Source organism: Mesorhizobium sp. GW821-FHT07A06 (assembly GCF_059419085.1).
On the sequence record NZ_JBWKRC010000015.1, the window covers coordinates 57340 to 172682 of the forward strand.

The 115343-nt window shown below is 63.9% G+C and carries 102 protein-coding genes (1 of these 102 running past the window's edge); 50 read left to right on the forward strand and 52 right to left on the reverse strand.

The features are described 5' to 3' along the window. Positions 1-411, reverse strand: the 5' end (the start) of a protein-coding gene (locus AC07SZ_RS31335; RefSeq protein WP_494917372.1) for a DUF6538 domain-containing protein. The gene continues 987 nt to the left of window position 1, outside the view; only the first 411 of its 1398 coding nucleotides appear in the window; it begins with the start codon at positions 409-411; the stop codon falls past the left edge of the window. Between the two features lie 182 nt (positions 412-593). Between AC07SZ_RS31335 and AC07SZ_RS31340 the strand changes: the two genes are divergently transcribed. Continuing rightward, positions 594-893: a hypothetical protein gene (locus AC07SZ_RS31340; protein ID WP_494917374.1), complete on the forward strand. Its 300-nt coding sequence runs from the start codon at positions 594-596 to the stop codon at positions 891-893. Between the two features lie 34 nt (positions 894-927). Here the strand turns inward: AC07SZ_RS31340 and AC07SZ_RS31345 are convergent, their stop codons facing one another. From AC07SZ_RS31345 to AC07SZ_RS31360, 4 genes are all read right to left on the reverse strand, one after another. Further along, a complete protein-coding gene (locus tag AC07SZ_RS31345) occupies positions 928-1674 on the reverse strand; it encodes an SDR family NAD(P)-dependent oxidoreductase (RefSeq protein WP_494917375.1) in 747 nt (248 codons plus the stop codon). Positions 1675-1734: 60 nt separating this feature from the next. Next, complete coding sequence (locus AC07SZ_RS31350) at positions 1735-3246, reverse strand: UxaA family hydrolase (protein ID WP_494917377.1); 1512 nt, start codon at positions 3244-3246, stop codon at positions 1735-1737. A gap of 232 nt (positions 3247-3478) precedes the next feature. Then, positions 3479-3808: an L-rhamnose mutarotase gene (locus AC07SZ_RS31355; protein ID WP_494917379.1), complete on the reverse strand. Its 330-nt coding sequence runs from the start codon at positions 3806-3808 to the stop codon at positions 3479-3481. A gap of 24 nt (positions 3809-3832) precedes the next feature. Beyond that, the gene (locus AC07SZ_RS31360) at positions 3833-4507 is read right to left on the reverse strand and encodes a GntR family transcriptional regulator (protein ID WP_056569295.1); all 675 of its coding nucleotides are present in this window, start codon (positions 4505-4507) and stop codon (positions 3833-3835) included. 334 nt (positions 4508-4841) lie between these two features. On the opposite strand from AC07SZ_RS31360, the gene AC07SZ_RS31365 reads away from it, so the two are divergent. From AC07SZ_RS31365 to AC07SZ_RS31435, 15 genes are all read left to right on the forward strand, one after another. Continuing rightward, positions 4842-6347 (forward strand): sugar ABC transporter ATP-binding protein, encoded by a 1506-nt coding sequence (locus tag AC07SZ_RS31365; protein WP_494917381.1) that lies wholly within the window; start codon positions 4842-4844, stop codon positions 6345-6347. Beyond that, the gene (locus AC07SZ_RS31370; RefSeq protein ID WP_244494017.1) at positions 6344-7342 is read left to right on the forward strand and encodes an ABC transporter permease; all 999 of its coding nucleotides are present in this window, start codon (positions 6344-6346) and stop codon (positions 7340-7342) included. The genes AC07SZ_RS31365 and AC07SZ_RS31370 overlap by 4 nt, the downstream gene beginning before the upstream one ends. Then, complete coding sequence (locus AC07SZ_RS31375; RefSeq protein ID WP_494917383.1) at positions 7339-8340, forward strand: ABC transporter permease; 1002 nt, start codon at positions 7339-7341, stop codon at positions 8338-8340. Before AC07SZ_RS31370 ends, AC07SZ_RS31375 begins: the two co-directional genes overlap by 4 nt. Beyond that, positions 8337-9272 (forward strand): sugar ABC transporter substrate-binding protein, encoded by a 936-nt coding sequence (locus tag AC07SZ_RS31380; RefSeq protein WP_056569302.1) that lies wholly within the window; start codon positions 8337-8339, stop codon positions 9270-9272. Before AC07SZ_RS31375 ends, AC07SZ_RS31380 begins: the two co-directional genes overlap by 4 nt. A 277-nt stretch (positions 9273-9549) precedes the next feature. Beyond that, positions 9550-10722 carry an FMNH2-dependent alkanesulfonate monooxygenase gene (gene ssuD / locus AC07SZ_RS31385; RefSeq protein WP_494917386.1) on the forward strand — a complete coding sequence of 391 codons (1173 nt, stop codon included), beginning with the start codon at positions 9550-9552 and terminating at the stop codon, positions 10720-10722. Beyond that, positions 10719-12179, forward strand: coding sequence for an FAD/NAD(P)-binding protein (locus AC07SZ_RS31390; protein ID WP_494917388.1), 1461 nt, complete (start codon positions 10719-10721; stop codon positions 12177-12179). The genes ssuD and AC07SZ_RS31390 overlap by 4 nt, the downstream gene beginning before the upstream one ends. Positions 12180-12345: 166 nt before the next feature. After that, complete coding sequence (gene sfnG / locus AC07SZ_RS31395) at positions 12346-13446, forward strand: dimethylsulfone monooxygenase SfnG (protein ID WP_494917390.1); 1101 nt, start codon at positions 12346-12348, stop codon at positions 13444-13446. Between the two features lie 122 nt (positions 13447-13568). After that, on the forward strand, positions 13569-14504 hold the full coding sequence (locus AC07SZ_RS31400) for an ABC transporter ATP-binding protein (protein WP_056569310.1): 936 nt from the start codon (positions 13569-13571) through the stop codon (positions 14502-14504). Then, positions 14501-15400, forward strand: a complete 900-nt coding sequence (locus AC07SZ_RS31405) for a branched-chain amino acid ABC transporter permease (protein WP_172371114.1) — start codon at positions 14501-14503, stop codon at positions 15398-15400. The genes AC07SZ_RS31400 and AC07SZ_RS31405 overlap by 4 nt, the downstream gene beginning before the upstream one ends. Before the next feature lie 3 nt (positions 15401-15403). Further along, positions 15404-16444 (forward strand): branched-chain amino acid ABC transporter permease, encoded by a 1041-nt coding sequence (locus AC07SZ_RS31410; protein WP_494917393.1) that lies wholly within the window; start codon positions 15404-15406, stop codon positions 16442-16444. An 81-nt stretch (positions 16445-16525) separates the two neighbouring features. Further along, positions 16526-17863 (forward strand): ABC transporter substrate-binding protein, encoded by a 1338-nt coding sequence (locus AC07SZ_RS31415; RefSeq protein WP_056569319.1) that lies wholly within the window; start codon positions 16526-16528, stop codon positions 17861-17863. A gap of 72 nt (positions 17864-17935) precedes the next feature. Further along, positions 17936-18742: an ABC transporter ATP-binding protein gene (locus tag AC07SZ_RS31420; RefSeq protein WP_065005416.1), complete on the forward strand. Its 807-nt coding sequence runs from the start codon at positions 17936-17938 to the stop codon at positions 18740-18742. Between the two features lie 24 nt (positions 18743-18766). Then, positions 18767-20014, forward strand: a complete 1248-nt coding sequence (locus tag AC07SZ_RS31425) for an SfnB family sulfur acquisition oxidoreductase (RefSeq protein ID WP_494917395.1) — start codon at positions 18767-18769, stop codon at positions 20012-20014. A 69-nt stretch (positions 20015-20083) separates the two neighbouring features. Next, positions 20084-20644 (forward strand): FMN reductase, encoded by a 561-nt coding sequence (gene msuE, locus AC07SZ_RS31430; protein ID WP_056569329.1) that lies wholly within the window; start codon positions 20084-20086, stop codon positions 20642-20644. Between the two features lie 118 nt (positions 20645-20762). Beyond that, positions 20763-21248 (forward strand): hypothetical protein, encoded by a 486-nt coding sequence (locus AC07SZ_RS31435; protein ID WP_056569331.1) that lies wholly within the window; start codon positions 20763-20765, stop codon positions 21246-21248. Positions 21249-21254: 6 nt separating this feature from the next. Here AC07SZ_RS31435 and AC07SZ_RS31440 read toward each other — a convergent pair whose 3' ends face one another. From AC07SZ_RS31440 to AC07SZ_RS31465, 6 genes are all read right to left on the reverse strand, one after another. Further along, positions 21255-21797 carry a hypothetical protein gene (locus tag AC07SZ_RS31440; RefSeq protein ID WP_056569336.1) on the reverse strand — a complete coding sequence of 181 codons (543 nt, stop codon included), beginning with the start codon at positions 21795-21797 and terminating at the stop codon, positions 21255-21257. After that, the gene (locus AC07SZ_RS31445; RefSeq protein WP_494917396.1) at positions 21790-24675 is read right to left on the reverse strand and encodes a sarcosine oxidase subunit alpha family protein; all 2886 of its coding nucleotides are present in this window, start codon (positions 24673-24675) and stop codon (positions 21790-21792) included. The genes AC07SZ_RS31440 and AC07SZ_RS31445 overlap by 8 nt, the downstream gene beginning before the upstream one ends. Next, positions 24672-24938 (reverse strand): sarcosine oxidase subunit delta, encoded by a 267-nt coding sequence (locus AC07SZ_RS31450; protein ID WP_494917397.1) that lies wholly within the window; start codon positions 24936-24938, stop codon positions 24672-24674. The genes AC07SZ_RS31445 and AC07SZ_RS31450 overlap by 4 nt, the downstream gene beginning before the upstream one ends. A gap of 77 nt (positions 24939-25015) precedes the next feature. Next, the gene (locus tag AC07SZ_RS31455; RefSeq protein ID WP_494917398.1) at positions 25016-26269 is read right to left on the reverse strand and encodes a sarcosine oxidase subunit beta; all 1254 of its coding nucleotides are present in this window, start codon (positions 26267-26269) and stop codon (positions 25016-25018) included. Positions 26270-26351: 82 nt separating this feature from the next. Next, positions 26352-28763: a GcvT family protein gene (locus AC07SZ_RS31460; RefSeq protein WP_494917399.1), complete on the reverse strand. Its 2412-nt coding sequence runs from the start codon at positions 28761-28763 to the stop codon at positions 26352-26354. Positions 28764-28908: 145 nt separating this feature from the next. Then, positions 28909-29568: a TetR/AcrR family transcriptional regulator gene (locus AC07SZ_RS31465; protein ID WP_494917400.1), complete on the reverse strand. Its 660-nt coding sequence runs from the start codon at positions 29566-29568 to the stop codon at positions 28909-28911. A 278-nt stretch (positions 29569-29846) separates the two neighbouring features. Here AC07SZ_RS31465 and AC07SZ_RS31470 point away from each other — a divergent pair, with 278 nt between their 5' ends. The 3 genes from AC07SZ_RS31470 to AC07SZ_RS31480 all read left to right on the forward strand — a co-directional run bounded on the left by AC07SZ_RS31470 (position 29847) and on the right by AC07SZ_RS31480 (position 33019). Beyond that, on the forward strand, positions 29847-31286 hold the full coding sequence (locus AC07SZ_RS31470; RefSeq protein WP_494917401.1) for an aldehyde dehydrogenase family protein: 1440 nt from the start codon (positions 29847-29849) through the stop codon (positions 31284-31286). 55 nt (positions 31287-31341) lie between these two features. After that, positions 31342-31917: a DUF1349 domain-containing protein gene (locus AC07SZ_RS31475; RefSeq protein WP_056569347.1), complete on the forward strand. Its 576-nt coding sequence runs from the start codon at positions 31342-31344 to the stop codon at positions 31915-31917. A gap of 103 nt (positions 31918-32020) precedes the next feature. Continuing rightward, complete coding sequence (locus AC07SZ_RS31480) at positions 32021-33019, forward strand: hypothetical protein (protein WP_494917403.1); 999 nt, start codon at positions 32021-32023, stop codon at positions 33017-33019. On the opposite strand, the gene AC07SZ_RS31485 is transcribed toward AC07SZ_RS31480, so the two are convergent. The 6 genes from AC07SZ_RS31485 to AC07SZ_RS31510 all read right to left on the reverse strand — a co-directional run bounded on the left by AC07SZ_RS31485 (position 33002) and on the right by AC07SZ_RS31510 (position 40736). Next, the gene (locus AC07SZ_RS31485; protein WP_494917405.1) at positions 33002-34576 is read right to left on the reverse strand and encodes a glycosyltransferase; all 1575 of its coding nucleotides are present in this window, start codon (positions 34574-34576) and stop codon (positions 33002-33004) included. The two genes, AC07SZ_RS31480 and AC07SZ_RS31485, sit on opposite strands and share 18 nt — an antisense overlap. Then, on the reverse strand, positions 34573-35796 hold the full coding sequence (locus tag AC07SZ_RS31490) for a glycosyltransferase family 4 protein (protein WP_494917406.1): 1224 nt from the start codon (positions 35794-35796) through the stop codon (positions 34573-34575). Before AC07SZ_RS31490 ends, AC07SZ_RS31485 begins: the two co-directional genes overlap by 4 nt. Positions 35797-35964: 168 nt before the next feature. Next, positions 35965-37494: a mercuric reductase gene (locus AC07SZ_RS31495; protein ID WP_494917407.1), complete on the reverse strand. Its 1530-nt coding sequence runs from the start codon at positions 37492-37494 to the stop codon at positions 35965-35967. Next, positions 37484-38833: a glucoamylase family protein gene (locus tag AC07SZ_RS31500; protein WP_494917408.1), complete on the reverse strand. Its 1350-nt coding sequence runs from the start codon at positions 38831-38833 to the stop codon at positions 37484-37486. The genes AC07SZ_RS31495 and AC07SZ_RS31500 overlap by 11 nt, the downstream gene beginning before the upstream one ends. Positions 38834-39071: 238 nt before the next feature. Then, entirely contained in the window at positions 39072-39818 is a 747-nt protein-coding gene (locus AC07SZ_RS31505; RefSeq protein ID WP_494917409.1) for an SDR family NAD(P)-dependent oxidoreductase, read from the reverse strand. A 108-nt stretch (positions 39819-39926) separates the two neighbouring features. Beyond that, positions 39927-40736 (reverse strand): IclR family transcriptional regulator, encoded by an 810-nt coding sequence (locus tag AC07SZ_RS31510; RefSeq protein ID WP_494917410.1) that lies wholly within the window; start codon positions 40734-40736, stop codon positions 39927-39929. Positions 40737-40922: 186 nt separating this feature from the next. Here AC07SZ_RS31510 and AC07SZ_RS31515 point away from each other — a divergent pair, with 186 nt between their 5' ends. From AC07SZ_RS31515 to AC07SZ_RS31540, 6 genes are read left to right on the forward strand one after another with little or no spacing between them, the layout of a single operon-like run. Beyond that, positions 40923-41936 carry an ABC transporter permease gene (locus AC07SZ_RS31515; RefSeq protein WP_056569370.1) on the forward strand — a complete coding sequence of 338 codons (1014 nt, stop codon included), beginning with the start codon at positions 40923-40925 and terminating at the stop codon, positions 41934-41936. Next, positions 41936-42778: an ABC transporter permease gene (locus tag AC07SZ_RS31520; protein ID WP_494917411.1), complete on the forward strand. Its 843-nt coding sequence runs from the start codon at positions 41936-41938 to the stop codon at positions 42776-42778. The genes AC07SZ_RS31515 and AC07SZ_RS31520 overlap by 1 nt, the downstream gene beginning before the upstream one ends. Before the next feature lie 3 nt (positions 42779-42781). Beyond that, on the forward strand, positions 42782-43858 hold the full coding sequence (locus AC07SZ_RS31525) for an ABC transporter ATP-binding protein (RefSeq protein WP_494917412.1): 1077 nt from the start codon (positions 42782-42784) through the stop codon (positions 43856-43858). Next, entirely contained in the window at positions 43855-44895 is a 1041-nt protein-coding gene (locus tag AC07SZ_RS31530) for an ABC transporter ATP-binding protein (RefSeq protein WP_494917413.1), read from the forward strand. The genes AC07SZ_RS31525 and AC07SZ_RS31530 overlap by 4 nt, the downstream gene beginning before the upstream one ends. 40 nt (positions 44896-44935) lie before the next feature. Next, on the forward strand, positions 44936-46207 hold the full coding sequence (locus AC07SZ_RS31535) for a CaiB/BaiF CoA transferase family protein (RefSeq protein ID WP_494917414.1): 1272 nt from the start codon (positions 44936-44938) through the stop codon (positions 46205-46207). An 18-nt stretch (positions 46208-46225) separates the two neighbouring features. Continuing rightward, positions 46226-47662 (forward strand): NAD-dependent succinate-semialdehyde dehydrogenase, encoded by a 1437-nt coding sequence (locus AC07SZ_RS31540; protein ID WP_494917415.1) that lies wholly within the window; start codon positions 46226-46228, stop codon positions 47660-47662. Between the two features lie 25 nt (positions 47663-47687). On the opposite strand, the gene AC07SZ_RS31545 is transcribed toward AC07SZ_RS31540, so the two are convergent. Both AC07SZ_RS31545 and otnK read right to left on the reverse strand, forming a co-directional pair. Next, entirely contained in the window at positions 47688-48326 is a 639-nt protein-coding gene (locus tag AC07SZ_RS31545; protein WP_494917416.1) for a class II aldolase/adducin family protein, read from the reverse strand. After that, positions 48326-49702 (reverse strand): 3-oxo-tetronate kinase, encoded by a 1377-nt coding sequence (gene otnK, locus AC07SZ_RS31550; protein WP_494917418.1) that lies wholly within the window; start codon positions 49700-49702, stop codon positions 48326-48328. Before otnK ends, AC07SZ_RS31545 begins: the two co-directional genes overlap by 1 nt. A 116-nt stretch (positions 49703-49818) precedes the next feature. Between otnK and AC07SZ_RS31555 the strand changes: the two genes are divergently transcribed. After that, on the forward strand, positions 49819-50556 hold the full coding sequence (locus AC07SZ_RS31555) for a GntR family transcriptional regulator (protein WP_065005413.1): 738 nt from the start codon (positions 49819-49821) through the stop codon (positions 50554-50556). A 34-nt stretch (positions 50557-50590) separates the two neighbouring features. On the opposite strand, the gene AC07SZ_RS31560 is transcribed toward AC07SZ_RS31555, so the two are convergent. The 4 genes from AC07SZ_RS31560 to AC07SZ_RS31575 form a co-directional block, all read right to left on the reverse strand. Continuing rightward, a complete protein-coding gene (locus AC07SZ_RS31560) occupies positions 50591-51820 on the reverse strand; it encodes an aminotransferase class III-fold pyridoxal phosphate-dependent enzyme (protein WP_494917420.1) in 1230 nt (409 codons plus the stop codon). Positions 51821-51943: 123 nt separating this feature from the next. Further along, on the reverse strand, positions 51944-53506 hold the full coding sequence (locus tag AC07SZ_RS31565; protein ID WP_162258914.1) for an ABC transporter substrate-binding protein: 1563 nt from the start codon (positions 53504-53506) through the stop codon (positions 51944-51946). A gap of 84 nt (positions 53507-53590) precedes the next feature. Next, positions 53591-55765, reverse strand: coding sequence for an alpha-ketoacid dehydrogenase subunit alpha/beta (locus AC07SZ_RS31570; protein WP_494917422.1), 2175 nt, complete (start codon positions 55763-55765; stop codon positions 53591-53593). 242 nt (positions 55766-56007) lie between these two features. Next, positions 56008-56787, reverse strand: coding sequence for a helix-turn-helix transcriptional regulator (locus tag AC07SZ_RS31575; protein ID WP_056569390.1), 780 nt, complete (start codon positions 56785-56787; stop codon positions 56008-56010). A gap of 110 nt (positions 56788-56897) precedes the next feature. Here AC07SZ_RS31575 and AC07SZ_RS31580 point away from each other — a divergent pair, with 110 nt between their 5' ends. From AC07SZ_RS31580 to AC07SZ_RS31600, 5 genes are all read left to right on the forward strand, one after another. Continuing rightward, entirely contained in the window at positions 56898-59039 is a 2142-nt protein-coding gene (locus AC07SZ_RS31580; protein ID WP_056569391.1) for a hydantoinase/oxoprolinase family protein, read from the forward strand. Positions 59040-59053: 14 nt separating this feature from the next. Further along, the gene (locus tag AC07SZ_RS31585) at positions 59054-61258 is read left to right on the forward strand and encodes a hydantoinase B/oxoprolinase family protein (protein WP_494917423.1); all 2205 of its coding nucleotides are present in this window, start codon (positions 59054-59056) and stop codon (positions 61256-61258) included. Continuing rightward, complete coding sequence (locus AC07SZ_RS31590; protein WP_056569396.1) at positions 61255-61740, forward strand: acetone carboxylase subunit gamma; 486 nt, start codon at positions 61255-61257, stop codon at positions 61738-61740. The genes AC07SZ_RS31585 and AC07SZ_RS31590 overlap by 4 nt, the downstream gene beginning before the upstream one ends. A 78-nt stretch (positions 61741-61818) precedes the next feature. Beyond that, positions 61819-62646 (forward strand): SDR family NAD(P)-dependent oxidoreductase, encoded by an 828-nt coding sequence (locus AC07SZ_RS31595; RefSeq protein ID WP_494917424.1) that lies wholly within the window; start codon positions 61819-61821, stop codon positions 62644-62646. 222 nt (positions 62647-62868) lie between these two features. Beyond that, the gene (locus tag AC07SZ_RS31600) at positions 62869-64149 is read left to right on the forward strand and encodes an O-antigen ligase family protein (protein ID WP_056569402.1); all 1281 of its coding nucleotides are present in this window, start codon (positions 62869-62871) and stop codon (positions 64147-64149) included. Positions 64150-64290: 141 nt separating this feature from the next. On the opposite strand, the gene AC07SZ_RS31605 is transcribed toward AC07SZ_RS31600, so the two are convergent. The 3 genes from AC07SZ_RS31605 to AC07SZ_RS31615 form a co-directional block, all read right to left on the reverse strand. Then, a complete protein-coding gene (locus AC07SZ_RS31605; protein ID WP_155772464.1) occupies positions 64291-64848 on the reverse strand; it encodes an acyltransferase in 558 nt (185 codons plus the stop codon). Between the two features lie 157 nt (positions 64849-65005). Beyond that, on the reverse strand, positions 65006-66265 hold the full coding sequence (locus AC07SZ_RS31610) for a polysaccharide biosynthesis/export family protein (protein ID WP_494917425.1): 1260 nt from the start codon (positions 66263-66265) through the stop codon (positions 65006-65008). Between the two features lie 84 nt (positions 66266-66349). Then, positions 66350-67027, reverse strand: coding sequence for a sugar transferase (locus tag AC07SZ_RS31615; protein WP_056570375.1), 678 nt, complete (start codon positions 67025-67027; stop codon positions 66350-66352). 602 nt (positions 67028-67629) lie between these two features. On the opposite strand from AC07SZ_RS31615, the gene AC07SZ_RS31620 reads away from it, so the two are divergent. Continuing rightward, positions 67630-67905, forward strand: coding sequence for an exopolysaccharide production repressor protein (locus AC07SZ_RS31620; RefSeq protein WP_056569413.1), 276 nt, complete (start codon positions 67630-67632; stop codon positions 67903-67905). Positions 67906-67953: 48 nt separating this feature from the next. Here the strand turns inward: AC07SZ_RS31620 and AC07SZ_RS31625 are convergent, their stop codons facing one another. The 6 genes from AC07SZ_RS31625 to AC07SZ_RS31650 form a co-directional block, all read right to left on the reverse strand. Then, on the reverse strand, positions 67954-69798 hold the full coding sequence (locus tag AC07SZ_RS31625) for an ABC transporter ATP-binding protein (RefSeq protein ID WP_494917426.1): 1845 nt from the start codon (positions 69796-69798) through the stop codon (positions 67954-67956). A gap of 8 nt (positions 69799-69806) precedes the next feature. Then, on the reverse strand, positions 69807-70823 hold the full coding sequence (locus AC07SZ_RS31630) for a phosphoenolpyruvate carboxykinase (ATP) (RefSeq protein ID WP_056569420.1): 1017 nt from the start codon (positions 70821-70823) through the stop codon (positions 69807-69809). Continuing rightward, positions 70820-72784, reverse strand: coding sequence for a lasso peptide isopeptide bond-forming cyclase (locus AC07SZ_RS31635; protein WP_494917427.1), 1965 nt, complete (start codon positions 72782-72784; stop codon positions 70820-70822). Before AC07SZ_RS31635 ends, AC07SZ_RS31630 begins: the two co-directional genes overlap by 4 nt. Continuing rightward, a complete protein-coding gene (locus AC07SZ_RS31640) occupies positions 72781-73191 on the reverse strand; it encodes a lasso peptide biosynthesis B2 protein (RefSeq protein WP_494917428.1) in 411 nt (136 codons plus the stop codon). The genes AC07SZ_RS31635 and AC07SZ_RS31640 overlap by 4 nt, the downstream gene beginning before the upstream one ends. Before the next feature lie 82 nt (positions 73192-73273). Then, positions 73274-73522 (reverse strand): PqqD family protein, encoded by a 249-nt coding sequence (locus AC07SZ_RS31645; protein ID WP_244494021.1) that lies wholly within the window; start codon positions 73520-73522, stop codon positions 73274-73276. A gap of 186 nt (positions 73523-73708) precedes the next feature. Further along, positions 73709-73861 carry a lasso peptide gene (locus AC07SZ_RS31650; RefSeq protein WP_081295043.1) on the reverse strand — a complete coding sequence of 51 codons (153 nt, stop codon included), beginning with the start codon at positions 73859-73861 and terminating at the stop codon, positions 73709-73711. Positions 73862-74382: 521 nt separating this feature from the next. On the opposite strand from AC07SZ_RS31650, the gene AC07SZ_RS31655 reads away from it, so the two are divergent. The 8 genes from AC07SZ_RS31655 to AC07SZ_RS31690 all read left to right on the forward strand — a co-directional run bounded on the left by AC07SZ_RS31655 (position 74383) and on the right by AC07SZ_RS31690 (position 82835). Beyond that, positions 74383-75513: a nucleotidyltransferase family protein gene (locus AC07SZ_RS31655; RefSeq protein WP_056569436.1), complete on the forward strand. Its 1131-nt coding sequence runs from the start codon at positions 74383-74385 to the stop codon at positions 75511-75513. 65 nt (positions 75514-75578) lie between these two features. Next, a complete protein-coding gene (locus AC07SZ_RS31660) occupies positions 75579-76601 on the forward strand; it encodes a glycosyltransferase family 2 protein (protein ID WP_081295042.1) in 1023 nt (340 codons plus the stop codon). 282 nt (positions 76602-76883) lie between these two features. Further along, positions 76884-77282, forward strand: coding sequence for a hypothetical protein (locus tag AC07SZ_RS31665; RefSeq protein ID WP_494917429.1), 399 nt, complete (start codon positions 76884-76886; stop codon positions 77280-77282). Between the two features lie 148 nt (positions 77283-77430). Continuing rightward, positions 77431-78312 carry an endo-1,3-1,4-beta-glycanase ExoK gene (gene exoK, locus AC07SZ_RS31670; RefSeq protein WP_172371097.1) on the forward strand — a complete coding sequence of 294 codons (882 nt, stop codon included), beginning with the start codon at positions 77431-77433 and terminating at the stop codon, positions 78310-78312. Between the two features lie 49 nt (positions 78313-78361). Then, entirely contained in the window at positions 78362-79693 is a 1332-nt protein-coding gene (locus AC07SZ_RS31675) for a UDP-glucose dehydrogenase family protein (protein ID WP_494917430.1), read from the forward strand. 85 nt (positions 79694-79778) lie between these two features. Further along, positions 79779-81224 carry a GMC oxidoreductase gene (locus AC07SZ_RS31680; RefSeq protein WP_494917431.1) on the forward strand — a complete coding sequence of 482 codons (1446 nt, stop codon included), beginning with the start codon at positions 79779-79781 and terminating at the stop codon, positions 81222-81224. A gap of 13 nt (positions 81225-81237) precedes the next feature. Beyond that, a complete protein-coding gene (locus AC07SZ_RS31685) occupies positions 81238-81687 on the forward strand; it encodes a hypothetical protein (protein ID WP_056569447.1) in 450 nt (149 codons plus the stop codon). Between the two features lie 68 nt (positions 81688-81755). Beyond that, on the forward strand, positions 81756-82835 hold the full coding sequence (locus tag AC07SZ_RS31690) for a glycosyltransferase (RefSeq protein WP_056569450.1): 1080 nt from the start codon (positions 81756-81758) through the stop codon (positions 82833-82835). A 46-nt stretch (positions 82836-82881) separates the two neighbouring features. On the opposite strand, the gene AC07SZ_RS31695 is transcribed toward AC07SZ_RS31690, so the two are convergent. The 4 genes from AC07SZ_RS31695 to AC07SZ_RS31710 form a co-directional block, all read right to left on the reverse strand. Then, complete coding sequence (locus AC07SZ_RS31695; protein WP_056569453.1) at positions 82882-83904, reverse strand: phosphoribosyltransferase family protein; 1023 nt, start codon at positions 83902-83904, stop codon at positions 82882-82884. Between the two features lie 53 nt (positions 83905-83957). Beyond that, complete coding sequence (locus AC07SZ_RS31700; RefSeq protein WP_056569456.1) at positions 83958-85454, reverse strand: lipopolysaccharide biosynthesis protein; 1497 nt, start codon at positions 85452-85454, stop codon at positions 83958-83960. Between the two features lie 216 nt (positions 85455-85670). Beyond that, positions 85671-86726, reverse strand: a complete 1056-nt coding sequence (locus tag AC07SZ_RS31705) for a family 16 glycosylhydrolase (protein ID WP_494917432.1) — start codon at positions 86724-86726, stop codon at positions 85671-85673. A gap of 15 nt (positions 86727-86741) precedes the next feature. Beyond that, positions 86742-87896 (reverse strand): glycosyltransferase family 4 protein, encoded by a 1155-nt coding sequence (locus AC07SZ_RS31710; RefSeq protein ID WP_210173840.1) that lies wholly within the window; start codon positions 87894-87896, stop codon positions 86742-86744. 616 nt (positions 87897-88512) lie between these two features. On the opposite strand from AC07SZ_RS31710, the gene AC07SZ_RS31715 reads away from it, so the two are divergent. The 6 genes from AC07SZ_RS31715 to AC07SZ_RS31740 all read left to right on the forward strand — a co-directional run bounded on the left by AC07SZ_RS31715 (position 88513) and on the right by AC07SZ_RS31740 (position 96209). Further along, on the forward strand, positions 88513-89685 hold the full coding sequence (locus tag AC07SZ_RS31715) for a glycosyl transferase family 1 (RefSeq protein ID WP_494917433.1): 1173 nt from the start codon (positions 88513-88515) through the stop codon (positions 89683-89685). 15 nt (positions 89686-89700) lie between these two features. Further along, positions 89701-90690 (forward strand): glycosyltransferase family 2 protein, encoded by a 990-nt coding sequence (locus AC07SZ_RS31720; protein WP_056569468.1) that lies wholly within the window; start codon positions 89701-89703, stop codon positions 90688-90690. Next, positions 90690-91640, forward strand: a complete 951-nt coding sequence (locus AC07SZ_RS31725) for a glycosyltransferase family 2 protein (RefSeq protein ID WP_494917434.1) — start codon at positions 90690-90692, stop codon at positions 91638-91640. The genes AC07SZ_RS31720 and AC07SZ_RS31725 overlap by 1 nt, the downstream gene beginning before the upstream one ends. Continuing rightward, on the forward strand, positions 91630-92613 hold the full coding sequence (locus AC07SZ_RS31730) for a glycosyltransferase family 2 protein (RefSeq protein ID WP_494917435.1): 984 nt from the start codon (positions 91630-91632) through the stop codon (positions 92611-92613). Before AC07SZ_RS31725 ends, AC07SZ_RS31730 begins: the two co-directional genes overlap by 11 nt. A 74-nt stretch (positions 92614-92687) precedes the next feature. Continuing rightward, a complete protein-coding gene (locus tag AC07SZ_RS31735) occupies positions 92688-93584 on the forward strand; it encodes a UTP--glucose-1-phosphate uridylyltransferase (RefSeq protein WP_056569474.1) in 897 nt (298 codons plus the stop codon). 237 nt (positions 93585-93821) lie between these two features. Beyond that, positions 93822-96209: a polysaccharide biosynthesis tyrosine autokinase gene (locus AC07SZ_RS31740; protein ID WP_056569477.1), complete on the forward strand. Its 2388-nt coding sequence runs from the start codon at positions 93822-93824 to the stop codon at positions 96207-96209. 125 nt (positions 96210-96334) lie between these two features. On the opposite strand, the gene AC07SZ_RS31745 is transcribed toward AC07SZ_RS31740, so the two are convergent. From AC07SZ_RS31745 to AC07SZ_RS31755, 3 genes are all read right to left on the reverse strand, one after another. Next, positions 96335-97066 (reverse strand): metallophosphoesterase family protein, encoded by a 732-nt coding sequence (locus AC07SZ_RS31745; protein ID WP_056569480.1) that lies wholly within the window; start codon positions 97064-97066, stop codon positions 96335-96337. A 318-nt stretch (positions 97067-97384) separates the two neighbouring features. Next, positions 97385-98467, reverse strand: coding sequence for an acyltransferase family protein (locus AC07SZ_RS31750; protein ID WP_056569483.1), 1083 nt, complete (start codon positions 98465-98467; stop codon positions 97385-97387). Positions 98468-98601: 134 nt separating this feature from the next. After that, the gene (locus AC07SZ_RS31755; protein WP_494917436.1) at positions 98602-100509 is read right to left on the reverse strand and encodes a propionyl-CoA synthetase; all 1908 of its coding nucleotides are present in this window, start codon (positions 100507-100509) and stop codon (positions 98602-98604) included. A gap of 154 nt (positions 100510-100663) precedes the next feature. Between AC07SZ_RS31755 and AC07SZ_RS31760 the strand changes: the two genes are divergently transcribed. The 4 genes from AC07SZ_RS31760 to AC07SZ_RS31775 all read left to right on the forward strand — a co-directional run bounded on the left by AC07SZ_RS31760 (position 100664) and on the right by AC07SZ_RS31775 (position 103703). Continuing rightward, positions 100664-101530, forward strand: a complete 867-nt coding sequence (locus AC07SZ_RS31760; RefSeq protein WP_494917437.1) for a DUF2259 domain-containing protein — start codon at positions 100664-100666, stop codon at positions 101528-101530. 298 nt (positions 101531-101828) lie between these two features. Then, positions 101829-102263, forward strand: coding sequence for a PqqD family protein (locus tag AC07SZ_RS31765; protein ID WP_244494022.1), 435 nt, complete (start codon positions 101829-101831; stop codon positions 102261-102263). Positions 102264-102282: 19 nt separating this feature from the next. Then, positions 102283-102717 (forward strand): lasso peptide biosynthesis B2 protein, encoded by a 435-nt coding sequence (locus AC07SZ_RS31770; RefSeq protein WP_056569493.1) that lies wholly within the window; start codon positions 102283-102285, stop codon positions 102715-102717. Next, positions 102714-103703 carry a serine kinase gene (locus AC07SZ_RS31775; protein ID WP_494917438.1) on the forward strand — a complete coding sequence of 330 codons (990 nt, stop codon included), beginning with the start codon at positions 102714-102716 and terminating at the stop codon, positions 103701-103703. The genes AC07SZ_RS31770 and AC07SZ_RS31775 overlap by 4 nt, the downstream gene beginning before the upstream one ends. A gap of 17 nt (positions 103704-103720) precedes the next feature. On the opposite strand, the gene AC07SZ_RS31780 is transcribed toward AC07SZ_RS31775, so the two are convergent. The 13 genes from AC07SZ_RS31780 to AC07SZ_RS31840 all read right to left on the reverse strand — a co-directional run bounded on the left by AC07SZ_RS31780 (position 103721) and on the right by AC07SZ_RS31840 (position 115318). After that, on the reverse strand, positions 103721-104734 hold the full coding sequence (locus tag AC07SZ_RS31780; protein ID WP_494917439.1) for a nucleotidyltransferase family protein: 1014 nt from the start codon (positions 104732-104734) through the stop codon (positions 103721-103723). Between the two features lie 70 nt (positions 104735-104804). Next, positions 104805-105791, reverse strand: coding sequence for a dihydroxyacetone kinase subunit DhaK (gene dhaK / locus AC07SZ_RS31785; protein WP_494917440.1), 987 nt, complete (start codon positions 105789-105791; stop codon positions 104805-104807). 32 nt (positions 105792-105823) lie between these two features. Continuing rightward, positions 105824-106249: a hypothetical protein gene (locus AC07SZ_RS31790; RefSeq protein WP_056569505.1), complete on the reverse strand. Its 426-nt coding sequence runs from the start codon at positions 106247-106249 to the stop codon at positions 105824-105826. Between the two features lie 11 nt (positions 106250-106260). Beyond that, entirely contained in the window at positions 106261-107835 is a 1575-nt protein-coding gene (gene ptsP / locus AC07SZ_RS31795; protein ID WP_494917441.1) for a phosphoenolpyruvate--protein phosphotransferase, read from the reverse strand. 167 nt (positions 107836-108002) lie between these two features. Further along, complete coding sequence (locus tag AC07SZ_RS31800; RefSeq protein WP_494917442.1) at positions 108003-108305, reverse strand: HPr family phosphocarrier protein; 303 nt, start codon at positions 108303-108305, stop codon at positions 108003-108005. A 19-nt stretch (positions 108306-108324) separates the two neighbouring features. Next, a complete protein-coding gene (gene dhaM / locus AC07SZ_RS31805) occupies positions 108325-108714 on the reverse strand; it encodes a dihydroxyacetone kinase phosphoryl donor subunit DhaM (protein WP_056569510.1) in 390 nt (129 codons plus the stop codon). Beyond that, a complete protein-coding gene (gene dhaL / locus AC07SZ_RS31810) occupies positions 108711-109313 on the reverse strand; it encodes a dihydroxyacetone kinase subunit DhaL (protein ID WP_494917443.1) in 603 nt (200 codons plus the stop codon). Before dhaL ends, dhaM begins: the two co-directional genes overlap by 4 nt. Positions 109314-109385: 72 nt before the next feature. Next, complete coding sequence (locus tag AC07SZ_RS31815) at positions 109386-111029, reverse strand: dihydroxyacetone kinase subunit DhaK (RefSeq protein ID WP_494917444.1); 1644 nt, start codon at positions 111027-111029, stop codon at positions 109386-109388. 70 nt (positions 111030-111099) lie between these two features. Further along, positions 111100-112113, reverse strand: a complete 1014-nt coding sequence (locus tag AC07SZ_RS31820; RefSeq protein WP_494917445.1) for an ABC transporter ATP-binding protein — start codon at positions 112111-112113, stop codon at positions 111100-111102. Continuing rightward, positions 112106-113218 carry an ABC transporter ATP-binding protein gene (locus tag AC07SZ_RS31825; protein WP_056569519.1) on the reverse strand — a complete coding sequence of 371 codons (1113 nt, stop codon included), beginning with the start codon at positions 113216-113218 and terminating at the stop codon, positions 112106-112108. Before AC07SZ_RS31825 ends, AC07SZ_RS31820 begins: the two co-directional genes overlap by 8 nt. Before the next feature lie 2 nt (positions 113219-113220). Beyond that, positions 113221-113427: a hypothetical protein gene (locus AC07SZ_RS31830; RefSeq protein WP_081294931.1), complete on the reverse strand. Its 207-nt coding sequence runs from the start codon at positions 113425-113427 to the stop codon at positions 113221-113223. Then, positions 113424-114374: a carbohydrate ABC transporter permease gene (locus AC07SZ_RS31835; RefSeq protein ID WP_056569523.1), complete on the reverse strand. Its 951-nt coding sequence runs from the start codon at positions 114372-114374 to the stop codon at positions 113424-113426. Before AC07SZ_RS31835 ends, AC07SZ_RS31830 begins: the two co-directional genes overlap by 4 nt. Then, entirely contained in the window at positions 114371-115318 is a 948-nt protein-coding gene (locus tag AC07SZ_RS31840; RefSeq protein ID WP_056570391.1) for a carbohydrate ABC transporter permease, read from the reverse strand. The genes AC07SZ_RS31835 and AC07SZ_RS31840 overlap by 4 nt, the downstream gene beginning before the upstream one ends. Positions 115319-115343 lie beyond the last annotated feature (25 nt).

Sequence of the window (115343 nt, forward strand, 5' to 3'; positions counted from 1 at the left end):
TAGGAACCTGGCCTTGGCGTCCTCCCCATGCTCCCGTTCGACCTTCTCGGCCTGTTCCATCACATGGCCGTATGCGTCGTGTACGTCCTCGTCGGTGGCGGGGGTCCTACCGGTCAGCTTCTCGGTCCACCTCACCGGGTCCGCTCGGCTCAACGCAAGCTCCCTTGCCCATACCTCACCAAGCTCTCGAATGGTGTCACGGACCGGAGCGGTCATCCCGCCGCGCCGAAGCTCGACAAAGAGCTTGTCCATCTCTCGTTCCGCTTCGTCCCGACGCAGCTTGGCCTCCGGAACGTCACCCGTTTTGAGGGACCTGACATAGAACTTGTTGTCCCCGAAGTGCCGTTGAAGCTCGGCCGGAATGGCCCTCCGGTAACGATAGGTGTTGCCCTTCAACTGAAGGTGCCGCATCGGTCCGTTGTTCCTTCGTCCCTCTGTCCGCTTCCGCCTGCTCGTCACTTCTGACCCCATATTCTGACCCCTTTGAAAGGCCGATTATCATGGGATATCAAGGTTTGCAACGGGTGCAGGAGACGTGGTGTCTAGTCCGATTGGCTCCACCAAACAGTCTCTCAGCCAACCATAAACGATGAATGGGCGCCACGGCCCTGTTCACGCTCGCCCCGGGCAGTCCGGAACAAGCTCGCTCGCCAGAGGGGCGCGCCGACAATCCAGGGCGGCACCGCCTAACTGTCGCGCCGACTCCCAAACAGGGCTCGCCGTCTGTTGCCCATTTCGGCGACAAGATCGATGACCACGCCTCGCTCCGGGCTCTCCTCGGCCTGCTTCTCGGCTCCGGTCAGATTCTCGGCATCGCGGCCGCCGTGCCCGACGGCGCGCTCGAAATCGTGTCGAGGCAGGCACCGGCCATCAACCTGCCGGCCGGCGGCTGACGCCGCCAGGTGCCGCGCGGAAGTTCTATCTCGATCAGTAGGTCGTGCGTCCACCCGACAGATCGAAGGTCGAGGCCGTGGTGAAGCTGTTTTCCTTCGAGACGAGCCAGGCGACCATGGCGGCGGCCTCGTCGACCTCCAGCAGGCGGCCGCGCGGAATGCGCGAACGCATATATTCGATGTGCTCGGCCGTCAGTTGCTCGAGGATGCGCGTCTGCGCCGTCGCCGGCGAGATGCAGTTGACCGCGATGTCGTACTGCGCCAGCTCCTTGCCAAGCGACTTGGTCATGCCGATGACCGCGGCTTTCGAGGCCGAATAGGCGGCGGCATTGGGATTGCCTTCCTTGCCGGCGACCGAGGCGATGTTGACGATACGCCCGTAATTGCGCTCCTTCATCCCGGGAACCACGGCGCGGTTGACGTAGAAGGTGCCGTTGACGTTGATGTCGATGACCTTCTTCCAGACATCTATGTCGTAGCTGTCGAGCGGCGCGGCCGGGCCGGCAATGCCCGCCGAGTTGACCAGGATGGAGACCTTGTTGGCGATCTCCTCCGTTCGGGCGCGGGCGGCGTCCACCGCTTCCCAACTGGCTATGTCGACGGCCAGCGTCGTGGCGGCCTTGCCGAGCTCCCGCTTGGCCGCATCGAGACGTGCTTCGTCGATGTCCCACAAGGTGACCGTCGCGCCGGAGGCGACAAAACGCTTGGCCATCGCGAAGCCGAGGCCTTGCGCACCGCCGGTGACGACGGCGTGCTGGCCGTCAAGATCGATCCTGTTCATGTCGAGCGGTTCTTTCCGTTTGAGATGCTGGAGGGCTGCCCGGGGAAGCGGGCGGTATTGCTACATCGTCGCGCCGAGACTCCAGGGCACGAACTCGTTGTCGCCATAGCCGAGCGATTCCGACTTGGTGCGCCCGCCCGATGCCACGCGCAGGATCTCGGTGAAGATCTCCTCGCCCTTCTCGGCCAGCGTCACGCCGTCCAGTATGTCGCCGCAGTTTATGTCCATGTCCTCGCGCATCTGCTCGAAGATGAAGGAGTTGGAGGCGAGCTTGATCGAGGGCGTCGGCTTGCAGCCGAAGGCCGAGCCGCGTCCGGTGGTGAAGCACAATATGTTGGCGCCGCCGGCAACCTGTCCGGTGGCCGAGACCGGGTCGTAGCCCGGCGTGTCCATGAAGACGAGGCCGCGCTCGTTGATCGGCTCGGCATACTCGAGCACGGCGCGCAGATTGGTCGTACCGCCCTTGGCGGAGGCGCCGAGCGATTTCTCCAGTATGGTCGTAAGCCCGCCCAGCTTGTTGCCGGGAGACGGGTTGTTGTTCATTTCCATATCGTGCCTGGTGGTATAGGCCTCCCACCAGCGGATGCGCTCGATCAGCTTCTCGCCCACTTCGCGGGTCTCGGCGCGCAAGGTGAGAAGATGCTCCGCGCCATAGATCTCGGGCGTCTCCGAGAGAACGGCCGTCCCGCCTTGCGCGACCAGCAGGTCCACCGCCGCACCGAGCGCCGGGTTGGCGCTGATGCCGGAGTAACCGTCCGACCCGCCGCATTGCAGCGCCAGCACCAGTTCGGAAGCCGGCTGCAGCGTTCTTTCCGCGGCATTCACGGTCGGCAACATGTCGAGGATCGCCTTGACGCCGGCCTCGACGGTCTTGCGGGTACCGCCGGTCTCCTGGATCGTCATCGTGCGGAAGGTGGTGCTCTCCTCGATGTCGTAGGACTGCATCCAGCGCGGGATCTGGAACGCTTCGCAGCCGAGCCCGACCATCAGCACGCCGCCGACATTGGGGTTGGTGGCATACCCCCATTGCGTGCGTTTCAGGAGATCGTAGGCGGGGCCTTGGGTGTCGATGCCGCAGCCTGTGCCGTGGACTAGCGAAATGACCCCGTCGACATTGGGATAGTCGCGCAGGATGCCCGACCGGTTGACCTCTTCCACGATGAAGCGGGCGACGCTGGCCGAACAATTCACCGAAGTCAGGACGGCGATGAAGTTGCGCGTGCCGACCTTGCCGCTCGGCCTGCGGTAACCCAGGAAGGTGGCGCGCTCGGCCTCTGGAAGAACAGGCGAGTGCCTGGCATTTGTGCCGAACAGGTAGTCGCGCTCGAAATTGCGCAGATACACATTGTGCTCGTGCACCCAGTCGCCGGCGACGATTGGTTCGCGTGCGAAGCCGATGGTCTGGCCGTATTTCACGATCGGTTCGTCCGACGCGATGTCGCGCACGGCCATCTTGTGGCCGCGCGGTATCCGTGCCCTGGCCGCGACGTCACCGGCCTTGTCGCCGACCTTTAGCGGGTCGACCGCCAGAAGAATGTTGTCGGCGTGCGAAAGCTGGATGAACCGCGTCATTACACAAACTCTGAAAGGAGCTCTCCCCGACGAAGCCAGGGATGGATGATGAAAAATACTAATATAATAGAATGTCAATGGTCAAGCAGCGACGGTGACAGCCGCGTGGTCAGGACTGGGCACGTCTTGGCGTGGAGGGAGTGAATTCGATCCCTGTCCGCCGCGCCCGGATCAAGCCTGACCGAAACCGGGCATCTGGCCGGGCAAGTGACCTGGCATGATCGGCCCGCGGTCAGTCCAGATGGAAGACGTCTTCCATGGCTGCCCACCATTCCCCGTCGGCGCGGGTCGGCAATGGCTTCTGCATGGGATCGCAAAGCTCCCACCATTTGCGCATGGCGGAGGATTCGCCCATTCGCGCGGCATCTTGGGCGAAATCGCTGCCGTGATACTCCCAATAAGCGAAAAGCAGGTTCTCGGGCTCACGCAGGAAGATGGAGTAGTTGCGGATGTTGGCGTGGCTGATGACTTCGAGCACGTCAGGCCAGACGGCGGCGTGGACGCGCTTGTACTCGGCGATCGCCTCGGCCTTCAGGCCGATGCAAAGTCCCATTCTCCGCATGTGCGGGTCGTCTCCGGTGCGGGTTCAGCCGAGAAGATCGGCGGCGACTTCGAGCGTGTTGCGGAACGACGTCTCGAGATGGTGCTCCATTGCCTTCGCGGCGCCTTCGGCATCGTGTCGCTTCAGCGCGTCAAGGATGGCCTCGTGCTGCTCGATCGTCTGTTCGCCGTAGCCGGGCTTGGGAATGGCCAGATAACGGCCACGATCCATCTGCGCCTTGGAAATGTCGACGGCCCGCCAGATCATTGGCAGGCCACAGATCTCGGCAATGGTACGATGGAAGACGTCGTCGAGCTGGATCGCGGTGGCGTACCGGCCGCGCGATATGGCAAGCCGGTGCGCCGCCATGTTGTCCTCAAGCAGCTCGGCGGCTGCCGGCGTCAGCTTCACGGCCGCACGCCTGGCGCTCTCCATCTCGAGTGCCCGGCGGATCACATAGGCCTCTTCCAGGTCGGCGCGGCTGATCGGCGCGACATAGGTGCCGGTCTGCGCCAGGATCTTGACCAGGCCCTCGTCGCTGATGCGCTTGACAGCTTCCCGAACCGGCGTGCGTGAAACACCGAGTGCCTCCGCGATGGCAACCTCGTTGATCACTTCCCCCGGCTTCATCTGTCCGACGACAATCAGATTACGGATCTTCTGATAGATCTGATCGCGGAGCGGCAGAGCCCGATTGAGGGTCGTAGGGTCCAGGTCCATGGCAAATCCGTAGCTTCGTTCACCAGAAATGATCAGATTATATTAGAATGTAAATTGGAATGCACCCAATGCGCGTGGCGATCCCCCGCCGGCAACGGAGCGGTTCCAGGCAGATCGGAATCCAGCTTGTCAGAACTGTTATATTAGTGCAATAGTCCGGCATCCGCACTGAGGAATTCGATCCGCAGACGAAGGCCTGAACCAATTCGCACACCCGGAGGTGAGCATTCAGGTCAGAGGTGGCTCGCGCTCCAATAGGGTATTATACTAAAATAATACACCATCCGGTGCCGAGGACAACGGGATAGGCCGCCAGGGAGGAACCTAGCCAGACATGAGTGCCGTCGCCGCCGATTTCGCCTTGGACATGAAAGGCATCAGCAAGACGTTTCCGGGCGTGAGGGCTCTGTCCAACGTCAATTTCGCTGTCAGGTTCGGCACCGTCCACGCTGTTGTGGGCGAAAACGGCGCTGGCAAATCGACGCTGATGAAGGTGCTCAACGGCTCCTACGCACCCACCAGCGGCACCATCGAGGTCGGCGGTGCCGAGGTTCGCATGCGCCGGCCGGCCGACGCCCAGGCGCTCGGCATCCGCATGGTGCATCAGGAGATCAATCTGGTGCCGGATCTGACGGTCGCGGAAAACGTCTATCTGGGCCGAATGCCCGGCAAATGGAGTTTTCTGCGCAAGGGCGAGATGGTCAGGAAGGCCGCCGCCGTCCTCGACGAGCTGGGAGCGGCCATCAACCCGCGCGAACGGCTCGGCAATTTGTCGATCAGCCAGCAGCAGCTCGTCGAGATCGCCAAGGCCTACGCGGCCCAGCCCCGCATCATCGTCCTGGACGAGCCGACATCGAGCCTCAGCGAGCATGAGACGGCGGCACTGTTCCGGATCCTGCGCAAGATGCGCGACGACGGCATCGCCATCATCTACATCAGCCACCGGCTGAAAGAGGTGCTCGAGATCGCCGATGAGGTGACCGTGCTGCGCGACGGCTCAATGATCGAGACCCGTCCGATCCAAGGCATAAATGCCGCCCAGATGATCCGGCTGATGGTCGGCCGCGAGGTCAGCAACGTCTTCCCCAAAAGCCAGGCCGAGATCGGCAGGTCCGTGCTGCGCGTCGAGCGCATCAGCGACGGCAAGCACTTCCGCGATATCAGCTTCGATGTGCGGGCCGGCGAGATACTGGGCCTGACCGGTCTGGTCGGCGCCGGCCGCACCGAGGTGGCGCGCGCCATTTTCGGCCTGTCGCGGCTGGTCGAAGGCACGGTCAGCGTCAACGGCCGCAAGGTCTCGATCAATTCCCCGTCCCAGGCGGTCAAGGCGGGAATTGCCTATGTTCCGGAAGACCGCAAGGGCGACGGCATCGTGCCGGGCATGTCGATCCGGGAAAATATCAGCCTGCCCATACTGCGCCGCCTCAGCCGTTTCGGGCGTATCAGCCGCGGTGCCGATCGCGCGCTGGCGGCGGACTATGTGAAGCAGTTTTCCATTTCGCCGCCCGACGGCGAACGCCGCATCAATCTCCTTTCAGGCGGCAACCAGCAGAAGGCGGTGATCGCCAAATGGCTTGCCGCCAAGCCGTCGGCGCTGATCCTCGACGAGCCGACGCGCGGCGTCGATGTCGGCGCCAAGGCCGAGATCCATCACATTATCGGCCAGCTCGTCGCGGGCGGCATGGCGGTGGTCATGATCTCCTCGGAACTGCCCGAAATCCTCGGCGTCTGCGACCGCGTCGTGGTGATGCGCGACGGGCACGCTTGCGAACCGCTGATGCGTGCCGACCTCAGCGAGGAACGCATCATGGCGCTGGCGACGGGGGAGGAAATGGCGTGACCGACGTGGCCATGGAGATCACCGGCGTGAACCGCAACGACCGTTTTACGCGCGGCGGCAGGCTTGTCGGCGCTCTGTCGAAAGCGGGGCTCGCCTTCGCCATTTTGGCCGTCCTGCTCTACGGCTCCTTTGTCAGCCCTGCCTTTTTCACCACAGGCAATCTGCTCAATGTCCTGACCTCGATGTCCATCGTCGGCATCGTCGTCGTCGGCATGACCTTCGTGCTGGTGGTCGGCGGCCTTGCCGATCTGTCGGTGCCTGCGACGATCGCCTGCGGCGCCATCCTGTCGCTCGGGCTGCAGCCGCTGATCGGGCCGCTGCCCGCCTTCGTTTTGGCCGTCGGCCTCGCCGGCCTGATCGGCCTGCTCAACGGCGTGCTGGTCGGCTATGTCGGCATCAATCCCATCATCGCCACGCTCGGCATCGGCACCATCGGCCTGGGCATCGTCCAGGCGGCGGTCGGCGGGGTCATCGTCTATGGCAGCAACCCGGCCTCGGCCGAATTCGCCAAGGGCCGCCTGTTCGGCATTCCGGTCGTGGTGCTGATCTTCCTGGCCATCGCCCTCATCGGCCATTTCGTGCTGTCGCGTTCCTTCTGGGGCCGGTGGACGCTCGCCACCGGCGGCAATTACAAAGCCGCCGAGGCAAGCGCCGTTCCCGTGCAGGCAGTGAAGGCCGGCGCCTTCGTGATCACGGCGCTCGCCTCCGGCATCAGCGGTGGCCTGCTCGGGCTGACATTGCAAAGCGCGCGGCCGCTCATCGGGGCCGGTTACGAATTCAGCGCCATCACCGCGGTGGTGGTCGGCGGTGTGTCGATCATCGGCGGTTTCGGCTCGGTGCCGCGGGCGATCGCCGGCCTCATCTTCGTGCAGCTTCTGACCAATGTCATGGTTCTCGATGGCGTGCGCACGCCGATCCAGGGCTTTGTGCTCGGCATCCTGATCGTCGGCGCAGTCGGCATGGATGCGGCGTTGCGCAAGCGGGGGGTGGCATGATGATTCGGTTCCTGTCGCTTGCCTCGCGGCACCGGGTCGTGATCATCCTCGGCCTGACGCTCCTCATTTCCGCTCTGGTGGTTCCGGGCTACTTCTCCGCCTCGACCCTCGGCCTAGGCCTCGACCGCGCGGCGACGATCGGCCTGATCGCCATCGGCCTGACGGTGCTGTTGATATCGGGCCAGATCGATCTCTCCGGCGGCGCGGTGTTCGCGCTGGCCGGCATCGTGTCGGTCATCCTCCAGCGCGAGATCGGCATCCTCCCAGCCGCGATCGCCGGCATCCTGGTCGGCACGCTGGCCGGCGCCATCAACGGCGCGCTGGTCGTCGGCCTGAAGGTGAATTCGCTCGTCCTGACGCTGGCGACGATGCTGATCTTCCGTTCGCTGGCGCACTGGATCACCAACAGCCAGCCGGTGACAGGCACCGACATCATGCTCTCGCTGGCGCTGGCCAAGATCTATCTCGAAGTCTTCACCATTCGCAGCGCGCTGTTCATCATCCTGATCGTGCTGCTGCATTTATGGCTGACGCGCACCATTCCGGGCCGCAATGTCTTTGCCGTCGGCTCCAACCCGGCGGCCGCCAAGGAAAGCGGCATTGCTTCGGACCGCATCGTCTGTCTCGGCTTTGTCTTCGCCGGCACGCTTGCCGGCCTGGCGGGGGTTCTGCAGAGCCTCGTCACCAACACCGGTTCGCCCGTCTTCGGCTCGGAACTGACGGTTGCCGTCATCGCCGCCGTCGTCGTCGGCGGAACCCGTCTCGAAGGCGGCAGGGGATCCGCGCTCGGCACGCTCGGCGGCGTGCTGACCATCGGCTCGCTGACCATCGCCATGGAGTTCCAGTCCGTTCCCGCATACGTCCAGCAGGTCGTATCGGGGCTCATCCTGATCCTGCTCGTCGTGCTTGATCGGGCCATTACCACCAAGGGGAGGGCTACGGGCACGCGCCCCGCGCTCATTCGCGACAATCCAATCACTCAAGGAGGAAAAACATGATCGGCAAGACAAGCATGCTCCAGATCGCCGCCATTGCGGTGCTGGCATCGACAGGCTGGGCCAGCGCCAAGACGGTTTGCTATGTGACGGCGGCGGATTCGCATGCCTATGCCACGCCGGCCAACAAGGCGCTTGAAGCCCGTGCCAAGGAACTCGACATCGAGATCCTCAGCCTCAGCCAGGATTTCGACGTCCAGAAGGGCACCGAGCAGCTCAACACCTGCGTGGCGCGCAAGGTCGACGGCATCATCCTGTGGCCGCTCGATCCGCAGGCCTACATACCGGGCCTCGCCCGCGCGCAGCAGGCCAACATCCCGGCGATCCTTATCAATTCACCGATGAGCGACGATGCCAAGCCGTTCATCAAGTCCTTCACCGGGCCCGACGTCTACGAGGAAGGCAAGCTCGCCGCCGATTCGCTCAGCAAGGCGCTCGGTGGCAAGGGCTCGGTCGTCATCATCGCCGGCCAGGCCGGCAACGGCACCACGATCGGCCGCGTGACCGGCTTCACGGATCGCCTCAAGGAAACCAATGCCGACATCAAGGTGCTCGACACCGTCAATGCCGACTTCGACCAGCAGAAGGCGCTGGTGGTAAGCCGCGACCTGATCACCCGCTTCGGCGACCAGATCAGCGGCGTCTACGCCAATGACGACACCATGGCGCGCGGCTTCATCGACGCCTGGAAGGAGGCCAACCCGTCCAAGGCGGCACCGCCGATCGTCGGCATCAACGGCCAGAAGGACGCGTTCGAATCGATCCGTACCAACGAGATGTATTCGACCATCGTGCAGTCCCCGGTCGAGGACGGCCGCCTGGCCATCAACACGATGGCTGAGATCATCGACGGCAAGGAGGTCAAGGACCGGCTGCCGATCCCGCTGACCGTCGTTACCAAGGACAACGTCAACTCGGTCGAGCCGGCGTTCTGATCGGTCAAGGCCGGCTCGGCACGGCGCCGGGCCGGCCTTCGCTTGATTTTGATGGACTTGCATCTCGCTCGCGTCGGGAAAACGCTGTTGGCCTGAAGGAGAGAATTTCCAGTTTTGGCGGCGGATTTGGAATAAACTAACTCTACAGAATTTATATAATAAGCAAAGTGCGCGGGCGATCTGGTTTTCCAGGACAGGACTCCGCCATGCCCGCCCTTCCGCGCCCGCTTTCAACCTCGTCAGGCACAGGCCGCCGCCGCATTGCCGGAGGCCAGCCATGACCAAGGACATTCCTGATCGCATCAAGGTTCTCTGGTTCCTGCCGACGCATGGCGACAGCCGCTATCTCGGCACGACGGAAGGCGGCAGGGCCGTCGACCTACCCTATCTGACGCAGGTGGCGAAGGCGGCCGACACGTTGGGCTATTACGGCGTGCTGCTGCCGACCGGCCGTGCTTGCGAGGATTCCTGGGTGATCGCCTCGGCGCTGGCGCCGTTGACCGAGCGGCTGCGTTTCCTCGTCGCCGTCCGGCCCGGCCTGCAATCGCCGACACTCGCCGCGCGCATGACCGCCACGCTCGACCGCATCTCCAATGGCCGGCTGCTGATCAATGTCGTCACCGGCGGTGATCCGCTGGAAAACAAGGGCGACGGCATCTTCCTCTCGCATGCCGAGCGCTATGAAGTGACGCAGGAATTCCTCCAGATCTACAAGCGCGTGCTGAGCGGCGAGACGGTCGAGCATCAGGGCAAGCATTTCCGCATCGAGGACGGCAGGCTGCTGTTCCCGCCGGTGCAGACGCCCTATCCGCCGCTCTACTTCGGCGGCTCGTCGGATGTCGGATCGGCGGTGGCGGCGCAGGAGATCGACAAGTACCTGACCTGGGGCGAACCGCCTGCCGATGTCGAGCGCAAGCTGGACGCCGTGCGCGAACTGGCCGAGAAGGCCGGTCGCAAACTCTCCTTCGGCATTCGCCTGCATGTCATCGCGCGTGAAACCACCGAACAGGCCTGGGCCGCGGCGGAGAGCCTGATCAGCCGGCTCGACGATGCGACGATAGCCTCGGCTCAGAAAGTCTTTGCCCGCATGGACTCCGTCGGCCAGGCGCGCATGAGCGCGCTGCATGGCGGCAGCCGCGACAAGCTCGAAATCGCGCCCAACCTGTGGGCCGGCGTCGGCCTGGTGCGCGGCGGCGCAGGCACCGCCCTTGTCGGCGATCCCGACACGGTCGCGGAGCGGATCGACGAATACCGACGCCTCGGCATCGATACCTTCATCCTGTCCGGCTACCCGCATCTGGAGGAAGCCTATCGTTTCGGCGAACTGGTGCTGCCGAAACTGCCGACCGATCATCCCATCAAAGCTGCCGGCACCTCGGTCAACACCGGACCGTTTGGCGAAACCATCGCCGGCGACCATCGGCCGAAGTCGCTCGCCAGCGCCTCGTGAACGCGCTGCCTCCGGCCCGCCGATCGCGCGTCGCCATCATCGGCGGCGGCTTTTCCGGTGCTGCCGTAGCCTGGCATCTGGCGCGGGCGCATCGGCCGGAGCGCCTGTCGATTTCGGTGATCGAGCCTCGGCCGGCGATCGGCGGCGGCCTTGCCTATTCCAGCGAGGAGCCGTCGCACCGGGTCAATGTCCCGGCTGTCAGAATGAGCATGGCGCCCGACGACCCGCATCACTTTGCGCACTGGTTGGCCGGCAGTGGGGAAATTGAGAGCGACACGGACGCCGTCTGGCAAAACGGCGACATCTATCCGCGCCGGCGGGTCTTCGGCCGCTATGTCGCCGAGCAACTGGCCCCTTATCTTGCTTCAGGTGCGGTTCGGCACGTGGAAGGAAACGCCACCGGCGTGATCCGCGACGGTGATGGCCCGGGTTGGAACGTGCAGACTTCCGCCGGGCCTGTCTCAGCCGACATCATGATCCTGGCGGCGACGCATCCTCAACCTGGGGTTCCCAATGCGCTGGAGTCCTTGACGGAAGCGCCGGGTTTTATCGCCAACCCTTATGCCGCGTCAGCTCTTGCCGCGATCGGACCACAAGCCTCGGTGCTGATCGTCGGCTCCGGGCTAACGTCGGCCGACATGGTGGCCGAGCTTGATCGCCGTGGCCATCGCGGCCGCATCCTGGCGCTGTCGCGCCGCGGGCTGCGCTCGCGTGGCCATCCCGATGTCAGGGGGGAGCCCTTTGGTGACTTTGCGTCGGCGCCGGCCACATCGGCGCTTGGCCTGCTGAGGAACATTCGCGCGACGCTGGCAGTGGCGCGCGAGGCCAACGTCAACTGGCAATCTGTCTTCGACCAGTTGCGCCTGCAGGGGCCGGTGCTGTGGGCGGCCCTTGCTCCGCCGGAGCGGGCAAGGCTGGTGCGTCAGCTGCGCGTGTTCTGGGACGTGCATCGCTTCAGGATCGCGCCACAAGTCGCTTCCGTGCTCGACCGCCGCCAGAGCGCCGGCACGTTCGACACCATCGCCGCCAGACTTGTCGCGTCGAACGATGAGGGCGACAGCCTCGCGGTCAGCTTTCAACGGCGCGGGCAGACACGGATCGAGACTGCCCGCTTCGATGCCGTCATCAACACGACAGGACCGGCTCATGGACAGTCGCTGCAGCTCAATCCGGCACTGCGCTCCCTGGCCGGGGCCGGGCTGGTCAGGACCGACCGATACGGACTGGGCATCGAGACGAATCTCGACAGTCGTGCCGTCGGCCGGGATGGCAAGGCGGCCGCCAGTCTCTTCGTCGCCGGCCCATTGGCGCGAGGGACCTTTGGCGAACTCATGGGCCTCCCCGAGGTCGCCCGCCATGCCCAGGCAGTCGCCGGCGAAATCGCAAAATTGCTCGAAGCATCCCTGCCAGCCGAGGCAGTCGGTGCCAATACCGCGCACAGTCCGGTCGGGCGCTGACAGGCACAAGCCGGCTTGGCCGGGCAAAATTGGTATTTCCGACCCTAGAGGGCGCCAAAAACGGAAAATACTACTTTGTATATATAATCAGTAGACATAATAAATGTTGGCGAAATCCGGCATCGACCGGACCGATCAACGACACGGCCTGAATGGGAGACAGTTCATGGCACAGACAGGAAATGACGCGGTCAAGTTCGCCTACTGGGTGCCGAATGTTTCGGGCGGCCTGGTGATTTCCAACATCGAGCAGCGCACCAACCATTCGGCCGAGTACAACCGCAAGCTGGCACAGATCGCCGAAAAAGCCGGCTTCGACTATGCGCTCAGCCAGATCCGTTTCACCGCCGGCTACGGCGCTGACGAACAGCATGAATCCGTGGCGTTCAGCCATGATCTGCTGGCCGCCACGACGACGCTCAAGGTCATCGCGGCGATCCTGCCTGGCCCCTGGAATCCGGCACTGGCGGCAAAGCAACTCGCCACCATCAGCTACCTGACCAATGGCCGTGTCGCCATCAACCTCGTCTCCGGCTGGTTCCGTGGCGAATTCCACGCCATCGGCGAGCATTGGCTCGACCACGACGAGCGCTACCGCCGTTCGGAGGAATTCATTCGTGCGCTGCGTGGAATATGGACCGAAGACAGCTTCACCTTCCGTGGCGATTTCTATCGCTTCAACGAATATTCGCTGAAGCCGAAACCGCCGCAGGTGCCCGAAATCTTCCAGGGCGGCTCATCGCGTGCAGCGCGCGACATGGCCGCGCGCGTTTCGGACTGGTACTTCACCAACGGCAACACGCCGGCCGAGATCGCCAAGCAGGTCGACGACCTCAAGTCGAAGGCCAAGGCCAACAATCATTCCGTCAAGGTCGGCGTCAACGCCTTTGCCATCGTCCGCGAGACCGAGGATGAAGCCAAGGCGGTGCTCGCCGAGATCATCGGCAAGGCCAACCCGGAAGCGGTCAACGCTTTTGGCCACGAGGTCAAGAATGCCGGCAAGGCATCGCCGGAAGGCGAGGGCAATTGGGCAAAGTCCTCCTTCGAGGATCTGGTGCAGTACAATGACGGGTTCCGCTCGAACCTGATCGGCACGCCAAGGCAGGTCGCCGAGCGCATTGTCGATCTCAAGCGTGCCGGCGCCGATCTCATCCTGCTCGGCTTCCTGCACTTCCAGGAAGAGGTCGAGTATTTCGGCAAGCACGTCATCCCGCTCGTTCGCGAGCTGGAGGATGCTGAACAGGCAGCGTCGCTGGCAGCGGAATAGCCCTTTTCAAAAAAGGCAGGCCGGGCGGTCCGACCTGCACATCGATCAAGGTTTCCAGGCACGCTCGATCCATCGAGCGTCAACGAGGCTTTGCGCCTGCTGAGCAATCGAGGACGATTGGAATGCTGTTGGCTGGATATGCCCTTGGAATGATGGAGGCCTCGGTCTATGCGCCGGAGGTCTTTGCGCGCGGCTTGCCGGCGGCATTCAGCCCCGCGCAGCAATCTGAAGGCAACACCGAACCCAGAGGGGCTGCCACGGTCGCCGCCGCTCCGCTGCTCTCGCTTCACGGCATCAGCCTGTCCTTTGGCGGTGTCGTCGCGCTGGCCGATATCGACCTGTCGGTTCGCCCGGGCGAAATTCGCGCCATCATCGGCCCGAACGGCGCCGGCAAGAGCTCGCTGATCAACGTGATCAGCGGAGTCTATCGGTCCGACCGCGGCCACGTCCAGCTCGATGGCATCAGTTATGCCCAGGTGCCGACGCAGCGGCTGGCGCCTCTCGGCGTCGCCAGGACCTTTCAGAACCTTGCCCTGTTCAAGGGCCTCAGCGTTCTCGACAATGTGGCGTCCGGCCTTGCCTACAGGGTGCGCTCCAATTTTGCCGGCCAGGTGCTGGGCATTGGCCGCTCGCGCGGCGAGCAGCGCGACTCCTTGAGCCGCGCCGGCCAGATCCTCGAATTCCTCGATCTCACGGCTGTCCGCGATCGTCTTGCCGGCACGTTGCCCTACGGGCTGCAGAAGCGTGTCGAACTGGCCCGCGCATTGGTCGCGCAACCGCGCCTGCTTTTGCTGGACGAACCGATGGCCGGCATGACCGCCGGCGAGAAGAGCGAGATGGCAGGTTTCGTGCGTGCCGCGCGGGATCGCTTCGCAACGACGGTCATCCTGATCGAGCATGATGTCGGTGTCGTCATGGGTCTGTCCGATCGCATTGCCGTTCTCGACTACGGCCGCAAGATCGCCGACGCCACGCCCGATGAAGTCAGGAACGACCAGCGCGTCATCGACGCCTATCTCGGCGTCGCCTCCGACAACGAGGACGGGGCAGGCATATGATCGCCGACTTTGACTACCAGTTCTTCATCGAAGTGCTCGTCGGCGGCCTGCTCTCCGGCGTCATGTACTCGCTGGTCGCGATCGGCTTCGTGCTGATCTACAAGACATCGGGCGTGCTCAACTTCGCGCAAGGCGCGATGCTGCTGTTCGCCGCCCTCACCTTCGTCAGCCTCGTCGAGCGCGGCATTCCGTTCGCGCTGGCGCTGGTGGTCACCTTCGCCATCATGGTGGCGATGGGTGTCGTCATCGAGCGTACGGTGCTGCGGCCTCTGACCAACAAGCCGCCGATCACGCTGTTCATGGCGACGCTCGGCCTGTCCTACATCATCGAGGGCGCCGCCCAACTGATCTGGGGCACGCAGGTCCATGGTCTCGACCTCGGCATCGAGGACGTGCCGCTGGAAGTCGGCGGCGTGCTGATCAGCCAGTTCGACATTTTCGCGGCGGTGGTGGCTGCCGGCATGGTTCTGCTCTTGTCGCTGTTCTTCCGCTACACCCGCATCGGGCTCTCGTTCCGCGCCGTCGCCGACGATCAGTTCGCCGCGCTCGCCGTCGGTCTGCGGCTGCCGTTGATCTGGGGCACCGTCTGGGCCGCGGCCGGCCTTGTCGCCCTTGTCGCCGGACTGCTCTGGGGCGCCCGCCTAGGCGTGCAGTTCTCGCTGTCGCTGGTGGTGCTGAAGGCGCTGCCGGTGCTGGTGCTCGGCGGCTTCGATTCCATTCTCGGCGCCATTGTCGGCGGGCTGTTGATCGGCGCCAGCGAGAAGCTCGCCGAGGTCTATATCGGCGATTATTTCGGCGGCGGCATCGAGAGCTGGTTCGCCTATGTCGTGGCCCTCGTCTTCCTCCTGATCCGTCCCTCCGGCCTGTTCGGCCAGAAGCTCGTGGAAAGGGTCTGAGCCATGGCCGCGATCACAAGCGATTTCTCCGAGGCGCCGGTCCTGCCGAAATGGATCGTGCCCGTGCTGCTGCTCGCCTTCGCCTATGGCGTCGTGCCGCTGATCGGCTCGAGCTATCTTTTCGAGGCCATCCTGCTGCCGTTCCTGGCGCTCAGCCTCGCCGGCGTGGGCCTGAACATCCTTACCGGCTATGCCGGCCAGGTTTCGCTTGGAAGTGCTGCCTTCATGGCGGCCGGCGCCTTCGCCGCCTACAATTTCAACCTGCGTGTCGAGGGCCTGCCGCTGATCGGCAGCATCTTTCTGGCCGGCATTGTCGCCGCCGCGATCGGCATCGTCTTCGGCCTGCCCAGCCTGCGGCTGAAGGGTTTTTACCTCGCCGTCTCGACGCTCGCCGCGCAGTTCTTCGTGCAATGGGCGCTGACCAAGTTCAGTTGGTTCTCCAACGACTCGGCGTCCGGCGTCATCGACGCGCCGAAGCTGTCGATTTCAGGCTTCGCTTTCGACGGCGCCGTCGGCCGCTATCTCTTCGCGCTCACCATCGTCAGCGTTCTCACCTTCCTCGCCTATCGGCTGGTCTCGTCGCAGACCGGGCGCAACTTCATCGCCGTCCGCGACAATGAGACCGCCGCCCGCATCATCGGCATACCGGTGTTGAAGACCAAGCTTCTGGCCTTCGCCATCTCCTCCTTCATCATCGGCGTCGCCGGCGTCATCTGGGCCTTCGCCTATCTCAGGACCGTTGAGCCGGATGGCTTCGATCTCGACCGCTCGTTCCAGATCCTGTTCATCATCATCATCGGGGGCCTGGCTTCGATCCGTGGCGCTTTTTTCGGCGCCGCGCTCATCGTCGTCTTCCCGCTTGGCTTATCGCGCCTCGGCGGCTTCCTGCTTGGCGATGTCTTTGACTCGGGCGTGCTCGACATGAGCCAGCGCATCGTGCTTGGCGCGCTCATCATCCTGTTTCTGATCCTTGAACCCGATGGGCTGGTGGCCCTGTGGGACAGGGTCCGAAGACGGCTCCTGTTCGCCTGGCAGTCGACCTGAGCCGCGCGTCTGAAGTGAATTGCATTTGAAAATGAGCCAAAGGCCGAACCCGACACGGCCCACACCGGGAGTACCCTGACAATGACCTTTCTCAGCACAATCAAGGCGGCGGCGCTGTCCGCGGCGATGATCGTGTCGGTGGCCTTGCCCGCCGCCCACGCCGATGAACAATATTTCCCGTTGCAGAGCTACCGCGTCGGACCCTATGCGGCCGGCGGCACCGGCTTCTTCGGTGGCTTCATCGACTATCTCAACCTCATCAACATCCGCGATGGCGGCGTCAACGGCGTCAAGCTGACCTGGGATGAATGCGAGACGCAGTACGAGGTCGAGCGCGGCGTCGAATGCTACGAGCGGCAGAAGAGCCATGCCGGTGCCGCCGCCTGGAACCCGCTTTCGGTAGGCATCGCCTATGCGATGATCGACCGCATCACCGCAGACAAGGTGCCGCTGATCACGGTCAACCATGGCCGCACGGACTCCACCGATGGACGCGTCTTCCCTTATGTCTTCCCGCTGCTGCTCAACCCCTACAGCGAGACTTCGGGAATCGTGAACTACATCGCCTCCAAGGAAGGCGGCATCGACAAGCTCAAGGGCAAGAAGATCGTCGTGCTCTATCACGGCTCGCCCTACGGCAAGGAAACCATCCCGATCTATGAATTGTTGGCGCAGAAATACGGCTTCACCGTGCAGCAGATCGAGGTGCCGCATCCCGGCAACGAGCAGCAGTCGCAGTGGCTGACCATCCGCCGCGCCAAGCCGGACTTCGTCGTCCTGCGCGGCTGGGGCGTGATGAACCCGGTGGCGCTGAAGACGGCGGTCAAGGTCGGCTATCCCGTCGACCACATCGTCGGCAATGTCTGGTCGAATTCGGAAGAGGATGTCATCCCCGCCGGTGACGCCGCCAAGGGCTACACCGCCATCACCACCCAGGCTTCCGGCAACACCTATCCGGTGGTGCAGGAGATCGTGAAGACCGTCTACGGCGCCGGCAAGGGCAATCTGGAAGACAAGTCGCGCATCGGCTCGGTCTACCACAATCTCGGCATCGTCAACGGCATCCTCAATGTCGAGGCGATCCGCGTCGCGCAGGAGAAGTTTGGTCATCGCACGCTGACCGGAGACGAAGTCCGTTGGGGCTTTGAACACCTCAAGCTCGATCCGGCCAAGGTCGAGGCGCTCGGCGCGAAGGACCTGTTCCACTCGATCAACGTCAGCTGGGACAATCACGAAGGCGAGGGCTACGTGACCTTCCAGCAGTGGGACGGCAAGAAGTGGAACGTCGTCTCCGACTGGATCGCTCCGGACTGGGCGCTGCTGCGGCCGATCATCGAAAAGTCCGCCGAGGCCTATGCCAAGGAGAAGGGCATCAAGCTGCGCACCGCCGATGATGCCAACGCCGTGACCACCAACTGATCAGCCAATGCCGGGCCCCACGGACAGGGCGCCCGGCCCTTTACGGTTCCTCGAACCGCGAAAGAAGAGCTCATGCCGGACAATGACGTCATCCTTGCGGTGGACACGATCCATGCCACCTACAACCACGCCATCACGGCGCTGCACGGTGTCAGTTTTGAGATCCGGCGCGGTGAGATCCTGGCGCTGCTCGGTGCCAATGGTGCCGGCAAGACCACGACGCTGAAGGCTGTCTCCAACCTGCTGCCCGCCGAGCGCGGCCAGGTCAATGCCGGCACCATCCGCTATGAAGGCTCGGATGTCTCGCGCCGCAAGCCGGGCGAGCTCGTGCGCGCCGGCCTGGTCCCGGTGCTCGAGGGCCGCCACTGCTTCAAGAGCCTCACCGTCGAGGAAAACCTGGTCGCCGGCGGCATCGGCCGCAGCGGCCGCCGGGCCGAGATCAACGCGGACCTCGAACGCATCTATGGCTGTTTTCCCCGTCTCCGGGAAAAGCGCCGGACTTTGTCCGGCCTGACCTCCGGCGGCGAGCAGCAGATGACGGCCATCGGCCGGGCGCTGATGTCGCGGCCGCGTCTGCTGGTTCTCGATGAGCCGTCAATGGGGCTCGCGCCGCTCATCGTCCAGGACATCTTTCAGACGCTGAGAAAACTCAACCGCGAGACCGGTCTGTCGATCCTGGTCGCCGAGCAGAACTCGGCGGTGGCTCTCAAATACGCCGACCACGCCACGGTGCTCGAGAACGGCGTCTCCGTTCTTTCCGGCGCTGCTGCCGATCTTCGCCAGCGCGAGGATGTGCGCGCCTTCTATCTCGGTCAATCGACCACCGGCCAACCGCCGTCGCCGGCTGCCAAACCAGCCCATCTCCATGCCGTTGCCTGAAACGAAATTCGAAGGAGCAGTGAAATGACCGTCTCGACCGTCAAGACAGACCACGCCTCCGCCGCCGTGCCGCCGGTCGCAAGGCCGTCGGAGCCGGCACACATCATAAGGGATGACGCCGAGGCGGTCGCGGTCGCCCATGCGCTCGCCGCCGAATTCCTCAAGGAGTCCTCCAAGCGCGACCGTGAGCGCATCTGGCCGGTCGCCGAACTCGACGCCTTTTCGCAAAGCGGCCTGTGGTCGATCAATGTGCCCAAGGCATTCGGCGGGCCGGAAGTGTCCTACGTCACGCTGGCCAAGGTGATCGAGATCATCTCGGCGGCCGATTCCTCGATCGGCCAGATCGCGCAGAACCATCTCGGCGTCGTTGCGGCTATCCGCACCGTGTCGGATGCGGAACAGCAGAAACTGCTGTTTGCCGAAGCGCTGAAGGGCACGCGGTTCGGCAACGCCTTTTCCGAATTCGGCTCCAAGCGCGCCGCCGATTTCGAGACCCGCTTCACCGATGCCGGCGACCATGTCGTCGTCAATGGCCGTAAATTCTATTCCTCGGGCGCGCTGCTCGCCCATCTGGTGCCGATCGTGGCGCTCGATGACGAGGGCCGCGCCTGGTACGCGATAGCCGATCGTGGCACGCCTGGCCTGACGGTCATCGACGACTGGTCGAGCTTCGGCCAGCGCACGACGTTGTCGGGCACGGTGATCATCGACAACGTCAAGGTGCCGAAGACGCATCTCGTGCCCGGCTACAAGGGCTATGACAGACCGACGGCTGACGGCGCCATCTTCCAGATCATTCAGGTGGCGGTCGACACGGGCATCGCGCAAGCCGCGATCGACGAGACCGTTCACTTCGTCAGGACCAGAAGCCGCGCCTGGATCGACAGCGGCGTCGACAATGCCTGGGACGATCCCTACACCATCCAGGCGGTCGGCGACCTGACGCTGCGCCTGCACGCCGCGCAGGCGCTGCTCGAAAAAGCCGGCCTGGCAATCGACCGCGCGGTGGCCGAGCCGACCGCCGAGACGGTGGCGCATGCGCAGATCGTCACCGCCGAGGCGAAAATCCTGTCGACCGAGATCGCCATCGCCGCGACGAACAAGCTGTTCGAACTGGCCGGCACGCGTTCGACGCTGGCCGAGCACAATCTCGACCGGCACTGGCGCAATGCCCGCACCCACACGCTGCACGATCCGGTACGCTGGAAGTACTCGATCCTCGGCAAATACTTCCTCAACGGCGAAAACCCGCCGCTGCATGCCTGGAGCTGATTCCCACCGGGGGGCAGGCCGCTGCCCTCCAAGATTTCGACCATCAAGACCAAAGAGAGCCCAGTCACCATGTCAAACCGAACAGTCGTCGGCTTCTCCGGCAACATCACCCGGCCGTCAAAGACGCGCGCCTTCGTCGATTTCGTGGCCAAGGACATCGCCGCGCGCCATGGCTTGTCGGCCAGCACCTACGACATCGAGGATGTCGGCCCATCGCTGGGCACGGCAAGATGGGCACGCGACCTCGACGGCCAGGCGCAACCGATCCTGGCCCAGATCCTCGCCGCCGACGTGCTGGTGGTTGGCTCGCCGACCTACAAGGGCAGCTACACCGGCCTGTTCAAGCACTTCTTCGACCTGATCGATCCGGCGGCGCTGCGGGGCAAACCCATCCTGCTGACCGCGACCGGCGGCGGCGAGCGCCATGCCTTGATCGTCGAGCATCAGTTGCGGCCGCTGTTCGGCTTCTTCGAGGCCTTCACGCTGCCGACCGCAGTCTACGCCACCGACAAGGATTTCACCGACGGCGTGCTGCGCTCCGATGCCATCCTGAAGCGCGCGGCGCAGGCGGTGGACGAGGTCGGCTTTGTGCTTGCCAACCGCTCGGCAGGCAGGATCGCTGCTGAGTAGCAGCCGCGAAGAGGGTTGCGCGAAGGTCGAAATCCGCATGGGCGACACCGCCGCTTACGTGCAATTTACGACCGCCCGCTACAAGGTTCCTGTCTGATTCGTCCGGGACAGGAACACCATGAGCAAAGCCCTCACGACCTTCGCACTCGTCGCGGTGCTGACCGCCTTGCTGATGGCGTTGAGCCTGGCGGTGGCGCGGCATGGCTATCCCTATGGTGCGATCGGCGTCAGGCGCCTCGACGGCATCGCCGATGCCGGGACGTTCATTCCGCTCGCGGCCGTCTATTTCTTCAGCGCGCTGTTGATGATGATCCTGCCGATCCGCGCGGCCAGCATCGTTCTCACCCATGCCGCCGACGCGATCTTCTGGACGGTGATCGTGCTGTTCGCCACCATCGTAGGCGGCCTTCTCGCCCGATGGGCTTTCGGTCAGGGCAGCGCCTTGTGGGCACTGCTGAACTGGCGGTTCCTGTTTGCCGTGGCGGTCGTCGGCTGCCACTTCGTCATGAACGAACTGCGCCGCAACGTGCTGTTGCGCAGCCTGTTCTTCGTGGTCTTCGCCGCCGCGACGCTGGCCTGCCTGTTCTGGTCGTTCACGCTCTGAGCGTGATCATGGCTGGCTGGTTTCCGCCGCGATGTGGCCGGCAGCCTGCTCCGTCCACGTCCAGAGATAGGCCGCGAGACCGCGGTCGACATGGATGCGCAGCTTGCTTTCATGGCGATAGACGATGGCGTTGATGCCGGCGAAGGACAGTGCCGCACTGGCGCTCGGTTGTCCGGGATCGAGCGTCGTTCCACGCGCGATGAAAGCGTCAAGCGCCGCGCCTTCTGCCTCGAACACCTGTAGCCCGGCGCTGATTTCTGTCACTCCGAACCCTTGGCTGAACCACCCCGTGGCCATGCCGATAGGGGTGGCCGACACGGCAAGCAATCGGTCGCGTGCCAGACGAACCGAATAGCGTGCGCCCTCGGCCAGGCCGAACGCACCGGCGGCCGCTCCATCGAAGCCGGATGCCTCGGCCCACGCCGCGAGGTCGCCGCTGACCAGACGTTGGTGCAATCCGGCAATCGCGCCTATCTTGAGCCCCGGCACCTCGATCGTGGCGCTCTGCCAGTCCGGCGCGACAGACCATTTTTCCGCGAGATCACGCATGGAGCCGCTCTCCTGCCGGGTCGAAGGCGCAAGGCGCGGCAATCGTTGCCGACCGAACCTTGCCGAGATGCTGGATTTCGATCGTCTCGCCGTGGCGGGCCGCGCCGCGCTCGATCAGGCCGAGCGCGATGGGCCGGCCAAGCGTCGGGCTCTGGTAGCTCGAGGTGACGAAGCCCTGGCTGTGCAGTCTGCCGTCGCTCCGCTTGATGCCGTGGGCGCCGGTCGGTAGCGGCGCTTCGCCAGACGGCACTGTCAGTCCGACAAGCTGCAGGCGGTCGCCGCGCGAGGCCTCCTCGGTGAACAGCGAGCGACGGCCGACATATTCGGTCCGGCGTTTGGTGCGGGGCGCTTCGCTGCCGAGATCGTGCGGCAGCGTGGTGCCGTCGGTATCCTTGCCGATGACGATGAAACCTTTTTCGGCACGCAGGATCATCAGCGCTTCGAGGCCGATGGTGACGGCGTCGAACGCCTGGCCGGCCTGGCGCAGATGTGCCCACAAGGGCTCGGCGCGGTCAGCCCGGATCGAAATCTCGTAGCTCCTGTCGCCGGTGAAGCTGACGCGGGCGACGCGGACCTCGTCACCGCCATAGCTGCCATGGCCGATCGCCATGTGGGGCAGGTCGGCCTCGTCGAGCGAGAGGCCGAGGTTGAGTGCTTGGAGCAGCTTGCGGGCGTTCGGCCCCGAAACGGTCAGCGTCGCCATGTCCGATGTGGCGTTGTGGATATAGACCGCGTCGCGGCCAAATCGGTCCTGGCGCCATTCCTCCAGCCGCGCGTGCACGGCAGCGACATGCGAGGATGAACACGACACGACGAAGCGATGCTCGTCCAGCCGAACCAGCACGCCGTCATCGAAGACTACGCCGTTCTCCGACAGCATGAACCCGTAGCGGCAGCGGCCCGGCTTCAGCGTCGACATGGTGTTGTAGTAGAGGAAATCGACGAATTCGGCCGCCTTGGGGCCGATCACCTCGATCTTGCCCAGCGTCGAACCGTCGAACAGCGCGACCGACTGGCGCGCGCGCCACGCCTCGTCCTGGATGGCGCGATCCGCGTCGGCGCCGCGGCCGCCATAATGGGCCGGCCGCAGCCAGCCGCCATATTCCTGGAAGACGGCGCCGCCGGCGCGGTGCATGGCCTCCAGCGGCAGCCTGCGCACGGGTGCCATCAGCTCGCCGACGCGCGCGCCGGCAAAGCTTGCCAGCGGCACCGGCGTGAAGGGCGGACGGTAGGTGGTGGTGCCGACTTCCGGCACCGTGCGGCCGGTGATGCCGGCCATCAAGGCCAGGCCGGGCAGGTTGGAGGTCTTGCCCTGGTCGGTTGCCATGCCGAGCGTGGTGTAGCGTTTCAGGTGCTCGACCGAGACGAAGTTTTCGCGCGCCGCCAGTTCAACGTCCTTTACCGTCACGTCGTTCTGGTAGTCGATCCAGATGCGCCCTTTCGAACCGGGCACCGGCCAGGCGGCGGCAACGCCGCCCGTTGCTTCCGGTCCCGTGCTGCGCGGCACGGCTGCTTTCGCCTGGCCCGGCAAGCCAACGGCTTTCTCCAAGCCGGCGAACACTTCCGACAAGGAGATCGCGCCAGCCGCGGCGCCGACCACCGAAATGCCGTCGACCGGATCGCCTGGCAGGAAGGCGGCGCGTGCGTCGCTCCAGGCCAGCTTGCCCTTGGCCTGGCCGAAGAGATGAATGGTCGGCGTCCAGCCGCCCGAGACCAGCACGCAATCGGCATCGAGCCTGGTGCCGTCATCCAGTGTCACGCCCTCGACCCGCAGTCTGCCCCTGGCGGAAGCAAGCGCCCTCCCTTTGACCAGCCGTACCTTGGCCGGGGCGTCGGGCATGCCGTCACGCCTGATGTCGACGAGCGTTACCTCTGCGCCGGCGTCGGCCAGCGCGCCAGCGACCTCGTAAGCGCTGTCATTGTTGGTGGCGGTGACGATGCGCCGTCCAACCAGCACCGCATGGCGCCTGAGATAGGCAAGTGCCGCGTCCGCCGACAGGATGCCCGGAAGGTCATTGTTGGCAAAGGGCAGCGGTCGTTCGATGGCGCCGGTCGCCAGCACGATCTGGCGCGGCCGGACCCGCCACAGCGTGTCGCGCCGGCCATCGAAATGCCGCTGGTTCAGCCCGACCAGATTGTGGTCGTAAATGCCGAAGGCGGTGGTCGCTGCCAGGATCAGGTGACCGCCCGTGCCAAGCTGCGCAACCGTCTCCTCGACCCAGACGGAGGCCGGCTTGCCGTCGATCTCGCCGGCGCGGTGGCCAAGGGATCCTCCCGGCGTCTGCTGGTCGTCGACCAGCGTGACGGAGAGGCCAGCGCCTGCCGCCAGCCTGGCCGCCGCCAACCCGGCCGGTCCCGCGCCGACAACCAGCACGTCGCAATGATGGTTGATCTGGTCAGCCGTGCCCGGCGATGTCCAGTCGGTGTCGGCCTTGCCCAGTCCGGCCATGGCGCGGATGCGCGGCTCGAACATGTGCCAGTCCGGCCACATGAAGGTCTTGTAGTAAAACGCCGCCGGAATGAAACGGGAGAAGCGGTCGAGGAAGGCGTTACGGTCGGCCAGCGCATTGGGCGTCGCGTTGACGCTTTTCGCCACCAGCCCGTTGCGTGCCGGCTCGGTCGTGGCGCGCGTGTTCGGTTTCGCCTGGGGGCCGCCGATGTCGACCAGCGCGTTCGGCTCCTCGACGCCGGCGCCCCAGATGCCGCGCGGCCGGTGATATTTGAAGCTGCGGCCGACGACCGCGACATCGCCGGCCAGCAGCGCCGAGGCGATGGTGTCGCCGGCAAAGCTGTCCACGGTTGCGCCGTCGAAGCTGAATCGGATCGGGCGCGACCGGTCGATGGCGCTGCCGCCGGTGGGAAGACGCGAGGCGGTCACGCGGCGTGCTCCCCGCCAAGGGCGGTCGAGGACAGCACCTTGTGCGTGACCGTGTCACGTTCCATGACGAAGAACTCGCCGCAATTCATGTGCACCCAGATTTCGCGTGCCGCGCCCTTCGGGTTGCCGCGCAGATAGAGGTAATTTGCCCAGCGATCGATCGGCACGTCGGCGCCATCGGGCCTGGCATTGCCGGCATCGCCGCCATAGTGGAATTCGGTCTCGTCGCGCGGGCCGCAGAACGGACATGGGAAAAGCTGCATGATTGCCTCTAGTCTTTGTCTTTATGCGTGATGCATGTCGTTGCCCAAAACCGCTGCACACTTTTGGGCGACATGCATTAGTGCGCGATGCCGGAGCCGGCCGCTTCGTCGATCAGCCGCCCGCTGGCGAAACGGTCGAGGTCGAAGGGGCGGCTGACGTCGTTGTGCTTGCCTGTGGCCAGCAGGTTTGCCAGCAGCGTGCCGCCGGCGGGGATGGCTTTGAATCCGCCCGTGCCCCAGCCGCAATTGAGGAACAAATTGGGTAGTGGCGAAGGACCGATGATCGGCGAGGAATCCGGCACGACGTCGACAATGCCGGCCCATTGCCGCATCAGCTTCAACTGGCCGAAGATCGGGAACATCTCCAGCAGTCCGGCAATGACGGCTTCCAGCGTCGGCAAATTGCCGCGCTGCGCGTAGGAGGGGATGCGGTCGAGCCCGCCGCCAATGACGATCTCGCCCTTGTCCGATTGGCTGACATAGACGCCGCAGCCGGGCGACAGCACCACCGTGTCGAGGATCGGCTTCACAGGTTCGGAAACGCAGGCCTGCAGGGCGTAGGAATTGATCGGCAGCCGGAAACCGGCCTTGGCCGCCAGCACCGAGGAATGGCCGGCCACGGCCATGCCGATGCGCTCGGAACGGATCGCGCCGCGTGTCGTCTGGACGCCGCGGCAGCGGCCGCCCTCGACGATGAAATCGGTTATCTCGCAATTCTGGATGATATCGACGCCGAGCCGGTTCGCCGCCCGGGCATAGCCCCAAGCGACGGCGTCATGGCGGGCCGTGCCGGCGCGGCCCTGCCAGATGCCGCCGAACACGGGAAAGCGCGCATCCGGGGAAAAATTGTAGATCGGCGCTACGCGACGCACATCCTCCGGTGAAAACAGCTCCGCATCGATGCCGTTGATCTGCATGGCGTTGACGGTGCGGGCGCCGATCTCCATTTCGGCGGTCGAATGGCAGAGATTGACCATGCCGCGCTGCGACAGCATGACGTTGTAGTTCAGGTCCTTCGACAGGCCTTCATAGAGCCGGTGCGCCAGCCCGTAGAGCTCGACGCTTTCCGGATAGTAGTAGTTGGAGCGTACCACCGTGGTGTTGCGGCCGGTGTTGCCGCCGCCGATCCAGCCTTTTTCCAACACGGCCACCCGGGCGATGCCGTGATTCTTGGCCAGGTAATAGGCCGTAGCCAACCCATGGCCGCCGCCGCCGATGACGATCGCATCGTAGGACGGCTTCGGCTCGGGTGAGCGCCAGGCCTGCTTCCAGCCGGTCTGGCCGGCCAGGCCTTCCTTGAACAGCGAGAGAGCGGAATAGCGTCTGGTCATGGCGTGCCGGACAGGCCTGATTTCGGGGAGCGAGCGTGGTTCATGGCATGGTCTTCCGCATGGACGGCACCGGTTCGATCGGTCATGCCCGCATCGCCTTGCCCAGTGGATCGTAAGGCGACGAAGCGATGACGCGCGCACCTCTTTCGACGCCGACGATATGGGTTGTCAACTCAGTATCGACATCGGTGACATCGCCATCGACAAGCGCCATGGCGAGGCTCTTGCCGACCGTATGGCCATGGCCGCCGGACGTGACGAAGCCGGCAAGCTTGCCTCCGCCCCAGACCGGTTCGTAGCCGCTGGCGTCCGCATCCGCGGCGTCGATCTCGAGCGTCACCAGCGTGCGCCTGGCGCCGGCCTGCTGCTCTTTCAGCGCCGCTTCGCGGCCGATGAAGTCGCCCTTGTCGAAAGCGATCCAGCGGTCCATGCCGGTCTCGGCCGGTGTGTAATCCTGCGTGAACTCACGCGACCAGATGCCGAAACTCTTTTCGAGCCGCAGCGAATTGACCGCGCCGAAGCCGTATTCGGTGACGCCGAGGTCGCTGCCTGCCGCAAGCAGCGCCCGGCGTAGCCCCGCATGCTCATTGGCCTGGCAATGGATTTCGTAGCCGAGCTCGCCGATGACCGAGAGCCGCCCGACCTTGGCTCGAACCAGGCCGACATCCAGCGCCTTGCAGGTGAGGAAACCGAAGCCCTGGTGCGAGACATCCTGGTGCGTCAGCCGTTCGAGCAGACGGCGCGCATTGGGGCCGGCGAGCGAAAAGCCGACGACCGCGTCCGAAATGTCGCGTACGGCGACGCCCTCGCCGAGATGCTGTTCGAACCAGCGCATGTGCCATTGCCGCAGATAGTAGGACCCCATGATCCACCAGCTGCCGTCACCCCAGTTGAAAACTGTGAGGTCGCCCTTGAGCTTGCCGTTTTCGCCCAGCATAGGCGCGAGTTTCGCGCGGCCCGGCTTGGGAAGGGCGCAGGCAAGCAACCGGTCGAGCCAGGCTTGCGCTTGCGGTCCGGTGACTTCGTAGCGCGAGAAGGCGGTGATATCGAGCAGGCCGACGCCTTCGCGTACCTTGCGGCATTCCCGGGCGACGATGTCGAAGGCATTCGAGCGCTTCAGCGTCGGTGTTTCGACGAAACCTTGCGGCGCGAAATAGAGCGGCGCTTCCATGCCCCAGGAATTGCCCCAGCGCGCGCCGGCGGCATCCATGGCGTCATGCGCGCCTGCTGTCTTCAACGGCCGCCCCACGGGCAGTTGCTCGTTGGGATAACTCATGACGAAGCGGCGCGAATAGAATTGCCCGGTCGTCTGCTTGATGTATTCGCGATTGGAGGCGAAATCACCGTAGCGGGCGATGTCCATGCCGAAGACGTCGGCCTCCGGCTCGCCATGGATCATCCATTCGGCCAGCGACTTGCCGACGCCGCCGCCTTGCAGGAAGCCGGCCATGACACCGCAGGCCACCCAGTAGTTGGGGACCCCTCGCACCGGGCCGACCAGCGGATTGCCGTCCGGCGAGAAGGTGAAGGCGCCGTTCACCCAGCGCTTGATGCCTGCCGTCTCCAGGCAGGGATAGCGGCTGAAGCCGAGCGCCAGCTCGTTGGCGATGCGGTCGGTGTCCTCCTGGATCAGCTCGATGCCGTAGTCCCAGGGTGCGCCGTCCATGTTCCAGTGCTTGTGGTTGATCTCGTAGATGCCGAGCAGCAGCCCCTTCTGCTCCTGGCGCATATAGGTGAAGCCCTCGAGGTCGACGATCAGCGGCAATTCCCGGTCGAGCGCCTGGATCTCCGGCAGCGCTTCGGTGACGAGATAGTGATGCTCCATTGGCGAAACTGGCAGATCGATGCCGGCCATCCGGCCGACCTGTTTGGCCCACAGGCCGCCGGCGTTGACGACGTGCTCGGCAATGAGAGTGCCTTTCTCCGTGACCACGTCCCAGCTGCCGTCGGCGCGACGATTGAGCTCCAGAACGCGGTTGTGCTCGATGATGTCGGCGCCGCGCTTCCTCGCCGCCTTGGCATAGGCGTGGACGACGCCCGAGGGGTCGATATGGCCTTCGCGTGCCGCATAAAGGCCGCCCAGCATGCCGTCGGTGTTGAGGATCGGGCAGCGTTGCTTGATCTCGTCGACGCCGACCAGATGGACATCGTCTATGCCCATGGTCTGGAAGATGCGGTAGGAGGCTTTCAGCCATTCCCAGCGCTCCGGCGCCGAGGCAACCGAGATGCCGCCGGTCATGTGCATGCCGATGTTCTGGCCCGATTCCTTTTCGACCTCCGACAGAAGGTCGATCGTATAGGCCTGCAGCGCGGCGATGTTGGGGTCGGCGTTCAGCGCGTGGAAGCCGCCGGCCGCGTGCCAGCTCGACCCGGCTGTCAGCACCTCGCGTTCGATCAGCGCGACATCACTCCAGCCGAACTTCGCCAGGTGATAGAGCACCGAGGCTCCAACCACGCCACCGCCGATAACGATCGCCCTGTACTGGGATTTCATCCTGCTGCACTCCACCTGGTATGGCGGCGCACCCTACTGGCATTGTACATATGTGTCTAGTACATTGTAGCGCATAATCCAGGGGGCTGCGCATGGGGCATGGCGTCATGAAGGCTAAAGGGCCGCTCGGCCGATGGTTGCGCGCCTACCGTTTGCCGGAAAGCGTTTTCTCGACATAGAGCGCGAACTCCTCGACGTCTTCCGCCGGAGGCTCCTGGCCCGTGAAGCTGCGCAGATAGGAGGCGACGTGGGTAAGGCGGGTGCTCATCGGTTCGTTGAGCTCGAGCGAGTAATAGCCGATCTGCATGAAATAGAGGACGCGGGCCCGCACGAATGCGTCTTCTTCCTCGTAGCCATGGCGCTTGAACATGTCGCGTATGGCATTGACGCGCTCTTCGTCGGCCTCGTCGAGCGCGCGCCGGATTGCGGGCGAGCGGCGGGCCCAGGCCCTGATCGCGAAGTCCAGCCGGGGGTCGAACAGCTTTTCATCCACCCAGCATTCGAAAATGCTCATCACCCCGCGAATGACGGTCGCCGACGGCCGCGAGGCGCGTTCGACGATGAACCTCGTGTTGGTCTGCCGCCAGTAGCCCAGCAATTGATCGAGCAGATCCTGCCGGCTCTTGAAATACCAGTAGAAACTGGAGCGTGAGACGTCGAGCTGCTGGCCAAGCGTCAGCACGCGGACGCGTTCGACACCGTCGGATATCAGTGTTTCAAGCGCCAGCTTCAGCCAGTCTTCACGAGTGGCCTTGATGTTGCCGGTGGCGCCGGCGCGCTGGATCGTCGTTTCGATTGCTGCCATCACCACGACGCATGACATGCCGGATCAGGCAAATCAAGGTCGTGGACACTTGTGTGCAGGGCAATTCGTTTGAGCCGTGATGACATCCGGCCGATGTTAGCCGGATTGCGGGTTCACGGGTGCTGGCCGCTGCCGTCCCATCAAAGCCGGGATGATAAGCTCGGGGATTTTTGTCGCGGCGGCTCGGCCAGTGCGTGCTTTCCCGCAACGCAATTGTCTGGCAAATACCAGTCTGGACAGATGCCGCCGTGCGGCCAACCAGCAGGAAAGACCAGGACATGGCTCAGTTTCGAAAAAACCTCATCGATGGCGAATGGGTCGGCGACGCCGGGTCGCGCAACATCAATCCCTCGAATACCGGCGACATTGTCGGCGAGTATGCCTCGGCGGGCGTCGAACAGGCTAGCCAAGCGATCGCCGCGGCCAAGGCGGCGTTCCCGGCATGGTCACGCTCCGGTCCGCTGGCGCGCCACGCGGTGCTGAAGAAGGCGTCCGACGAGATCATGGCGCGCAAGGACGAGATCGGCCGCAACCTGGCGCGCGAGGAAGGCAAGACGCTGGCCGAAGGCATTGGCGAGACCATCCGCGCCGCCCAGATCTTCGATTTCTTTGCTGGCGAAACATTGCGCCTGACCGGAGAGATGGTTCCGAGCGTGCGGCCGGGCGTCGGCGTCGAGATCACGCGCGAAGCGGTCGGTGTCGTCGGCATCATCACGCCATGGAATTTCCCCATCGCCATTCCGGCCTGGAAGATCGCGCCGGCGCTGGCTCATGGCAACACCATCGTCTTCAAGCCGGCCGAACTCGTTCCTGAAAGCGCCTGGTCGATCGTCGACATCCTGCATCGCGCCGGCCTGCCCAAGGGCGTGCTCAACCTCGTCATGGGCAAGGGCTCGGTGGTCGGCCAGGCCATGCTCGACAGCCCCGACGTCAATGCCATCACCTTCACCGGCTCGGTCGGCACGGGCAAGCGCGTCGCCACCGCAAGCGTGGAACACATGCGCAAGTTCCAGCTCGAGATGGGAGGCAAGAACCCGCTGGTCGTGCTTGACGATGCCGATCTTGCGGTCGCCGTCGATTGCGCGCTCAACGGCGCCTTCTTCTCGACCGGCCAGCGCTGCACGGCCTCGTCCAGGCTGATCGTGACCGAAGGTATCCACGACCGTTTCGTCGATGCGCTGAAGGAGCGGATGGGCAAGCTGGTGATCGGCGATGCGCTCGATGCGCAGACCCAGATCGGCCCGGTGGTCGACGCCACGCAGCTGAAGCAGGACGAGGATTATATCGCCATCGGCGTCAGGGAAGGCGCAACGCTCGCCTTCGGCGGCGACCGGCTCGACCGCAAGACGCCGGGCTTCTACCTCAGCCCCGCGCTGCTGACCGAGGCAACCAACGCCATGCGCAGTTCGCGCGAGGAGATTTTTGGCCCGGTCGCCAGCGTCATCCGCGTCAAGGACTACGACGAGGCGCTTGCCGTCGCCAACGACACGCCCTTCGGGCTGACGTCGGGCATCTGCACGTCGAGCCTCAAGCACGCGACCCACTTCAAGCGCAATTCGGAAGCGGGCATGGTCATGGTCAACTTGCCGACGGCGGGTGTCGATTTCCATGTTCCCTTCGGCGGCCGCAAGGGCTCGAGCTACGGCCCGCGCGAACAGGGCCGTTATGCCACGGAGTTCTACACCACGGTGAAGACCGCCTATACATTCGCGGGCTGATGATGCGCCGGCCTGTCGGGCCGGCGCACCTTCACCACGGAACCGGCACGAGGCAATGGCATTGCAGGACCTGACCTGGCTCAATCCCCCGCCGCATCACGCCATCGACGGCGATGCGGTGCGCGTGCGCACCGGCAAGGAGACCGATTTCTGGCGCGAGACCTTCTACGGTTTCTGGCGCGACAATGGCCACTTCCTGCATCGGCAAGTCGAGGGCGATTTCACCGCCGAAGTCACCGTCAAGGGCGACTACAAGGTGCTGTATGACCAGGCCGGCCTGATGGTCCGGCTGAGCGAGACGCACTGGATCAAGGCCGGCATCGAATACACCGACGGCCTCGCCTATTTCTCCGTCGTGGTCACCAACGACACATCGGACTGGTCGCTGGTGGCCATTCATGCCGGTTCCAATGGCGTCAGCATCCGCCTGACCCGCCATGGCGAGGCGATCCGCGTCCAGTATCTGGATGCTTCGGACGGTCGCTGGAAGCCGGTGCGGCTCGCCTATTTCCCGATCTCGAAGACGGTCGATGTCGGCATGATGTGCTGCTCGCCACAGCGCGAGGGTTTCGAAGTCACATTCTCCGGATTTTCGGTCGGCCCGCCGATTTCGCGGGAATTGCACGCCTGAGGACTGGTGTGTCCAAGGGGTGAAGCGCGGGCCCTCGCATGGCTTGTGGGTATGGAGCGGCAGGACATTGCAGCCGCCACCGCGTCTGAGCTAAGCGTTCCCGATGGGCATGAAGCGTTGGTGGGCAAAACGCAAAAAGGCTGTGTATTCCAAGGCGCTGAGATTCTTCAGCGTTCCTCCCGTGCTGTGGTCGCAAGGGATCGCGCATTTCTGTGACTTCGCCGGGCCCGACTGGTATCGCTGCGCATCGACCGAATCGACCCAGGGCGAGGCCTTTTTCCGCGACCACTATGGCGGCGCGTACGGCATCGTCTGGGTTCGGCTGAGCACCTTGGCCAGGGTTTCGCGAACCTGCGATCTCGACACGTTCACCCGGGTTGCCCTGCCGACCATCAAGGCGCCCTTCATCCTGCTGACCACCGACGGCGATGCCTCGGTGCCATCGGACCTGGCAAGAGATACCGTCGAGCGGCTTCTCGCCAGCCCCTATCTGGTGTCCTGGTACAGCCAGAATTGCGACAGCGACCATCCGAGGATCAAGCCGTTTCCGATCGGGCTGGACCTTCATACGCCACGTTCCCTTGCCACGCCCGCCGGCATGGTGCGGTATTTGCAGACCCTGCGCGGCCGGCAGGGGGATGCGGAGCGCCGTCCACCCAGGGTGTTCTGCGATTTCAGCATCAGCAGGGGCTCCAGCGAGCGTCGAGAGGTGCTTGATGCCCTGGATGGATGCCCACATGTCGATTTCCTCGGGAAACGCGTGTCGCAGCGCGCGATCTGGGAGCTGTATGCGCAATACCCGCTCGTGCTCTCGACCACGGGAAACGGCCTGGACTGCCACCGGACATGGGAACTGCTCTATCTCGGCTGCATCGTGGTAACCAAGACATCGCCGATGGACCCCCTCTACGAAGGCCTGCCTGTCATCATTGTCGAGGATTGGCACGAGGTCAGGGATCCAGAAGCGCCGCAACGCTGGATCGACAAGGTCGCTCATCTGACGGACCCGAACCATGTCTGGGAGCGCTTGCGCCCGCAAACCTGTCTGGAGCCGCTCAGGCAGGCGCTTCGGCAGGCCGCCGCTTCACCAGGGGACGTGTAGTATCTCCAGCTTCGGCAGGCCGACCGGCCTGATGCCGAGATCGTTGGCGAGCACGCCAAAAGCTTCGGTCTCGATCAGGTCGCGATAGGGAATTTCAGGGAAGCGAAGGCCGCCGCGATGCAAGGCGGCGTCGACCAGCAGCATCGTTCCGCCGACCGCGTCCAGGCCGATGATGTCGAGATGCCTGACATCACTGAGATGATATCGACTTGGTGTCTGCGCCGGAGGCTGGTGAAGGCCGCCGCGTATCTCGCGGTAGTAGCGATAATCCTTGATCTGCCGCCTGATGATGAAGCTGTTCAGGTCGAAGCTGCCGCCATTGGCGACCTTCACGCAGTTGGGCACCGCGATGCGATGCCGGGTGGCGATCAACTGGTTCAGCGCATCGCGGGGAAAACGCCAGACGTCGATATCGATCCACAACGCCCAGTCGTCGTCTTCCTTCAGCCCGTGATCGATCAGGTAGTTCCGCACCTTGGCGATCGCGCCGCGCCTGACGCGTTGCATGCGAGGCTTTGCCCGCTTTGCCCTGTCGAGCCTGGTGCCGACCTGTCGCTGCAGAAGCACGATGTCGCGATATTTGCCGGCCAGTCCCGCCGTCGCGGCCTGTAGCCGCTCCCAACTCCCGTCCAGGCTGTCGCCTTCGCAGAAGACCAGCTTGATCCTGTCCTTGGGATAGTCGAGCCCGTCCAGCGTATCGAGAAAAGGTTGGATAAGGTCGGCGGCATCGCGAAGCGGCACCAGAACGGCAATATTGCCGCCCGGGGGCGGCGGTGCCGAGAGGACAGCCTTGTCGACGCTGGCTTTTGCCGCGGCCTCATCCAGATACGCACCGCGCGTCAGGTGATATCGAAGCCGATAGGCCCGGTTGCGAAGCTTGGTTGTCCATCTCGGCGGCGGCTCCGGGGTCCACCATGTGCCGGCCCAATGATGGATCGAAAGCGGCGCCGTATCGTCGCCGGCCTCGCGCTCCGTGTTGCCAACAGACGTCACCGGCGCGAACAGTCCGGAAGGGTGGATGGCGAAGGCCGCCTGATCGCTGTAGCCGCGCTGGGCGGAGGTCAAAAGGCAAGGACCGGTCGCGTCGAGCACGTCCTTGGCGCCGGCGAGCCCGGGCATCATCGACAGGAGATGCATCCAGAACGGATGACGGGGCGGGCTCGCCATCGTCCCGTTGAACAGGAGATAGGGCAGGCCCCGGAAATCCGCCTGGACGGCCGCATGCGAGGCCGGCTCCTTGCACAGCACGACACGGCTCTCGTCCATGATCGGATCGAAGGCCGCGACGCATTCGCAGTCGATGTCGGCATAGACCCCGCCAAAATGATGCAGCAGCATGTAGCGGGCCGCATCCGAGCGCTGCACGCCGTTCGTGTAGCCGCAGAACATTGGCAGGAAATCAGGGTAGTTCCCGGCCACGAATTCGAGCAGCATCCGGTCGCTCCAGAACATCACCGTCCAGTGCGGATTGTACCGTTTCCAGCTCTCGGCATACGCCTGGAAGCGTGCGGGAACGCTGTCGGTCTTCCAAGTCTGGTGCAGGATCGGCGGGATCATATGGTCGCACCGTTTAGTCCAAGCCCGTCGCGAACGGCATCGGCTATCGCTTGCGGGCCGAACCTTGCCCATACGGCCTGATACGCGCGAAGGCGTTGCCGTGCTCTGCGTTCGGGGTCGAGACAGAGTTCGATGGCCGTCTCGGCAAGCGTTTCGTCGGAGTGAGACAGCAGCACCTCGTCATTTTCCACCAGGTCCAGACCTTCGGCCGCGATCGGCGTGGCGACCACCGGCACGCCCGCGGCCATTGCTTCCAGTATCTTGATGCGTGTGCCGCCGCCGGCCGTCAGCGGGACGATGGTGAGATGCGCGCTGGACAACAGTGGCGCGACATCCGCGGGATCCTCGATGAGCTCCACACCAGGCAATCCGGCCAGTGCCCGCACCTCCGGTCTTGGGGTGCGTCCAGCCAGGACGAGCCTGGCACCCGGCAGTGCGTTTCGGATGCGAGGCAATATGACATTGGCCAATCGCTGCGCGGCATCGACGTTTGGGGGATAGGCGAGATGGCCGATGAAAACGATCACCGGAAAGCCGTTGCCGGTTGACGGCTCGGCAGGCAGGTGCCCGGGACCATTGCCGGCTTGCGGAATTCCGTTCGGAACGACGTCGATCGGGATTTTGTGCCGGCAAAGCGCCATCAGCTTCCGGCGATCCAGGTTCGAGCAGACCCATACCCTGTCGACAAGGGATAGTGCCTTCCTCTCAAGGAGCCTGACGCCGAATGCAGCCGCGGTTCGCTTGGTGCTGAGATGCCTGATCTGCCCGGCCAGGTCGGATTCGACATTGTGCATGTCGAGAATGAGCTGCTCCGCCAGCGGTCTTAGAGGCCGCATCAGCTTGAACAGGCTGATGCTCTCGATGACGATAGTGTCCGGGCGGCATTCACCGATGAGCGTCTCAAGCCGCGTCAGGGCGGAACGCGGAATGCGATTCTCCGCCCTTGAGCGCCACCAACCGATCGAGGCCGTGCGGGGCTCTCCCTCTGCCGACAGGGCCTCTACGCGGATCAATGGATCTGGCACGTTCCCTTCTGTCTTCGGTCGTACCGAGACCAGGCAGACCGGGCCGAACCTGGCGGCCGCTTCAGCGTTGCGGTAGTTTCTCAGATCCGCACCCGAAGCCGGTGGAAAGGCCGGGTCATGCGACACGATCAGCGTACGCTTCGGGGCCGCCCGCTCGGGCGAGCCGACAGCCGGCCGCGCGCCTGAGCCGCTCAAAGCGGACGCCCGGGGCGTTGTTCCGGGCAGAGGCCCCAATTCAGACGGCATTCACAACGATTCCGTGACCACAAGCATCGGCGCCACCTTGTTTAGCTGAACAAGGCTTTCGTCAAGCACCGTATATTTCTGAATACTTCCGCCCCGAGCCCTCGGTGGCCGCGAGGTTCAACGCCTGGACCAAGCCAGCCAGCGCACCGCCAGGCGCCTGCGCAAGGAGGTGAACCGGGTCCGCCTGTAGGCATCGCCCGCCATCTTGATACCTTGCGCCTGCGTCGGGAAGGGATGAATGACATCGGCCAGGGCGTGCAATCCCATGCCCGACCTGATGGCGAGCGTCACTGCGTTGATCATCTCGCCGGCATGGCTGGCGACGACAGTCGCTCCCAGTATACGGTCGGATCCTTCCCTGACATGGATCTTGACGAACCCCTCTTCTTCCCCGTCCATAACGGCACGGGCGACGTCATGCATCAGCACCGTATAGGTCTTGACCGGAATGCCGTTGCGGCGCGCTTCGATCGGATAGAGACCGACATGGGCGATCTCCGGGTCGGTATAGGTGCACCAGGGAACGACGAGTTCGCTCAGCCTTTCGCGCCCGCGAAACAGCGCATTGCGCACGACAATGCGCGCCGTCGCTTCGGCGGTATGGGTGAACTTGTATTCGAGGCACACATCGCCCGCCGCGTAGATGTTCGGATTCGTGGTTCTCAGGTGATCGTCCACCTTGATGCCGTTGGCGTCATACGCCACCCCGGCGTGTGCCAGGCCGAGGCCTTCGACATTGGGCGAACGGCCGACGCCGGTGATGATCTCGTCGACGGAAATCGTCGTCGTGTCACCATCCCGCATCAGGTCGGCGAGCTTCTTGCCGCCCTCTGTCCGCACCGCCACCACTTCGGTGTTCAGGCGCACCTCGATCCCCTCGCGCGCCAGCGCGTCCGAAAGGATCTGCGCGGCGTCTCGTTCCTCGCCGGGCAGAAACATCGGATCGCTCTGCGCCAGGATAACGTTCGCGCCGAGCAGGCAAAAGGCCTGCGCCGTCTCGCAGCCAAGCGGCCCGCCGCCGATGACCAGCAGCCGCTCAGGACGTTGCGTGAGGTTGAACATGCTCTCATTGTCGAGGTAGCCGGCCTCGGCGAGTCCTGGAATCGCCGGCCCGCTCGGATGCGCGCCTGTCGCGACCAATGCCTTCTTGAAATGCAGCGTCCTGTCCGCGACCGCCACCGTATCCGGCCCTGCGAAGCGGGCCTCGCCGAAATAGAGGTCGATGCCTTCGGCCGCGATGGCCGCGGCCGAATCCGCGCCGCTTATCCGCTGCCGGATCTGCCGCATCCGCGTCATGGCCCGCTCGAAGTCGGCCTGAAGATGCTCGGGCGTGTCGCCGCCGAAATTCTCGGCATCGCGCATGTCGGCATAGAGCCTGGCCGTGCGGATGATCGACTTTGACGGAATGCCGCCGACATTGACGCACGCACCGCCGATCAGCCAGCGCTCGATCAGCGCGACTTTCGCGCCGAGGCTTGCCGCGTCACGCGCCGCGGTCAGCCCCGCCGGCCCGGCGCCGATGACGACGAGATTGTAGGGACCGTCGGGGGTAGGGTTCTTCCAATGCGGCGGATGCGCGCTCCGGATCAACTCGACGTCGTTGCGGTCGACCGGGAAGCTGGCGGCCTTTGTCCGTTCACGCGGCATCGTAGGCCCCTGAGGCGGAGCCTGCCGACCGCGCCAGCCAGCCGCCGGTGAAGCCTGCTTTTCCCAGGCCGCGGCGAATGTGCGGATTGGACCGCATCAGTTCCCAGATCAGGCGCGAGCGGTGGTTCTCGATCATCATCACCACGATGCCCTGGTCCAGCCCGTAATGGCCTTCCGATACCCAGCCGTTGCGGCCGAATTTTCGCCGGTTGGCCAAGGTCGGATTGAATCCGCTGGGCAGCCGGAAATTCTCGATCACCTCGGGATAGCGCTCACCGAGATGACGCATCGCTGCCAGGCAGATGTCCGGCGCGAAAGGCAGCGATGCCGGATAGGACCAGGGCGCGATCGTGCCATCATCCGGCCCGAAGGGAGCGCCGCGTGCGGCATAGCCGGAAAACCGATGCCTCCGTCGCTCGACACTGGCGCGAAAGCCCCCGGGCCCGTCTCCCGCCGAGAGGCCCCAAAGGTTCTCGCCGTAGCCGTCGAAACCATAGGGGTTGTGGCGGGCATAGTCCCGATGGAGGTATGTCGAGCGGCGGCTGTTTTCGAAATAGTCGGAATTCTTCTCGCGCATGAAGGCGTCGCGGATGCCGGCGAAATCGATCCAGGCGTGCGAGAACTGGTGCATGAACAACGGCCCGCCATAGAGCACGTCATGGCCGTAGATGTTCTCCCACTGGTAGGTCGCCGTCCAGGCCTCGTAGCTGTCGTCGGAGGTTGGGTTGTCCGGCGAGGCCATGGACAGCACGTAAAGGATGGTCGCCTCGTTGTAGCCCTCCCAGCCATAATGCAGAAAACCGCTCTTCGGCTTCCAGCCCTGCCGCAGGGTCGGACTGCTGCCTTGCGCCCACCGCCAATCGACGCGCCGGTAGAGCGCTTCGGCCAGGTGCCGGATTTCGGCTTCCTGTTCATTATCGCCGGAGAAATAGGCGCCGGCCACCAGGATACCGGCCATCAGCAGGGCGGTGTCCACCATCGACAGTTCGCAGCGCCAGACGCGCAGCCCGGTCCGCATGTCGAGAAAATGGTAGTAGAAACCCTTGTGGCCGGTGACGTCGTCGCCGCCGCCTTGCGGGCTGGCCGAGAAGAAACGCAGCGCCGCGAGCGTCAGCTCCGCTGCCGCCATGCGCGACATCCAGCCGCGCTCGACGCCGATCGGATAACAGGACAGGGCGAAACCAACGACGGCGATGCTGGCCGGCGAGTTCGGCCGCGACGTATCGGCGACCAAACCGTTGTCGGAGTTCACATGCTCCAGGAAATAGCCGAAGGCGGCGCGCTGGTAGCGGTCCAGAAGCTCGTCATCGGACAATGCGGCAGGATCTGCGTCAGGCAAACGATGCAAACTCCAGCCTGATGGTCAATGTTTCCGTCGATCGCACGGTGCCGGTATGGCGGCAATGGCTGATCGGCCTTGCCGGGCTGTCTCGTCGTGTCATGGCTTTCCCGCAAACCCTGTTGTGTCACCGCCCCGTTCAGTCGTCAGCTACTATACGCCTGTCCGGTTCCGATCGTTGCCTCGTCACGCGGAATTGTAGTCGCACCGGCCAGGGCCGGGATGTTTTCGATCAGGCTCAATAGGTGGCGCGGCCGCCGGAGACGTCGAACACGGCGGCCGTCGTGAACGAGCACTCCTCCGAGGCGATCCAGCAGATCAGTGCCGCCACCTCCTCGACCTCGCCGAAGCGCGCCATCGGTATCTTGGACAGCATGAAGTCGATGTGCTCCTGGCTCATCTGCTTGAAGATCGCGGTGCGCACGGCCGCCGGCGTCACGCAATTCACAGTCACCTTGGTCTTGGCCAGTTCCTTGCCGAGCGACTTGGTCAGGCCGATCACCGCCGCCTTTGAAGTGCTGTAGGCGGAGGCATTGGGATTGCCTTCCTTACCGGCGATCGAGGCGATGTTGACGATGCGGCCATAATTGCGCTCGAGCATGTGCGGCACCAGCGCCTTGTTGCAGTAGAAGACGCCATTGATGTTGATGTCGATGACCTTCTGCCAATCCTCGGCCGAATAGGCCCAGGTCGTCATGTTCGGCCCGGTGATGGCCGCGCTGGTGACCAGGATGTCGACGCCGCCAAGAGCCTCGATGGTCCGTGCGGCGGCGCCTTCGACGCCGGTGGCATCGGCGACGTCAATGGCAACGCCATGCAGGCCAGGGATGATGATCTTCGCCTGTTCGATCTGGGCCGGATCGCGGTCCCAGACGCTGGCGCGTCCGCCTTCCGCGACGATCCTTTGCGCGACCGCCAGGCCGATGCCCGAGGCACCGCCCGTGATGACAGCCGTCCGACCGTCGAAGCGCCCCGCGAAGTTCATTTGCTTCTCCCTTGTCCGCAACCGGCTTGATCGGCCGCGGCGACTGTGAGGTCACGGCCAGGCAAGTTCAAGCCGGCATGGAGGCCCCATTCTCTGGGCCAATGCGGATCAGGCCGGAGTTCCCTCAAGCTCTCGGCGCAGCGCTTCCACCATCGCCACCAGCGCCGGTCCTATTTCGGCATGTGCGCGTTGCTCGGTGATGATCTCGCCGATACCGCCGCAAGTGATGGCGACCAGCGGCGAGCCGTCTCGCGGGCGAAACGGCACGCCGACCGCGTGGATATAGCTGTGCCAGGCGCCGAACGAGGTCACGTAGCCAAGCCGGGCGTACTGGTCGATCGCCTCCTCGATCGCCGTGGCGATCATCGCTGCCTTGTCGGGCTCGGCCTCTTGCAGCGCCCGTACCAGGCTGGGCCGCTCCTCGGGCAGAAGTCCCGCCGCATAGGCCAGCCCCATCGAGGTCTTCCAGATCGGCAGATAGGAACCCGGATTGAGCCGCAGCGTGACCAGGCTCTCCGACCGGCAATTGGCGAGATAGACCATGTTGAGGCTGTCGCGCGTGCCGATCGCCACCGCCGCACCGGTCAGTTCGGCCAGCGGCTGCATCAGCGGCCTTGCTATGTGCACGACGGCGCTGGAGCTCAGTGCCGAATAGCCCAGCGCCACGGTCGCCGGACCCAGGCTGTAACGGCCGAGCTCCTTGTCATAGAGCAGGTAACCCAGTGCGCTGAGTGTGTAGGTGATGCGCGAGACCGTGGCCTTGGGCAGTCCGGTGCGCGCGATGATGTCCTGGTTGCCAAGCGAGGTGTCGCCTGGCCGGAAGGCGCGCAGGATGCCGAGCCCACGCACCAGCGACGTCGAAAGCTGCGCGCCTTCGCCGTCAACTTCCGTCTCGTCCCGGGTCGCTCGCTTGCGCACGCTGGCGGTCTTTCTGGCGGAGTGCCCACCTGTCGGGCCGGTTTCGCCGGCGCGGTGCAGTCAAAAATGAAATTAAATTCCATTTATATTGACAGCGGCTTTTGCAGCCTGTCAATATGCCCCCTCGATGGCATCTTCCAGCGCCTTGTGCCATCTTACGAAGCCCGTCCTTGTGAAGGTAGCCACGTGTCCCGCTATATTTTGCGCCGGCTTATCGCGATGCCGTTCCTGGTGCTTGGCATCGTCACCATCGCTTTTCTGATCACCACGGTGACCAAGGGCGATCCGCTGACGGCAATCGTCGCCGAACAGCAGATGAGCAATCCCGAAGTGGTCGCCGCCGCCAAGGCGCGCTGGGGTTTGGATCGTCCTCTGCCCGAGCGCTATATGATATATCTCGGCAATCTGATGAGCGGCGACCTCGGCACATCCTTCATCACCAAGCGCAATGTCGGCACTGATATTCTCTACCGCCTGCCGGCAACGCTGGAACTGGTCTTCGCCGCCATGATCTTCGGCACCACGCTCGGCATCGTGCTTGGCGTGCTGGCCGCCTATTTCCGCAACAGCCTGATCGACCATGGCGCGCGGCTGTTCGCCTTGTTCGGCTCTTCACTGCCGGTGTTCTGGTCCGGCCTTGGCCTGCTGTTCATCTTCTCGGTCATGCTCAACTGGCTGCCGGGGCCTGGCCGGCTCGACGCCCGGCTGCCGCTGCCGCCCGGCGTCACCGGATTCCTGACCATCGATTCGCTGCTGGCCGGCGACCTCGCCGTCTTCAAGGACGCGGTGTGGCACCTGCTGTTGCCGGCTTTCGTGCTCGGCTGGACGGTGTCTGGAACCATCTCCCGGCTGGTGCGCGCCAACATGCTCGATGTGATGAGCCGCGAATTCGTGCTCACCGCACGCGCCAAGGGCGCAAGCGAATTCCGCGTCGTCATCGTGCATGCGCTGCGCAACACCATGGTGCCGACCCTCACCGTCATCGGCTATTCCTTCGCCTATCTGATCACCGGCGCGGTGCTGACCGAGACCATCTTTTCCTGGCCCGGCATGGGCTCCTATGCCGTGGAGGCGGCCCGCGCGCTCGACTTCCCGGCGATCATCGGCGTCACCATCGTCGGCGGCCTCGCCTTCCTGGTCACCAACCTCGTCACCGACATCCTCTATGTCGTGGCCAATCCGCGGGTGAGGTTGAGCTGATGTCGGCCGTCGTCACCAAATCACGCTCCGCCGGCATTCCCGAATGGCTGACCGCGCCGCTGGTCATCGGCACGGTCGTCATCCTGTTCTGGCTGTTCATGACCGTGTTCGCCAATCTGGTGGTGCGGTTCGATCCACTCGAAATGGTCGCGCGCCGCCTGCAGCCGCCGAGCTGGGCGCACTGGCTGGGCACCGATGCGCTCGGCCGCGACGTGTTGGCCCGCACCTTGCACGGAGCGGCGCATTCGCTGCCGATCGCGTTTCTGGTCGTCGTCTCCGCCGTGGTCATAGGCTCGCTGCTCGGCGCCATTTCCGGCTTCGTCGGCGGCCTGACGGGCGCGGCGATTATGCGGCTTGTCGACATCACCTTGTCCTTCCCGCCAATGCTGCTCGCCATGGCCGTCGCGGCCTCGCTCGGGCCGGGCCTCGGCAATGCGGCCATCGCCATGGTGCTGGTCTGGTGGCCAGTCTATGCCCGGCTGATGCGGGCGCAGGTGCTGGAGGTTAAGGAGCGCGAGCATGTCGAAGCGGCGATCGCCGCCGGCGCCAGGCCAAGCCGCGTCCTGTTCACGCATATATTGCCGCTCTGCTGGACGCCGGTGCTGATCAGCGCGACCATGGATCTCGGCCAGGTCGTGCTGCTTGCCGCATCGCTCAGCTTCATCGGCCTCGGCGCCACGCCGCCGACGCCCGAATGGGGATCGATGATCTCCGACGGCGCCGTGCATTTCTATCAGTGGTGGATCGCCTTCGGCCCCGGCGTCGCCATCCTCACCATCGTGCTCGGCTTCAACTTCATCGGCGACGGCCTGCGCGACATTCTCGATCCAAGGTCGGACTAGGCGATGAGCGCACAGCTATCTTCAGCACGCTCCGGCGCGGTCGACAAGCCAGGCGAGCGCGAGCCGCTGCTCTCCATTCGCGGCCTGCGGGTCGGGTTCCGCAAGGCGGGCAGCCAGTTCGAGGCGGTGCGCGGCATCGACCTCGACGTCGCCAAGGGCGAGGTGGTCGGCATTGTCGGCGAGTCCGGTTCGGGAAAATCGGTCGGCATGCTTGCCGCTCTCGGCCTGACCTCGAAAAACGCGGTCGTCACCGGCTCCGTCCGGTTCAAGGGGGAAGAACTGGTCGGCAAGCCGGCTCGCGAAATGCGCAAGATCAGGGGCGCGCGCATCGCCATGATCTTCCAGGACCCGCTGTCCTCGCTCAATCCGGTCATGACGGTCGGCGCCCAGATCGCCGAGGCGGTCAGGCTGCATCAGCGCCTGACCCACAAGCAGGCCATGGCGCGCGCGGTCGAATTGCTCAATCTTGTGTCGATCCCGCAGCCGGAGCGCCGGGTCAACCAGTATCCGCATGAATTCTCCGGCGGCATGCGCCAGCGTGCCGTCATCGCCATGGCCGTGGCCAACGATCCTGATCTCTTGATCGCCGACGAGCCGACCACGGCGCTCGACGTGACCGTGCAGGCGCAGATCCTGGCGGTACTGCGTTCGCTGCAGGAGCGGCTCGGCCTCGGCCTGGTGCTGATCACCCATGATCTCGGCGTCGTCGCCGGCCATGCCGACCGGGTCGCGGTGGTCTATTCCGGCCGTGTCGTCGAGCAGGCTGATGTGTCGGATCTGTTCGCCGATCCGCGCCACCCCTACACGCGCGGCCTCATCGCCTCGATCCCCAATCTTGAGGAAAGCCGCGAGCGGCTGTTTTCGATCGACGGATCGCCGCCTGCACTCGGCCGTCTGCCCGGCGGCTGCGCCTTCCATCCGCGCTGCATCCATGCCGAGGCGCGCTGCCGGATCGAGGATCCGCCGCTGCACGATATTGGCGGCCGCTTCTCGGCCTGCCATTTCGCTACCACCTTGCCGCCCTTCCACAGCGCTGCGCTGGGGGCGGCAAGCCTGGAGACTGGAAGCGTGGCCCCATGAGCGCAGCAGCGGAACAAATTCAAACCGAAACCAAGCCAGCGCCTGAAGCTGCGCTGTCGGTTCGTCATCTGGTCAAGGATTTCCCGGTTCGCGGCGGCCTCGTCTTCGACCGTGCAATTGCCCATGTGCGGGCGGTTGCCGATGTCTCCTTCGACGTGGCCCCCGGCGAAACGCTGGGCCTAGTAGGCGAATCCGGTTGCGGCAAGTCGACGCTCGGGCGCTGCCTGATGCGGCTGATCGAGCCGACCAGCGGCGAAAGCTGGTTCCGCGGCCAGAACCTTCTGACGCTGAACCACGAGGACATGCGCCTGATGCGGCGCTACATCCAACTCGTCTTCCAGGATCCGTACGGTTCGCTGCATCCGCGCATGCGCATCGCCGACAACATCGCCGAGCCGCTGCGCATGAGCGACATGTCGAAGGCTGACCGTCGCGCGCGCGTCGCCGAACTGCTCGAACTGGTGCGGCTCAATCCCGAGCACGGCCGCCGCTATCCGCATGAGCTCTCCGGCGGCCAGCGCCAGCGTGTCGTCATCGCCCGCGCGCTCGCGCTCAACCCGCAGGTTGTGATCCTTGACGAGCCTGTCTCGGCGCTCGATGTTTCGGTGCAGGCCGGCGTGCTCAATTTGCTCAGGGATATCCAGCAATCCTTCGGCACGTCCTATTTGTTCATCGCCCACGATCTTTCGGTCGTGCGTCATATTTCGCATCATGTCGCCGTGATGTATCTCGGCAAGATCGTCGAGATCGCGCCGGCGGCCGAGCTCTACTCCCGGTCGCTGCATCCCTACACACAGGCGCTTCTGTCGGCGGTGCCGCTCGCCGACCCGCAGAAGGAGCGCAAGCGCGAGCGGATCGTGCTGTCGGGCGACGTCCCGAGCCCGCTCAATCCGCCATCGGGCTGCCGTTTCCGCACACGCTGCTTCAAGGCGCAGGCGATTTGCGCGTCCGTCGAACCGCCGCTCGGACCATCAGGCGAAAAGCACCGCGTCGCCTGCCATTTTCCGGAACCCGTCAACGCCTTCAAGGCTGTCTGACGGGTCGTAAGGCCAGCCGCCGCCGCAAAGGATTTTGATCGTGACTGAAGACCACTCCAGGGATGCCGGCCAGGCAAGCCGTCCGCGCCTGCCACTCGAAGGCATCAAGGTGCTCGACCTCTCGCGTGTGCTTGCCGGTCCGTGGGCAACGATGAGCCTTGCCGATCTCGGCGCCGAGGTCTGGAAGATCGAGAACATCGATGGCGGCGACGACACCAGGGCGTGGTCGGTGCCAAGCTACAAGGGCGTCTCGACCTATTATCTCTGCGCCAATCGCGGCAAGCAGAGCATCGCGCTCGACATGAAAAGCCCTGAAGGACTGGCGATCGTACGTGAACTGGCGGCCAAGGCCGACATCGTCGTCGAGAATTTCCGCTCCGGCACGGCGGACCGTCTTGGCGTCGGCTTCCAGGAGCTCAGCGCGTCCAATCCGCGCCTGATCTACTGCTCGATCTCCGGCTATGGCCAGACTGGGCCCGACGCCGGCCGGCCCGGCTATGACTTCGTCATGCAGGCCGAAAGCGGCCTGATGGCCATCACCGGCGAGAGCGACGGCGAGCCGATGCGCGTCGGCGTCGCCATCACCGACGTCGTCTGCGGCATGGTCGCGACGCAGTCGATCCTGGCTGCCCTTTATGAACGCACCACCACGGGCAAGGGCCAGTTCCTCGACCTGTCGCTGATCGACTGCGCGCTCAGCCTCTTGATCAATGTCGGCAGCGGCTACCTCAACACCGGCCGCGAGGTCGCCCGCTACGGCAACGCGCATCCGACTGTTGTGCCCTACCAGATATTCGAAGCCTCCGATGGCGGCTTTGCGTTGGCGGTCGGCAATGACAAGCAATTCACCGCGCTGTGCGAAAAGGTCGTCGGCTTGCCGCATCTGGCAAAGGACCCGCGCTTCATCAAGGCAGGAGCGCGGGCCACCAATCGCGAAGCGCTGATCCCCGAATTGGCGAAGGTCTTCAGAGCCAAACCGCGCGACCATTGGATGGCGGCCTGTGCCGCGGCCAGCGTGCCGGCCGGCACGGTGAAGTCGATACCGGAAGTTTTCGACAGCCCAAATGTCCGCGAGCGCGGCCTCGTCCAGACCTTGCCGCATCCGCATCTGGGTTCCGTCGCCATGGTGCGCCCGGCGCAAGGACTGGCGGCACAGCTGACGGCCGACTTCACGGCGCCGCCGATGCTCGGCCAGAACACAGCCTCTGTACTGGCCGACATCCTCGGCTACGGCCCCGAGGCCATCGACCAACTGGCCGGCTCCGGTGCCATAGGCATCTACACGCCCGCCGCCGAGCCTGTTCCCGCCTGACCTTTCACGGAGCCTGCCATGTATCCTGACGTCCATCTCCACATAGACGGCTCGTGGCGCCCGGCTCGCGGCGGCCGCACAATGCCCGTGATCAATCCGGCGACGGAGGCCGAGCTTGGTTCGCTCGCCCATGCAGGCATCGACGATCTCGACGAAGCGCTCGCCGCCGCCGCGAAGGGGTTCGACGCCTGGCGGCGTGTCTCGCCTTTCGACCGCTCCAGGCTGATGCGCAAGGCCGCGGACATCCTGCGCGAGCGCAACGAACATATCGCGACGCTGATGACCCTGGAGCAAGGCAAGCCGATTGCCGAATCGCGCATGGAAGCGTTCGCCGCCGCCGACATCATCGACTGGTTCGCCGAGGAAGCGCGCCGCGCCTATGGCCGCATCGTGCCGGCGCGCCTCGAGGGTGTCAGCCAGTCGGTGGTCAAGGAGCCTGTCGGCCCGGTCGCCGCCTTCACGCCGTGGAATTTCCCGCTCAACCAGGCGGTGCGCAAACTGTCCGCCGCTCTTGCCGCCGGTTGCTCGATCATCATCAAGGGACCGGAAGAAACGCCGGCTTCGCCCGCCGAACTGGTGCGCGCCTTTGTCGATGCCGGCCTGCCCGACGGGGTCTTGAACCTCGTCTACGGCACGCCGTCGGAAATCTCGGCCTATCTCATCCCGCATCCGGTGATCCGCAAGATCTCCTTCACCGGTTCGACGCCTGTCGGCAAGCAACTGGCGTCGCTCGCCGGCCTGCACATGAAACGCGCGACGATGGAATTGGGCGGTCACGCGCCGGTCATCGTCCTGCCCGACGCCGACCTCGACCGCGCCGCCCGCGTGATGGTGGCGTCGAAATTCCGCAATGCCGGCCAGATCTGCGTCGCGCCGACACGCTTCCTCGTCGATCGCGCCGTCTATGACGATTTCGTCGGCCGCTTCGCCGAGGCGACAAGCCGGATCAAGGTCGGCGATGGCTTCGCCGAAGGCACGACCATGGGGCCGCTCGCCAATCCTCGCCGTGTCCAGGCGATGGAAGAACTGGTCCACGACGCCGTGCAGAAAGGCGCCGAACTCGTCACCGGCGGCAAGCGCATCGGCAATTCAGGCTATTTCTTCGAGCCGACCATCCTGTCTGGCGTCGGCACCGACGCCCGAGCCATGAACGAGGAGCCGTTCGGCCCGCTGGCGCTGATGACGCCGGTGAGTGGACTGGACGAGGCTCTGGCCGAAGCCAACCGGCTGAATTATGGGCTCGCCGCCTATGGCTTCACCCGCTCGGCGGCAAGTGCCGCGAAGATGTCGTCGGGCATTGCCAGCGGCATGGTGTCGATCAACCATTATGGCCTGGCGCTGCCGGAGGTGCCGTTCGGCGGCATCAACGATTCCGGCAACGGCACCGAAGGCGGCGCCGATGCTGTGGAGAGCTATCTGAACTCGAAGTTCGTCTCGCATCTGCAGGTCGACTGAGCAATTACAGGAAAGACCGGACCGGTTACTTCTGCTGGCCGTACGTCTTGTAGCGCCCACGAATGGCGGCAAGCTCGCTGCCCTCGATCAGCACCGGCGTGCCGGCGCCGCGTGCGAGCAGATATTGCCGTGCCAGGGTTTCGAGCTTGATGGTGCGGATCAGCGCCGTGTCGAGATCGCCGGCGAAGGCGATCATGCCGTGATTGGCGAGCAGGCAGGCATTGCGGTCCTTGAGCGCCACAACAGCCACCTTGGCCAGTTCGCTTGACGCAAACAGCGCATAGTCCGAACAGCGCACATCGTCGCCGCCGAAACCCGCCACCATGTAGTGGAACAGCGGCAGTCCCTCGCGCAGGCAGGACAGCGCCACGCAATGGTCGGGATGGGCATGCACCACGGCGCCGGCCTCCGGGAAGGCCTTGTAGATCTCGGCATGCATCTCCCATTCGCTCGACGGCTTGAAGGCGCCGTCCCAGGATCCGTCGAGCCGCATCGCCACCATCTGTTCCGGCCGCAGCGCGCTCGTGGCAATTCCCGTCGGCGTGATCAGCATGCCGCCTGTCGTGCGCACGCTGATATTGCCCGTGGTGCCGACATTCATCCCGCTGGCGTCCAGCGTCTCGGTCGCGGCGATCAGTTTGGCGCGTGCGGTCTCGGTATCCATCACGAAGTCTTTCCAGTCCTTGGCTCGATGGTTGGCTTTGCCGGCGGCCATGTGTCGATCGCGGGCGCGATGGTGGTGGCTCGCGTCATGTCCCGCAACACGTCGGCGAAGATGTCGGTGCCGCCGAGCTTCCCGGATTTCAGCATCAGCGCCAGCGGATCGTCGGGCAGGCCGGGGATGTCGGCGATGGCGCGCGACAGGCCGGGGCCTTCATAGGCGCCCATGGCGATGCCGATGATGCCGAGCGCCTTGACCACCGAGCCGGCCGTCTCGCCGCCGGCAACGACCAGCCGTCGCACGCCGAGATCGCGCACCAGGATTTGCGCAATCCCGGCCAGTATCTCTTCCGCCCGCGCCGCCACCACGTCGCGGCCATGCGCCTGCTGCAGCGTCTCGACCGTCGCCTGCGGTGCGGTCGTGGCGATCGCGATCATCGCACCGGGCAGATGCCGTCCTGCAAAGGCGCGCGCTTGCGCGATGACATCCTTGCCGCGAAAAGCCTCGGCGAGATCGATCGTCAGCACCGGATTGTTTTGCGCGAAGCGTTCGAGCTGTTCGATGGTGCGATCGGCGACACTGCCGGCCAGCACCGCCGCCGGACCATTGACTGCCGGCAGGCTGGCCGCAACGAGATCGTCTCGGCTCAGCAGCCCGTGTGACATCCAGGCCGGTGGCAGATGCGCCACGACCGAGGAGTTGCCGGTCATCAGCGGCAAGTCGAAGGCGGCTTGCGCGATCGCCGCCAGGTCGCGCTCGCGGAGCGTGTCGGTGACCAGCAGCGTCTCGCCGCGCGCGCTTTTCTCCCGCACGGCGTCGCGGATGGCTTCCGGGCCGGCATCGACGGTGAGCCAGGGCACCAGTCCTGCCTTGCCCCTGCTTTGCGCCTGCAGCACGCGGACCAGGTTGGAATCCGTCATCGGTGTCAGCGGATCGAAGCGCTTGGGCGATTCGGCCAGCAATTGCGCACCGCCGAACATATTCCCCTGGTAGACCGTGCGGCCGGTCTCGCACAACGCCGGTGCAAACAACGTCACGCCGCCGCCCAGCCGTTCGAGCAGCGCTTCCGCGCAGGGGCCGATATTGCCGGCCGGCGTGGAATCGAAGGTGGCGCAATATTTGAAGAAGATCTGCCGCGCGCCCGCTTCGGCCAGTCGGTCGGCGGCCTCGAGCACCTGGCGCACCGCGTCGCCGGCCGCGATGACGCGGGTTTTCAGCAGGATCACATGGGCAAGATTGCCCGACGGGATCGCCGCTTCGAGCCCGACCGTGCAGCCGGTCGGAATGCCCCTGGCCACCAGCATCGACGCCAGTTCGGTGCCGCCGGTCAGATCGTCGGCAATGGCGCCGAACAACAGGGAAGGCGTCGAGGCGGTCATGCGCTTCGTCTCATTTTTGCGTGTCCGACGTCGATGGTCAGGCGGCTTGTGATATCATATACACAGCCCGCTCGACTCAGGCGACGCCTGCAGCCCTGCAAGGACGGAGACTGGATGTGACTGCTTCCATCGCGCCGATCGCGCGCGACAATCTGACGACACGCGTCTACGAAGAGCTGCGCCGCGCCATGATGGAGGGCCGTTTCTGGCCCGGCCATCGCTTCAAGATCCGCGACCTCGCCGCCAGTCTTCAGGTTTCCGAAACGCCGGTGCGCGAGGCGTTGATGCAACTGGTCCGTGAAAAGGGCCTGGAGATGGAGGCGGGCCGGTCGATCACCGTCGCCCAGCTGTCGCTCGCCCAATATCTGGAGCTGCGCAGCATCCGCCTGCATCTCGAAGGCATGGCCGGCGCCGCAGCGACAACGCGCATCGAGCCGCGCGAGATCGACCGTCTGACGGCGGTGCATGAGAGGCTGATCGACGACGAGGACAATGGCCGCTGGTTCGAGGCCGTCCGCGACAATTGGGAATTCCACCACTCGATCTACCAGGCGGCGGGCATGCCGGAACTGCTCGCCATCATCGAGGGCATCTGGCTGCGCAACGGCCCGCTGGTCAACTACCAGTACCCGAACGCCAGGCCGACCTATGACGGCCGGCACCGTCATCTCGACATACTCGACGCGCTGCGCGCACGCGACGAGAACGGTGTGCGCAAGGGCATCCAGCAGGACATGATCGAAGGCGGCCGGCTGCTGGTCAAGGTTCTGGAAAGGCTGAACGACGGTTCGGTCACGCCTGAGGAACTGCGTCGCGCCGCGCAGAACGGCCGCCTGGTCTCGGCGGCCGGCTGAGCGATCCTTTCTCCCCAAACGCATCGGCACCGGCTCATGCCACCTGCGCGGCCGCGGCCATGCCGGCATCGGCGGCGTGAAGCGCAAGGTCGACGTCCCCGGCGGTGTGCGCGGCGCTCAGGAACATATTGTGCCGGGGATGGAAATAGGCGCCTTCGCGCAAGGCCGCCGAGCAGAAGGCATCGGCCTTCCTGAATTCGGCATCGCCGTCGAACAGCACCATCGGCATCGACACTGGCCCGGTCTGCCGAAGCGCAAGGCCATGCTTCCTGGCGGCCGCGTCGAGGCCGGAGCGCAACCTCTCACCGGCGGCATTCATGCTGGCGATCGCATTGGTGTCGCGCAGCGTCTTGATGGTGGCGATCGCCGCGGCCATGGCGACGGCGCCATACCAGAACGAGCCCGTCACATAGACTTTTGTCGCGGCCTCGCGGAACCGGTCCGTGCCGGTGATGGCGGCCAGCGGATAGCCATTGGCGATAGCCTTCGAGAAGGCGGAAAGATCCGGCCGCACGCCGAGGGGCTCCCAGCTCCCGGCGAGATCGATGCGGAACCCGGCACGGACGTCGTCGACGATCAGTGCCGCGTCGGCGGCCGTGGTGAGTTCCCGCGCGCGCTTGGCGAAGGCGGCGGTCGGCAGTTCCTGGTCGCGGGCGATATCGTGCCGGAAGGCGGTGACGACAACGGCGGCAAGATCGTTGCCGGCCTGCTCGACGGCGGCTTCCAGGCCGGCAACGTCATTGTAGTCGAAATGGATCAGGTGGGCGCGATCCTCGGCGGTGACGCCGGCGAGCGACGGCGTGCACCACGGCACCGCGCCGTGATAGGAGCCGCGCGCCACCAGCACCTTGCGCCGGCCAGTGCCGGCGCGCGCGATGGTGACGCAGGCCGTGGTGGCGTCGGTGCCGTTCTTCTGCAGCATCGCCCAGTCGGCATGCGCCACGGTCTTGACCAGCAGTTCGGCGAGTTCGACCAGCACTTCGCCCGGGCCGTTCATGGCGTCGCCCAGGCTGCGTTGCCGCGCCGCCGCTTCCTCGACCACGCGATGGTGATGGCCGAGGATGTTGGGACCCCAACTGCACATCAGGTCGATGTATTCGCGCCCGTCGACATCCCAGACCCTGCAGCCGTCGGCGCGCTCGAAGAATTGCGGATAGGCGGAGCCGAGATAGCGCGTGGACATGTGCCCCCACATGCCGCCCGGAATGACCGAGGCCGCGCGCTCGCGCAGCAGCTGGTCCTTGGAGTTGATCAGGGAAGGCATGGCGAGGTCTCCGCTCATTGATATATCATATATTAATTCTGGATACTGGAAGCGCAGGATGTTCCGATCTTCCAGGGTGGAGAAACGGGGAGGCGACCATGCGCCTCCCCGTCATCTTTTCGCTCAGTGGCTGAGTTCGGCCAGCGGCAGGTTGCAGCAGGCGCTGTAGCGCACGCCCTTGACGTCGGACTTGTAGGCCAGGATCAGGTTCGGGCTGACCAGCGGCAGGATGACCCTGTCCTTGATCATCTCCTCGCCGGCTTGGTGCCAGAGCTTGGCGGCCTCGTCGCCGCTCGCGGCGAGCGCCGCCTTGTAGAGCTCGGACTCCTTCGGGTTGAGCACCGAAGGCTCGCGTTCCGCGCCGGCGCGCCGCGCCCACGGGCTGCCCTTGGTCATGGCGAAATACTCGATGTACTGCGAGGTGCCGTAATAGTCCGGCGCGTAGAACACCGCGGTCATCGGGATGCCGTCGCCGTTGATCCGCTCGCGCCAGTTGGCGAAGGGGATCGGCTGCAGATCGAGCTTGATGTTGACCTTGGCCAGGTCCTGCTGGACCTTCTGCATCAGGAGCGACAGGTCGACGCCATAGACGTTCATGCCCGGGAACGCCGCTTCCATCTCGAAGCCGTCGGCATGGCCGGCCTTGGCCAGCAGCTCCTTTGCCTTGGCAAGATCATAGGGCTGCGCCTCGAAGCCCGAGCCGCCGGGGAAGCCGAGCGGGATCGGTGCACTGATCAGCTGGCCCTCGGAGCCGATGGTGAAGTCGAGGATGCTCGGGCGGTCGAGCGCAAGCGAGATCGCCTCGCGCACCTCGGGCGTCAACGGCACCTTGTTGGCCTTGGCGCCAGGTGACAGCGCGACATAGATGAAGTTGTAGGACGGCACGGTCTCGATCTTGACGTCGCTGCCCGTCATCGTCTTGGCGGTATCCGGGTCGATCTGCATGGCGATGTCGGCGGTGCCGCTCTGCAGCATCTGCGCCTGCGCCACAGCGTCCTTGGTCTGGCGGATGACGACTTCGCTCAGTGCCGGCGCCTTGCGCCAGTACTTGTCGTTGCGCACCAGGCGCACTTCCGAGTTGGGCTCATAGGATTTCAGCACGAACGGCGCGCTGCCGGCCGAATGCGCCAGGAACCAGGCCTCGGCATTGTCCGTGGTCGAGGCGTCCGCGCCGGCCTTGGCACCGGCTTCTGAAGCGACCTTGCTGTTGACGACAGCCGTATAGGGCGCTGCCGCGATATTGAGGAATTCCGAGCTCGGCGCGACCATCTTGACGACGACCGTATGCGCGTCCGGCGTCTCGATCGAGGCGACATTGTCCATCAGGAACGAGGCGCTGCCCTTGAGGTTCTTCAGCCGCTCCCACGACCATTTCACGTCCTTGGCTTCGACCGGCGAACCGTCTGAGAACTTGGCGGCCGGGTCGAGCGTGAAGGTGAAGCTGGTCTGGTCGGCATTGCCTTCCCACTTGGAAGCCAAGAGCGGGACCAGCTTGTTGTCCTTGTCTAGGGTCAGCAGCGATTCATAGACGCTGGAATTGTAGATCTGGCAGGTATCGCAGAAGGCGCGGTGCGGATCGAGTGAGTTGAGGTCGATGTTGCGCGCTATGACCAGCGGCTTCTGGTCCTGAGCGAAGGTCGACGGCGCCCAGAAGGCGCTGGTGGCCATAAGCACGGCCGCCAGCATCGTCGCCCTGGTCTTGGTTCTCGGTAGGATGTTCATGTCAGTTCTCCCATTTTCTTGTCGGATCTTTGTGGCAATGCATCAGCTCTACCCGCTCACGCCAGTGAGGGATCGAAGAGCGGCCTTGAGCTTGTTGGCGCCGCCCAGTGCGGCCCTGTTGAGCGGGGCCGATACGACGGGAGCCGAAAGGCTGCCCGTCACATGCAGGACCTCGTGGTCGAGATAGTCGAACACGCGGTCCTGAATCTCCTGTGTCAGCCGTCCGCCGAGCGACAGCCCGCGCTGTACCTGCTCGACGACGGCGACGCGGTTGGTCTTGCGGATGGAGGCTTCCACCAGCTTCCAGTCGAGCCCGGTCGGGTCGAGGCTGCGCAGGTCGATGATCTCGGCATCGACGCCGGTCTCCTCGGCCACCTGCCTGGCAACGGACACCATGCTGGCCGAGGTGAGCAAAGTGCAGGCACTGCCTGGCCTGACGATCTTCGCCTTGCCGAGCCGAACGCAATAGTCTCGGTCATCGGTCGGAACGGGCCCCTCGCTCGGGAACAGTTCGACATGCTCGATGACGACGACCGGGTCATCGCATTTCAGCGCCGAATTCATCAGGCCGACATAGTCGAAGGGCGTCGTCGGCGCGACGATGCGCCAACCGGGATAGAGTGCGAACAGCCCGGACGGATCGCCCGAATGCTGCGAGCCGTAGCCGGTGTGCGGCGAGACGCGCACCCTGACCACGATCGGTACCGGGAAGCCGCCGCCGAACATGTGCCGCACCTTGCTGACCGCATTGAAAAGCTGGTCGGCGGCGACCAGGCAGAAGTCGCCGAACATGATCTCGACGATCGGCCGCAGGCCGCACAGGGCCGCGCCCAGCGCCACGCCGACGAAACCGTTCTCGGCGATCGGCATCGCCAGCACGCGCTCAGGCCACCGCTCCAGCGCGCCCTTGGTGGCGCCCGAGACGCCGCCGCGCAGCCGATGCACATCCTCGCCCATGATGATGATGCGCGGGTCCTGCTCCATGGCGCGCGCGATCACGTCCGATGCGGCAACCATGAACTTGACCGGCCTGGTCTCGGCCGGCGGCACATCCTCGATCTCCAGGAAGCGTTCGTCCCTGAGTTCCGAAAGGTCGCCGCGGATCTGGTCGTCGACTTCATCGGGGCTTGGCCACAGATGGTCGGGAATGCGCAGCGCGTTGCCGCTCATTTCGGTCAGCGAGTCGGCGGCGGTGTTGACCACCTCCATGACGCGCTGGTCGAGCGTGGCGAGGTCGGAGGCATCGAGGATGCCCATCGTCTTCAGCCGCGCGGCCATCGTCGCGAGCGGGTCGCGCGCTTTCCAGACGTCCTCCTCGGCGCGTGTGCGATAGCCGAACTCGCTGCCCGGCCGCGCGCCGCTCTGGTGCAGGAAACGGTAGCAAATCGCCTCGACCAGCACAGGCCCGCCGTCTTCCTCGATCACCCGGCGCGCCTCGCGCATGGCGTGATGGACCGCCACCACATCCATGCCGTCGCATTCGATGCCGCGAAAGCCCAGCATCGGGCCACGTGACGCCAGCCGCGTCTCGCGCGTCTGTTCGTTGACATGGGTGGAGACGGCATAAAAGTTGTTCTCGGCGAAGAAGATCACCGGCAGCCGGTAGAGCGCGGCGATGTTCATCGCCTCATAGGCCGGTCCGGCCATCATCGTTCCGTCGCCGAAGAAGGCGACCGAAATGTTGCCGGTGCCGAGCAGCTTGTCGGCCAGCGCATAGCCCGCCGCATGTGGCAGGTTGCCGCCGATGATGGCGCTGGTGCCGGGAATGCCGGAAGCATCGTCGCGCATATGCATCGAGCCGCCGCGGCCGCCGCAGTAACCCGCGTTGAGCCCCATGATCTCGGCCATCAGGCCCCGCACGGATCCCTGCATGTCCGCACTGAAAGCGTCGTGCAGCGGGTTGAACCCGGCCGGTGTCTGTGCGTTGACGAGCTTGGCCAGCACCTGATGATGGGCGCGATGCGTACCGTTGATGCGGTCGCCGGTGCCAAGCATCGACATGGCGCCGACCGCCGTCGCTTCCTGCCCGATGCTTGCGTGTGCGGGACCGTGCACCAGTCCGGCATTGGCGAGGTCGAGCACCTTTTCCTCGAAACGGCGGATGAGCAGCATCTGGTGATACCAGCGCACGAGGTTCGAGACCTCGGCGGCGTTCCAGTCGGACTCGTCGACGTCGAGCCGCAACCAGGGCGCTGATGGCTGGATCGCTGTCTGCTGAACCATGTATGCTAGTTCCGTTTCGGTAGATGATATATCAAATATTGTCTCAGTCGATCGTATCAGGCGATTTTCTCGGCACGACACTGGCCTTTGGGGTTCGACAGGTAAATGGAATTAAATTTCATTTTCTGCGCAACGCCGAGACTAAGCCGGGACGGCGCGGTTCCGCAAGTGGAATTTTGAGGCGCGTGCTCGGATCGTTTCGGCGGCACCGGAGGCCACTTGGCGCAGACATTGGAGGCTGGCTACCGGTCGGCCCGGTGCTGGAAAAACTGCAGGAACAATTCCCGCTCGGTGGTGATGTCGAGCTTCTCATAGATGCGCCGGCGGTGGTTCTTGACGGTGCCGACGGTGATGCCGAGGCGCTCGGCGATGTTGGCCGTCGGATGGCCGGCCAGGATCAGCTGCACCAGCTCGCGCTCGCGCAGCGACAGTTCCGGCCAAAGGCTCGTCGGGATGGTCGGCTCCTGCCTGGGTGAGGCGCCTGGACCGGTTGGCGCCGACGTGCGAAGGAACGCTCGTCCGCGCGCCTTGATGTCGAGCGCGTGCAGTGCCTCGAACACCGGCAGCCGCTCGTCCAGAAGGGCGATCTCGCTTTCCTTGAACGCGCTGGTCGATCGGTCGAGGAAGATGCCGAGGCACCAGTCGCCGCCATCGGCGAGCATGATGCCGACCTCGTCGCAGATCTCCGATTGCGTCAGGAAGCCGGCTATGTACTGGCCGCGCTTGGCCTCGTCGTCGGCAAACCGCTTCAACGGCATGATGCCCAATCGGCGCTCGCGTCGCCAGGAGGCATAGAACGGGTCGAAGACGTAGTAGCTGGCGAGATAGCGTTGGACCATCTCGTCGGAGAAGCGCCGGTGCTTGACGAATTCCGGTGTCCGGGTCGTCGAGTAGCGCGTCACCGTGACAAGGTCGTGATCGATGTCGGCGCCGATCAGATCGATCAGGCAGTCGACATGCTTGTCCGTGCCGGTGGCGGCGATCGCCCTTGCGAGCGGCGCCCAGATATTGCCCATGCGCATGCCTCTTTGTCGGTGACGAGTCCCCGCCCGTCATTGTGCCTTTAGGCATATGGCGCGATCCGCGCGATCGAATCTAGCCTGCGGTCATTCTCGAAGAGGGAAGGCGACCCGTGGACCAGATCACTACCAACCCCATCGTCATCGGCATCGACGCCGGCGGCACCATGACCGACACCATCCTTGTCGATCAGGACGGCCACTTCAAGATCGGCAAATCCGCGACCACGCCGAAGAACGAGGCCGAGGGTTTCCTCGCCTCGGCGGAAGATGCGGCCGATGCCTGGGGCATCTCGCTGGAACAGCTGTTTTCGGGCGTGAACGTGGTGCTCTATTCCGGTACCGGCATGCTCAACACGCTGTTGTCGCGCACCGGCCGCCGGCTTGGCCTGATCACCACCAAGGGCCTCGAGGACATGATCCTGATGGGCCGCGGCCTGCAGGCCTGGGCCGACTATTCCTACGCCGACCGCCTCCATGCGGTGACCCACCAGCATCCCGATCCGCTTGTGCCGCGCCGCCGCACCCATGGCGTTACCGAGCGCATCGACCAGTTCGGCGATATCATCCTGCCGCTCTACGAACATGAGGTCGTTGCCGCCGCCAGGAAGCTCATCGCCGACAAGGTCGAGGGCATCTGCATCATGACGATCTTCTCGCATGTCAATCCGGTGCACGAGAAGCGCATCGCCGAGATATGTCGTGAGGAGGTCGCTGCCGCCGGTGCCGATATCCGCGTCTACACCAGCCACGAGGTCCGCCCCGTCATCCGCGAGCAGTCGCGGCTGAACTCGGTGCTGATCGAGGCCTATGCCACCTCGCGCGGCCGTCAACAGCTCAAGGGCATCGAGGACGTCGCGAAGAAATACGGCTTCAAATACGGCGTGCAGACGCTGCTCTCCTTCGGCGGTCTGACCTCCATCAACCACCCGCGCCTGCATGAAACCATGATCTCCGGTCCGATCGGCGGCATCCTCGGCGCGGCCTATGTCGGCAAGCTGATCGGCAACGACTCGTTGATCTGCTCGGATATGGGGGGCACCTCCTTCGACATGGGCGTCATCACCCGCGGCCAGACGCGGATCGAGAACGAGCCGCTGATGGACCGCTTCAAGCTCAACGTCCCGACGCTGCATCTCGACACGATCGGCGCCGGCGCCGGCATGATCCTCAAGGTCGATCCGCTGACCAAGAAAGTCTCGCTCGGGCCGGAAAGCGCCGGGTCCGACCCCGGCCCGATCTGCTTCGCCAAGGGTGGCACGGAGCCGACCATCGCCGATTGCGACGCCATACTCGGCCGCCTCAACCCCCACTATTTCCTCGGCGGCAAGGTCGTGCTGCAGGTCGAGAAGGCCCGGGCCGCCTTCGAGGAAAAGTGCTCACGCCTGCTCGGCGTCGGTGTCGAGGAGGCCGCGGAAGGCATGATCGACATGCTGGAGGCCGACGCCAACAATGCGTTGCGCCGCGTCATCTCCGGCCAGGGCATCCATCCCTCGGAATTCACGCTGCTCTCCTATGGCGGCTCGGGTCCGCTGCATCTGGCCGGTTGCTCCAGGGGCATCGGCTTCAAGGATATCATCACCTTCCAGTTCGCCGCCGCCTTCTCGGCCTTTGGCTGCACCACCGCCGATTTCATGCGCCGGCATTCGGTGTCGACACAGCACGACATCGGCGCACGCGCCGGCGACGACGAACTGCTCGCCTTCGGCAGGAAGGTCACCAATGTCTGGGACGACCTCACCAAGGCGGCGGTCGACGAGATGATCGAGGACGGCCATGCGCGCGAAAAGATCAGGACCGTGCCGTTCCTGATGATGCGCTACACCGGCCAGCTCGAGGACGTCGAGGTGATGGCGCCGCTGTCGGCCATCCATTCGGCCGAAGACATGCGCAGGGTCATCGACGAGTTCGAAGCGGTCTATGCCAAGGTCAACCATCGCGTCTCGCGCTATGGCGAGGCCGGCTTCTCGATCACCGAACTCGGCCTCATCGCCACCGCCGACAAGGTCAAGCCGGTGCTGCTCAAGCGCCCGCTCGGCAAGTCGGATCCGGCGTCCGCCCACAAGGGCGTTCGCGATGCCTATATTGGCGGACGCTGGCACAAGGCCAATCTCTACGAGATGGACCTTCTGCAGCCGGGCCACGAGGTCATCGGCCCGGCCATCATCGAACACCCGGCGACAACGCTCGTCGTTCACCCGCAAGACCGTGTCCATGTCGATGAATGGACGCTGCTGCACTACACCCACGCTTGAGAAGGGCGAACGCCATGCTGGACAAACCCGCCTCCGCGCTGCGCATCCGCGAGCGGCTGATCGAATCCGAACGGCTCATGGAAGAGACCGGCTGCTATGACGGCATCACCGAGCTCGAGCTGCGCAACCAGGACCCGCTGAAGTTCGAGACATTGCACACCAAGCTGCGCGCCTACTGCGTCTCGGCACGCGAGATGGCCCGCCGCATCTCCGCTTCGCCCGGCGTGCGCGAAGTCGGTGAAATGGTCGTCGCGATCTACACGCCGGAAGGCGATGCGATCGCGCTCTCCAACGGCATCATGGTGCATGTGCACACGATGAGCCGCTTCATCAAATGGATGATCCGCAACGGCTACGAAGAGAACCCTTGCATCCGCGACGGTGATATCTTCGCCAACAACGATGCCTTCATCGGCACGGTGCAGGTGCCCGACGTGATGGACGTCGTGCCGATCTTCCATTCGGGCAAGCTGGTTGGCTGGGCCGGCGCGGTCTGCCACGAACTCGAGGCTGGCGGCATCACGCCCGGCGGCGACGTGGCGCTGGCGCAGGAGCGCTTCACCGAGGGTCTTTTCGTCTGCGCCGAAAAGGTCGGCGAGAACGACGAGATCCGCCGCGACTATGTCATCCGCTGCGAGCGCAATTTGCGCATGCCGATCTACTGGGTGCTCGACGAGAAGGCCAAGGTCGCCTCTTGCATCGACATGCGCGAAAGCGTCAAGGCGCTGATCGACGAGATCGGCCTCGACTACTGGATGCAGGTGTCGAAGGAGTTCATCGAAGAAGGGCGCCGTGCCCAGCTCGCCCGCACGCGCCAGCTGACGGTGCCCGGCATCTATCGCGGCCACACCTTCTACGGCCACGTCACCAAGGGCAAGCCGGGCTACCAGCCGCTCGGCGATCCCGACTGGCTCTACAACATACCGATCGAGATGGAGATCACCACCGACGGCAAGATTATCATGGACTTCGAAGGCACGCAGCCCTGGGGCTACCATTCGATGAACTGCACGCCGGCCGGCATGGATGGCGGCATGTTCGTGACGCTCACCCAGCACATGAATTTCGAGGGCCTGGTCAATGACGGCGCGTGGATGGCGACCGAACTGAAACTGCCGCACGGCACCTGGACCAACCCCGACAACGAGATGGTTGCGACCGCCACTTCATGGGCCTTGCTGCTTCCTGCCTATGGCGTGTTCCAGCGACTTTTGTCGCGTTCCTTCATCGGCCGCGGTTTTGTCGAGGAAGCCTTCGTCGGCCAGGTCAACAGCCCGATGATCGAAATGGGCGGCACCAGCCAGTACGGCAAGCTGTTCGGCATGGCGCATTTCGAATGTGCCGCCGCCGGTTCCGGCGCGCTGGCGATCAAGGATGGGCTGGACACCGCCTATGTCGGCTGGAACCCTGAATCCGACATGGGAAACATCGAGATCTGGGAACAAAGCATGCCGATGGTCTATATCGGCCGCTCCATCGTTCCCAATTCCGGCGGCGCCGGCAAATATCGCGGCGGCTGCTCCTTTCTGTCGACATGGCTGGTCAACAAGACTGACCATCTCAGGCTGGTTACATCGGAGCATTCCTCCCGTGTGTTCGACAATGGCGGCATGTGCGGCGGCTATCCGGCGCCGACCTGCCAGAAGCATCGCGCGGTGCGCGACTCAAACATCTTCGAACTCGCCGAAAAGCGGGCGCCGCTCGCCCACCACACCGGCACCAACCCGCATCGGTCGGAACTCGAACTGCGGCTGCAGGGCGAACACGTGACGGTGGAAGGGCCTTACATCACCGCCCCGCACAAGACCGGCGATGTCTTCACCCATTCCTACAATGGTGGCGGCGGCTATGGCGACGTGCTGGAGCGCGATCCGCTCAAGACGGCGATGGATGTCGAGAACGGCTATCTGACCAAGGAAGCGGCCGAGGGCATCTTCGGCATCATGCTGGATGAGGATGAGGAGGGTTATCCTGTCGCCAACCTGGAGGCCACCAAGCGTCATCGCGCCGAGATGCGCGCCAGGCGGCTCGCGCAGGCAAGGCCGGTCTCGGAGTGGATCGCGGCCGAACGCGACCGTGTCGAAAAGGCCGACTTCGCACCCGAGGTGAAGAAAATGTATGCCAGCGCGATCAAGCTGTCGTCGCGCTTCACCAGGGAATTCAGCGATTTCTGGAACGTCGACGCCAAATCGATCTTCATGCCGGGAGCAAAGCCATGACCTCGTACAGCAAGGAAGTCATTGCCGATCTGGTCGCGGGCACGCTGCCCTGGCCGCAGACGCGCCGCGTCATGAGCGCCTACAAGGACGACGACCGCTTCTTCAAATATGTCGCGGTGCTGCAGGACCGTGTCGGCTGGAAGGATCCGATCTTGTTGCCGGTCTCGGATCATCTCTTCATCTGCCAGAGCGGCGACGAGAGGGTGACACGCTGCGAATGCGGCCATTCCTTCGGCGACTATCGCAAGAACTGGAAGCTGAAGGCTTCGATCATCGTACGCAACACCGAGGAATCGCTTCGTGAAATCTATCCCAACAGCGATATCCCCGATCCGCAATGGATGGAGATTCGCGAATTCATCTGCCCTGAGTGCGGCACAATGCACGAGGTCGAAGCGGCGGCACCCGGCTATCCCATCGTGCACGATTTCGAACCGGATCTTGAAGGCTTCTATCGCGAATGGCTGGGCAAGCCTCTTTGAAGCGAGGTGAAGCCGCGAACCGCGTCGACAAATACTCCCGGGCCTGATTGCCTGCCCAAACCAACGGAGAACCACGCGATGACAAACCTTTCCGGCCGCGGCGCGATCGTCACCGGCGGGTTTTCGGGCATGGGTTTCGCCATCGCGACGGCCTTGGCCCAAGCCGGCGCCAATGTTGCCGTCGGCTCCTACATAGCGCCAGCGGACATCGGCAGATCCGACGCCGCCTATTATCCGGGCGCCGACGAAATCGAGCGTGTGCGATCGGCCCTGTCAGCCCATGGCACCAGGGTTCAGGCCGCTCATCTCGATGTTCGCGACAGTGAGATCACCAACCGTTTCGTGGCCGAAGCCGAAGCCGCCATCGGCCCTGCCGACATACTGGTCAACGCCGCCGGCACCACCGCCGAACAGCCGGTCTGCGGCCATTCCGATGCGCTGTGGGACAAGATCGTCGACACCAACCTGACCGGCGCCTTCCGCGCTACCCGCGCTGTTCTTCCCGGCATGATCGGGCGCGGCTGGGGGCGCATCGTCAACATCGGCTCGACCGCCGCTTCCGTCGGCTGGAAGGATAACCCAGCCTATTGCGCCTCGAAGGCCGGACTTCTCGGCCTCACCCGCTGCGTGGCCCTGGAAGGGGCCGCGCACGGCGTCACCTGCGTCATGATCAGCCCGACCTGGGTCGAGACCGAACTGATGCGCCGCAATGTGGCGCAAGTCGTCGAGCGCGAGGGCAAGGGGCGCACGGCCGAAGAAGCAATGGCCGAGATTGCCAGGGGCAACCCGCAGCAGCGCATGCTGCAGCCTCAGGAGATAGCCGCTCTGGCGGTATTCCTGTGCTCGGATCTCGCCAAAGGCATCACCATGGAAAACATACAGGTCACCGGCGGAGCCCTGTGGTAGCGTTCTCCTCGCCTGATCAGGGCGAGCGTGCTGTGTGCCGGCTGACCTCTCCCCATTCGCGCCGATGTAAGACAAGGTGACCGGATTTGCCATTGAGCATGCGGTGCGATAGTTTATATTGCACTGCACAATGGAGATGCCGTTTATTGCACGCCCCTGTTCGCGGATATGCCGGCTGGCTTGCGGCCTGCCGGGCTTGGGTCGCGTCGACGGGACTCTGAGATGAAAATTCCAAAGTCCCTGCTGGTCGATCCCGAGAAGAACTCGGTCTACGGCGCGTTTGCCGTTGCCGTCTCGATCTGGGCGTTCTCCTATTCCGTCATTTTCGGCCAGGTGCTGATCCTGGCCTACTATGCCGTCTGGCTTCCTCTTATCCTGGTCGACTACCGGCGCTTCCTGCGGCAGCTGTCCAGCGCCTGGCTGCCGCTGCTGTTCGCGGCCTATGTCTGCTTCTCCGTCTTCTGGTCGCAGGCACCCGGCATCACCGCCAGGACGGCGGTCCAGTACCTTTCCCACATTGCCTGTGCCTATGTCGCCGCGCGCACCGTCAGCGTGCGGACCCTGACGCTCGGTGCGCTGATCGGCATATTCGTCGTCATGCTCTACTCGCTCAAGGTAGGAGCCTATTCCGAGGACGTTCTCGACGGCAGCTATAATTTCGTCGGCGCCTTCGCCTCCAAGAACCAGATCGGGTTTGTCGCCTCGCTGGGTATCTATTTCAGCGTCGTATATCTTGTCTTCTACCGGCGCGGCCGTCTGAGCCTGATCCTGGCTTTGCCTGTCGTGATCTTGTCGGCATATCTTCTGGCGCTCTCCCATTCCGCCACGTCGATAGCCTCGATCCCTGCGGTGTTGGCGCTGGTGGCCCTTCTCGCCGCCACCAAGCTGTTGTCGAGACGGTATCGCCGGGTCATTTTCGTCGTTGGCGCGGGTCTGCTGGTCGTGGCGGTCTTTGCCGCCCTTAATCTCGGTCTGATGGATTTCGTGCTTGGCATCTTCGGCAAGGATTCGACGCTTACGGGGCGGACCTATCTCTGGGAGCAGGGTTGGACCACCGCGCAGCGATCTCCGATCCTTGGTGTCGGCTATGGCGCCTACTGGGTACAGGGTTTTGCCGAAGCAGAGCGGCTGTGGAATGAATTCTACATCACCTCGCGCACGGGCTTTCATTTCCACAACACCTATATCGAGGCCCTCGTCGAACTTGGCTTCGTTGGCGCGGTGATGATTTCGCTGATTATCCTGCGCACGCTGGTCGGCCACGTCACCGCGGTGATCTTCAGGACATGGCAGACCGAGCCGGTGATCCTTGCCGGCGTGATGGTGCTGTTGGTGATCCGGTCATTCGTCGAGGTCGATATCCTCAACCCCTATATCATGGGCTCGTTCTTGCTGTACTACAGTCACTTCAAGCTGGCGCGCGTGCCTGTTACCCGCACGCGTTGGGCTCAGGCCGGCTTCGTGGAGCCCGGTGGCGCGCAGAAGCCGGCATTGCCCGGCTAGAGCAATTCCAGGAAAAGTGTGTAACGGTTTTCCTGGAATTGCGTAAAAACAAATAGTTAGAGCGGTTCTGCGATTCCGTGAAACGCCGAACCGCTCTACCCGGCTTCGACCAGCGCGCGCAGCGGCTGTCGGCTATAGGGATCAGGTACGGATGTAATCCGGGGATGCCACGACCTCGCGCAAGATCCGGGCAGGATTTCCTGCCGCCAGGCTTCGCGGGGGAACGCTCTTGGTGACGACCGATCCGGCGCCAATGACGCTGTGGTCGCCAACTTCGACACCGGGCAGAATGATGGAATTTCGACCGATCCAGACATTATCGCCGATGAGAACGGCTTTGGTCTTGACGCCCGAGCCTTCGTCGATCTCGTGATAGTTCGAATCCTGGATGACGACGCAATCGCCAATAAGGCAGTTTTTCCCGATGCTTACACGGAGCGCGGCATCAATCATGACGCCACTGTTGATGAACGATCTCGAACCGATAGACAGCTTGCCTTTGCTCGACACGTGAAACCAGGAACGCGATCCGAAGCCCCGAAATGAAACAAGCGAGCCAAATTCTATTCGGCCTTTTCCGGCGATGTGAGGCGGCGTTCCCAGCACGGAAATCCGATCGGCGATTTTTATGCCTCTCATCTTCCAGACGAGCGTGAAGATCGAACCCTTCACATATCTTCGAATGCGGTAGACGTTCACGACGCCATCTCTTCGTTCGCCCGCGACGGTATCGTCACGCGGGCAGGATTGTCAGCGAGGGTAATGTTGGTCTTCGATGGACAGCAGGTTTGCGCGCCCAGCGAGAACAGTCTTCTTTCAAAACGCCTGCAACCGCTCGATGCTCTTTGTCGAAATCCTATTGGCTGGCCAGTGGCGCCAGCTTGACCTTGATTACATCGCCGGGCAGCACCAGCGTGTCTTCCTTGGCGGCGATTTCGCTGGTTTTGCCGTCGACACTGCGCACCAGCGAATAGAGCAGGGTAGGCTGCTGGTCGTTGGTGATGGCGGCCGTCGTCGCGGGATCGCTGGCCTGGGCTATCAGGCCTCTCTGCATATTCACCTTCAACGCGGCCTCGTTCAGGTCGGCTTCGGTCTGCTGCCGGTCGGCGGCGAGGCTCGAGCTCAACGTGTTCTGGGCATCGATGGCGTCCTGCGTCGCCTTGCTGATCGCCTGCTTGGCGGTGAGGATGGCCGTCTCGTAGTCGAGGATCTTGCCCTGCAGGTCGGTAACGGACTGCTGCGAATCCAGAAGCCGCGCATTGGCGACCAGGCCCTTCTGCGCCAGCGGACCGATGCTGGCGAGCTGCTGCTGCGCCAGATCGACCTGCTTCTGCTGGTTGACGATCTTCTTCTGCAGCGATTCGATTTCGGCCTGCAGGACACCCTTGAGATCGTCGAGCGCCTCGAGCTTCAGCTTCAGCGCCTTCTGGTCGGCGGTCAGGATCGTCATCTCGTCATTGACGATGGTCGGCAGCCTTGGGTCGCCCTCGACCTCCTTCGGCGCTTCGAAGCTCGTCTTGCCGGCCAGATCCGCATCGATGCGGGCGCGCCTGACGAGCAGCCGCACGCGCTGGTCGTCGGAAATATCGAAATTGCCCTTGGCGGTGACCAGGTCCTTGCCGAGCTGGGGACCGTAGTCGGCGTTGCGCCTGATGCCGCCGGCGACGCTGAGCGCTTTCAGCACCGTCAGATCGGGCACATAGGGGAATTGGCCGGGATTCTGCACTTCGCCCGAGATGTAGAATGGCCGGAACTGCGCCATTTCGACCGAGGCTTCGGGCTTGTCCGACAGGGCGAGCTTGTGCTGCAGCGCCTCGCCGATCGCCGCCGCCACTTCCGCCGTGGTCTTGCCCGCCGCCGGCAACTCGCCGACGAAAGGCACCGACAGCGTTCCGCCCGGTCCGACCGTGTATTCGCCGTTCACCGCCGACCAGTCGCGGAACGTGCCTTCCACGGTCTGCCATTCGGCGATGCGGATGGTGAGCTTGTCCTGCGAGCCGAGATGGTATTCCTCTGCTGCCGCGATCCGGGGAAGAAAAGCGAGCGACGCCGCAAGGCATGTGGCCATGAGCCGATAGCGGCCGGAAAAGCGGCCGCTGCCAAAGGCTTCGAACATGTCTGTTTTCAACTGAACGTTCCGATCCGTTTTAGCCCCATCGCCCGATGAGCTTGCCGCCGGATGCCTTGTGCCGGCGGCCGGTCAGTAAGAGCCGCGTGACATCCAGACGGCCGGCACGGTTTTGATGATGATGCGCACGTCGCCGAACAGCGACCAGTTCTCGACATAGTGGCGGTCGAAGGCGACGCGGCTGTCATAGGAGACGTCGTTGCGGCCGCTGACCTGCCACAGGCCGGTCAGGCCGGGCCGGGATTTCAGATAGTATACCGCGGCACTGCCATAGATTTCCAACTCGTCACGCACCACGGGGCGAGGTCCTACAAGGCTCATGTCGCCCTGCAGGATGTTGATGATCTGCGGCAGTTCATCAAGGCTGAGCTTCCGCAACACCGCTCCGACACGGGTGACGCGCGGATCGTTCTTCAGTTTGCGGGTGGCTATCCACTCCGCATTGGCATCCGGATTGGTGGCCAGGTAGGCGGCCAGCACCTTGTCGCCGTCCGGGACCATGGTGCGGAATTTCAGGCACGGAAAGATCCGTCCGCCGCGCCCGATTCGCCGATGGCCATAGAAAATCGATCCACCGTCGGAAAACTTGACGAGCAGCGCAATCATCACGAACAGTGGGCTGAGAGCGATCAGGCCGACCAGCGAACCGGCGATATCGAAGCTGCGCTTGATGAGGCCGCCGATCGGCGGCGGAAAATCGGTGTCAGCCTGCGAAAAGCCCGCCGTGGCCGACTTGGCAATGTCCCTCATGCGGAAACTCCATGCGTTGAACGAATGGTTCACCACACGATATCAAAAAAATGTTGCAGCGCAACACACAATTTCCCGGCACATTGAAATAGTCACGTCATGAATTGACTAAATAATAAGCTAGCAATGCACATTTTTCGGGATATTTAGCACATTTGTGACAATAAATGGGCAAATGAAAAAAAATACGGACCTTTTTGGGGCGATTTTTGGGCAGGGCGTACTCGTTCGCTCAACGCGGCGCATATTAGTGCTTTAGAAAGGTGCGACCCTCACGACTATTAACATAAAATACTACTTAATATTGTGAATTGTACTGAAAAAGCTCGTCGGCTGCAGGTTGAGTGAAATGCCGCCGTGTGCGTTGCAGCATGAAGGAGTCGAAGGCGCAAGTTCGTTCAAAAATATGTGCGGTTGCCCTTGCCGCCTCCTGCTCGCCTTAATAGAATTGCAAATTATACCTGTCACAGTGGCGACAGGTTAAAAGGTCGGAAGCAACCGGCCGAGAGCGGGTGATTTTAACAAGCCCGCATGACAAGGGACGGCGCTCGGGTGGGGCAATTATTGGATATGACCCGAGCCGGTTTATGGGCTGTTGGGTAATGTCGCTTCCAAAATTCATTGTTGGGATGCTTTTCGCTCTTGCGATCGTCGTCGCCTGGTCCTGGCTTGGCGGCGCCTCGCTGGGCACCACGCTGCTGCGCCTCATCATCTGCGCGGCGGTTATCCAGGCCGGCTATTTCATCCTTGTCTATGCCATGATCGCCAGGAGCGCGCCGACGCCTGCGGACAGGCTACGCGAAGCCGAAAGAAAGCTGAGCTCGCCCGACGTGCCCGAAGGCGAGAAGCTGGGCAGCGCCCGGCGCAGCCTGCATTAGGGCGGGTAACGCCGGCCTGACCTGAATTCTCGACACCTCGATCGAGCCTCAGGCCACATTGGCGGGTTCGGTTTCCGATTGTTCCCCCGACAGCATCCTGGACAGTCGGCTCGCCGGCTTCGCCTTCAGCCGCTGATACTGTCCGACCTCCACCACACGGCCGTCTTCCATTGCCACCACCCAATCGGCGAAGGCGATCATCGATGGCCGGTGCGCTATGGTCAGGATGGTCATTGCGCCGCGCAATCCATCGATCGATTTGGCGATCAGCGCCTGGTTCTGCCAATCGAGCGCGCTGGTTGCCTCGTCGAGGATGAGCAGCGACGGCTTGCGCAGCAGCGCGCGCGCCAGTGCAATGCGCTGGCGCTCGCCACCCGAGAGGCGCGCGCCACGGTCGCCGACCACGGTCTCGAGCCGCTGGGCGAGCTGTTCGACGAACTCGCCCGCATGTGCGGCGCGCAGCGCGGTCCATAACGCGTCGTCGCTGGCCTGTGGCGCGGCAAGCCGCAAGTTCGCCGCGATCGTGTCATGCAGCAGGAACACGTCCTGCGGCACATAGGCCACCTGATCGCGCCAGCGCCGGCGATTGCCGGCATTGATCTCGACACCGTCGACCAGGATCTTGCCGGTGGTCGGCTCGAGCAGGCCAAGCAACATGTCGGCGATCGTGCTCTTGCCTGATCCCGAAGGCCCGATCAGGGCGGTGACCTTGCCGGCCGGAAGCCCGAAGGTGATGTCGCTCACCACCGCCTTGCCGGCGCCGTCATCGTAGCCGAACGAGACGCCGCGAATGTTCAGCCCGGTGTCGAGCGACAGTTTTTCGGCATCGTCGAAGTCGGCATGACCCGGCTCTTGCTCGGCGTCGAAGCGTGCCTGCAGGCCGCGCATGGCCATATAGGCGGGCAGGTTGATCAGCACCTGCTGGGCCTGCGTCTGCATATCCATGAAGCGTGGCGCGATACGCATGAAAACCAGGAGCAGCACGACAATCTCGGCCAGCGACAGGTTGAAGCGGACCAGCGCCACGTAGATGAACAGGCTGAGGCCCACGACACTCGTCACCTGGAACACGGCGGTACCGATCGAGCTGTTGCGCACATAGTCGATGTTGTCGGCCTTCATCCTTTCCAGGGTTGCCTGCAGCTGCGCGAAGTAGCTGGCCTCGACATTCAGGCTCTTGGCCACCTTGATGCCGCCCAGGAATTCCGAGACTGTCCGGTACTGATCCTGGCGATTGCTGGTCAGGACACGTCCGAAGGCTGTGGCGCGCGAGCGAAACGGCTGCAGCGCTATGAACATCACGATGCCGATGCCGATCGCAAACGCCGTCATGACCGGCGAAATGAACATGGAGATCACGAGATAGCCCACCAAAAGCACCGCGATCTGCACCAGCATGAGCAGCGAGAAGGCGGCGCCCTGGACGCGATCGATGTCGCCGGTCAGGGCATGGTCGAGGTCTGAGCTGCGCATGCGCGAGAACACGCCCCAGCGCGCCTTGCCGATGCTCTCGAACAGGTTCATGCGCAGGCGGTTGATGAAATCGAACAGAAGCCTGGCCATGTAGACCGACTTGAAGCGGTTGAATGCTGCCTGCACGGCAACGAGTCCAACCAGCGCGCACAGCACCGTCGTCAGCTGCAGCGTTCCGTCCGGCACCAGCCAGCGCACGAAATCGTTGTTCGGCAACCGCACCGCGAAATCCTGGTCGGCGCGCCCGACCAGGTGCAGCAGCGGCACAAGCAGCAGGATCGAGATGCCTTCCGTCAGGCTGCCGAGGATGAGGAACAGAAGCGCCGTCCAGGTCCGCCGCCCGCCGATCTGGGCAATAACGGCCCCGAACGCGGCGACATCACGAAACAGCGACAGGCGAAGGACCGAGGACTTCGACATGATTGCCCTCACCGCCGCCGATGGCCGGCCGCCGGCTCCCCGGCGGCTAAATTACCAACCGAAAGGTCGGCTTCGATCAGCTCCACCGCCTCGCCAATCCTGTCGAGGCCGGTCGGAACTTCCAGCCGGAACACGCCGACATGGTTAGCGATTGCTGAACATTGGCGAAAATGCAGCGCCGCGAAATCGCCGGACAGCGCCGCGCGGCCGAACCGCGTCACATAGGAGAATTTGATGATGGCCGGCAGGGCGGCGATACCGGGCAAGGGCATGATCCCGGCCTTTTGGCCGCGCTCGAGGACATAGATCCTGGTCGCGGGCACCAAGCCGCCGGAGAAGGCGCCGTGCAGGCGATGTTGCATCTTACCGATCGCCGGATGCACTTGCGGCCGCACTTCCGCCTGGCCAAGCGAAATCGCGGCGGCGGCATCCGCGGCAAGCTTGATCTGGGGAAAGCCCGCAACGATCATCGGCGCGACCGGGTTGGCCAGGTCCATAGCCACGACATCATCGGTAAGCAAATCATGCCCGGCGCGGATCAGTGCGCTTGCCGTCGTCGACTTGCCGGCGCCCTTGTCGCCCATGAAGATGGCGCCCCTCCCAGCCACCGCGATGGCGCTGGCATGCAGGACGAGCAGGCCGCGCTGGTGCAGCAACAATGCCATCACCGGCCCGAGCAGCGGGAAGGCAAGCAGCGCGTCGTCGACGCCGGGCGCCGGCTCGATATCGATGCGGTTGGAACCGCTGATCAGGAAGGCGCCGACGGCATGCCACGCCAGATATTGCCGGTCCGGCTCGAAGCGGAAGATCGTCGCGGTCTCGGCCGAAGGCTTCGGCATGTCGATCATGCCGATGGCGATCAGGATATCCGGCGCCGCCGGTTCCGCCGGCTGCAGTTCGGGCAACGCCACGTCGGATGCGACGATCAGGCCATAGGCCCGGTAGTAACGTCGCTCCCTCATCATCTCGTCATGGGGAGGATGCTCACCAAGGCAGGTGGCGAACGGCTGGTTACGGGGCATCATGCGGGGCTCCCGCTGTGCTGGACCTGCCGCAGCCAGAGCGACAGCGAGGCCGAACGCCAGACATACTGGACATCGAGAGGGGCCGCCCGATCCGGCTGGCGCATCAGTCGACCATATGCGGCGCTCACCTGTGGCAGGTTGACATAGGGCGCGATGCGCCCGGCGTCCGAGACCAGCAACTGCTCCAGCAGGTCGCGATGGTTGCGCACCATGCCATTGACCAGATTGGCGGTGAAATCGATCTTGTCGCGCCGCCACTGCACCGCCGGCGGCAGGATGCCCTCCATCGCCCTGCGCAACACATGGCGGCCAAAGCCGTGGCTGAGTTTCTCCTCGCCCGGCAGCGCCAGGCAGAATTCGACCAGCGGCTTGTCCCAGAAGGGATACCGTGGCTCGATGCCGAAATTGGCGGCCGCCTTGTCGAGCACTTCGAAAGAGTGGGGCACATAGCCGTTCAACAGGATCCAGCGATGGCTCAAGGCGTCGCTGGCCTGGACGCCCGGCGGCATGTATCCGGCCCGGTGGAAACGGTCGACGATCTCGGTGCGCCTGGCCAGGTCCGGATTGATCAGGTCGCGCCAACTGCGGCCGCGCTGTATCCGCGCGGGCTTGCGTATCCTGTTCAGCGCCCGGTTCGCCAGCTGTCTCAGCCTGGCGATCCGCCATGCCGGCCCATAGAGGGTCAGGAACTGGAAATAGAGGCCGAGCGTGCTGTCGCCATAGGTGTTGGAGGCACTGCGAACCTCGCGCCAAAGGTCCAGCCACCTGCGGCCATTGGCAAGCTCGTGCAGATGGCCATGGCCCTGTGAAACGACCTCGTCGCCGCCATGGCCGTCGAGCAGCACTTTCACGCCCTTGGCTCCCGCGGTCCTGTATATGCCGCGGGTGAGCGTCAAGCCCGGCGCCAGGAAGGTGCCTTCCTGCTCCTCCAGCACCCGCTCGAACTCGGCGAAGGGTGCATAATTGCCAACAGGGATCAGCGTCGGATCGGTTTTCTGCTGGTCAAGCACGGCATCGATGAACGCCCGCTCATCCATTGGCGAGCCCTTCTCGAAAATCAGCGAGAAGGTCGGCAACCTGGGTCTCCGCTCGGCGGCATTCTGCAGGCCGGCGACACAGGCGATGGAGGAGGAGTCGAGGCCGCCGCTCAGCATCGCGCCGGTCGACTGACTGCCGCGCATACGGTTGCGCACCGATTGCGCGAACAGATGGCCGAATTCCTCCGCCGCATCCGATCGCAGCGGCCGCGTCGATGGCTCGATCTGCCAGTATCGGCGCAGCATAACATGTTGCGCGGTGACGGTGAGGCTGTGACGCGCCGGCAGGCTGAAGATATCGCTGTAGGGGGTGGATTGCGGGTCGTCGGGAAGTCCAGCCAGGAATCCCGAAATGCGGTGCTCGCTGATGCGCGCATCGACCCCGTCGAGGCCAAGCATCGGCCCGATCTCGGAGGCAAAGGCAAAACGCCGGTCCGCGGCGTGGTAGTAGAATGGCTTGACCCCGAAATGGTCGCGCACGCAAAACAGCAGCCGCCGCTCGGCATCCCAGATGGCAAAGGCGAAATCGCCCTGCAGGTGGACGGGGCAGGATTCGCCCCAGCGCAGGTAGGCCCGCATCAGCAGTACTGCGTCAGCGACCGATCTGTCGCGCACACCCAGCCTCGCCATCAGCTCGTCGCGATTGTCCAGCCGGCAATCGGCGGTGATGGCGAGCTTGCCGCCGGCCATGGTGAGCGGGCCGGGACCGGCCTCATCCGTGGTGTTGAGCCAGGCGTGGCCAAGCGCGATGCCGCCGTCCAGCCACCACGAGTTTCCGTCCGGCCCGCGGTGGCGCATGCGTGCCAGCATCTGCTGGATATCGGTCGCCGCGTCCTCGGGCGCAAATTCCCGGCCCGCGATCGTGTGTCCTCGGACCGCAATCGCGTGTCCCTGTCGCAGCAGGATTCCGGCCACGCCGCTCATCGGCTGCCGTGGTCCACCAGATGGGCGAAGCCATCGACAGAGCCGCCAAGCACGACATGGTTGTCGCTGACCAGCCAGGCATGCGCCTTCAATTGCTCGCCCGTGCCGCGTTCGACGCCGATGCGGATGCTGGAGGCATTGCCCTGGCGTGCGAGAATGTATTGACCCGAGAGTGCCTGGGTAAGGCAAGTGGCACGCGGCACGAACCGTGCAGCTGCGCCGACGCCCCAGGCGACGAGCCGCAATTCGCCCATACTGGCGCACTGGCGCGCGTTGAGCCGGGTCACCATGCCACGAACACGGTTGTAGGAGAACAAGGTCAGCCCCAGCCGGATGGCGGCGACAACCAGCAGGCAGTGGCAGAGAAAAAGGGCCTCGGAGCCGCTCAGCGACAGAACCCTGGCCAAACTACGCCGGCGGGGCGTCCGCCTGGGTCTTTGTTCCGTCGCAGGTCTTTGCCGCGGGATCATGGCCTTTTGCGGAGCCTGCCTAGACGAGTGCCTCATGCTGCAGCCTCGCAAGTCCGTTTTCGGTCAGGCCTTGCAGCAATGCGTCGACGTCGGCCTTGCAGCGCTCGGCGTCGACATTGTAGCGCGCAAGCACGGCGCCGCGGATATCGGCGATCGACTTCGGCTCCTGGATCAACTCCCAGATAAAAGCGCCGACGCCGTTGAGGCTGTAGTAGATATTGGATTTGAGATTGAGAAGCGCGAGGCCTTCGCCAAATTCGCAAGCCACGGCATCCCCGGTGGCACTTACGCAATCGTGTTCAGATGGGTTCCAGTTCATCCCAAAACCTCGTTTGCAACACACGGTCCACGCGTCGTCAGTTCAAAAGGGAAAGTCGGGGATTTTCATCCCCGGCTCCATTTATTGTCTTGAATCCCGGAAGCCCAACGTCACTCCTCCGGGATCAGGTTGGTCTCAGGAGAACGTCAGGTCGCCGATTGGGGTGTGCGCGGGAAACGACGCGTCGGTTGCCGTGCTGCCACCACCGCCCTGGGTGATGGTTTCAATGGAACCATGTACCGTCAGGCTTGGCGTTTCGTACTCGTGCTTTTCAACATTCTGTTCCATTTTACTCTCCAAAATGAGGACTGGAAACGGCCTGTCGAGTGCCGTCAGCACTTTCATGCTGCGTTGCAATAGCTGCATGGCAACATTTATGAGTCAAGCCTGATTTACCTCTGGTTAATCAATTAAGGGTTGCGGGCGTCACCATGTGTGCGTGGGCTGCTCAAAATTTCGCCTCTTTTTGACTGAAGCTCGAATGATCCGCCTCCTGCGATGACAAGTCTTTAAACCGTTGATTTTGTTATGATAAAAAGTTGGTGGGGTTGATGATATTTTAGGCATCCCTAAATAAGGATATGTTTCCATTAGCCGGCCCGCGGTGACGATCGACCGCAAGGCCCCGCTGGCGGTTGCAATTCCAATCGTATCTTTCACGGTCTTCGGGAGGCTAGGCAACCGCTCTGGTTGCAAAATTTCGCACTGCGAAAGGAAAGACTTTACGCAGCCGAGGTTTTTGAGGATGCTTTGCTTCGCACTTGCAGCATACGTGTCGCGCAAACCGCGTTTTGGAGACCATGCGCTCAATGGCCTTGCCGGAAAGTTCCTATGAACGACTGCGCGCAGCCGACTGCGCCGACGAGATTGCCTATGTGCAGGCCTGTCTGCGGTTGTATTTCTCGGGCGCGGCGGCCTCGGCTGGCGATCTGTCGCAGCCGGGCCTTTCCGTTGCCGCCGTCGCCGATATCGCCAGGCTGAACAAAGTCGCCACCTTCGTTCTGAAGGCGCTGTCGCGCGCGCCCGCGGGCGACAGGCCGGCTGAGCTTTTCCGATGGCTCGACACCTATCGCCGGCAGACGGTTTCGATGAACGCCGCCTGCCTCATGGATTCGATGGCGATCCACCAGGCGCTGCGCGACAGGCAAATCGATTTCGTCTTCCTGAAGGGCCCGTTTCAGCAGCATCTGCTCTACGACGACCATTTCATGAAGCCTTCGGGCGATGTCGATATCCTGGTTTCGCCTGCGGGGTTCTCGAGGGCGCGCGACGCGCTGCGTTCGATCGGCTACGAGGTATCAGGCAAGTCGCGCTCGGTCTGGTGGGTTCGCTTCCTTGGCGAACAGCACATGATTCGTGGAAGCGGGTCGAAATCCTCCACGGTCGACCTTCACTATCGGCTCCAGCAGCCCGGCTCGCCCAGTCCACGCGATGCCGACGGGTTCCTGCGACGCAAACGGCTGGTCGAGATCACCGGCACCGGAGTGCCGTTCACGTCGGTCGCCGACACGCTGATGCTGTCCTGCATCAGCGTCGCCAAGGCCCTGTTCAACCGCGAGCCCTGCGCCGGCTATGTCTGCGATATCAGGGCCAGCGCCAACCGTCTCGACGAGGCCGATCAGCGTCGTGTTCTCGATGCGGCGGTGAGCCAGGGGCTGGACGATACGCTGCTGCTCGGCCTGCGTGCCGCCGACGTGCTGTTGGGCGGCACCGATACGCTCTTGTCGGAGCGGGCCAAGCCGATCCTGTCGCGCATCGGCAACCAGGATCTGCTCAACATGGTCATCGCGCCATGGCTGTCGTCACTGCGATGGCCGCAGCGGCGAACCGTTTTGTGGGAATTGTGCGGCCGGGCTCCCGTCCGCTATCTGGCGGAAGCCGGCTGGGCGGCATCGGCGGACATCAGCCGCCGCATCTTCGAACGGCCGGCCAGTCCGTAATGGCGATAGGCATCGAATACGTACAGGGCGAGGGCAGATCGAAACCTGTGCAAGAGGCAAAACCCATGTCGATGACGAAATCCGAGGTCTGCGTGATCATCGCGGCCAAAAACGCGGCACGCACGATCGCGGTAGCCATCGCATCCGCGTTGCGCGAACCGGAAGTGGCGGAGGTCGTCGTCGTCGACGACGGTTCCACCGACAACACCGCCGAGGTGGCCCGCTCCGCCGACGACGGCAGCGGCCGGCTTGCGGTGATGCGCCTCGACGTCAATCGCGGCCCGTCCTTCGCCCGCAATGCCGCGATCGCCGGCTCGAAGGCGCCGTTCATCAGCATTCTGGATGCCGACGACTTCTTCCTCGAGGGCCGGTTCCGCAACCTGTTTGCCGGCGCTGATTGGGATTTCGCGGCCGACAACATCATGTTGATCAGGGACGACGCGACCAGCGACGCGACGAAAATCGTCGCCCCGGATTTTGCCGCCGAGCCGGAATTCCTCGACTTCGAGCGCTTCGTCGAAGGCAATATCTCCAGGCGCCGCGTGCAAAGAGGCGAGCTTGGCTTCCTGAAACCCGTGATCAGCCGCGCCTTCCTCGACCGGCACCGATTGCGCTACGATGAGAGCCTGCGGCTGGGCGAGGATTACGAACTTTACGCCCGCGCGGTCGCCCACGGGGCGCGGTTCAAGGTCATCCGCTCCTGCGGCTACGGTGCCATCGTGCGCGCCGATTCGCTCAGCGGCCGCCACAAGACGCAGGACCTGAAGCGATTGGCCGATGCGGATCTGGCGCTGTTGGCGATCGACAGCTTGCCGGAAGGCTCCAAGGCGGTGCTGCGGCGGCACGAGCGGCACGTGCGCGACAAATACCGGCTGCGCAACTTCCTCGACGTGAAGGCCGAGCGCGGGCTGGCTTCGGCCGCGGCCTACGCCTTATCAAGCCAATCCAACCTGGTCCCGATCGTCCAGGGCGTGGCTTCCGACAAGCTCGAGGCGCTGTTTCGTCGCGTTGGTCTTGCCTCCGGGCAAAGGCAGGTGCCGCCGTTGCGTTTCCTGATGGCCGGAACCAGCGCCGGCAAGGAACGGTAAGGCACTGGGACTGCTCGCTTTATCCCGGCGACAACACGTCGCCGCGCAAACCATTTCCACGGGATTTATGAGTTTACGAATTGGGTGGTTGCCTCACGGCTCCGACGATGGCAGTCTATGTTGCGGTGCAGCAAATAGACGACCAACCGAACTGGCCCCCGATCGGATTGGTCTGTCTCTCCCTCAGTGGAGTAGGACAATGCTGTGCGAGTTTTTCAGCCCCTGTTGCGGGGATTGGCCAGCAGCCCGGCACGCAAGCCGGCGATGACAGGAATTTAAGCCATGGCCTCGATATTCGGCTTCAGATCAAGGGATCCTGCCCGCGACCGGCAGGCCGACGTGTCGCGGCTCGACCGGCTGGCGAAGCTCTTCGAGCAGATTGCAGCCGAGATCGAAGCCGAGAAAACCGGCCTGGAGAGCCGCTACCGCAAGACGGCCACCAACGCTGCCTTTCTTGTCGAGGCCATGGAGAACGGCTCTGCCTCGCGCAGGCGCTCATCCGAAGTTACCGCGCTGACGGAGTCGATCCTGAACAGCGAGCGTCGCATCGCGGCGTTGTCGCGCCAGAACGGCATGATGAAGGAGCTCCGTCATTCGCTGGATATGGTCTTCGACGAGGGTGGGACGTCCGATTCGGCCGCCGTCGATGTCTCCAGGCCCGCCGGCGCCGGCCGAGCGTGATCGCGGAGACAGGGGACTGCCGCAAGGATGCGACGCAAGACAGGAGAGGTAATTCGGGAGGGTCAATGAGGAGGTCAAGGTTGGCCCGTTTGGAAGCGGTTCAAACGTCGACTTTGGGTTGGGGACACAGCACAAAGGTGAGTTTGGTATGAATTCGGGTTCGAAATCCACATCCACGACTGCAATTGACGCATCGGCCATCGCGCACCAGGCCGGGCGGACCGACCTATGGCTGCTTGGTCCGGCCGGGGCGCTGCTGTTGGCCGCTCTTGCCAGTCTCCCGGCAATTCCCGCCCGTGCACAGAATATCGAGACGGCTCCCTCTTTCGTCGACGATTTCACCAGTTTCAACCGAGAACGCTGGTACGTTTCCGACGGCTGGACGAACGGCAGTCACCAGAATTGCACCTGGTCGAAGGGGCAGGTCAGCGTATCCGACGGCGTATTGTCACTGGGGTTCGAGAAGCAGAAGACGAAGGATCGCGAGTTCGCCTGCGGCGAGATCCAGACCAAGCAGCGCTTCGGCTACGGCACCTATGAGGCGCGGATGAAGACCGACACCGGGCCCGGCCTGAACGCGGCTTTCTTTTCCTATATCGGCCCGTCCGACAAGCAGCCTTGGGACGAGATCGACTTCGAGATCCTGACCAAGGACACATCCAAGGTGCAGGTCAACGCCTATATCGACGGCAAGGGCAAGAACGAGAAGCTGGTCGAGGTGCCCGGCGGCACCGACAAGGCCTTCAACGACTACGCCTTCGTCTGGGAGAAAGACAGTTTGCGTTGGTACGTGAACGGCCAGCTGGTCAACACCATCACCGATCCGGCGAAGCTGCCCAGCCATGCGCAGAAGATTTTCTTCAGCTTTTGGGGCAGCGACACGATGAAAAGCTGGATGGGCGCGTTCGCGGATCCGGGCCGCAAGCTTTCGCTGCAGGTCGAACGCGTCGCCTTCACCGCGCTCGGCGAACCCTGTCAATTTCCTGAATCGCTCGCATGCACTATAAAACAGCTGGGAACGTCGAATTGAACCGGCCGTACCGAAAGCGGTTCGCGGCCCTGCACAGGAACGAAATCGAATGAATTTGACGGTGTTTGGAATTGGCTATGTCGGCCTCGTGCAGGCGGCGGTGCTTGCCGAGGTCGGCCACCAGGTTGTGTGCGTCGACATCGATGCACACAAGGTGGAACGGCTCAACCAGGGCTTCGTCCCGATCTTCGAGCCGGGCCTTGAAAGCATCGTCAGGGAGAATCACGCCGCCGGCCGCATCAAATTCACCACTGATGCCGCCGCCGCCGTGAGGCATGGGGAAATCCAGATGATCGCGGTCGGCACGCCACCCGGCGAGGATGGTTCGGCCGACCTGAAATATGTGCTGGCGGTCGCCGAGACCATCGGCCGCGAGATGGACACCGCCAAGATCATCGTCGGCAAGTCGACAGTGCCGGTCGGCACCTGTGAAAAGGTAAAGGCCAGGATCGCCGAAACGCTGAAGGCAAGAGGGCGCGAGGACCTGAGCTTCGACGTTGCCTCCAATCCCGAATTCCTCAAGGAAGGCTCGGCCGTTTCCGACTGCATGAAGCCCGACCGCATCATCGTCGGCACGTCCAGCGAGGACACCGAGGCGGTGATGCGCGAGCTCTACGCGCCCTTCAACCGAAACCACGAAAAGATGATCGTGATGGACGTTCGCAGCGCCGAATTCACGAAGTACGCCGCCAACTGCATGCTGGCGACCAAGATCAGCTTCATGAACGAGATGGCCAATCTGGCCGAGCAGCTCGGAGCCGACATCGAGGAGGTGCGCAAGGGCATCGGCAGCGACCCGCGCATCGGCTATCACTTCATCTATCCGGGCCTCGGCTATGGCGGATCGTGCTTTCCCAAGGACGTCCGCGCCCTGATCAAGACCGCCGAAGGCGTCAAATTCGACGCCAAGCTGCTGCGTGCCGTAGAGGAGCGCAACAACGACCAGAAATCCGTCCTGTTCGACAAGGTGAACCGCTACTTCAAGGGTGATCTTGCGGGCAAGACTTTCGCGCTGTGGGGCCTGGCCTTCAAACCCAACACCGACGACATGCGCGAGGCGCCGGCGCGCGTCCTGATGGAGGCGCTGTGGAAGGCCGGTGCGACCGTGCAGGCCTATGATCCCGAGGCGATGCAGGAATGCCAGGCCATCTACGGGCTGCGCGACGACCTGATGCTGTGCGGCACCAAGGAAGCGGCACTGCGCGGCGCCGATGCGCTGCTCATCGCCACCGAATGGAAGAGCTTCCGCGCGCCGTCCTTCGACGCGCTCAAGGACGCGCTGGCCACACCGGTGATCTTCGACGGGCGCAACCTCTATGATCCCAAGGTCGTGGCGCGCCATGGCATCGAATATCACTCGATCGGCAGAATGGCGGCATGAGGCTGGAGTGGTGAGACTGGTCTCGGACACGAAGAACGGTCGCGAGGACCCGATGGGTGCGTATTTCTGTGCGGAGTTGTAGCTGATGGTGCTGGACGTGAAGCCCGAGCAAATCACCAGGGATCATTTCGATCTTGTCGCGATCGGTTCCGGCTTCGGTTCGGCCTTCTTCCTGCACGAGTTCGCCAAGCGGCGTAAGGCGCGCATCCTGGTGCTGGAGTGGGGCCGCCACAACACGCATGAATGGCAGCTCGACCAGAACGCCAACACCGACGTCGACGACGAGGCGACCTACAAGACCGACAATGCCGACAAGCCGTGGAATTATACGATCGGGCTGGGCGGCGGGACCAACTGCTGGTTCGCGCAGACGCCACGGTTCCATCCCAATGATTTCAGGCTGAAAAGCACCTACGGCATCGGCAATGACTGGCCGATCGGCTATGACGATGTCGAGCCGTTCTACTGCGATGCCGAAGAGATCATGTCGATCTCGGGCGACCCCGACATGGCAGCGATGCTGCCGCGCTCAAAACCGTTTCCGCAACCACCGCATCGCATGTCGACGCCGGACAAGATGATGAAGGCGGCCCAGCCCGACCAGCACTTCGTCATGCCGACCGCCCGTGCCCGGGTCCCGACCTCGCAACGCACCTCGTGCTGTGCCAACCTACGCTGCTGGCTGTGCCCGGTCGACGCGAAATTCACCGCCAATAACGGCCTGATGCACGTCTTCGAGCATCCAGACGTTTCGGTCTGCCTCGGTGCGGAAGTGCGGCGGCTCGACCATGTCGGCGGTACGGTCCGTTCGGTCACCTTCGTCCATGACGGCAAGCAATATCAGGTCAGCGGCGACCTCTTCATTCTCGGCGCCAATGCCATCCAGAGCGCCGCGATCATGCTGCGCTCCGGCCTGGGCGATGAATTCGTCGGGCGCGGCCTGCACGAATCCTATGGCTGGAATTTCGAGGTCTATCTCGACGGCGTCGACAATTTCGACGGCAGCACAATTACCACCGGCCTGAATTTCGGCCTCTATGACGGTCCGCACCGGTCCGAGCACGCGGCGGCCCTGGTCTATTTCGAGAACCGCTGGCAGCACGGGATGCGCGCCGAGAAGGGACGTCTGCGGCAGACGCTGCCGCTTGTCGTGGTCACTGAGAACCTGCTCGATGACGAGAACTTCGTCACCCTCGACGAGGACGACAATGCCTTTGTCTCCTTCAAGGCGCCGTCGGACTACGCGATCAAGGGCATGGCCCGGGCGCTGGACAAATTGCCCGGGCTGCTTGCCCCGCTGCCGGTCGAAAGGCTTTTCGACCGCGGCATCCGGCCAACCGAATCGCATGTGCAGGGCACGCTCAGGATGGGCACCGGTCCGGCCGATTCGGTCATCGACAGCGACATGATCCATCACCGGTTGAGAAACCTGGTTGTCGTCGGCACCAGCACCTACCCAAGCTGCTCCTGCGCCAACCCGAGCCTGACCGCGGCGGCGTTGTCGCTGCGGGCGGCGAGCCGGATCGCGTGAGAGGAGCGGGCTGATGATCGAAGTCACACGGCGCTCGGCACTGGCCATCCTGGCAGGTGGAGTTGCGTCGACGGGCGTTGCCTACGCAGCCGTCTCCTCGTTTTCGGACGAGGATCTGGTTCGGGTCACGCTGGAAAAATATCTCGGCAGGCTGAACATGCGCATCGAGCATCTGCAGCAGTTCGTGCTGGAGTTCCGCAACCGGAATCCCTGGATATTCCCGAGCGAGAAGCTGGGCGATGCCGTTACCTTGCTTGAAAAGGCGAATCTCGGCCACGCGCGCGGGCTGCTGCCGCGGCGCAAGCGGCGCGATCTCAGGCATTTCGATCGCTGGCTCGTTGCAGAATTCCATATGCTGACGGACTACGCCGGGCGCAGTTCGCCCGACGATCCGATCCGGTTCACCGGATGGCACTCATGCACCAACCCGTTCGCGACGCTTGATCCGCCACAGAATGCCTGAGGCGGCTTTCGACGCGGCCCTTGATCGGGCCGCAAGAATGAAACGCGAAAAGACCAGGAGCCAGGATCATGAAAGTTCTTTTTACAAGCGGCAATGGCTACCCGCCGGAATTCAGCGGCGGCGTCCAGTCGAGCACGCATCATCTGGCTGAACAACTGATCGAGCATGGGCATGAGGCCGCGGTGCTTGCCGCCCTGTTCGGCGACGGCGTCTTCGGCCTCAAGGCGCGCGCCAAGATGAAGCTTTTGCGCCAGCCCGCGGTCGTCGACAGCTTCCCCGGCTACCCGGTGATCCGGGCGTGGTTCCCCTGGGAGGCGGCGGGCTTTGCGGTCAACCGCGTGAAGCCGGATGTGGCGGTGGTCCAGTGCCACAAGTCGGTTCCGCTCGGCAAGGCGCTGCAGGCCGAGGGCGTGCCGCTGGTCGTGTATCTACGCAACGTCGAGTTTCATGAATTGGCCGGCGACCTGCGCGAATTGCGCTCGGCACTCTACATCGCCAATTCAGAATTCACCGCGCGCACCTACAGCAGGGAGTTCGGCATCGAGGCGACGGTGATCCCGCCGACCATCAACCCGACGCATTACAGCACGCCGACGACGGGCCAGTTTGTCACGCTGATCAATCCCTATGAGGAAAAGGGTTTCGAGTTGGCGGTGCGCATCGCCGGCGCCTGCCCCGAGATCCCGTTCCTGTTCGTTGAAAGCTGGAAGCTCGAGGATGACCATCGCGCGCGCATCGAGGAGACGATCGCACCGCTTGGCAATGTCACGCTGGAAAGCCGCACCAGCGACATGAAGACGGTCTATGGGCGCACCAGAATCCTGCTTGCGCCCAGCAAATGGGAAGAGGCCTGGGGGCGCGTCGCGTCGGAGGCCCATTGCAGCGGAATCCCCGTCCTTGGCTCGCGGCGCGGCGGCCTGCCCGAAGCGATCGGCCCGGGCGGCGCGGTGCTGGATTACGACGCTCCGCTCGCCGACTGGGTCGCGGCCGTCAGGCGGTTGTGGAACGACAGCAAGGAATATGATCGCGTCTCGAGCCTCGCGCGCGGTTTCGCGGCGCGTCCGGAACTCGATCCGGACCGCCAGTTCGTCACCTTCTTCTCCATATTGGACAGGGCGGTCCGGCAGCGCGCCCGCCAGGCGGCATAGCCATGGCGGGCGGCAAGCTGCTCGATGGCAGTTGGCACGGTGTTGATCAGGCCGGGCGCTTGACCCGGCTTTTCAGCGTCTCGTAGCCGCGGGCGCCAAGCAGGGCGCGGGCGAGGGCCTTGGCGGCGCCCTTGCGGCCCTCCTGGGAGTTGATCTGCCGCAGCCTTGCCGGCAGGTTGCGCGCTGCCTGGCCGAGCGCCGGCAGCGACAGCGCGTCGGGAACGCTGACCATGTGCGTTTCGACGCACAGCACCGGCTTGCCCGACAGTTCGGTGATCTTCAACGCCTGCGCATGCTCGCTCTCGATGAACAGGATGGCGTCGGATTTGCGGTAGAAATCAGCCTTGAAACTGCCATGCGCGCCAAGCCGCTGGCGCTCCGCCTTGCTGGGCAGGTCGAGCATGATCAACTGGTCGTACTGGATACCGTTCCTTGCGAGCCATGCCTCGGTCAGGGCGCGGTATTTCTCCAGCCGGCTGGTGACCAGCCAGCCGATCCTGTGGGTCGGGGCATGAAGAGGGCGCGCTTCGCTGAGGAATTTTTCATAGGCCGGGCCGTCGTCGTTTTCCGCTTCGGTCGGGTCGAGGCACAGCACCCCGTCTATGTCGACGCAGCATTGCGCCAGGAATTTGTGATGCATGAAATTCCACTGGAACATGCGCGGGTGCGGCACGACCTCGAAGACGACGTCGGTTTCGGCATGCCGAGGCTGCAGGCCGAACACGGCGGCAAAGGTGAAGTCGGCCTCGATGCCGGCGGCCTGGATGCGGGCGCGCGCGTCGCGCATGGCATTGCCGCCGGCGACACTGTCGTCGATCACCAGCACCTTGCGCATCTCGGAGACCTTGCGATCGAGTGCGGCGCGGCGCTTGGTGATGCCCGACGTGTAGACACGGCCTTCCAGGAAGCTATCCAGGTCGGTCATCGGAATGTTCGCGGCAAGGCTCACCAGCGTCGCCGCCAGCACGCCGCTTCTGGGAACGCCGACCACAAGGTCGATGTCGCCCGGCAGCCGGTGAAGGTTGCTGACGATGGTGTCGTTCATGTCGGAGATCGATCGGTAGTGCATGGATCGGACCTGATGCTCGTGTGGATATTGGGTAGCCGGCAAAGGCGTCGAAATTATTGCGCCTCGCGCGGCGTTGCCGCCGGCTGCCTTGCCGGCAGCATTTTCAGGGCCTCGCGCAAGGCCTCGCGGCCGGATGCGAAGGCCAGCGCGACCACAATGGTGATCAGGTAGGCAAGAACGGCGCCACCGGTCAGGGCGACGACAGGCTGTTGCGGCAGCATCGGCTTGATCAGCCAGACCGCCGCCAGCGCCAGATGCGCGCCGAGCACGAACGGGGTCGCGGCGCGCAGCACATGGCTGGCCCGCAGCGGTCCGCTCTTGCCGACATAGAGCCACAGGAACGGCGTGCGCAGATATTCGCTGACCGCATAGGCGACCGCCACGCCGAGCGCGCCATAGGGCAGGCCGATCGCGAAGGCGAGCACCGACGTCACCGCCGTGATGATGCCCCAGCGCATGAAGTCGCCGGAGCGGCCCTGGCTGACGAAAAGCCAGCCCGCCGGGTTGTTGAGCGGTTGCAGCAGCCCGGCAAAGCCGAGCGCCAGGAAGATCGAAGCGCTTGCCCGCCACTGCTCGCCGAGCACGAAGGGGATCAGCACATCCGACATGGCGGTGGCGAAAGCGACCCCGGGCAAGGCCACCAGCAAGATCAGCGGCATGACGCGCAGATAGGCGCTGCGATAGCGGTCCGGTTCGTCCTTCAGCCTGGACAGCGCCGGCACCATGACTTTCGACAGCGGATTGGTGATCTGGCTGAGCGGGAACAGAAGCAGCTTGTAGGCGCGGTCATAAAGGCCGAGTTGCTGCTCGCCCCAGTACTTGCCGATCAGCACGTTGTCGAGGTTGCGGGCGAAGAAATTGGCGAAGTTGAAGCCGGTGATGCCAGCGCCGAAATTGATCAGTTCGCCGATGCCCGCGACCTTGCGCGGCATGCCGGGCCGCCACCGTGAGCTTGCCCAGTAGCACAGCGTCGGCAGCACCGCGCCGGTCAGCGTGCCGGCGAACAGCGCCCAGTAGGAACGGTCGATGAAGGTCCAGGCGATCGATACCGCCAGCCCGGCGACGGCGCTGGCGACATCGATGATCGCCAGGCGCCCGAACTGCATGCGCCGCGTCAAAAGCGCCAGATGCTGGGCGCCGAGCCCATAGGCCATGATCTGCAGCCCGAACGCGGCCACCAGCCCAGCCACGCGCGGCTCGCTGTAGAAGGCAGCGACCAGCGGCGCCGCGCCCGCGAGCACGCAGGCCAGGATCGCACTGACCGCGACATTGATCCAGAAGAGGTAGTTTACCTCCTCATGCCGGATGCCCGATTTCTGGATCGTCGCCTGGGTCAGGCCGAAATCCTGGAACAGCGCGATGAAGGCCAGCACCGGCGCGCACATCGCCACGACGCCGAAATCCTGCGGCGACAGCAGCCGCGACAGCACGATCACGGATATGATCTGTGTCGCGACCCGCACCGATTGCGACAGGGCGGTCACCACCGCGCCGCGCCCGACCGACTTGCGCAACGAGCCTTCTGGCGGGTCGAATGGATTGGCTTCCAAATTCAGGATTCCTGATCTTTGCGCGGATTCCGGAATCCGAAATCCACAACCGCCACCCACCCCAAACTACGGCAATAATTTTGCAGTGCAACAGAAAACGTGGATTTTTGCTACACCGCACCAAAAATGCTGCAATGCAGCATATCCGGATCGGCGCCCGCGCCCGCCCTCGAGGCCAGGCACGACAGCATCCCGTGCAAGAAATTTACTTCATGTCTAAATGTCGGTCCGCCTGTATCCGTGAACGGTCATGACCAATCTCTCCGACGGAGACATCGGCTCCCATTTGCCGGCCCAGCGCGGGTCCATGACGGCACCTGCTGCTACCCACAGGTCGAAATACGGCTGCATGGGCTTGTTCGGAAAGGCGCCTCCGGCAGTGTCAGCCGGCGTGACGACCGCGGCTTCCTTGCCATCGATGGAAAAGACAACCCGTTTTCCGGCTTCATATTGCAGGCCGAGACGATATCGTTTGCCCGAGAGATCGCCAACCAGAATCCATTTTACCCACACCGCCTTGTGCTGGTTGTCGACGTTCGCCCAGACGGTGAGTTGCAATCCCCTGGTGCCGACGATCTCGAAATCGACCTCCTCATGAGCCTTGTCGTTGAAGATCCAGAGCGGCGCCGCGATCAGCCCTGGCTTCATCGTCGGCAGCGTTACGTCCACCTCCCATTTCGCCGATGCGGATGCGGAATTGCTGCCCGAGATCACCTCGGCGGAGGCTTTCTCGCTGACGGTAAGCTGAAGGGCGCCGTCGACGATTTTGACGTTGGCGGCCTTCCAGTCATAGCCTCCGAGTTTGGGCTCGCTCCACTGCGACGGTGCGAAGGGATTGGAGTATTTCCAAAGCTGGAGTTTGACACCGGACCAGTCGGGAAGTTTGTCGAGGGCGACGTCCCCGCTTCCCGCCACGACGCTCTCGGCCAGTGCCTGGCTGACGACCGATTGTACCGCCGTGGAGGCAGCCAGAAGCGCCAGGAGTTTTCTGCGTGTGTAATTCATCGGTAGCCTCCATTGGCCGCCTTGCCCTTGTCGGCGGCGACGTACCATCCGGCCGTTCGATGCGGCCTTGGCGCCGTGGCGCTGGGCATGCGCCATCTTGAAGAGTCTTGCACCCCGGTGAGGCGGTTTTTTGCCTCGCCTCATCAAAATGTTGCGATGCAACAAAAAACTTCCTTCAGGGTCCGGCGCGATGCGGGCAGCGAGAATAGGCTGAGTGGTCCCTCTCGATCGGTGGGCCAACGCCCGGCAAAACAGCTTCTGTTGCAATGCTCTCAGTGGTGCTCAGGCCGCGGAGGCTGTCGGAATGCGGTGAACTTGCCCCATTGCATTCTGCGGGTCAGGGGCAAACGACAATGACACGGGTTTAAGCGGTTCAAGCGGCAGGGATTGGGGGGACGAAACGTCGAGGGCGGGATCGATTTGTGCCGGCTGGCGGGCCTTCTCCACCGCGACACGATCGTAAAGCGCATCAAAAAACGCGCCTGCCGGCTCCGCCGCGAACATGACCTCCGCGGTCCTGCGGGCTTCGCGTCGCAGCGGCGCCATCAAGGCCGGTTGCCCGATATACGGCCTCAGCCGTTCGATGGCCAGGCTGGCGAGCCGTTCGACCTCATCGCGGAAATACCGTGCGTATTTCGCCTCCCCACGCGCGTCGTATCCCGGGCTGGACCAGTCGCCGGTATCGTCGAGTTCCACGGGCAATGAGATCCCGTTGACGCCATCCTCCAGGAATTCCGGCAAGGCGCAGACCTTCGTTCCAAGAACCGGCGTGTGCTCGGACATCGATTCCAGCGCCGAGTAACCGAAAGTGTCGCCAAAGGTGGCGAGGACGCCGAAATGCGAGTTGCGCAGCAACTGTCGCACCTCCTGGTTCGGCAACACACCGTGATGCCGGACGTTCGGCAGTTCGAGCAGCTTGATGTAGGGGTCGAAGAAGCCCGGGCTCGTCGGATCCGTCCATATATGGCCGCCAACCTGGAGACTGGACACGATGTTCACTCGAATTGGCAAATTTTGCTCGGCCGCCTTTTCCGCGATCTTGACCGCCACGCATCCGCCCTTGCGGCCAAAGTGGGCGCCGATGAATGTCAGCACCAACTCCTCGGCAACGTCTTGCGCCATCGCGTCTTTCGTTGCCGGCACCACGATGTTCGGGTGGCGAACCAGCAGCTTTTTCGTCAGCAGGTCCAGGTCTGGATGGTCGGAGTGCTGGGCGAGCAGGCTTCTGCGGGCAAAATGGGACAAGGCGATGATGCGGCGGCAGCCGGGGTTGGTGATCCGCGACATCAGGTAACGCGCCACCAGCCCGCGCTTGCGAAGGGCGAATTGCCGGGGCAAATGGGATTCGAACGACATGATGTATTTGGAGGAATTGACCGGTATCCGGTTGAACGCATGCACCATGTCGACAGACAGGGCAGGTTCGATCAGCGTCACGCCTTCCAGCTTCGACGAGACCAGGTTCAGCGGCAGAAATCGCTGTCGCAAGATCGTATGCCTGGATGTTCGCGGTGTAACGAAGCTGGTCGGATACTTGTCGTCATAGACGGCAATACGAAGAGCCTTGCTCATACAGCACCACCCGTATCGACACAGTGGCATCAGGGGGTATTCGCAGGCTATTCCAAAGTGCAGCAGTAGCGCTGCACTCACATGCCGCGCTGCAACACACTGCAGGCGGGGATCCCCTGGCAACTTCCAAAACCCAACTTCCCTGGCAAGAATTCAACATCATTTTTTGTTGCACTGCAATACATTATTTAGGAATTGATTAACCACCATCTCGGCTGCCGGCGGCTGCGCGACTCGCCCGGTGAGATCGCCATGTTGCCGCGAGATGGCTGAAATTGCCTGAAATTGCTTGCGCAGCGGCCCATATAGCTTTTGCGAGGCGCAACTGCGCGGACATTCTCAAGAGTTGTGAACCGCAGGCGATGTGTTTGTGCGGCGCGGTAGAGGTGACTAATTTTGCTACACTGCACCAAAAATGTTGCGATGCAGCAAGAGCTGTACTAGGCTCCCCTTGGGTGGGTCAAACAGCGGTCGCGTTTTCATGCTGCATGTCTTGTACCTGGTGCACGATGTCTCCGATCCGGCGGTTCGCCGGCGGATCACAATGCTCAGGACAGGTGGCGCCCAGGTCACCCTGGCGGGCTTCCGCCGCACCGCCACCCCGATTGCCGATATCGAAGGATTGCTGCCGATCGACCTTGGCGCGACGCGCGACGGCCGATTCGCCCAGCGCCTGGCGGCGGTCGCAAAAGCGACGGTTTCGCTTCGGGCGAAGCTGAGGGGTGCGCCGCGGCCTGATCTCATCATAGCGCGCAATCTGGAAATGCTGGCGCTTGCCCGTCGCGCTGGGTCGGCCTTCGGCGCAAAGGTGCCGATCGTCTATGAATGCCTCGATATCCACCGCCTGGTGCTCCGCGACGATGTCCTCGGCAAGGCGTTGCGCGCCACCGAGCGCCATCTGGCGCGCGACGTGAAGCTGCTGGTGACCAGTTCGCCCGCCTTCATCGCCAATTATTTCAAACCTTTCCGCCAGGTCGCCGCCCCCGTCGAACTGGTCGAGAACAAGTATTTCGAGGCAGCTGCGATCCAACCTGGCACGGGTGAGGCGATCGAGGGGCCTGTCGCCCCGCCATGGCGGATCGGCTGGTTCGGGGCGCTGCGCTGTCGCCGCTCGCTCCGGTTGCTGGCCGATTTCACGCGCCGCATGGATGGACGTTTCGAGGTCGTGCTGCGCGGCCGTCCGGCGCTCTCGGAATTCCCGGATTTCCATGACTTCGTCGATGCCGAGCCTTATCTGTCGTTTCGCGGACCCTACCGCAACCCGGAGGACATGGCGGCGATCTACCAGGACGTCCATTTCGCCTGGGCGATCGATTTCTTCGAAGAGGGGCAGAATTCGGAATGGCTGCTGCCCAACCGCCTCTATGAGGGCTGTCGCTTCGGGGCGGTGCCGATCTCGATGGGCCATACGGAAACGGGACGGTTCCTCAGCCAGCAGGATATCGGCATTCTTCTGCCCCAGCCGACTGCCCAGGCGCTCGAGGCCGCGCTTGGCAAGATGGAAGAGCACCGCTTCGGCAGGCTGAAGGCGCGCGTGCTTGCCCGCAATCCCAGGACATGGAGCTACGACCGCAGCGACTGCAGCGCGCTGGTCGAAAAATTGCGCCGCCTGACCATCGTGCGCGAACCCCTCGCGGCTGAAGCCATGGCATAGGATGGACATCGCCTGATGACGCAAGCGCTTCCCTCCAGCCTGATCGTGATCCCCTGCCTGAACGAGGCAAGCCATATCGGCGCGCTGCTCGATCAATTGCGGCCCGCGGCTCAAAGGCTGGGCGCCAGGATCATCGTCGCCGATGGCGGCAGCACCGACGGCACGCTGGCCATTGTCGAGCAGATCGCCGCGAAGGATTCGCGCGTCATCCTGCTTCACAACAAGCGCCGCATCCAGAGCGCGGCGATCAATCTCGCCATTGGCACTTTCGGTGAGGGTGCGGACTATCTGATCCGCATCGACGCGCATGGCGGCTATCCCGACGATTATTGTGACCGGCTGCTTGAGGAAGCGATGGCCACATCAGCGGATTCGGTCGTGGTTTCGATGCTGACCAGCGGCAGCGGCGCGGTACAGAAATCGGTTGCGGCGGCGCAGAATTCGAAACTCGGCACCGGTGGCTCCAAGCATCGCCACCTCTCCGCCGGAGAGTGGGTCGACCATGGCCATCACGCGCTGATGCGGATTTCGGCCTTCGGCGCTGTTGGCGGCTATGACGAGACGTTCAGCCACAATGAGGATGCCGAGCTCGACTATCGGCTGCGGCGAGCCGGTTACAAGATCTGGATGAGCGGCAAGACGCGGATGGTCTATTACCCGCGCGCCTCGCTCAAAGGTCTCTATTTCCAGTATCTCGGTTATGGCCGTGGCCGCGCCAAGAATGTGCTGAAGCACCGCGTCATTCCAAAGGTCCGGCAGATGGTGCCGCTGGCGGTCTTCCCGGTGGTTCTTCTGGCTGCCTTCTCCTTCGTGCACTGGATCGCGGCTGTGCCCTTGCTGGTCTGGGCGGCGGTATGCCTGGGCTACGGCCTGGTGACGGCCATCCGCCAGCGCAATGCCGGCATCGCGCTCGCCGGCGTGTCGGCGATGGTCATGCATTTCGGCTGGTCCGTCGGCTTCTGGCTGCAGCTTCTCGGCCTTGGCGCGCGACGCGGGGTGGCGTGATGGCGGTTCAGGCCAGGAACCGCAGCATCGACATCGGCGTGTGCACGTTCCGGCGGCCGGAGCTGGCCGATACGCTGCGCTCGCTCGCCGCCATGGAAATGCCGGCAGGGTTTGATGTCAGCGTCATCGTCGCCGACAATGACGACACGCCAAGCGCGCAGGCCCTGGTGGCGGCGCTGTCGCGGGATCTGAAATTGCCGGTCCGCTACCGGCATGCGCCGGCGCGCAACATCTCGGTCGCCCGCAATGCTTGCCTCGATGCCAGCCAGGCGGATTTCCTCGCCTTCATCGACGATGACGAGACTGCCTCGCCGCGCTGGCTGGCCGAATTGGTCGCGACGGCTGAGGACAGCGGCGCAGCAGCCGTGCTCGGCCCGGTGCGGGCGCTCTACCGCCCGGATGCGCCAGAATGGATGCGGCGCGGCGATTTCCATTCGACCTTGCCGGTGTGGGTGCGCGGCGAGATCCGCACCGGCTACACCTGCAACGTCCTGCTGCGCACGGGATCGGACAGCTTGCGCGGCCGCCGCTTCAGCCTGGCGCGCGGCCAGACCGGCGGCGAGGACACCGAGTTCTTCGATCAGATGGTCAAGGCCGACGGCCGCATCGCCTTTTCTCAAGACGCCTGGGTGGACGAGGTGGTGCCGCGTGCCAGGGCTGCGTTCGACTGGCTTGGCCGGCGCCGTTTCCGCGTCGGTCAGACGCATGGTCACCTCCTGGGCAGTAACGCGCGCGGCATCGGGCTGATCAAGCATGTCGGCCTTGCCGCGGCAAAGGCGGCCTATTGTTTCGCCGCGGCACTTCCCGTCGTCGCCAGCCCGGTACGCAGGAACCGCAGCGTGTTGCGCGGCATCATGCATGTCGGTGTCGTCAGCGGTCTTGTCGGCGTCCGCGAAATCCGCCTCTATGGCCAACCTTCGCCGGGGGAAGGGGGCAAGCGTGCAGCCTGACGTTTCCCCGACCCCCGATGTTTCAGCCCCCGACGTTTCCGTTGTGATCGCGGCCTACAATGCCGAGGCGACGCTGGATAGGGCGATCGCCAGCGCCATCGCGCAGAAGGGGGTCAGCGTCGAGATCATCGTTGTCGACGACCAGTCGCGCGATGCCACGCTCGATGTGGCGCGGGCCTATCCAGGGGATATCGTGCGCGTCGTTGCGCTCGCCAGGAATCGCGGTCCCGGCGGCGCCAGGAATGCCGGCCTCGACGTCGCCCGCGGCAGGTGGATCGCGGTTCTCGATTCCGACGACGCCGTCTTTCCAGGCCGTCTCGCCGCCATGATCAGCCGCGCCGAAAAAGCCGAAGCGCAGATCGCCGTCGATAACCTCCAGGTCATTCGCGAGGACGGTGTGGTCGAGGACGCGATGTTCCCGCGGCAGTATCTGGAAGGCTTGGGCGAGATTTCGCTCGCCACCTACATCGCCGGCAACATCGTCTTCGAATCGAAGTTCAACCTCGGCTATCTCAAGCCGATCTTCCAGCGCCGGTTCCTGGATGAGAACCGGCTTCGCTATGACGAGAAACTGAGGATCGGCGAGGACTATATCCTGTTTGCCGAGGCCCTGGCCAAGGGCGCTAGATGCGTGGTCGAGCCCGATATCGGCTACGCCTATCACATTCGCAGCGGCTCCATCTCGCGCGTGCTCGAGCTTCATCATGTCGAAGCGATGCGCAAGGCGGACGCCGCATTCGCTCAGACCCATCGGATGGATGAGGCAGCACAGGCGGCCTTTGCCCGGCGCGGCCGCAGCCTGCGCAAGGCGGCCTCCTTCCTGGCGATGGTCCAGCACATCAAGGCGCGGTCCCCGCTCAAGGCGATCCGGACGGCGCTCAGCGACCCGGCGGCGGTCAGGCATATGGGCATGCCGATCGCCGTGCGGTTGCGACGAGTAGCGGCACAGTTTGCCGTGGGGGTGGGGAGGTGAAGATGCAGGCACATGGAGGGATTTTTCGTGGCCTGTGAATGGACTGCAGTCGATCTCCTCAGAAGGAATTTGCGATGAAGAAAATCAGGAAGGCCGTGATACCGGTGGCGGGGCTTGGAACACGGTTCCTGCCGGCGACCAAGTCGATGCCGAAGGAAATGCTTCCCGTGGTCGACAGGCCTGTCGTGCAATACGCGGTGGACGAGGCCTTCGAAGCCGGCATCGAGCACATCGTGTTCGTGACCGGCCGCAACAAGGCGGTCATCGAGGACTATTTCGACCTGCATCCGGAATTGATCGGCACGCTGGAGCAGACCGGCAAGAAGACTCAGCTGGAGGCGCTCGAAAGCATGCTGCCCGTGGCTGGCGCCACCTCCTTCATCCGCCAGCAGTCGCCGCAAGGCCTCGGCCACGCCGTCTGGTGCGCCCGCGAAGTCATCGGCAACGAGCCTTTCGCCCTGCTTCTGCCCGACATGGTCTCCTTTGGCGGTCGCGGCTGCCTGGCCGAGATCACCGATCTCTACGCCGAGACGGGCGGCAATGTGATCGCCGTCGAGCGCTGCGATCCGAGCGAGACCAACAAATACGGCATTGTCGGGCGCGGCGCCGAGATCGGCGGAGGCTTCGAGGTTACGGCCATGGTCGAGAAGCCGGCCCCGGCCAACGCGCCGTCGAATTTCTACATCAACGGCCGCTACATCCTGCAGCCCGAGATCTTCGCGCTGCTGGGCAATCAGCAGCGTGGCGCCGGCAACGAGATCCAGCTGACCGACGCCATGGTCCGCCTGTCGAGGGACCAGCCTTTCTTTGCCCAGCCTTTCCTGGGTCGCATGTTCGACTGCGGGTCCAAGGAAGGGTTCATCCAGGCCAACATCGCCTTCGCGCTGGCACGCAACGACATGAAGGGTCCGGTTTTCGAGATGCTTCAGGAGTTCGTCCGGTCGCATGAACGCCAGGAAGAAGCCGCATAATGCCCATCTTTCGGGAGCATTGTCACATGACTGTTGGCGAGGGGCCGGCAGGTTCGTCGCTGATTGGCATGAGGCTTGCACTGCCCGCGGCAATGCTCCCGGCCATCGAGGCAACTGCAAGCCAAGGCACGATCCCGGAAAGTCAGTCCCGGTTTTCGGAAAAGATTGTGCCCAAACAAAGAGATAGAGCCTCAACCCGATGATCGGGACGCAACAGGCTCTGGGATTGGACCGACGATGAACTATGCCAACTTTCCTCTCGACAAGAGGATGCCGTTGCCGAATTCGGATGCAGGAGACGGCGAAGACTTCATCGATATCGAGCGGCTGCTTGGCATGGCTGCGCGGCAGGCCAAGGTGGTTGCCGTGTGCGCCGCCATCGGTCTTTTCCTGGGCATGCTCTATCTGCAGACCACGCCGCCCAAATTTGTGTCGGTGTCGAGCGTGCTGATCGACGAGGGCCTGAACAAGATCGTCGACGACATTTCGGCGGCGTCGACCACCATGCAGACCGATTCCGCCATTTTAAGCCAGATCGAGATACTGACCTCGACGCGGCTTGCCGCGGTGGTCGTCGACAAGCTTAAGCTCGACCAGAATGATGCCTTCATGAATCCGCCGCAGTCGGCGCTTGCCCAGGGCGTCGGTCTGATCCGCGGCCTGATCCAGTATGTCCGCCCCAGCCCGCCCATGCCGGGCCTTGGTGACATCAGCAAACTCGACCCGGCCGCCCGCGATGCGCTGATTGCCGCGTCCCGCCGTGACTACGCCATCCTCAAGCTGCAGAGCGAAATCCGGGCGGATCGTGTCGGACGAAGCTATGTCATCGCGCTTGGCTATCAAGCGACGGATCCGGGACTGGCGACCGCGATTACCAAGGCCTATGCCGAAGCCTATCTTGCCGATCAGCTCGATGCCAGCTTCGACGCCACCGAGCGCGCGGCGGTCTGGCTGCAGGGCCGGCTGACGGAACTGCGCGAAAGCTCGCAGCAGGCATCGCTCGCGGTCGAGAAATTCAGGGCCGAGCACGGCCTGTCCGCCAACAGCGATGGCCAGCTGATGAGCGACAAGCAGCTTGCCGATCTCAACGCCCAGCTGATCGTGGCGCAGGCCGACACGGCTCGCGCCAGCGCCCGCTACCAGCAGTACAAGTCGATTGTCGATAGCGGCTCCGACAACGCCTTCAAGGACGCGGCCATATCGGCCGACCAGCCGAGCAGTTCGGTCATTTCGGCGCTCAAGACCCGCTATCTCACCGTCGCCAAGCGGCAGCAGGACGTCGAGGCGAATTTCGGTCCAGAACATCCGCAGGCCGTCGCGCTTGCCAAGGAAAAGGCCGACATATCGGCGCAGATTTTCGGCGAGCTGAAGCAGCTCACCGAAAGCTATCGCAACGAATATGAGGTGGCGCTGGCGCGCGAGACCGCTCTCAGGGCCAATGTCGCCGCCGCACAGGGCAAGAGCTCCATCGACAACCAGTCGCAGGTCCAGTTGCGCGACCTCGACCAGAAGGCGACGGCGCTCACGACCCTCTACCAGACGTTCCTCGGCCGCTACGAGGAAGCCGCGCAGCAGCAATCCTTCCCGGTCGGCAAGATCCGCATCATCTCGGACGCCTCGACGCCGCTCTCCGCCTCGAGCCCGCGTACCATGGTCGTGCTCGGGCTCTCGCTCGTGCTCGGTGTGTTGATGGGCGCAGGCTTCGGCGGCCTCAACGAATTCAACGAGCGGTTTTTCCGGACCGGTGAGGAGGTCCGTGACCGCGTCGGTCTCAAATTCCTCGGCTACCTGCCGACCATCGGCAGCAAACCTGCCAAGGACGACAAGCCGGCCGAGGCTCAGCCGGATGCCAAGGCCGCCAGATCGCCGGCCGCCATTGAAAGGCGGGCGCGAATGAGGGTGAGCATCGACGCCCCGGCATCGATGTTTGCCGAAACGCTGCGCAGCGCCAAGATCGCCTTCGATGTCGTGATGGAAGGACAAGGCAGCCGCGTCATCGGCGTCATCTCCGTGCTTCCCGGCGAAGGCAAGTCGACGGTGGCGGCCAATCTCGCCGGGCTGCTTGCCGCCAACGGCGCCAAGACGCTGCTCATCGACGGTGATTTGCGCAATCCAGGTCTCAGCCGCAGCCTTGGCATGGAGGCCGAGCAAGGTTTGATGGAAGCGGTGGTGAGCGGTCAGACTTGGCAATCCGTCGGCAAGATCGACAGGCAGACCAAGCTTGCCATCATCCCGGCCGTGTTGCGCGGGCACTTCTCGCACACCAGCGAGCTGCTGTCCTCGGCCGGAATGCGGCGCTTCATCGAGAATGCCAAGGAGACGTTCGAATACATCGTCGTCGATCTGCCGCCGCTCGGGCCGGTGGTCGACGCCAAGGCCTTCGCGCCGCTCGTCGACGGCTTCGTGCTCGTCACCGAATGGGGCCGCACGCCACGCGCCATGGTGCGGTCGATGCTGGAATCCGAGCCCTATGTCGCCAACAAGATCGTCGGGGTGGTGCTGAACAAGGTCGATCTGAAGAAGCTCGCCAAATACGGATCGTTCGGGGCTTCGGAGAAATTCTTCGACAAGTATTCGACCTACTATCTCGACAAGTCGGAAGTCCGCAGCAAGGCACCGGTCTAGGGCAGTTCACTGTTTCACGGAAACGGCGAACCGCTCTAACTCCTTGTTTTGACGCAATTCCCAAGGGAACGCGCTACACGCTCTTCCCGGGAAACCGTTCACTATTCTCCAGGCGCCGCGCCTGATCAGGAGAAGATCAGGCGGCCTTGCTTGTCGGCGATCCGGACAGCCGTCAGGCGGCCGCTCTGGAAGGCGGCGGTGTCGATGCCCAGCCTGCGTCCCTCAAGTCTCGGTATGTCCACCGGCGTGTGGCCATGCACCACCCAGCGGTCGAGCAGATGGGCCGCGTCGAAGAAATCCGAACGGATGTGGAGGAGGTCACGGTCGTCCTGCGCCGCGAGGTCGACGCCCGGCCTGATGCCGGCATGGACGAAGACGAATTTCCTCGAGCGGACCATAATCGGCAGCCCACGCAGGAAGCTGACATGCTCGGCCGGGATGACATCCCTTATGTGCTGGTCGATCTCGGCGCTTCTTTCGTAAAGACCGGCAAGGCGCTGCGGGTCGAGACCATAGGAAAACAGGGTTTGCAGGCCACCTGTCGCCAACCAGGGTTCGCGTGACAGATTGCCGTCGAGATAATGCAGCATCGCCACCTCGTGATTGCCCGCGAGGCAGATGCGCTGGAACCCTTTCGGCGGCGGCGCAAGGAGATGGTCGAGCACCCGCGCCGATTGCGGCCCACGGTCGATATAGTCGCCAAGCATGATGATGATCTTGCGGCCCTGGAAGCGCAAGGAATCGAGCAGGATCTTCTGCTCCAGCGAGCGCAGCTCCTTGTAGCAGCCATGCACGTCGCCGATCGCATAGACGGTCGTGTCCTGCAGGTCGATATCGAGGCGTGCGCGCGCCGCCATCCGGGGTTTTCGCTGAAACAGGTTCACTGGCGAAGGCTCTCGATATCGAAAAGCGGACGGTCATGCACAAAACATGACTGTCTGTTATCCCGCGTGAAGCGGAGCGTGCCAAGAGGCTAATTTCACGATCCCGAAGCGGAATCCGGATTTCGGAAAGATCCTGCCGCGCCAGACGGATAGGGCATGCCGGGCCGGCTGGATGCGTTCACGCCACGGCGCAATTCCAGGAAAGGTGCGAGGCGGTTTTCCGCCCGCAGTTGCGTCAGGATGAAGATGGATCGGTTCGCCGGTTCCGCGAAACGGGAACCGACCCGGCGTCTAGGCGGCCTTGAGCCGATAGCGGAAAACGGTGTGGTCGAGCAGCAGCCGGATACGCGGCTCGGCCTCGGTCGCCACCAGCCAGCTTGCCGCGATCATGGTCGCGCCGACGATCGCCATCGATGGGAGATAAGGAGCACCGGCGCGGACCATGGCCCCAAGCATTGCCGCGCCGACAACATCGTGGATCAGATAGAGCGGATAGGTCATCAGGCCGATCCGGCGCCAGCCGCTCCAGCCGAGGTTGAGCCGCAACGACCATGCCATCAAGGCGATAGCGACGAGAAAGATCAGGATTGGCGGCGCATAGGGCATCACGGCATTGACCTTGATGCTGTGGACGTCGACCGAACTGGCGATCTGCAGCACGCCGCCGCCGAGGAACAACAGGCAGAAGCCAAGGCGGGAAGGCGTCAGCGCCTTGAACCGCATCAGCCAAAGCAACACGCCGACCGCGAAGAAACAGCCATGGTGCACCAGGGTAAGCTGCAGCCAGCGCGTCTCGGCGAAGTCGGACCAGTCGAAGAGATAATAGAGGCACCAGAACAGCGTGCTGACGAGGCCGATGGCGATAGCGGCCATTTCCATCAGATGGAAGCGGCCGAGCCGCAGCAGGATCCAGACGATGGCGTAGAAGGCGATCTCGATGCCAAGCGTCCAGTAGACACTGTCCACCCAGGGGCCATAGGGCGCGAACAGGCCGGTGCGGACGAGCCTGACCACCGCATCGGTCGGCCAGCTCAGGCCGATGAGCAGCAAAAGCACGGCGGTGATCGGCGCGCAGATCCAGACTGCCGGCGCCAGCCTTTTGAACCTTGCCTCGAAAAACCGCAGGGGCGTCGATTTCTCGGCGCTGAAGGCGATGACGAAGCCGCTGATGACGAAGAAGATCTCAACGCCGACCCAGCCGGACCCGACCCAGGCCCCTATTGCCGGCTGCGCCGGCACGCCGCCGGTGGCCTGCGCCGAAATGCCATCGGGGTAGGCCCATACCCAGAAGCCATAATGGTAGATCATGACCAGCACGGCGGCGAGAAATCGCAGGATGTCGACGCCGCCGAACGTAATTTTCTGTTGAGCCATACCGCACCGCCGGATGGCCCCCCACCCGTCACTTTAGGGTGGCTTGCTGCATTGCACAATAAAAGTATTGCTCGCCGATCAGGATAGGCCGACCGGCGCGGAAGGGCGCCGCGAAACCGCTCGCCGTGTCTGCCTCAAACCCCGATCCCGCGCGCCTTCAGGGCAGCGCTGATCTCGTCAAGGATGGCAGGGTCGTCGATGGTCGCCGGCATCGCCCACTCCTCCTTGTCGGCGATCTTCTGCATGGTGCCGCGCAGGATCTTTCCCGACCGGGTCTTGGGCAGGCGCTTGATCGTCACCACGGTCTTGAAGGCCGCGACCGGGCCGATGCGCTCGCGCACCAGCGCGACGACCTCCTTTTCGATGGCGCCGCCGTCGCGCGCGACACCGGCGTTCAGCACCACGAAGCCGAGCGGGATCTGGCCCTTCATCGCATCGGCGATGCCGACGACAGCGCATTCGGCGACATCGGGATGGGCGGCCAGCACCTCTTCCATGGCGCCGGTCGACAGCCGGTGGCCGGCGACATTGATGATGTCGTCGGTGCGGGCCATCACGTAGAGGTAACCGTCCTCGTCGATCATGCCGGCATCGGCTGTCTTGTAGAAACCGGGGAACTCATCGAGATAGGCTTGGCGGAAGCGTGCATCCGCGTTCCACAGCGTCGGCAGGCAGCCGGCGGGCAGCGGCAGCTTGACCACGACATTGCCGAGCGTCCCGCGCGGCACTTCGTGGCCGGCATCGTCAAGCACGCGGATATCGTAGCCGGGCATCGGCACGCCGGGTGAGCCGTATTTCACCGGCAGCAGCCCGAGCCCCGCCGGGTTGATGGTCATCGGCGAACCGGTCTCGGTCTGCCACCAATGGTCGACCACCGGCACGTTCAGCTTCTGCTCCGCCCATTTGATGGTTTCGGGGTCGGCGCGCTCGCCGGCGAGGAACAGCGTGCGGAATTTCGACAGATCGTATTTGGGAACGAACTCGCCTTTCGGGTCCTGCCCCTTGATGGCGCGGAAAGCCGTCGGCGCGGTGAACAGCGCGACGACGCCATGATCCGAGATGACCCGCCAGTAGGTGCCGGCATCCGGCGTGCCGATCGGCTTGCCTTCGAACAGGATGCTGGTACAGCCATGCAGCAGTGGTCCGTAGACGATGTAGGAATGGCCGACCACCCAGCCGACATCGGACGCCGCCCAGAACACTTCGCCCGGCTTGACGCCGAACTCGTTCTCCATCGTCCATTTCAGCGCGACCATGTGGCCGCCATTGTCGCGCACGATGCCCTTTGGCTGGCCGGTCGTGCCCGACGTGTAGATGATGTAGAGCGGATCGGTGGCGAGCACCGGCACGCAGTCGACATTGGCGCCTGCGGCCCGCTCGCGCGCGACGGCGTCGGCATAGTCGATGTCGAAATGGTCCTTCAGGTCACAGCGCAGCTGGTCGCGCTGCAGGATCAGGCAAGCGTCCGGCTTGTGGCGGGACATCTCGATCGCTTTGTCGAGCAGTGGCTTGTAGGCAACGATCCGGCCTGGCTCCAGGCCGCAGGAGGCCGAGATGATCAGCTTGGGCCTGGCGTCGTCGATGCGGGTGGCAAGCTCATGCGAGGCAAAGCCGCCGAAGACCACCGAATGCACGGCGCCGATGCGGGCGCAGGCGAGCATGGCGATGGCCGCCTCCGCCACCATCGGCATGTAGATGATGACGCGGTCGCCCTTGCCGACGCCCCGGTTCTTCAGCACCGAGGTCAGGGCCACCACTTCACGCTTCAGCTCGGCATAGGTGAATTTTCTCACCGTTCCGGTGATGGCGCTGTCATAGATCAGCGCGATCTGGTCGGCGCGTCCGCCGGCGACATGCCGGTCAATGGCGTTGTGGCAGGTGTTGCAGGTGGCGCCCGTAAACCAGCGGCCGTAGACGCCGGCGGTGGCGTCGAACACCTTGTCCCAGGGCGAATACCAGTCGATGGCGCCCGCCGCGTCCGCCCAGAATTCTTCCGGTTCGCGTTTCCAACCGTCATAGACCTCATGATAGCGTGAAGCCATCCGTACCTCCCCAGGAACCATTTGCCGTCTTTGCAAACAGCCTATGCTGTTTTTTCCGGCGCTGTCTTCCCTGATTTTCGTCTGAGCCGGTCTCGTCTTGACCCCTGGTGCCCTGTGTCGTGAAGTGGAGCCTTCGCGAGGGAGGATCCGAACGATGCGCCATCCATTGCCGATCATGGCACAACCGGCATTTGCGCTGACGGTCGGCGCGCTGCTCGCGATCTCCACCGCAACCGCACTGGCCGGAGACGCAGCGGCACGGCGCGTCATCGGCTTCTCGCCCGACGGCGGCTATTTCGCCTTCGAGCAATATGGTGAGCTCGATGCCGGTGCCTCGGCGTCCGGTTATTCGCAGATCGACATAATCGACACGCGCACCGACGAATTCGTTGGCGGCAAGCCCATACTGGTCGTTGACGAATCCGAGGAATCGACGCTGACGCTCGAACAGGCAAGGGCGCAAGCGGCTGCGAGGGCAAACCCCATCCTGGCCAGATACGCCATCGCATCGCGCGGCAAGCAGACCGCCTCCGACAAGTTCACCTTCCCCAGCGAGATGGTCGCCTACGCCGACATCTCCCGCCTCGAGCAGGTGTCGCGGAAATGGCTTTCGCCGCTCTATGGCGAGACAGGCATTTCGACGATCCAGCTCGACCAGATCCTGGCCGCCAGCACGGCGGATTGTTCGGCGAGTTTCGACGAGGCCCAATCGGGCGACCAGGCCCTCCAAGGTGACAAGGCCTTGCAAGGTGACGAGACCCCTCAAGGCGACAAGACGGGCAAGGCGCTCGGTTTCCGGCTGTCGCTGCGGGGCCAGGACGGCAAGCCGTTCAAGACCTTGCACGAGGACAAGGCCGTGCCTGGCTCGAGGAACTGCCCGACTTCCTACAGCCTGTCGGAATCCTATGAATACACACCTTCAGGCAAACCGGCGGTGATTGTCGTGCTGGTGCAGCGCTTCAGCCAGGGCTTCGAAGGGCGCGACCGCCGTTTCATTGCCGTGACCGGGCAGGCTCGCTGAGGAGCCGGCTCGATAGCCGACTAACGAACTGTATTCATTGGACAAAATTTCGATTGTACTAGATCGGCAGGGCCACGAGCATGAGGCCTACGCCGCCGAAGATCAAAATCGCCGCCGCCAGGGCTTTTCGATGACGTTCGAAAGTCGTCGGAGCCCGCTCCCAGTTGTAACGCATACGCTACCTCCCCCAAACCCGTGGAGTCTTTACCTTACTTAAGGGAAGAAAAGCAACGGTCCCATCGGTCAATGCACTTGCCTGTGGCGTCACGGCGACGACTATTTCTGGGGCGATTTTCGGTTGGGAACGGGTGATGGCGCTTGTGCGATCGGCGGGGAATCCGTCCCATCGCAAAGCCGCATCGGCTATCTCTCCGGCCGGCCGATAGACAGCGCCGCACCGCCGCGCTATCTCATTTTCGGGTTCTGGCACGGCTTGTTGGGGTTGGTGATGGAAATTGTCTCTGGAACGGTTTTGCGGCTGGCGGACGACGCCTCGGTCCAGCATGTCGGCGACGGTGCCGTCGTGCTTCTGGCACGCAGCGGCCAGCTCTATACGTGCAACGGCACGACCGAAGCCTTTCTCGACAAGGTGGATGGCGCGCGCAGCCTCGATCAGATCGTCGGCCTGCTTTGCGAGGAGTTCGAGGTCGACAAGGATACGCTCGATGAGGACATGGCGGCATTGGCCAACGATCTGGTCTCGGAAGGTATTCTCGCCGCCCCGGGTGCTTGATGGCTAGAGGTATCGCCTGATGGCTGACGGTCCGCTCCTGCGTGCCCTGTTTCGCTGCCATCTCTGGACAAGCGCGCGGCTGATGCCGGCGCTCATTGCCGGGCGCAGCTTCGAGGACGTGCTGAAATGGGCCCCGCTCGCTTCCTCGACCCCCTATCGCGGCCTGCCATCGGCCTACATCGTCGCCCGCGTCAACCGCACTGTCCGCCATCCCTGGCTGATGCGCGACCGCAGATGCCTGCGGGAAGGCCTGCTCGGCCATCGCTTCCTGCGCTTCGCCGGCTTCGATCCGGAGCTGCGTTTCGGCGTCGACCCGAAGTCGCTGCGGACGCCGCGCGTCTCGGCGCATTGCTGGGTCTGCCTCGATGGCAGGCCGGTGGTCAGTGACAGCCTTCCCGGCATGGTGGAGATCTATCGCCACCATGCCGATGCCTCAAAGGTGCACCCAGCTTGACCAGGCCTTCAGCATGCTACGACCTCAACGGCCAGGTCTTCGGCATATCGGCCGAACGCCCCGAGCTTTGGCAGGATTTCGACAGGATGCTGGCCATCCTGCGAATCACCGCTGATACCGCGCCGGGCTTTCTTCTCGATATCACCGAGGCGGACGTTCTGGACGAAGAGCCCGGCGGATCGCTCGTCTTCGACGGTGAGATACCTGAGGACGGCTACTGCCGGATGGTCGCTGAGGGCGGCACCATCCATCTCATCTTTCCCGGGCGCCAGACCGTTGCCGTCAATGACGAGGAAGGGTGGGCGAAACTCCGGGTTCGCCCTGGGGCGAAAGCAGCCTGGACGCCATCGATGCTGGTGTTGGACGCGGCGCTCGACGCCGGCGGCCAGCATATGCTGCACACGGCCGGCCTGACGCTGCCGGGCCACGACAACATCGTGCTGATCCATGCACCAAGCGGCACCGGCAAGACCACCACGTCGCTGGCGCTGGCAACGCAAGGCTTTGGTCTCTGCTCCGACGACGCCATGATCCTGGATCTGGCTTCGGAGAAGCAGCCCCTGGCCTGGGGTTTGCCGCGCCACGTCAAGATCCACCAGAGGACCGCCGAGATGATCCCGCAGGTTGCGCCTTGCCTTGGCCCGTCATGGGACCGCAACGGCGAACAGGCCGTCTCGCTGCAGCGGTTGGGCGAGATCGTACGCATCGAAAGCCCGATCGCCCGGCCCGTGGCGGCTCTGCTTCACCTGGCGCGCTCCGCCGACCGTGAGACCCGGCTCGTGCCCATGGCACGGACCGACGCGATGGTGGCGTTGGCGATGGACAATGTCCGCACCGGCATGACCGGCCTGCTGCCCTCGCAGAGGCGCCGGCTGGCGACGATCGGCAAGCTGGTTTCCTCGGTGCCGACATTCACCCTGGAAGTGGGCGCACGCCCGGCCGACGCGGCGGCGCTGATAAACGCCACGTTGACATCACCGGGTTGACGGCAGGTTCAAGCGGCCTATGGCCTGGCCTTGGCCACCCGCTGGATCCAGCGGAAGGCATCGCGCCGCAGACGCGAGCCGATCTTCTCCCGGGAATTGACCCTGAGCAGCGTGTTCGTCGTGATCAGCCGCTTGGCCAGCCTTATCGAGAGATCGGGCTTGATCCGGCCGGCGAGATCAAGCGCGCGACCCTCGCCGAACAACTGGCCGGTAACATTGAGCACGATCGCCAGTTCGAGCTCGATGCCGGTCATGCGGGCGGCGTCGAGCAGGCGGCTCTCCGATTCGGCTGATTGCAGCGCCCGCACCCCTTGCAGCACGTCGACGCAAAGCTGCAGCCGGTGGAATTTGTGGCCGCCGGCGGCGTGCACGATGGCGATCGTCAAAAGCGCTGCCGGCGTGTCCGTCGCGTCCCCGTCGATGACGCCCAGTTCGCGGAACCCCAGCGACAGCCGCCGCCGCATGCCGGTGTCGTGCACCAGGTCGCCATGCAGTTCGACCAGCAGGCTGGAATTCTCCTTTTCCAGCCATTTGAATTCCTGCAGCTGGCAGGATTCGGCTTCGTCACTGCCGAGTTCGAAGCCGCATGCCGCGATCACCTGGTTTGCCCGCGCAAGGTTGGCGGGTTCGACAAGGATGTCGATGTCGGTGAACGGCCTGTCCGACACGTTGCGATAGAGCTTTCGCGCGAAGACCGGTCCCTTGACGATCCGCGCCGGAATGCCCCGCGCCGCCATCTCCTTCATGATGCGGTCGCCATGATATTGCAGCAGCATCGACTGGCCGGTGGCGATCGTCGCCTTCTGGCGCAAATCGTCGAGCTTGTCCCGCAAGCCGGCGTCCGGCGGCAGGCGTGCATCGCCGCGCTCCCTGAGCTTGCGCAGCATGATCGGCAGGATGCCGTGGAATTCGGCATTTTCGAGCAGCGCGGACAGAGATTTTGCCGACAAATTGTCCTCGACTGCCGCCGCCTCCGGATCGGCGAAGCGCAGCAGCAGTCTTTCTTCGGCGGAGGTGAGTGATGGCAGCATCAAGCCGGACAAATCTTATCGCTGAGGGGATGTCCAGGATGGTTGCAGAAAAGCGCTGTGGAAGCCAGTCCTACATGCCCCAGCGCAGTGCCGCCGTATGGACAGGCGCGTCCCACCAGCCGGTCATCTCGTCATCGAGCATGGTCAGCGTGATCGAACAGCCAGCCATATCGAGCGAGGTGACATAGGTGCCGACCAGCGAGCGGGTTACCGTCACGCCCCGCTTCTCGAAAATCCGGCGGGCGCTATTATACATCAGATAGAGCTCCATCAGCGGCGTGCCGCCGAAGCCGTTGACGAACAACAGCGCCGGGCCTGTCGCCTTGTCACCAAGATCGCCCAGGATCGCGGTGCAGATTTCCTCGGCGATCGCATCGGCGCCTTTCAACCTGTCGCGGCGACGGCCGGGTTCGCCATGGATGCCGACGCCGAATTCCATTTCGCCGTCGCCGATCTCGAAGGTCGGCTTGCCCGCGGCCGGCACGGTGCCGCTGGTCAGAGCCACACCCATTGAACGGGTGGCGGCGTTGACGCGCTCGCCCAGCGTCTTCAGCACGGGCAGGGCCAGGCCATGCTCGGCCGCCGCGCCGACGATCTTTTCCACCACCAGCGTGCCGGCGACGCCGCGCCTGCCGGTCGTATAGGATGAATTCTCCACGGCGACGTCGTCATTGGTCACCACCTGCAGGACGCCTTCCGACATTTCGGCGGCCATGTCGAAGTTCATCACATCGCCCTCGTAGTTCTTGACGATGAACAGGCAACCGGCGCCCGTGTCGACGGCCTGCGCCGCCGCCAGCATCTGGTCCGGCGTCGGCGAGGTGAACACCTGGCCGGGGCAGGCGGCATCCAGCATGCCATGGCCGATAAAGCCGCCATGCAGCGGCTCGTGGCCCGAGCCGCCGCCCGAGATCAGCGCCACCTTGCCCGGCCGCAGGGTCCTGCGGCGGACGAATTTGTGCTCCTCGCCAAGCACCAGTATATCGGCATGGGCGGCCACGAAACCATCGAGGCTCTCGGTCAGCACCGTGTCCACCGCGTTCATAAATTTCTTCATGGCGTCCTCCCAAACAGCCCGGCAAGGAATAGTCAGCCGCCACCCTTGCCGGCGATGCTGGTGATCTTCTGGATGAATTCGTTGATGGCCCGGTCGAGCGCCGCATTCTGCTTGTCGTCACCGAAATCGGGAACGACCAGCGAAACGTGCCGGGTCTTGCGCATACCCGCGGCCACCGACATCTTTCCCGGATGCGCCTGGTGGTAAGCGGCGAGGAACTGATCCCGCTCGGCCGGGCTGAAATGGCAGACGGAAAAGATCGAAGGCAGATGTTTCGAAGGTATCGGGATCGTATAGGCGGGGCTGGAGATCTGCGTCACGAAACTGCGGTGCTTGCCGAGCGCGTCGGCGAGGCGCTGGCGCATGCCGGACGGGCGTTGGTCGATGACCTGCGACAGGATCGTCTTGTAGGCGCGGATCGCCTCTTCGGAGCCGGGTTCGGGTTTGATGTCGACCATGCCAGCCGTGCCTACACCGAAACATCTGAAATGGCCGCCTTGGCCATGGCGAGTTGCGCCGGCGCGACGGAAAGATCGCGTAGGCCCGCTTCGAGCAGCGACGGGATCGCGTCCGGATCGCCGCCGGCATCGCCGCACAGGCTGACGGGAATGCTGTTGTCCCGTCCAAAGGCCACAACCGAGCCGATCAGCCGCAGCACCGCCTGATGGCGGACCGAATTGAGGTGGGCCACGGCAGCGTTATCCCGTGCCGCCGCCATCACATATTGCGTCAGGTCGTTGGAGCCGATCGAGAAGAAGGCTACGCCGGAGAATGCTTCCGGCGCGATGGCGACTGAAGGCACTTCGACCATGATGCCGAGCGGCGGCATCTTGTGCGCGACACCGCGGGCGGCAAGGGCTGCCTGTTCCTCGGCGAACAGGGCGGCTGCGCGCTCATACTCATCGGCGATGGCGATCATCGGAAACATGACCTTGAGATTGCCGTGCGGCGCGGCGCGCAGCAATGCCCTGATCTGCACGCGAAAAATGTCGAGCCGCGCCAGCGACAGTCTGATCCCGCGCAACCCGAGGAACGGATTGCCTTCCTCGACGGTGAAGCCCGGCACCGGCTTGTCGCCGCCGGCATCGACAGTGCGGATCGTCACGGGTTTGTCGCCAGCCCACTCAAGCACCTTGCGATAAGCACGATACTGCGTCTCCTCATCCGGCAATATCCGGCCGAACAGGAATTCGGTGCGCATCAGCCCGACACCGTCGCAGGTCGCGATATCCAGGGCGTCGACATCGGACGGGTCGGCGATGTTGACCTGCACCCGCACCGCCGTGCCGGCTCTTGTCGCAGCCGGCCGTGCCAGAAAAGTCCTCGCCTTGCCTTGTCGGGCCGTGAAGGAAGAGGACGACCGCCGGAACGATCCGATCTCCGCCGGCGAGGGCGCCAGGACGATATTGCCGTGTTCGGCGTCGAGCAGCGCCATGCCGGCAAGACCGGCAAGCGGTTCGCGCAGCCCCACCACCATCGGCACGCCACGCGAGCGCGCCAGCATGGCGACATGGCTGGCGGTGCTGCCCGCCTTCAGCGCGATGCCGCCGCCATGGCTCCAGTCGGTTTCGAGAAAACGCGTCGGCGCGATGTCCTCGCCGCAGAGGATGGCACCGGTCGGCGCCGTGGCGCCACCGTCCTCGGTCAGCGCGCGCAGCACCTGGTCCCTGATATCGCGCAGGTCCGTGGCGCGGGCGCGGAAATAATCCTGGTCGGAGGCCTCGTAGCCGGCGATCTCGGCGTCGAGCGCCTCCCGCCATGCCGCGTCGGCGGTCCGTCCGGACGCGATCGACGCGAAGGCTGGTCCGCTCAGTGCATCGTCCTCCAGCATGGCGATGTGGAATTCGAGTATGCCGGCGGCGTCGCTGTCGGCGGTTTCGACTATTGCCGCAAGCCGGCTTACCGCCTTGCCGATCGCGGCTTCCAGCGACGTCTTCTCTTCCGCTGATGTGGCTTTGCTTGCATAGATGGCCGGCGGCCGGTCGAGGTCGAACAACGGCCCCTCGGCATAGCCGGCCGAGGCCGGAACACCCTCAATCCGCATGGCCCGCATTCCCAAAGCAATTCCAGGAAAAGTGTGAGCGGTTTTCCCGGGCAAAGCGCATAGCGCTTCGCCCTTGGGAATTGCGCAAGAAGAAGATGCTGGAGCGGTTCAGCGTTTCCGTGAGACGCAACACCGCTCCTGCAGGCAGGCGAAGGCGCGCGCCAGCGTCAGGCCGACCGGACATGACCGGCGTCCTCGTCGAAATCGCGCTGCACCAGGTCGATCAGCGCGCGCACGGCATCATCGGCGCCGCTGCCTCTGGCCCTGATGTGCAAAACCGTGCCCTTTGGCGCCTTGGCCGCCATCACCTTGACGATGCTCTTGGCGTCGAACCATGGGCCGTTGGCGGCAAGCGCGATTTCCACGTCGGCGGCAAAGGTCTTGGCCAGCTTGGTGAACTTCACCGAGGGACGCGCATGCAGGCCCACATCGTGGGTGATCAGGACGGTCGCTTCGGCGGCTGCGGACATTTTCAGGAATCCCGTTCACTCACGACGGCGACAATTCATGCGCCGTCGCCACCACTTCCTTCAGCGAGGCGCCGCCGGAGGATTCGGTCGCCGCCATCACCGCGCCCTCGACGATCGGCGCGTTGCAGACGGTGATCTTCTGCGCCCGCGGCTCGCCGATCATTTCCACCGCCATTTCCGAATTGGTCTCGGCTCCGCCGAGATCGACAAGGATGGCGACACCGGCCTCCGACCAGGCCTTGTCGATGGCACCCATGATCGCCTCGACACTGGTGCCAAGCCCGCCATGGCCGTTTCCGCCGCACCATGCAAGCGGCACTTCGTCGCCCACCATCTGGCGTACCATGTCGGCCGTGCCCTCCGCGACCAGCGGCGAATGCGACACGATCACGATCCCGACATTGCTCATGCGCTTTCCCCGATCGCTTGCCCCAACGTGCGCACCAGCAGCGCGGTCGAGCGCGCGCCGGCATCCATATGGCCGATCGAGCGGTCGCCAAGGAACGAGGCGCGGCCGCGTAGCGCCTTCATAGGCACGGTCGCTTCGGCGGCGGCGTCGGCGACGTCGGCGATTTCCGCCGCCGTCTTGCCTCCCGCCAAGGCGTCATGCACCGGTTGCAACACATCGAGCATGGTTTTTTGTCCGACCTGGGACTTGCCACGCGCTGCCACCGCTTCGATCGCCTTGCCGAAGGCCGCCGTCAAATCGGCACGATCGGGCTCCGCCGCAATCTCCTTGCCCAGCGCCATGAACAATGTGCCGAACAGCGGGCCGGAGGCACCGCCCACCGTCATCACCAGCTTGGTGCCGATCGCCTTCAGGGCCTCGGGCAAGGGCTTCGCGGCGAACACGCCAGCCTCGGCCCGCACGGCCTCGAAGCCGCGCTTCATGTTCAGCCCATGGTCGCCGTCGCCGATCGCCTGGTCGAGCACCGTCAATTCCTCGGCATGGGCGGCAATCGTATCCGCGGCTGCCGCGATCAGCCCGGCAAGGTTCAACGCCGTCATGTCGTCCAAATTCCCGGTTTTCACCATGCCGGCAGTAGCGAAAGAACGGTCATTCGACAACGGGTGCATGTGTCAGGCCGTGACGAGCAGCGCGGCGACGGCTGCGAAAACCTCGGCCACGGCATGGGCGCCGGGGTCGACCACGCCCTGCAATTTGGTCCCGACATAGGCGGACCGCCCGGCTTTTGCCTTCTCCATGGCGGCCGTCGCCTCGGCTCCGCGCCGGGCCGCGATCGCTGCTTCGCCAGGGCCGTTGCCGTCGAGCGTCTTGAGCGCCGGCTCGAGCGCATCGACCATGGTGCGGTCGCCCGGTTTGGCGCCGCCATAGAAGGTCATTCGCTCAAGTCCGGCGAGCAGCGCCTTGGGCAGGCTGGCGCCGCCGTCCAGCGCCCGCGCCGCCGCCGTGAAGAAGATCGACAGCAGCACCCCGCTGGAGCCGCCCATCGATGCGCTCAGCGTGTCGCCGACGGCGCCAAGGGTCGCCGCGGGATTGGCCAGCGGCAGCGTGTCGAGCCGATCGAGGATGCTGCGCGCTCCGGTCGCCACGGTCGAGCCGGTGTCGCCGTCGCCTGCCTTGGCGTCGAGACCGTTCAAGGTCGCTTCCAGGGAAATCAGCTTTTCACAGACCGTGACGATCAGGCGCCTGGTGCCGGCATCCTGGCTGGCCCTGTGCGCGGCACTTTGTCCGGCTGCCTTCGCCATCGGCACGATGGCAGGTGCCGCGACCGGCCGTGCCGGCATCCAGGCGTGCGGGCCGACCGGCGCCAGCAAGGCGGCTTCGCGCCCTGGATCGAGCCGGATCAGCGACAGCGAGAAGCCGTTCATGTTGAGCGCCGTCATCAGCGGACCGGGGCCGATCGTCAGCTTGACCATCCTGGCGAGTGATGAAGCGAGCACCGCGTTGGCGACCAGCGACATTTCGAGCGGCGGCACCGAACCGAGATTGTTGATCAGCAAGGCATGGCTGGCCCTCGGATCGAGCAGCACTGCCAGGCGCTCGGCCATGATCGCCACCAGCCGGTCCGCGCTTTGCACCGCGATGCGCTCGACGCCCGGTTCGCCATGGATGCCAAGGCCGAGTTCACCATCGTTCTCGCCAAACCGTTCCTCGTGCGGCTGGCCGGGAATGGAGCAGGAAGACAGCGAGATGCCGAGCGAGACGATATCCTTTGCCGCCGCCCGCGCCGCCGCCGCGATACCGGCCAGATCATGGCCGGCCTCCGACAGATGGCCTGAGATCTTGTGCACGAACAACGTACCGGCGACGCCGCGCGGCTGGGCGATGTCGGGAAGCGCGATGTCATCGCCGACAATCACCATCTCGACGCGAAAACCTTCGGCGCGCGCCTTCTCGGCCGCCAGGCCGAAATTGAGGCGGTCGCCCGTGTAATTCTTGACGATCAGCAGGCAGCCGGCCGGGCCGGTGACCGCGCGGATGGCCGCAAGCACCGCTTCGACGCTCGGCGAGGCAAAGATCTCGCCCGAGACCGCCGCCGTCAGCATGCCCTTGCCGACAAAGCCGGCATGCGAGGGCTCGTGCCCCGCGCCGCCGCCGGAGACGACGCTGACCTTCGACTTGTCCCAATCGGCACGCAGCACGACCTTGATCTCGGGATAGCCGTCGAGGCGCGCGAGATCGCCCGATCCGATCGTCCGCAACAGGCCGTCCAGCGCCTCGGTGACGATGGTTTCCCGGCGGTTGAAAAAGTGCTTCATCGAATTCGTCCCGTATTCGCAATCGTCAATCAAAGGCGGGGTGAACCCTCAGTGGGAGCGCCGAACCTCTTCACATCAACCGTTGTCCGTCGGCGCCGAAATAGAGCGGCGAGCGATAGCGGATCATCACCTTGTCGCCTTGCGCCAGATCGGTGTCCGGATCGGTAAGCGTCACCAGTTTCCTTGGCCCCACCGTCACATGCAGATGGTTCTGGTCGCCGAGATGCTCGACCCAGTCGACGACGCCGTCGGCATGGCCATTCATCGCCTTTTCGATCGTCAGATGCTCCGTGCGCGCGCCGATCGTCTTGGTGCCCGCTGGCGCGCCGCCATCGGGCAGCAGGCCGGTCGGCAGAAGATTGATCGCCGGCTGGCCGAGCCTTGCCGCGACATGCAGGTTTGCCGGCTCCGAATAGATCGTCCTCGGCGTGCCGATCTGCACCAGCACGCCGTCGGCGAGGATGCCGATGCGGTCGGCCATGGTCATCGCCTCGATCTGATCGTGGGTGACATAGAGCATGGTGGCGCCGAGTTCGGACTGGATGCGCTTCAATTCGAGCCTGAGATCCGCTCGCAGCTTGGCGTCGAGCGACGACAGAGGTTCGTCCATCAGATAGATCGCCGGCTTGCGCACCAGCGCGCGGCCGATGGCGACGCGCTGCATCTCGCCGCCGGACAGTTTGGTCGAGCGGTTGGCGAGCTTGTGGTGGATACGCACCATCTTCGCCACCTCCTCGACGCGGCGGCGGATCTGGTCTTCCGGTATCTTGCGTGCCGGTGAGCGCAGCGGGAAGGCGAGATTGTCGAACACCGACAGATGCGGGTAGAGCGAATATTGCTGGAACACGAAGGCGGTGTCGCGCTCCGCCGGGGACAGCGTCGTGGCGTTGTGGCCGCCGATCTCGATGGTGCCGCTGTCCGGGCGCTCCAGCCCGGCGATCAGCCGCAGTGTCGTCGTCTTGCCGGCCCCGGTCGGTCCGAGCAGCACGACGAATTCGCCATCGGCTATGTGCAGGTCGAGACCGTCGACGGCGACATGTTCGCCAAAGCTCTTGGTCACGTTCTTGATGTGCACGTCAGCCATGCTGCGCTCTCCCCTGAGAGGCGGTATCGTGGATCGCGGTTTTGACCGCCCTGCCGGAGCCCTTGTCGAACAGCGACAGCCGCGCGCTGTTCAGGGCCAGGCCGACATGATCGCCAGCGTTGAGCCGGATTTCGGCCGGCACGCGCGCCTTGATGATGCCGTCCGCCGTTTCCACCGCGACGATCTGGGTGGTGCCGAGATATTCGGTGCCGTAGATGGCGCCGCGCAGTTTCGAGGCATCGTCGAAGCGGATGTGTTCGGGCCGGATGCCGAGCGCCATGTCGGCCGGCGCGATGTCCTCGCGCACTTCCGGCACCGTGACTTTCGCGCCCTGGACGACGATTTCCCTGGCGCCCTTGGCCAGCCCGCCGCCGAAGCCCAGAAAGTTCATCGGCGGCGAGCCGATGAAGTCGGCGACGAACATGGTTGCCGGTCGGTCGTAGATTTCGCGCGGACTGCCGAACTGCTCGATGACGCCGTGGTTCATGACGGCGATCTTGTCGGCCATCGACATCGCCTCCATCTGGTCATGCGTGACATAGACCGTGGTGGCGTGGATGCGGTTGTGCAGTTCGCGCAATTCATGGACCATCAGGTCGCGGAATTCGGTGTCGAGCGTGCCCAGCGGCTCGTCCATCAGGAAGCACTTCGGCCGCCGCACGATGGCGCGGCCGAGCGCGACGCGCTGGCGGTCGCCGCCGGCGAGGCCGGAGACGGATTTGTTAAGCAGATGGTCGATGCGCAGGAGTTTTGCCGTCTCCTCGACGCGGCTGCGGATTTCGGCCGACGGCATGCCTTGTGCCAGCAGCGGAAAACCGATGTTCTTGCGCACATTCATGTGCGGATAGAGCGCGAACAGCTGGAAGACGAAGGCAATGTCGCGCTCGCGGGCCCGCAGCATGGTGACGTCGTCGCCGCCGAGCAGGATCTGGCCGCCAGTCGGCAGTTCCAACCCTGCGATCATGCGCAAGGTCGTCGTCTTGCCGCAGCCCGACGGCCCGAGCATGACGAAGAACTCGCCATCCTCGACGACGAAGTTGGAATCCTGCACGGCGACGAAATCGCCGAAGGCCTTTCTCAAATTCTGGACGCGGATTTCGGCCATGATTATTCCGGGAACTTCGAGACGATGATGAACATCACGGTGCCGGCTAGCATGGTGATGAAGGAATAGGTGTAGAGCGACAGCGCGAAGGGCTGGAACAACATCAGGAAGCCGATGGCGATCAGCGCCGTCGCGATGTTTTCCATCACGCCGCGCCGGGCCCAGGCCGGCCAGCGCGATTTGCGTTTGACTGATTTGGTCATGCTCATTTGCGCACCGCGCCAAAGGTGATGCCGCGCAGCAATTGCTTGCGAAGCAGGATGGTGAAAACCAGGATCGGTACCAGGAAGATGGTCGTGCCGGCCGCAACCGCCGGCCAGTCCTGGCCGCCTTCGCCGATGATGGTCGGGATGAAGGGCGGCGCGGTCTGCGCGGTGCCCGATGTCAGCAGTGCGGCGAAGGCGTATTCGTTCCAGGCGAAGATCAGGCAGAAGATCGCCGTCGCGGCAATGCCGGTGGTCGCCTGTGGTAAAACTGTGCGCCAGAAGGCCTGCAGCCGCGTATAGCCGTCGATCATCGCCGCTTCCTCATACTCGCGCGGGATCTCGTCGATGAAGCCTTTCAGGAGCCACACCGCCAGCGAGACATTGACCGCCGTGTAGAGCAAGATCATGCCGAGTGCCGTGTCCGACAGGCCAAGCTCGCGGTACATCAGGTAGATCGGGATGGCGACCGCGATCGGCGGCATGAAGCGCGTCGACAGGATGAAGAACAGGAGGTCGTCGGCGAGCGGCACCTTGAAGCGCGAGAAACCATAGGCCGACAGTGTGCCGAGAAACACCGCGCAGAAGGTCGAGCCGAAGGCGATGATCAGCGAGTTGACGAAGCGCGGCAGGAAGTTGGACGGGCCGGCGATCACCATGTTGCGCTTGCGCACCGTCTCGTCGCAGAAGCCGGTCGCCGGTCCGAGCGAGTTGATGTATTCCGGCGTCTGCCTTGTCCGGGTCGTGAACAGGTTGCAGTAGCCCTCGATGCTGGGCTGGAAGACGATCTTGGGCGGATAGGCGATCGAATCCGGCGGTGTCTTGAAGCTGGTGGCGAAGATCCACAACAGCGGCACGATCGAGATTAGCGCATAGGCGATGATGATCGCTCCGGCGATACGCTTCGAGTTCGCCGAAGGGGCGACGACCGAATGGGCTGTGGTCAGGCTCATCTCTGCTTCACCTTGTTGAGCGCCTTGACGTAGATGTTGGCGAGGCCGAACACCGCCACGAACAGGATGATGGCGAACGCCGAGGAATAGCCGGTGCGCCAGCTCTCGAAGGCCTGCCGCTTCAGCGTGATCGAGGCGACCTCGGTGGTCGAACCCGGCCCGCCGCCGGTCAAGAGATTGACCATGTCGAACATCTTGAAGTTCTCGATGCCGCGAAACAGCACCGCCAGCATGATGAAGGGCAGCGCCATCGGCAGCGTGATCGACCAGAACTGCCGCCAGTTGGAAGCGCGGTCGACCTCGGCCGCCTCGTAGATGTATTCGGGGATCGAGCGCAGGCCGGCCAGGCAGATCAGCATCACGTAGGGCGTCCACATCCATGTGTCGACGATGACGATCGACCACGGCGCCAGCTCGACGTTGGAGAGCATCTGGATGCTCGTCGGCGGAATGCCGCTGACGAACGAGATGACATAGGAGAACAAGCCGATCTGCGGCTCGTAGAGGAAGCGCCAGAAGTTGCCGACCACAGCAGGCGACAGCATCATCGGCACCAGGATCAACGTCGTCCAGAAGGCGTGGCCGCGGAACTTGCGGTCGATCAGCCAGGCCAGCGTGAAACCGATCAGCGTCTGCAAGAGGATGGTCCAGAATACGAAATGCGCGGTCGTCTGCATGGCGATCCAGATGTCCTGGTCGCCGAGGATGCGCTGGTAATTGGCAAAGCCGAGATTCTTCACCACCTCGTTCGGCCGATTGGCCCGGTAGTTGGTGAAGGACAGATAGATCGCCCAGAACAACGGGAAGATGTTGATGGCGAGCAGCAACAGGATCGTCGGCGAGATGAACAGCCAGGCGAGGCCCTTGTCGCTGATGCCACGGACCTTGCGGGCCAACGGTTCCGGGGTCGCCCGGGCAACGTTCTCCGCGGTCCGATTGAGCATGGTCAGTCCTGCTTCGGTCACTTGG

Coding starts and splice junctions, on each gene's coding strand:
- AC07SZ_RS31340 (WP_494917374.1), top strand. CDS start 594: ATGGGCGCCACGGCCCTGTTCACGCTCGCCCCGGGCAGTCCGGAACAA.
- AC07SZ_RS31345 (WP_494917375.1), bottom strand. CDS start 1,674: ATGAACAGGATCGATCTTGACGGCCAGCACGCCGTCGTCACCGGCGGT.
- AC07SZ_RS31350 (WP_494917377.1), bottom strand. CDS start 3,246: ATGACGCGGTTCATCCAGCTTTCGCACGCCGACAACATTCTTCTGGCG.
- AC07SZ_RS31355 (WP_494917379.1), bottom strand. CDS start 3,808: ATGCGGAGAATGGGACTTTGCATCGGCCTGAAGGCCGAGGCGATCGCC.
- AC07SZ_RS31360 (WP_056569295.1), bottom strand. CDS start 4,507: ATGGACCTGGACCCTACGACCCTCAATCGGGCTCTGCCGCTCCGCGAT.
- AC07SZ_RS31365 (WP_494917381.1), top strand. CDS start 4,842: ATGAGTGCCGTCGCCGCCGATTTCGCCTTGGACATGAAAGGCATCAGC.
- AC07SZ_RS31375 (WP_494917383.1), top strand. CDS start 7,339: ATGATGATTCGGTTCCTGTCGCTTGCCTCGCGGCACCGGGTCGTGATC.
- AC07SZ_RS31380 (WP_056569302.1), top strand. CDS start 8,337: ATGATCGGCAAGACAAGCATGCTCCAGATCGCCGCCATTGCGGTGCTG.
- ssuD (WP_494917386.1), top strand. CDS start 9,550: ATGACCAAGGACATTCCTGATCGCATCAAGGTTCTCTGGTTCCTGCCG.
- sfnG (WP_494917390.1), top strand. CDS start 12,346: ATGGCACAGACAGGAAATGACGCGGTCAAGTTCGCCTACTGGGTGCCG.
- AC07SZ_RS31400 (WP_056569310.1), top strand. CDS start 13,569: ATGCTGTTGGCTGGATATGCCCTTGGAATGATGGAGGCCTCGGTCTAT.
- AC07SZ_RS31405 (WP_172371114.1), top strand. CDS start 14,501: ATGATCGCCGACTTTGACTACCAGTTCTTCATCGAAGTGCTCGTCGGC.
- AC07SZ_RS31410 (WP_494917393.1), top strand. CDS start 15,404: ATGGCCGCGATCACAAGCGATTTCTCCGAGGCGCCGGTCCTGCCGAAA.
- AC07SZ_RS31415 (WP_056569319.1), top strand. CDS start 16,526: ATGACCTTTCTCAGCACAATCAAGGCGGCGGCGCTGTCCGCGGCGATG.
- AC07SZ_RS31420 (WP_065005416.1), top strand. CDS start 17,936: ATGCCGGACAATGACGTCATCCTTGCGGTGGACACGATCCATGCCACC.
- AC07SZ_RS31425 (WP_494917395.1), top strand. CDS start 18,767: ATGACCGTCTCGACCGTCAAGACAGACCACGCCTCCGCCGCCGTGCCG.
- msuE (WP_056569329.1), top strand. CDS start 20,084: ATGTCAAACCGAACAGTCGTCGGCTTCTCCGGCAACATCACCCGGCCG.
- AC07SZ_RS31435 (WP_056569331.1), top strand. CDS start 20,763: ATGAGCAAAGCCCTCACGACCTTCGCACTCGTCGCGGTGCTGACCGCC.
- AC07SZ_RS31440 (WP_056569336.1), bottom strand. CDS start 21,797: ATGCGTGATCTCGCGGAAAAATGGTCTGTCGCGCCGGACTGGCAGAGC.
- AC07SZ_RS31450 (WP_494917397.1), bottom strand. CDS start 24,938: ATGCAGCTTTTCCCATGTCCGTTCTGCGGCCCGCGCGACGAGACCGAA.
- AC07SZ_RS31455 (WP_494917398.1), bottom strand. CDS start 26,269: ATGACCAGACGCTATTCCGCTCTCTCGCTGTTCAAGGAAGGCCTGGCC.
- AC07SZ_RS31460 (WP_494917399.1), bottom strand. CDS start 28,763: ATGAAATCCCAGTACAGGGCGATCGTTATCGGCGGTGGCGTGGTTGGA.
- AC07SZ_RS31465 (WP_494917400.1), bottom strand. CDS start 29,568: ATGGCAGCAATCGAAACGACGATCCAGCGCGCCGGCGCCACCGGCAAC.
- AC07SZ_RS31470 (WP_494917401.1), top strand. CDS start 29,847: ATGGCTCAGTTTCGAAAAAACCTCATCGATGGCGAATGGGTCGGCGAC.
- AC07SZ_RS31475 (WP_056569347.1), top strand. CDS start 31,342: ATGGCATTGCAGGACCTGACCTGGCTCAATCCCCCGCCGCATCACGCC.
- AC07SZ_RS31480 (WP_494917403.1), top strand. CDS start 32,021: ATGGGCATGAAGCGTTGGTGGGCAAAACGCAAAAAGGCTGTGTATTCC.
- AC07SZ_RS31485 (WP_494917405.1), bottom strand. CDS start 34,576: ATGATCCCGCCGATCCTGCACCAGACTTGGAAGACCGACAGCGTTCCC.
- AC07SZ_RS31495 (WP_494917407.1), bottom strand. CDS start 37,494: ATGCCGCGTGAACGGACAAAGGCCGCCAGCTTCCCGGTCGACCGCAAC.
- AC07SZ_RS31505 (WP_494917409.1), bottom strand. CDS start 39,818: ATGAACTTCGCGGGGCGCTTCGACGGTCGGACGGCTGTCATCACGGGC.
- AC07SZ_RS31520 (WP_494917411.1), top strand. CDS start 41,936: ATGTCGGCCGTCGTCACCAAATCACGCTCCGCCGGCATTCCCGAATGG.
- AC07SZ_RS31525 (WP_494917412.1), top strand. CDS start 42,782: ATGAGCGCACAGCTATCTTCAGCACGCTCCGGCGCGGTCGACAAGCCA.
- AC07SZ_RS31530 (WP_494917413.1), top strand. CDS start 43,855: ATGAGCGCAGCAGCGGAACAAATTCAAACCGAAACCAAGCCAGCGCCT.
- AC07SZ_RS31540 (WP_494917415.1), top strand. CDS start 46,226: ATGTATCCTGACGTCCATCTCCACATAGACGGCTCGTGGCGCCCGGCT.
- AC07SZ_RS31545 (WP_494917416.1), bottom strand. CDS start 48,326: ATGGATACCGAGACCGCACGCGCCAAACTGATCGCCGCGACCGAGACG.
- otnK (WP_494917418.1), bottom strand. CDS start 49,702: ATGACCGCCTCGACGCCTTCCCTGTTGTTCGGCGCCATTGCCGACGAT.
- AC07SZ_RS31560 (WP_494917420.1), bottom strand. CDS start 51,820: ATGCCTTCCCTGATCAACTCCAAGGACCAGCTGCTGCGCGAGCGCGCG.
- AC07SZ_RS31565 (WP_162258914.1), bottom strand. CDS start 53,506: ATGCTGGCGGCCGTGCTTATGGCCACCAGCGCCTTCTGGGCGCCGTCG.
- AC07SZ_RS31570 (WP_494917422.1), bottom strand. CDS start 55,765: ATGGTTCAGCAGACAGCGATCCAGCCATCAGCGCCCTGGTTGCGGCTC.
- AC07SZ_RS31575 (WP_056569390.1), bottom strand. CDS start 56,787: ATGCGCATGGGCAATATCTGGGCGCCGCTCGCAAGGGCGATCGCCGCC.
- AC07SZ_RS31585 (WP_494917423.1), top strand. CDS start 59,054: ATGCTGGACAAACCCGCCTCCGCGCTGCGCATCCGCGAGCGGCTGATC.
- AC07SZ_RS31590 (WP_056569396.1), top strand. CDS start 61,255: ATGACCTCGTACAGCAAGGAAGTCATTGCCGATCTGGTCGCGGGCACG.
- AC07SZ_RS31595 (WP_494917424.1), top strand. CDS start 61,819: ATGACAAACCTTTCCGGCCGCGGCGCGATCGTCACCGGCGGGTTTTCG.
- AC07SZ_RS31600 (WP_056569402.1), top strand. CDS start 62,869: ATGAAAATTCCAAAGTCCCTGCTGGTCGATCCCGAGAAGAACTCGGTC.
- AC07SZ_RS31610 (WP_494917425.1), bottom strand. CDS start 66,265: ATGTTCGAAGCCTTTGGCAGCGGCCGCTTTTCCGGCCGCTATCGGCTC.
- AC07SZ_RS31615 (WP_056570375.1), bottom strand. CDS start 67,027: ATGAGGGACATTGCCAAGTCGGCCACGGCGGGCTTTTCGCAGGCTGAC.
- AC07SZ_RS31620 (WP_056569413.1), top strand. CDS start 67,630: ATGTCGCTTCCAAAATTCATTGTTGGGATGCTTTTCGCTCTTGCGATC.
- AC07SZ_RS31625 (WP_494917426.1), bottom strand. CDS start 69,798: ATGTCGAAGTCCTCGGTCCTTCGCCTGTCGCTGTTTCGTGATGTCGCC.
- AC07SZ_RS31630 (WP_056569420.1), bottom strand. CDS start 70,823: ATGATGCCCCGTAACCAGCCGTTCGCCACCTGCCTTGGTGAGCATCCT.
- AC07SZ_RS31635 (WP_494917427.1), bottom strand. CDS start 72,784: ATGAGCGGCGTGGCCGGAATCCTGCTGCGACAGGGACACGCGATTGCG.
- AC07SZ_RS31650 (WP_081295043.1), bottom strand. CDS start 73,861: ATGGAACAGAATGTTGAAAAGCACGAGTACGAAACGCCAAGCCTGACG.
- AC07SZ_RS31655 (WP_056569436.1), top strand. CDS start 74,383: ATGGCCTTGCCGGAAAGTTCCTATGAACGACTGCGCGCAGCCGACTGC.
- AC07SZ_RS31660 (WP_081295042.1), top strand. CDS start 75,579: ATGTCGATGACGAAATCCGAGGTCTGCGTGATCATCGCGGCCAAAAAC.
- AC07SZ_RS31665 (WP_494917429.1), top strand. CDS start 76,884: ATGGCCTCGATATTCGGCTTCAGATCAAGGGATCCTGCCCGCGACCGG.
- exoK (WP_172371097.1), top strand. CDS start 77,431: ATGAATTCGGGTTCGAAATCCACATCCACGACTGCAATTGACGCATCG.
- AC07SZ_RS31675 (WP_494917430.1), top strand. CDS start 78,362: ATGAATTTGACGGTGTTTGGAATTGGCTATGTCGGCCTCGTGCAGGCG.
- AC07SZ_RS31680 (WP_494917431.1), top strand. CDS start 79,779: ATGGTGCTGGACGTGAAGCCCGAGCAAATCACCAGGGATCATTTCGAT.
- AC07SZ_RS31685 (WP_056569447.1), top strand. CDS start 81,238: ATGATCGAAGTCACACGGCGCTCGGCACTGGCCATCCTGGCAGGTGGA.
- AC07SZ_RS31690 (WP_056569450.1), top strand. CDS start 81,756: ATGAAAGTTCTTTTTACAAGCGGCAATGGCTACCCGCCGGAATTCAGC.
- AC07SZ_RS31695 (WP_056569453.1), bottom strand. CDS start 83,904: ATGCACTACCGATCGATCTCCGACATGAACGACACCATCGTCAGCAAC.
- AC07SZ_RS31715 (WP_494917433.1), top strand. CDS start 88,513: ATGCTGCATGTCTTGTACCTGGTGCACGATGTCTCCGATCCGGCGGTT.
- AC07SZ_RS31720 (WP_056569468.1), top strand. CDS start 89,701: ATGACGCAAGCGCTTCCCTCCAGCCTGATCGTGATCCCCTGCCTGAAC.
- AC07SZ_RS31725 (WP_494917434.1), top strand. CDS start 90,690: ATGGCGGTTCAGGCCAGGAACCGCAGCATCGACATCGGCGTGTGCACG.
- AC07SZ_RS31735 (WP_056569474.1), top strand. CDS start 92,688: ATGAAGAAAATCAGGAAGGCCGTGATACCGGTGGCGGGGCTTGGAACA.
- AC07SZ_RS31740 (WP_056569477.1), top strand. CDS start 93,822: ATGAACTATGCCAACTTTCCTCTCGACAAGAGGATGCCGTTGCCGAAT.
- AC07SZ_RS31745 (WP_056569480.1), bottom strand. CDS start 97,066: ATGGCGGCGCGCGCACGCCTCGATATCGACCTGCAGGACACGACCGTC.
- AC07SZ_RS31750 (WP_056569483.1), bottom strand. CDS start 98,467: ATGGCTCAACAGAAAATTACGTTCGGCGGCGTCGACATCCTGCGATTT.
- AC07SZ_RS31755 (WP_494917436.1), bottom strand. CDS start 100,509: ATGGCTTCACGCTATCATGAGGTCTATGACGGTTGGAAACGCGAACCG.
- AC07SZ_RS31760 (WP_494917437.1), top strand. CDS start 100,664: ATGCGCCATCCATTGCCGATCATGGCACAACCGGCATTTGCGCTGACG.
- AC07SZ_RS31770 (WP_056569493.1), top strand. CDS start 102,283: ATGGCTGACGGTCCGCTCCTGCGTGCCCTGTTTCGCTGCCATCTCTGG.
- AC07SZ_RS31780 (WP_494917439.1), bottom strand. CDS start 104,734: ATGCTGCCATCACTCACCTCCGCCGAAGAAAGACTGCTGCTGCGCTTC.
- dhaK (WP_494917440.1), bottom strand. CDS start 105,791: ATGAAGAAATTTATGAACGCGGTGGACACGGTGCTGACCGAGAGCCTC.
- AC07SZ_RS31790 (WP_056569505.1), bottom strand. CDS start 106,249: ATGGTCGACATCAAACCCGAACCCGGCTCCGAAGAGGCGATCCGCGCC.
- ptsP (WP_494917441.1), bottom strand. CDS start 107,835: ATGCGGATTGAGGGTGTTCCGGCCTCGGCCGGCTATGCCGAGGGGCCG.
- AC07SZ_RS31800 (WP_494917442.1), bottom strand. CDS start 108,305: ATGTCCGCAGCCGCCGAAGCGACCGTCCTGATCACCCACGATGTGGGC.
- dhaM (WP_056569510.1), bottom strand. CDS start 108,714: ATGAGCAATGTCGGGATCGTGATCGTGTCGCATTCGCCGCTGGTCGCG.
- dhaL (WP_494917443.1), bottom strand. CDS start 109,313: ATGACGGCGTTGAACCTTGCCGGGCTGATCGCGGCAGCCGCGGATACG.
- AC07SZ_RS31815 (WP_494917444.1), bottom strand. CDS start 111,029: ATGAAGCACTTTTTCAACCGCCGGGAAACCATCGTCACCGAGGCGCTG.
- AC07SZ_RS31820 (WP_494917445.1), bottom strand. CDS start 112,113: ATGGCTGACGTGCACATCAAGAACGTGACCAAGAGCTTTGGCGAACAT.
- AC07SZ_RS31825 (WP_056569519.1), bottom strand. CDS start 113,218: ATGGCCGAAATCCGCGTCCAGAATTTGAGAAAGGCCTTCGGCGATTTC.
- AC07SZ_RS31830 (WP_081294931.1), bottom strand. CDS start 113,427: ATGAGCATGACCAAATCAGTCAAACGCAAATCGCGCTGGCCGGCCTGG.
- AC07SZ_RS31835 (WP_056569523.1), bottom strand. CDS start 114,374: ATGAGCCTGACCACAGCCCATTCGGTCGTCGCCCCTTCGGCGAACTCG.
- AC07SZ_RS31840 (WP_056570391.1), bottom strand. CDS start 115,318: ATGCTCAATCGGACCGCGGAGAACGTTGCCCGGGCGACCCCGGAACCG.